This window comes from Vagococcus fluvialis (assembly GCF_048815235.1).
In the GTDB taxonomy this organism is placed as follows: Bacteria; Bacillota; Bacilli; order Lactobacillales; family Vagococcaceae; genus Vagococcus.
Map to the genome: position 1 here is coordinate 57672 of NZ_JBMEAO010000007.1, position 84842 is coordinate 142513.

Sequence of the window (84842 nt, forward strand, 5' to 3'; positions counted from 1 at the left end):
AAATTCCAAATATACCTAGGAATTAATCCTTTAACTGGGAAACCTCAAAAAACAACACGTTCAGGGTTTAGAACACAAAAAGAAGCAACTTTAATGTATTCGAAATTAAAGTTAAAAGCTGAACAAGGCTTATTAACAAAACCAAAAGAAGTACCTACATTCAAAACTCTTTATGAAAGTTGGTTCGAAACTCACAAATTGTCAATAAAACCTAATACACAAGATTCGATTGAGACTATTTTTAGAGTTCGTATTTTACCTCATTTTGGACACTTTAAAGTTGATAAAATAACGCCTATAATGTGTCAAAAAGTTCTTAATAGTTGGGCTATGAAATATCGCTCTTATAATGAAAACAAAATACGTTTTGATATGGTTATGAACTATGGTATTAAGATGGGATATTTAGACATTAACCCCATGAGTAGGGTCGATGTACCTAAGTCACAAGTTCCTGCTCTTGAAAAAACTGGAAACTTCCTCACAAAAGAAGAGCTAGAGCAGTATTTAATACATTTTAAAGAAGAATGTGATACAAAAATGTTTACCTTTTTTAGAGTTATTAGTTTTACTGGGATAAGAAAAGGTGAAGCATTAGCTTTGACTTGGGAAGATATTGATTTTAACAATGGAACTATGAGGATTGAAAAAACAGCATATTATAATGCGGGAAAAAGAAGATATAATGTTGATACACCTAAAACTTCAAGTTCAGTACGAACAATTAAGCTTGATGAACCTACTATAAGCATCTTAAAAGCTTGGAAGATAGAGCAAAGAGAAATATTATTGGCTTCAGGTATAAGAGTGGATAGTCCAAAAAAATTTCTAGTATTCCCTAAAATGACTCCTCAAAGAGAACTAGAATATTTGAACAACAGCACCCCTAATAGAATATTGGATAGAATTATAAAAAAATATAATCTTACTCCTATTACGGTGCATGGATTCAGACATACTCATGCAACTTTATTAGCTGAAGCAGGTGTTTCACCTAATGCTACTAAGCAAAGATTAGGACATGAAAAAATAGAAACAACATTAGGTATATACACTCATGTTACACCTGATATGCAAACTGGAGCAGTTCAACAATTACAAAATCATGTTAATTTCTAGTATTTGGCATTAATAATGGCATTTTTATTAGTGACTACACCTAATCAATATCTGTAAATCGCTTTATTACCAAGGGTTACAAGTACTAATTAAAAATATAGCAACATTTGAGTGGGAATAAAATTAAAATTCTTAAAAAACTTCTTTAAGCATTACTACATGCTTAAAGAAGTTTTTTCTTATGCTATTATTTCTCAATCAAAAAAGACCACAACTCATCGAAACAAGTTGTGGCAATTCTATTTAAGTATTAAACAACATCTTCTGCTAATTTACTATTCAAGATCGATTTTGCAATAAAGTAACTTATTACTGTAGGTACTAAGGCAACAGCTATATCTTTAAATATAACAGTTAGTATCAATTGAACCATAGCGGCTATAAACAACGACCAAACAAACACTTTATCAGATTTGAACACTTTCATCTCTGTACCTCCTGTTATGCTTCTCTTTATAGTATAGCATAATCAAAAACACAAGCTTGAACTAAATTAATTTAATTCTCTTTTGAATCTCTTCTCTTGTCTCTCTAAACATAGTCATGATTTCTTCTTCTGTACCAGTTGCTTTTGCAGGATCTTCTAATCCCCAATGTTGATGCTCTACTGTTTTTGGAATGACTGGGCAATTATCTAACGCATCACCACATAACGTGATGACTAGATCAGATGAATTTAAGTAATCAATATCAATGATTTCAGACTTATTTTGACTAATATCAATATGTATTTCATTCATTATTTTTACAGCTCTTGGATTAATCCCATGAGCTTCAATCCCTGCACTTCTAACTTCCCACTCATCAGAGTTTAAAATTGATTTGGCTAATCCAGCTGCAATTTGACTACGACATGAATTGCCTGTACACAAGAAATAGATTTTTTTCATCATAGCGATAACTCCTTTTGATTAAAATATTTGTTTTTCCATCTTAAAGCTAGATTAACTAATGCAATTAATACAGGCACCTCTACTAACGGTCCAATAACAGCCGCAAAAGCTTCCCCCGAATTAATACCAAATACACCAACGGCTACAGCAATAGCTAACTCAAAGTTATTACTAGCTGCTGTAAATGAAAGTGACGTTGCAACAGGGTAACTTGTTCCCATCTTCTTAGATAGTAAGAATGAGACAAAGAACATTAAAACGAAATAGATTAATAAAGGAATAGCAATTCTAACAGCATCCATTGGTAATTCTATAATCTTATCTCCTTTTACAGAGAACATTGTAACGATAGTAAATAGTAAAGCAATTAGTGTAATTGGACTAATTTTAGGGATAAAGACATTTTCATACCAATCTTCACCTTTTATTTTAGTTAAAATGACATGAGTTAAAAATCCAGCTATGAAAGGAATCCCTAAATAAAAGAAAACACTCTTAGCAATCTCACCCATTGTGATGTTTAACGTATGAGCTTCTAAGCCAATTGCTTTAGGCAATACTGTTAAAAAGATATAAGCAAAGATTGGATAGAAAAAGATTTGGAAAATCGAGTTGAAAGCAACTAAACCAGCTGTATACTCATTATCTCCTTGAGCTAGTTCACTCCAAACAATCACCATTGCAATACAACGAGCTAAACCAATCATAATTAGACCAGCCATATATTCAGGGTAATCTTTTAAGAAAACAACGGCTAAAACAAACATTAAAATAGGACCAATCACCCAGTTTTGAAATAAAGATAATAATAGCACTTTCCAGTCTTTAAAAACGCGACCGATTTCTTTGTATTTTACTTTAGCTAGTGGTGGGTACATCATTAAGATTAATCCGATTGCTAAAGGAATATTAGTTGTTCCGTAAGACATATTGTCCATTGCTTTTGGTACTCCAGGGAATAAATAACCAATCCCAACTCCAACAGCCATTGCTAAGAAAATCCATAGGGTTAAATACCTATCTAAAATTGACATTTTTTTTGATACACTACTCATTTTGTCATTCCTCCAAATTATATTGGCCAACACATAGATGTACATCTATGTGTTGGCCAAAAAAATTATTTTTCAGCTTCCCATTGTTTTACAACAAACTTCCCATTTGATAACTCAGATACTTTATCAATCCACTCAACTTCATTCATAGCTCTTTCTTTCAAGAGTTCGTTAGTTGTGTGTGTAGCAAACATACTTTGATTGACAATCCACCAGTTATGAGCGATTTTTGCACGATCTAAATCTTTATCTAGTCGCATGGATTCATAGACTGGAGTTGTTTCAGGTAAAGTGACCATAATAACTTCAGTTTCATTATGGTTCTGAAGTCTAGGAAGTAGCTTAGTAATTGATTCTGGGACTTCTCCAGATGTTTTCTCAACTTCTTTTGCATAGTTTTGTGATGATTCTAAAAGTAAAAGTGTATGACCTGTTGGTGCTGTGTCAATAACAACTACATCATCTTGTTCTGCATAATCAACAATTTCAGCGAAACGTCTAAAGACTGCGATTTCTTGTGTACATGGAGATTTTAAATCTTCTTCTACATATGCCACTTCATCTTCACTTAAATTTTGACGAGCTTTTTCTAAGACTTCATTGGTGTAATCTTCTAGTTCTTTATCTTCATCAATATGACTAATCGAAATATTATCATTATGAGCAAATAAATGTAGATGGTCAGCAGGGTCTGTTGTCGCTAAGCGAACTTTCTTACCTCGTTGAGATAATTCATTAGCAATCTCAATAGCAATACTTGTTTTACCAACGCCACCTTTTCCCATAGTAAAAACGATTTTTGTATTTTTCTTATCTAATTCATTAATTAAAGTTGCCATTTCAGGGTAATCTTCTTTAATGACAACATTAGAAGTTCCTTTAGGTTGTTCATTATCAAGTAAAATACTTAATTTATCTAAACCAGTTACATTATACGTTCTTAATGGAATTTGATAAGTTTTAAATTGTTTTAGATGCTCTGGACGTTCTTCAATATCTTGATGTTGTTGGTTATAAATAATAGTTGAGACTTCATCATCATGTCCAAGTAAGATACCATTAATGACAAGAATTTGATTATTAATATCAAGTTCTTGTAACTCTTGTGACGCTCGACTTGCTTCAATAAAAGAAGCTTTTTGTGGTCTTGAAACTAAAATTAAGGTTGTTTTAGAACCATCACTTAATGTGTCAACGGCTTGTTTATACGTTTCTTGTTGGTCACCTAAACCTGATAATTGACCTAAACAAGAGGTTCCTGTTGTGTTTTCATCTAAGTAATTATCCCATGCAGCAGGTAATTGTAACATTCTTAGCGTATGTCCTGTTGGGGCAGTATCGAATAATACATAATCGAACTCCGTATTAACTGTTTTGTCCGTTAAAAGATTAGCAAACTCATTAAACGCTGCAATCTCAACTGTACAAGAACCAGATAATTGTTCTTCCATATTAGCCACAGCTGAATCAGGTAAAACGCCACGATAAGGACCTACAACTGACTCCATGTATTCATCAGCAGCTGTTACTGGATCAAAATTTGCTACAGAAAGATTATCTATTCCTTCTATTGGTTTATATTTATTGGATAATTCCGTATTAAAAACATCTTGTAAATTTGAAGCAGGATCAGTGCTGACTAAAAGAACTTTCTTTCCTTCTTTAGCAAATTTTACAGCAGTAGCACAAGCTGTTGTTGTTTTACCAACGCCACCTTTACCGGTAAAGAACATGTATTTAGTCAAATCAATCTCTAAAGGATTAAATAATTCAACGTCTTTTAGCATGTTCCATTACCTCCACAACAAGAATTATTGTTTGATTCTTGTGTGACAAAGATAACTCCTGTTAATTCTTCGATTTCTTTATTAGTAGGGTAACTACCTGTTTTTACAATTTTGTCATTAACTAATGTAATAGGCAGAATGTCCTTTCCTTTTTCTTGTAGTTCTTTTAAGACCTCTGCATTTTTAGTAAAATCAGCTGGGTTTGATGATAAGTTGTAGCGATTCGCTTCAAAGTTTTCTAATTTTTTTAGTGACTCAAAGACACCAGTAATTCTAAGTAAGTTTTCATCTACTGATGGCCCACAAACGCCTGTTGAGCAACATAAAGCTTCTTCAAATAATTCTAATTTCATGATATTAAACGCTCCTCTTTAGTTTCTTTATTATGTTCTTCCTGGCAAATACAATTATCTGAGTTAAAGAATAGTTGATTAAATTCTCTCATAAAATTAGTGAGAGTTTCTTGATTTAAACTATAGTAATTCCATTTACCTCTTTTACTAACGTTAACAAAACCAGCATTTTCTAATGTTTTCATGTGATGAGATAAGGTAGGTTGTGTAAAATCAAAATGCTCTAAAATATCACAGGCACACATTTCACCACAAGACAGTAGATCAATAATCTTCATTCTTTTTGGATCAGTTATTATTTTTAATTTGGCTGAATAAGCTTCATAATTCATTTCTTCACTTCTTTCTTTTTTTCTACTAGGTATAGGACAAATATAACGATAAGAATATTTATTATCAAGCCTATAGGTAAGTCAATTTTAAAGAGATAAGCAACAACAACTGACAAAAGAACTCCAAGTACTCGAGCTGTTAATCTTTGTAAGGGTGGCACAAGGTCACCTCCTTATTACAAAGTCACATATAGACGGCCATCTATTTATAAAACTAATATAGATGAACATCTATGTGTTGTCAATTGATATTATCTTTTTTTGTTTTTAGGTATGAAAAAAAGACTAACTCTTTTAGTTAGTCTTAACTACTGTATTAATAAATAGATTACTACTTATTTAGCTTTTCAACTGGGGCACAAACACCATAAACATCATACTAAGTCGTGTATTGAGATATGGTACTAAAAATTTACCCTTCATTACATTTTTTCCAAAAATTAAGAATCTCACTACTGCTTTCTTTTTCATTAATAATGTAAATGGTTTTCGCTCTTCATTTCTATATTCCAAACCATTTCTTCCCTCTAAACTAAATTTTATTCTTAATGGGAGATAACCTTTAATCACCGATATAGACATACGATAAATTTTAAAATTTACGCCATATTTTTTTAGATAAAAATAGCTTGGTTAGCAATTCCTTATCACTAACCAAGCTGTTTATTATTTTCACATTCAATTAATCATAACATTATAACTAATCACTCTATAAAAAAATTATCAACAATATTCTTAATGTCTTGCATCTTATCAAGATAAAAGTATTGAGCAGGCACTTTTATAATGGAGATACTACTCTTATTTTCTATTGGAGGAAATGGTTCTGGAACTATTAGCGCATCAACTGACTGTCCCTTTATAGATTCTTCCCAGCTAAAATTCACTTCATAGTCACTTTCAAAAGTATCCTTCAGTTTGTCCTCTAATTGTTTTTGCTTTGGTCCCATTAAACCTCCTATGTAAGTGATACTAAGTAACTGATTTGCATATAAAACAAAGGAAATTGATTTCATTAGACTCATCCTTTCTAATTATTTAAAATAACACACTTTTCATTATATCGCTCATTAGATTTTATTAACGAATAATTTAAAATACATTTATATTCATTTTGACAACTAACAGGTTCCTATATTTTCAATAAAACTCACTTTACTGGTTGTAGTTCAGATAAAAAAACTAAAGATTATGTATCAGAAATAATTTTTAGTATCTATCATCAAAGAACGAAATCTTGTATACTCAAATTCGTAATAGATTTCAATTAAAAATAAGATAGGAAAAAATTTATGGAAATAACATATACTCAAGAAGATTATAGAGAAATCAATTTTGTTAACACTCCTGAAAGATATAAATTTTATTTCAGAAGATCTGGTGAATATCAGGAAGAATACTTAATTTATTTACTGAATCAAATATTTCATTATTCAAAAATCGAAAAAGGAATCGTTATCGAAAACAATATAAATATAACTATTCGTGATATTTCTGCGCCAATTAACCAAGATGATTATTTTGACTATTTTAGTGATGAAATTGTATTTTTCTTTAATGATGATGACATCATCTTAAAATACAATGTAGAGGATGATTTTTTTATTTTAGGCGTTAAAGACACAGTCGAAAGTGATTTTTCACTCTCTATGGAACAAATTGGTTTTTTAACTATTTCAGACTTTATTAAATTAGAAAACTATTTTTTAAAAGAAACTGACAAAGAAAAAGTAACTTATCTATACGGTGTTGTGCCTCATAAATATTATGAGAAAAAAATAACAACATTGAACGAGATGACAAAAGGTATAATAGCTATTATTAGCATCTTCTTATCATTAGCAATAATGATATCATTACCTTTTTTCGATGATAATTCTGACGTTTCTATCCTAGAGACATTTGTCTTGATGTGTATATTTTTAATGATATTTGGGCTATTATTTTTTATTGTCAAAACAATAAAAGGCAAATATTTCAAAAAAAAGGATTAAGACTTTAAAGAGAGGAGCCTTCAGAATAATTCTGAAGGCTTTTTAATCTATATAGTATTCATACAACTTATTTAGATTAGATGATACAATATTAAATAAAAGTAAGAAAAGAGGTTTATCATGGATAACCTAACAGTTAAACAATTACAACATTATTTAGAACAAAAATACAAAGAGACAGGTGTAACAGAAAGTCTCTTTATGAAGTTAGTTGAAGAAATAGGTGAAGTTGCAGAAGTTCTTAATCAAATTCAAGGTCGAAAAAAGAAAACATCTGATAACTCTCTGGCCGATGAATTAGCTGATGTCATTCATTATACATTTGCTATCGCTGCTCTTAATCATATCGATTTAGAAACAGCTATCTTTGAAAAAGATAAAAAAGGTTCCCTCAAATATAAACAATCTCCGAATCTATCAGAATATTTGAGTAAGAACTCGGTAAAACAAGCCTAGTCACTACTAGAAATACAAGTATTTATATGTCATATTAGTACTATAAAAGGAGGAGTTTTTTATGATTCCATTAACGATACTTATTATTGTTGTTTTAGGTTTTCTTTTTTTCAAAAGACGTAAAAATGAAAAAAGAATGATCGACAAACTCGATGAAATAAAAGTCATCGATAAACAAATTATAGACAATTCTAATAAACTAAAATTAGTTCCTACCTCAATGTCTAGTGACCTTTCAAATGCTGGTACAAAAATTTCCGAGAACTTTTTTATAGCAAATGATTCTGAAAAAAAGAAAAAAGTGTCGTATCAACTAACAATAGAAGCAACATTAGAAAATAATCGTATCGTTCAAGAAGACATATATGTTTCAAAAAAACTTTATTCTGATGTTATTGTCGGAAATTATTATCCTCTTACACTATTTAAATAATAGCTATACTCCAATCACAAAAAGCTCTCAGAATAATTCTGAGAGCTTTTATTAGGTTTCCTATTAATTTTGTAACAATAAACTGTTTAATTTTTAGATTTTTTTCTCTGTTCACGTAAAACAAAAAAACTCATGGTTGCTGTTCCAACGATTGCTCCTATTAGCGTACTCTTTTCAAAAAACGATTCATTTAACAGCAAGTTCAATAGTCCCATACCAACTATTGAAAATATAAATGCACCTAACAAACTAACATAAATCTTCATATTATTCATAAATCAAACTCCCTTAATTTATATTAATTAATACTAAAGTTAAACTAACTCTTCTCTTAAAATACCATATTTAACTGAATCATAGTATTGGCCATTTAGAAAGCGAACTTTCCTTATCACACCTTCTTTTTGCATACCACATTTCTCACCAATTTTTTGCATCCCTTTATTTCCTGACCATGTCGTAAAACCGATATGTGGCAAGTAATCAAATTGATTAAACAATTCTTTTAACCATAGAGAAAGTGCTACGTTGCCAATTCCTTTTCCCCAGATACTTACATCATATATTAATATCCCAACTTCTAACCATTGTTTCAAATTGCCATCTATCCAGTAAGCTGTTACAATTCCAACAATTTTATCATCAGCAACAATAGCTTTACTCATAGAATCGTTAATAAGTGATTTTCCGTATCCAGTTGAAAAAGTTTCCCATGTTTCTACTGGATCTTTGAAGTATGGACCGTTGTATTTCATCCATTCTAAATCTGCTTTTGGACCATAACTAATCTCCCAAATTAGTTGCAAATCTTCTTCTTTAATAGTCCTTAAAGATGTATTATTTTTCATACTATTACTATTCTCCTAAAATTAAATTTAGTCGATTAATTGATTAAAGACCTCAAATAGTCCACGACCATAGTATTCTTTTGGTCTTTATTTAATTTTTTCATAACAAAAACCTCCTTTTTATTATTATATCATTTGATTATCCTTTAAGTTAACAACAAAGTGAATAAAAAAGAACTCAAATATTCTCTGAGTTCCTTTTCACTATTCCATTTCTTCTAACATATCATGTAATTTTTGAATCACATTGATTTTTCTCATTGTAGCGGTTATCCCTAGTTTCTTCTCAATGAAATTAGTGTTTAATTTTTTCTTTTGTGCTTCACGAGGCAAGTAAAGATAAAAACAGGCTTCATTTGAATGGAAAAGCTCACCTTCCAAAGGGACTTTACTCAGTTCTGATAGCTTCACTTCATCTATTCTATCATTAGTAAAAATCATATGAATCCGCGAGTAATCATATTCCTCGTTAAAAGGATTTCCTTTAATTGCTTGAGATAATTCTTCTTTTGTTTTGATAATTACTGATAAATCAGCACCTATCTTTTCTTTAATAACTTCATGAATCTTGATGGCTGTTTCTTCTTTAGATAACTCTGTTTCTAACAGAATATTACCGCTTTGAATATAGGTTTTTACGTTTTCAAAACCTGCTTCTTCCATAATTTCAGCTAAGTAAGACATCTTAGGGATTCTGTTCTGTCCATTTGGTGTAACCCCTCTTAATAACGCAATTATTTGCATACTGGTACCTCTTTCAATGATTAATGATTCTTTATTATAACATGCTCTATCTCTTAGTTTTAATCACAAAAAAACAGACGAATTTCTCCGCCTGCTCCCTTCCCTTTTAAATCACTTAAAACTGGTAATGAATTGACTCTTTATATTGTTCATATAATTCTTGATTTAATTTATCGCCACCATCAAGGTTTGCCGAGTAAAAAATAGGCGGATATTCTACGCCACTATCAACTAATTTTTGACATGTTTCAACAATGATAGTATTTAAAATACTTGCTCCAACAACTGTTGAAGATGCTCCTACTTTTTGCTCAATTCCTTTGATATCACAACAAGCATCCCCAATGTCACCATGATTATCAATGACAATATCCACAACTTCAAACAATCTTTTCCCCGAAGAATGACGACTTGTTACAGATTTTGAATAACTTACATTGGTTAAGCCAATTAACTTAACACCTTTTTCACGTGCTGCTATAGCTAAATCTATTATAATTGGATTTCGGCCTGATACTGAATGTAAAATTAGTACATCATTTTCTTTGAAGTCTACTGTACTAGCTAATGAAGTACCATACCCTTCTAAACGCTCCATTTGACTAGTGAATGTAATAGGTGAACGATCTAGCATGACTTCGCGACCAAAAATTGGATTAATAGTCATCATACCACCAGCACGATAATACATTTCTTCCATTAAGATGCCTGCATGGCTTGCGCCAAAAATAAAAACAGATTGTTTATTCAAATTAGCTTCTGTAATCAAATTAATTGCTTCTTGGATGACACCACTTTCTTCTTTTTTTACGACTTCTAAAATTTTTGTTACTTTATCCATATATTGAAACATATTAGAAACCTCCAAATAAACTTCCTAATCCTCTAGCAAGGATTCCCCAAAGTGATAAGTCATTACCACCAAAAATCATAATCCAGTTTTGAACAGTTGAACCTAGTAACATAGCTGATACACCTACTAAAACAACCATTACAAGAGCTGCAACTGTTGTCCCAATAATTGAACCACGTAAACCACCCTGACCTTCTCCAATTACCGCTGCTCCACCAAGTTCAAAGAAACTAGTAATAACTAAAGGTACTAATAAAACACCAAAAACGTTAAATGAATTGGCGATAATAACAAAAATAGTTGAAGTAATCATCCCAACAATGAAACCGATGATAACAGCATTTGGTCGGTAGTTAAAAAGAATTGGAACATCAAATGCTGGAATTGCACCTGGAACAACTTTTTCAGCAATCCCTTGGAATGCTGGTACAATTTGATTAATTAATAAACGAACCCCGTATAACATAATTAGTAAACCTGCACCAAAGTTCAGTCCAGCATTAACAGCAAACATAAACATATTACCGCCTTCTGGCACTAAAACTGGAGCAATAAAAGCTACAATAATGTTCATAATAAACATGACTAATGCACCAGTAATTGAAATTTCTCTAAAGAATGAAAAACCTTCTGGAACTTTTAAATCTTCAGTAGATTTTTCTTTATTTCCTACTCGTTTGGCTACAAATCCTGAAACAATAGATAAAATTCCTGTTGGATGACCAATTAAGAATGACTCGTCACCCGTTGCATCCCACACATATCTTCTCATAATCCAAGGCATAAATGACCAGTATAAAGCTGAAAGAATAGCACCAAAAATAATTAATGATGTGCCACGCATTCCTGCTTCAACTCCACCTGCAACAACGATAAACGGGAACCACCAAAGCATGTGACCAGTTAAGAAAATTGTTTTAACTGGTGTAAAACGAGCAATAAGTAAATGAATAATAAGACCTAAGAACATTGCTAGTCCAACTGTTCCACCGTATTCAGCTGTAAAAGTTACATCTGATAAACCTTCTGTTACTGCAACACCCATTTGTGTTTGTACCGCTGTATTAATTGGGGCAATAGCTCCAACTAACATATTTACACCAGCAGATAAGATTACCATCCCAAAAGCTGCTGTTAAAGTTCCTTTAATCACTTCAGCAATAGGTTTTCTTTGTAAAAGGAGACCTATCATTGCAATTAAACCTAAGAGAACAGGTGGATTTTTTAGTATTTGATTAGTTATAAAATCCATTTTAATTACCTCTTTCTTCTAAAAATTTTTCCAATTGCATTCTAACTTCTTCTTTATCCATATATTTTTTTACAGGATAAACAGGATTTTTTACTGATGAAGCTAATTCATTTAGTAATTCTTGACTTGTAAAATACACGTCTGCTTGAGTTGCTTTAGCTGATGACAAGTCTGTGTTTTCAACACTAGCCTGAATCCCCATCTCTTTTGCTACTTTATCTATGGTCATTTTTAAAACCATTGAACTACCTACACCAAATCCACAAACTGCTAAAATTTTCATAATAATTACTCTCCTTTATTAAATAGTTTTTTTATTTTATCTAATTGACCGCTCATAATCGTTTGGTAATTTTCATCATCCATAAACACTGTCATAATCTGTTGTAAACTTTCTAAGTGGTTCTGACTATCTTCTGCTGCTAATACTAAGAATATTTTGACTGGCTTGCCTTCCATTGATACTTCCTCTTTTGTTACGAGTAAGCTCATTGATTTTTGATTAACCCCCTCTCCTGCTTTAGCGTGCATCAAAGCAAAGTAATCTGTTAAAACCATATAAGGTCCATTATCGAGAACACTTTGTTTCATATTCTCTACATACACGTCTGTGATTAACTGTTTCTCAAGTAATGGTTGACTAGCTAAATCCACCGCTTCTTTCCAATCTTTTACATGATCTACTACTAAAATATGATCTTCTGGCAACATATTTATCATTTTCTCACTCCTTTATCTCTAACATTTTGGTGATGAACCATTCCTTATCAGTGATTCCCCTCATTACAAGTTCCATCATTGCTTCAACTTCTTTCATATCTTCTTCTCTTATCATTAACAATACAATGACATCTACTTTTTGATTGTCCCAAATAACCGGTTTATCTAGTACCAAAACACTAATCGTCGTTTTTTCCACATACTTTGGATTTCCATGAGGAATAGCAAAGCCATTTCCTAAATAGGTTGATTGAATTTTTTCCCTATCATAAACAGATTGATGAAATTTTTCTTTTATTTCTTTATTCTCAAAAATTTGTTTCTCGATTAGGTAATCTAGAGCTTCATTTTTTTCTTTAAAATTGCCAAACAGAATATTTTGAGCAATTGTCTCAACGACTTTTGCTGATATAGTAGAGTCTACTTCTTGGTCCATTTCCACAACTAAATCAATGTAGTGATTCATAATATTTTTCATGTCATCACTAGTTACCATTGGTGATATTTTTACAACTTTTTTATCTGGTACTGTGATATCAATAGTTGAAATAATAAAATCTACGTCAGATAACTCAATGTGCTTTAGAGCATTAGTCGAAACTGTTTCAATTGAATCAATATTAGGTAAAATTTTTCTAATCTTAGCTGAAACAAATGAGCTTGTTCCAATACCATTCGGACAAACAAATAAAATTTTTCTCACCTTTTGAACTCTTTCTAGAGCCGCTTGAATATGAATGACAACGAAACCGACTTCATCTTCTGATAAGGTCACCTTGTAAGACTTAAAAAAATCATTTAACGCAAACCACACAACACCATAAACCGTTGCGTATTTCTTTTTAATATCTTTAATTAAAGGATTAACGATTGTGCTTTGAGCTTCTATCCGCAACACTAACTGATAGAGATGAACTAACAAATCTTCTTCTAGGCGTTTGTCTTGAGTCAAATCAGTTTGTAAGCCCTCGCTTACTTTTTGAATAAAGTGACGTGTTTTCCCTCTAAATGAAAAAGGAATACTGTCATCTTTCACAAAAAATTTAAGACCGCTTCCAATTATTAAAGACGTTAAATACTGAATTTCTTCAGGAGAAAATTGATAAATGTTTTGTTCTTCAAATTCTTTAAGTAACTCATAAACAAGAGGATATAAATCAAACTCTAAGAAAAATTTATTAACTTCTGTTTTATTACTTAGAAAGTTCATCATTTTATCTGACCTTTCAATAATTAATAAAATTGAAACGACAATACTTTGAATATAACTTTCTGGAATATCAATTTTTTTCTTTTGGATAGCTGATACAAAAACTTCTCTTACTTGATTCATTAAAGTTAAATCTACTAAGTGATCCACAACTGTTAGTTCATTCATATTATTCAAAATAGCTCTTTTTAGAACTCTTTGAATTTCTGCCTCACTACCCTCAAAATAAGTTCCTGAGTTATCAAAATTTAATGACAACCCTTCTTTAGCAAATAACTTTTTTATATAAATAATGTCATTAGCAATACTACTTCTTGAGACAAAATACTCATCTGACAGTGTTTGGTAACTAATATGCTCACCTTCAACCAATCGCCTTAAAATTTCAATTCTTCGCTTATCACTTGATAAATTATAATTATTTTCCATAATCATCACCTTCACCTTGAATTTTAAATCACCTATGACTTTCTAAGAAGTCCAAATAAATTTCTCTTTTTTTTAACTTAAGCTGTACACCTAAATAAATCATTACTTTTAGATTCTATTTAAAAAAACCTCTATTCTATTATCTAATTGATAATAAATAGAGGTCTCCATATATATAGTAATACATTTGTTTAATTCACTAAATAGATTAATTAATATTTTTCTCTTCCAATACGCCATCTTTCATTTCAAATATTCGATCACATTTTTCAAGCATCCTAACATCATGAGTCACCATAATAATAGTTGTTTGACTATCTTTGGATATTCTTTTAAATATATCTATAACTTCGAAAGATCTATTAGTATCCAAGCTGGCAGTTGGTTCATCAGCTAAAATGACTTTAGGTTCATTCACTAAAGCTAAAGCTATAGCGACTCGTTGTTTTTCTCCCCCAGATATATCTTCTGGATATTTGTTTTTTAAATGAGATATGGATAATTCATCAAGTAATCGATCTATTCGTTGTTGGTTAATTTTTTTCCCAACAACATTATATTTCAGTTCAAATTGCTCTTGGACAGTCAAATAAGGTACTAGGTTAGAAGTTTGAAGAATAAAACCTATTTCTGAAAATCTTAACTTTGATAATTCTTTTTGGTTAAATTCTGTTAACCTTTGATTATTAATATAAATATCGCCTGAACTAGGCTTTTGTAGAGCCCCTATAATAGTCAGTAAAGTGGATTTTCCTGAACCACTAGGACCAACTATGGCATTAAATTCACTTTTATTTATTACTAAATTTGTTGGTTTCAATATCTCTTGAACTTGATTACCCATTTTAAAGTATTTACTGACTTTTTTTAACTCAATCATTGACTTGTTCTCCCTCCTATAAAGCATCTAATGGATCAATCTTCAATATACTTCTAGCTGAAAAAAGACTTCCTAATAAAGGACAAATTAAAAATAATATACTAACTATTCCTGTGATTGGCCAGTTCATTTGTACAGGTACTTGGTTTGGTAAAAAATTAAATGTCACTAAAGTTAAAATTACCCCTATAAATACCCCTAATAGGCTAACTATTATAGTTTGATAAATGACTGACTTACTTATGTAACTGTCACTTATTCCTTGAATTTTCAAAATAGCAAAAATTGATTTTTTCTGCATTGTTATAATATACATAAATATAGATATTATAAATGCTGAAATTATAATCAATGATAGAATCATTAATCCAAAAGTTAAAATTTGTGCTTGATAACCTGGAATTGTATTAATAAATTCCACTTTACTCAAATAGGTCAACTTATTTTCCTTTAATATTTTATTATCTATCTTTTCATTTGTTATTATTGCTGAAATTCTATTTGGCATATTAATAGTCGGAGTTGCTACAGCATCTGTTTTTTCATCACCTGTCTTGTACATCATCATTTCTTGAGAAGCCATCTCTAGTGATACATATCCTACTGTTTGTGTATTGTACTCAGATTTTTCAGTAAAACCTACAACATCAAACTCTCTTCCAGTACTAATAATTTTAAGTGTGTCGCCAATTTTTATATCAAAATCTTTTTTAAAGCTACTAGATAATATTATTTCTTGATTTCCTTTTATTTTTCTACCTTCAATTATTTTGGGTAAAATTAATTTACTTTTTTCCTCTACTCCCATTAAAACTAAATCAAACTGGTCACTATTTTTATTAACAGATACAACTGTAGATGCTACATTTAAGGATTCACTTGATTTTAAATTCAAGCTCTTAACTACATTTTCTTCTATTGAAGATGCATAAATATTTTGATTCGAAGCTTTTGATAAAATAATTCCTTCTGATCTCCAATGCTCAACAGATGTGGTATTAGCACTTGCTAAACCATAAGCTAATCCTGTTAAAAAATAGACTAAAAAAGCAATTAACGATGTTACTAAAACTATCATTACGAATCTTAATTTTTCTTTTTTTATTTCTTTCAATGCTAAAAACATGTGTATTCCTTAATAATAGGCTCCTATTATTAAGTTCCTCCTCTCAATTTACTTATCACTTGATAAGTAAAAGATATCATCAGTTCCAAAACTTATCAAGTGATAAGTTTTATGATAAACTGTTAGTATAGAAAATAAGTTAGAGAAAACTTTCTCTTAGAAATAAGGTGTACTCACACAATGAATAAAAAAGAAGATATCATCGATTATGCAACTACTCTTTTTATGGAGCAAGGATACTTAGCAACATCTACAAGGCAAATTGCTAAGGGGTTAGGAATAAGTCAGCCAGCTATCTATCATCATTTTCAGAATAAGGAAGATATTTATGTTCAAGTACTGCAAAAATTTACACAAAGAATTGGTAATAATTTATACAGTTTCTTAAAAAGTTCTGATTCCCCTGAAACTATCCTAGTAAATATGTCTGAATTTTTAATTCAAAATCATTCCATGAATTTTTCTTTAATGATGAAAGATGTAAATGAAGAATTACCACAAGAAGTTAGTCAAAAGATTTTTATTTTATGGCAAGAAAACTATTTCTTACCCTTTTATCAGTTTTTTGATAATTTAAAAAGTAACATAACTGAAGACATTAATACAGATAATGTCCCACTACATTTTTTACGAGTTTTAGCTGCTTATACAGACAACAATATAAATCAGAAAAATCAATTACCTATAAAAGAAATGATTCATATATTCTTTTTTGGCATAATGAAAAATAATCAAAGTTAACTAGCACATCTAATAAATAGTAAAATAAACACCTAAGAAACTTTAATTGTAAGTTTCTTAGGTGTTTATTTTTTCAATTCTCTAAGTAGTCATTTATACATTAATATTCCCTGTAAAAATCATTATTAGTGAGTACACAGCGATTAAAGTAATAATCAATATGACGCCTTTTTCTTTCCTGTTAATCCTGCTGTTTTTTTCTTTTTTTGCAATATAATAAAATAGAAAACCTGGCACATAAGCAATACTACATATTAATAAATATTGATACCCTGCTAAAATAATGCCACAAGCCTCAAATATAACGGCTACTAAGCCAATTAATAATTGCTTATTATCTTTATGTTGATAAGAATATTTCACTTGATACATACTAACTAATAAATAACATACTAAAATAGACGCAGTACACATAGAATAAGCAAACTCATAAGCATAATCTGTAAAAAGAAAAGTTAATAAAAATAAGTTAGTCAAAGCTCCCGCACAAATAAGAGAATATGTCGGGGCATTTTTTTTGTTCACTCTTCCCCATTTTTTCGGTAATAATTTTTCTTTAGCCATTAACATAGTTGTTTCTGCTGGCAGCATCGTCCAAGACAACCAACAACCTAAGATGGAAGTAATTAATCCTAAATTGATTAATATCGCTCCCCATTCACCTACAACACTTTTTAAAATATTAGCCATTGCAGGTTGTTCCATTGTTGCCAGTTCTGCTTGAGATAACACACCATAAGGCAAAACCGATGCAAAAATATAAATGACCAATAAACTTAATAAGCCTATAATAGATGCAATCTGAGCATCTGATCTTTTTTTAGCTCGTCTAGATAAAACTGTCGCTCCTTCAATCCCAACAAAAACCCACATCATAACCATCAAACAACTTTTCATTTGTAACCAAATACCTGTATTCCCTTGTGATTGTTTCATATTACCAACTATGTTAGTTAAAAAATCAGCTTTAAACACATCTACTTCAAATGAGACAATCATTATGATAATAAAAACAAATAAAGGAACTAATTTTGCAAGTGTTACTATGGTATTGATAATACTAGCACTTTCAACCCCTTTATTAACTAAATAAGTTAAAGCCCATATAACGATACTAGCAAAAATAATAGATGGTACGTTTTGGCCACCTTTAAAGATTGGGAAAAATTCACCAATCGCACTCATCAACATCGTAGCAAATGCTACTTGACCTAGCCAACCTGATAACCAATATCCCCAACCACTAATAAAGCCTCCTATTGGGCCAAACAACTCTGTTCCATATCCAAAGATACCACCATTAATATCTGCTCTTTTTTCACCTAAATTATTCAATGATAAAATTAGGGATAAAATACCTATTCCAACAATAATCCAGGATAACATCACCGGCCCAACTGCTGAAGACCTAGCTAAATCACTGGTAATCCCGAAGACACCACTTCCTAAAGAAGAACTAATCACTAATGCAACTAAAGACCATTTACCTATGCCTGACTTATTTTCCACTTGCCTTCACCTAAACCTGTCTATCATATTTTCTCAATTGAGAAGAAAGTAACTCTAATCCGTTTATTAGTGTTTCTTTTTGACAACAATATCCCACTCGAGCATGTTGCGAGACATTAAAAGCAGAACCTGGTATCAGTAAAACACCTGTTTCATTCAACAAGTCCAAGCAAAAAGTTTCATCATCTTGAGGTATATCTAATTTGATAAAAGAAGTTGAGACATGATTTGGAGTAACTAAACTAACTCTTGGTTCCGAATCTACCCAGTTTTTTAGAATTTCTAAATTTTCTGCTACTATTTGTCGATTTCGTTTCAATATCTTTTCTTTATTTTCAAGTGCAAAAACAGCTAATTCATCTGCAATCACACCACTACAAATCATTGTATAATCACGATACTTTCTAAAAACATCAGCTAGTTCTTTATTAGTTGCTGTCCAACCAATCCTTATTCCTGGAATCGAATAGGTTTTAGATAAAGAATTAGTTGAGATTCCTTTTTCATATAAATCTACTACTGATATATGGTCTGTTTTTTCTGATAAAGGCGCATATACTTCATCTACTAAAATATAAGCTCCCACTTCTTCTGCTAAAGCAACTATCTGTTCTAGTTGTTGAGGATTTATCAGTGTACCGGTAGGATTATTAGCACTGTTCAAGCAAATCATTTTAGTGGTAGGTTTTATTAAATCTCGTAACTCTTCAACATCCAGTTCCCAATTGTTTTTCTCACTTAAATGAACAAAGGAAACATTTGCTCCAAAAGAACGAGGAATATCATATAATTGTTGATACGATGGCAGCATCGAAATAATATGATCACCTGGTTCTATTAGTGCATACATTGCTAAAAAATTAGCACCTGTAGTCCCATTAGTTTGTAAAATATTGTCTGGCTCAACTGTTTTATATAATTTAGCAACTTCTTCTTTAAATCTATCTGATCCTTCTATCCAACCATAATCTTGTGGTAGTTGTGCTAACGGCTGAAAAAAAGATTCTATTGTTTCTCCACCCAATCCTAATAACTCTTCTAAAGTTAGCGCTTCCACAGAGCTTTGTGAAATATCATACGTTGCGTTTTTTTCCCACTTATTCAACCACTCTTCTACTCCAAAATTAGCAATGTCCATCTTGTTATCCTCCCGAATTTTTGTAATAATGTTATATTTTCTCTTGTTAATTAATTCACCAAATCAAGGTTAACATAATTAATGATTAGGAAACGTGAGGAAATCGACATTTTCATTAAGTAAAAAAACAATTCATATACTAACTTTAGTGCACCTATCAAAAAAATAAGGTATATTATAGAAGAGGTGAATAATGTGGGAAAATATCAGTTAGACTCTAAAGGAAAAGCTTCTGTGACTAAATATCATGAGAAAAATGTTCCTGAGAAATTAGATAAGAAACAACAATTAAAAGAAATACGTGAAAAATATTTAAAAAACAAAAAGAAAACTGATAACTAAAATCAGTTTTCTTTTTGTTTTATTGTTGGCTATTCAGCCTATTTCTTAATAATTCATATGAATCATTGCCTTCTTCAATAGAACGCTTAACGCGAGAGATGATAGCTGTACTTGCTTGCGTTTTTTTCTCAATTTCTTGATAAGTTTTACCTTCTAATAACATTTCTGCTACCGTAAGTCTTGTGACAAAGACTTTCATTTCTTTAAGTGTCATCAAATCATCAAAAAATGCGTAACACTCATCCACATCTTCTAATAATAAAATAGTTTCAAAAAAGTGTCTTGTTTCTTCTTTTGATAGTTTATCAATTCTCATATTTTTCTCCCCTTTGTTTCCTCATCTGTTTTAATGAAAAAACTAAAAATAATTGATAATAGTGGCAATACATAACAAAATATCGCAAATGGTAAATATTCAAGTGTTGCTACCCCTAGCGCACTTGAGATGAACACCGCACTAACACCCCATGGTATTAAAGGATTGAGCGTGCTTCCTGCGTCACATAATGTTCTTGATAAATACGTTAATGGAATATTTTGTTTGTTGAAGCTTCCCTTATAAGCTTCTCCAGGTAGGATAATAGATAAATACTGCTCGCCAATCAACACGTTAACTCCCACAGCTGTCAGTGCTGTTGCAATAATCAATCTTACTGGTGTATTTAAACTACTCTCCATTTGCTTGAGTATTATATCAATTACATGTGTTTTTATCAACAAACCACCTAATGATAAGGCTAATAAAATCAGTGATACTGACCACATCATACTTTGAATACCACCACGAGATAACAATGTATCTACAACTTGGTTACCAGTCGTTGACACAAAACCATCTTGAATCCAAGAACCTATTTGATCAACTGTTGTCGCTGGTTGATAGATTTTTAGTAGAACTAAAGAAAACACAATATTAAAAAGTAAAGAAGGTATTGCAGGTACTTTTTTCCACGCACAAGCAAATAATAAAGCAACTGGTAATAGCATAACTGGTGTAATAGCAAATCCATCTTTCAATACATTGTTTAAAACATCTATTTCAGACAGATGCACGCTTCCGTTTCCGCTTCTACTCATGAAAGTAAAAAATAAAAGAGAGACAACGGCCGCAGGTATTGTTGTTTTTAACTCGTGTTTTAAATGAGTAAAAATATCAACATTCGCAGTAGCCGCTGCTAGATTGGCTGTATCTGAAAGAGGTGAAACCACATTCCCTAAAAATGCGCCTGAAACAATTGCTCCTGCAATGATTGGTAGGTCAAAACCCATCATTTGCCCCATGCCGACAAAAGCAATTCCAATTGTTGAAACTGTTGTAAAAGAGCTACCAACTGCTGCTCCAACAATACCGCAGATTAAGAAAACGGCACCTAAAAAGAAACTTGGATGTAAAAAGGAAAATCCATAAACCATAATAGTCGGAATAGTTCCTGAAGCAATCCAAATACTAATCAATGATCCTATTAAGATAAATAGGATAATCGGTATCAATCCAGGTTTAATTCCTGAAATTATTCCCTCATGTAAATCATCCCAGGACATTTTTTTATACATCATAAATAAAACTAAAATAAAGATAGCACTTAAAATCCCCACATGAGCTGGTAAGTTAAAGCCAATAATACTCCCACCAATAGCTAGTAACACCATGATTAATAATAAACAAGCTTCTTTAAATGTCACTTCTTTTTCCATAATCGGCCTCTTCCCTCTATGTTATCTATAACCGGTAAAAACCAATGCAAGTCGATTATCTACATTGGTTCTTACCTGGTATTTAATTATTCTGCGTAAATAGCTTCTAATTTACTTTGGATAGCTGATTTAATTTTTTCTGAGTATTCAGCAAACACTTTTTCATCATGTGCGTATGGAGACATTGCTGATGCTCTTAAAATAGTTACTTTTTGTTCTTTTTCCCACTCTGCTTCTGAGAATCCTAATCCTTTAACAAATTCTAATGGACTATTACCATAATCAGGTACAGCAAAGTCAGTATGTGAAGTGATAAATTCATTATGATAAGTACCACCTTTAGCATATGACGCATAGCTATAGAATTCTTCATTAAGTTCGTTCATTTTTTCTAAGTCTTTATTTCCTTTTTCATTAAAGACATAATCAACCATGTTAAAATCTGGACGAGTTAATGCGTGCATTTCAATTGTTTTACCATTAACATCAAATTCTAAACCATCAATAAAGTTATAGAATCTAAATGCACCTTCAATACTTGCTCCGATTAATTTACCGAATCCAGTCACATTAAGTGGTAATGTTCTATGAGCTGCCCAAACTGCTGCTGCTGTTGCTCCAGCTTTAGATCCTTCTAAGATGTATGCTCCTAATAATGCAGGAATGTCTGCTCCTTTTTTAAAGACATAAGTAGCAAAGTAAGAAATCATATCACGCATACGAACGTCACGGATAACAACTCCACCAGCTGAGTAAGGCACATAACCCATTTTATGAGGGTCAATTGTTACTGTTTCACAGCTTTCAATTGCTTTAAATGATTCGTATACTTCACGAGTTAACCAATGATTTTCTCCTTGGAAAATATTATGTTTCGCATAAACATCATTAATTTCTTCAAATGGAATGAACTCATCGTTTTCATCTAAGAAGATTGAACGGCCATAGCCACCATAAGCTGCATCAACATGAATATAGAAGTAAATACCTTCTTTAGCTAATTTTTTTCTTAAAGCAACAATTTGATCAACGCGGTCAATTTGTCCTTCTTCTGTTGAACCAACTACAGCTACCACTCCTAGAGTTGGAATGCCTTCTGCTGCAAGGTTACGAATTGTTTCTTCTAATTTTTCAACATCCATACGGTATTCATTGTCAACATCAGCTGCAATCACTTGATCTAAACCAACACCGATAATATCAGCTGATTTTAACCATGAATAATGTTTTGTTTGAGGAACAATCCATTTACCAAGTTTTTCTAAGTTTTTACCACTTCTGGCTGTTCTTTCTTTGATTTCATCGTATTTATCTTGATGAGCATCTAAAATATCTAAAATGTCATCTACTGACATATTTAATAATTCCCAGTCAGATTTTCCAGCAACTGCTTCTGGAATAATTTCTTTGATTGCAAATGGTGCTGATTTAAAGTTACGTGCATACCAGATACCTTCTAAGTTAGCGATTGAACCATCACAAGCGATATGCCCCCAACCGTTTCTATAACCCATTAAAGTAGCAAAGTCTAAACCAACTTCTTCTTCCATTTTTGATGTTGCTGGTGAAGATTCATAAGCCACGTTATTACCATTCCAAAGCATTGCTGCGTTATAAGCAATAATTGATGGTAATAACGTTTCAGAGTTCATATGTCCCCAGAAACGACCTGCTGAATGCCAAGGTAGAGAATCTGTACGTAAACGAGAACTTAATACGTTGAAAACTTCTTCCATGTTGTCTACAGTATTTTGGAATGACTCTTCACGTCGGTCGTGAGGTGTAATAACTGGTAAATCTTGAGGCATGTAGTTTTGTCTCCAACCAACATGCTCATCTATCATACGGTTTAAAATGCGTTTATAAATATCAACATTTTCCCCTTTATCCCCTAGGAATAATGCTTTTAAATTAGTATTTGTTGGATCAATTATATTTTTTTCAGTCATGTTCATCTTCCCCTTATCTAATGAATATTATTATTTTTTCTTCCAAGATTCTTTTTTATTTCGGTAAATAACTAAAGCAATACCTACCATAACTAGTGTTGCGACAACTTGGTAAATAACATAAGCTGTATGATTGTTAGCAGCAATTGATGCTGGTGGAATCATGCTGACACAAATTGTTAAAATAACACTAGCAATTGAGATACCTGCTACAAACCACATCAAACCATTGCCTTTTGAACCTAATCTAAAAGGTCTAACAATTTCAGGCATTTTGTAACGTAGTTTAATCGCTGAAATGGCAATCAATAAGTAAACAATGCAATAAAGAATCGTTGTTGTAATCGTAATAATTAAGAATGCTGCACTCACATCAGGTATAACCGCATAAAGTAGTGACACAATTGAAATAACTGTTGCTTGCACTAACACAATGTTAATTGGAATACCTTGTTTGTTACGTTTTTGGAAGAATGGAGGTAAGTTACCTTCATCTGCTACTTTAATCATTGATTTACTTGGTCCAAGAACCCAAGCACTTAATTGAACCAACACCCCAATTAATATCATTAATGAAATTAAGTTATTAAATATTGCTGGAACTCCTAAATCTTCAGTCATAATGACAAAAGGTTGTGTAATATTTGCTAAATTCATTTCACCAGCTGGTACAGCATTGGCAACTGTTAGTCCTGCAACTAAGTTAAAGAATACTAATACTAAAACTGAAACAATAACAGCAATTGGATAATTTTTCTTAGGATTATCTATGTTGTTGGCATGAACTGATGAAATCTCAACTCCTGCAAAGATAAAGATAATACCAGTTAATGTTGGTAAACTACCTAAATCACTTAAATCTGGTAATAATTTACTAACAGAGAAATCAGCTAGATAACCTGCCGGATTAATACCATTTTTAATGGTGTAACATACACCTAGGATAACTAAAGCAAGAAAAGGAATGTAAACACCAATTACTGCTCCCCAGTCACCTGCAATTTTAACCATATCAAATTTTAAATTTAGTAATGTAATAGTCCAATATGCAATTAAAATCATTGCTAAGATAAAATAGTTATTTTCTCCTAATTCAGGTTTGTTAATGACATAACCTAAAAGAACACCCACTGTAGAAGCTACCATAACCATTCCGAAAAACATTTGAACCCATAATAACCATGAGGTAACAAATCCCCACTTCTCACCTAAAGCATTTTTTACCCAAACTTGTGGTCCACCTTCTTCTGGCCATGCAGTAGATAATTCAGCAGACATTAAAGCTATAGGTAAAGCAAACGCACAGGCTGCGATTAACATATAAAAAATTTGTGTCCAGCCAGTTGAGGCTAATGTTGGAACACTACGAACTGTTCCAAAGAATGCCATGGTAATCCCAATTAATCCAACTAAGGATAATTTCTTATTCCCTTGACTCATTGTTTATTTCCCCCTATTACAAATAATCTTCCCTTCAAATGAATCAGAAAACATCTTTAGGCCTAAATTTGTTACCTTGTAAGGATTTGAAGTTCTTTCAACAGGACCAAGTATAAAACCTCACAAGCGTTATTTCATTAAGGAAATAAAATTTTTATGAGAAAAAAATGAGCAAAAACAATAGATTCAAGAAAGCTTTAACGCGTTAAAGCTATAAATCGTCAACTGAACAAACAAGCCACTAACCTTGATTTTATAGACTTTTAATATAATTGAAAATAAACTACATTTTCAATTATTAAAAAAAATGAGTTTTCACTCATTTTAATTTCATTTGTTTTTTAAAAAGTTTTTTTTGCCTTGTTTGACAAATAACGTGTTTTATTTTAGGATTCTAATTATTAATTCACTTTAAATTGCTCATTTATGAGCATAAAAAACTTATCTGATAAACTAACTAAAATCGGGATGTCTTATAAAAAGGCACATGGGTGGTACCACAACATTAGTTAGTTAAAAGAAAGGTGGAGTGACATGAGTACAAATATTATTGATGAGTTATCATGGCGTGATGCTATTAATCAACAAACAGATGCTGAAGGGTTAAGAGATTATGTTGAACATAACAAAATTTCTCTTTACTGTGGTGTTGACCCTACTGGAGACAGTATGCATATTGGGCATTTAATCCCTTTTATGATGCTTAAAAGATTCCAAATGTTAGGACATCATCCTTACATCTTAATTGGTGGGGCAACTGGTACTATTGGAGATCCTAGTGGTAGAACGAGTGAACGACAATTACAATCTATGGAGCAAGTCCAACACAATGTAGATTGTTTAACCAATCAAATGAAGCATCTTTTCTTTGATGAAAACAATGAACAAGAGCTAACAATGGTCAATAACTATGATTGGACACATAACCTAACACTTTTAGATTTTCTAAGAGATTATGGTAAAAACTTCAACATCAACACTATGCTAGCTAAAGATATTGTTTCTAGTCGATTAGATACAGGTATTTCATTTACTGAATTTACTTACCAAATTCTACAATCTATGGACTACCTACATTTATTCCGTCATCATGACGTTCGTCTTCAAATTGGTGGCGCTGATCAATGGGGAAATATTACAGCTGGTTTAGACTTGATTCGTAAAAAAGAAGGTGCCGATGCTCAGGCATTTGGCTTAACTATTCCATTGATGCTTAAAGCTGATGGAACTAAGTTTGGTAAAACTGCTGGTGGTGCTATCTGGTTAGACCCTGAGAAAACATCACCTTACGAGTTCTACCAATTTTGGTTAAATCAAGATGACCGTGATGTTGTCAGATATTTAAAATTCTTCACGTTCTTAACACAAGAAGAGATTGAAGAGTTGGCTAATAAAGTTGTGAGTGAACCTCATAAACGCGAAGCTCAAAAAACATTGGCTCGCGAAATGACTCTTTTTGTCCATGGTGAAGAAGCTTTAGCAGATGCTTTAAGTATTACAGAAGCTTTATTTTCAGGAGATGTTAAAGAACTAACAGCCCATCAAATTGAAGATGGATTCAAAAATATGCCTAATGCAGAGATAACAAAAGAAGCTTTAAATATTGTTGATTGGTTAGTTGAGACTGCTATTGAACCTTCTAAACGACAAGCTCGTGAAGATATTGAAAATGGTGCTATCTCAATTAACGGTGACAAAATAACAAGTACCGAAACTAATATCACACCATCTCTAGCTATTGATGAGCGATTCATCATTGTTAGAAAAGGTAAAAAGAATTACACTTTAGTGACTTTAAAATAACAAAAGGAGGCTGACTATCTATGGTTAGCCTCTTTTTCTTTATATGACACTACATAAATTTGATATCCCCCTGTTTTTTTAACCTCTATAAAAACAATTATAAATCACTTGTTTTTTAATTAATTTTTCATTTCAAACGATATTCTTTGAGTATTTAGACAAAAATCCGTTATAATAAGGGAACTCTTAAAAAAGGAGGCTCCACTTATGGATATTAAAAAAATTCTAGCTATTTCAGTTATCGGTATTCTCTTTTTGACAACTGTCTATAGTTATAGCCAGTTAAGAGATACAAAAAAAGAACTTAATCAAGTAACTATTTTAAATAAATCTTTAGAACAAGATAACAAAAAATTACTTGATGCTAATACAAAAGTAGATAAAGAACTTGATGAGTTATCTAAAAAGTTTGATTCCCTAAATAAAGAATTAACTGAACTAAAAGCAAATGAAACACCTGCTTACTAATAACAAAAACAGCCTTCTTTCGAAGACTGTTTTTTTATTTAAAGAATTCTGTTAATTTTTCTTTATAACTAATCATCAATGTTTTCATACCACGAGATATGGCTGTGTATAGAAGTCTTCTATCCTGAACTGTATGATAATTCTCTTGAGATACATCATATAAAATAACATGGTCAAACTCTAAACCTTTGGCTAGCATAATGGATAAAACCACAATTTTCTTTTGTTTAATTAACTCTTTATCAAATAAGTTAATTAATTTTTGTTGCTCAAGACTTGTTTTAGTAATAATCGTCAACGATGAATCACCGATTTCTGCTAGTCGTTCTTCTACTAATTTAGCAAAAGATGACAAATCATTAAATTCTTCTGTTGAAACTGGTTCTCCAAGTGGTTGAACTGGAATCACTTGACGATTAGACTCAATTAATTGATTAAATGTTGCCGTAATAGCTCCACTTGAACGGTAACTTTTTTGTAGATGATAAGTCTCAGTAGTTTTATGGTAACCTTTTAAAATCAATTCAATTTCTGTAAAAGAAAGATTAGTATTAAAAATTGCTTGGTTCTCATCTCCCACTACTGTTACTTTAGCTTTTGGAAACAGCTCGCTTAGTAAGATTAACTGGGCTGATGTATAGTCTTGAATTTCATCTACTAATAAAAATTCAACTTTAAACACAGGTAATTTTTCAACAAATAAATGCTTCATCAAAAGCATAGCTACCGCAAAATCCAATGATTGGAACTCTTTATCTAGCTTTTTATGTGTATAAGACTGATAAATAGTTTCTAATAGTCTGACTTGATTTAACCAATTTAGTTTACGAATATTTTTGGCCACATGACTAAATCTTTTTTCTAAAATCTTTTTAACGTAAAAAGCCAATTTATTCGGATCATCTGGGATGAGTTTACCTAAATAATTTAGCTGCTCATCTTCTGATAAATGCTGCATTTCTTCCTGAACAGTTGGCTTTTGTGACTCTGCTCTTAATACATCATCCCAATAACTCTCTAATTTAGCTTTTGTTCCTTGAATTCTTTCAACTAATGAGGCATTGGTTGGTGTTTCATTAAATAATTGTTGAATTACTTTCTGAGAAATCATTTCTTGTTCATGATGCTTAATAGCTCTAAAAGGCAGTCCTCTTGAAAGTAATAGTTGAGCACCTTCTTTTTTAAGATACTCTGAAAAGTCTCTACTTCTTAAAATAGAATCTTGTGTAGCAACTTCTTTTTGACTAATTCTCTCAAATAACTCACTTTCTGATTCTACTTTGTAATGATACAGCCTTTTAACCAACTTTCTAAAAGTCATATTAAGAGGATTTTTTTCACCTAAACTAGGTAACACATCTGATAAATACTGAATAAATTCCTCATTAGGAGATAGTATCAAGACATTGTCAGAATTGATTTCTCGGCGATTTCGATACAATAAATAAGCAATTCGCTGCATAACAACTGATGTTTTTCCGCTACCAGCTACTCCATTTACTAATATAGCCGAATGTTTTTGGTCACGAATAATATCATTTTGTTCTTTTTGAATAGACGACGTAATATCTTGCATTGTTTCTGTGGCTTCTTTTTCAAGAACCGATAATAAAACTTGATCATCAATAGCCACTGCCGTATCAAAAACAAATTTTAATTGGTCTTTTTCTGTTACTAATTGACGTCTATTATTAATAGTTACCTCGATTGTTTGTTCATTGGCTACATAAGAAGATTCGCCTAGCTCATTGTTATAAAATAATTCAGCAATTGGAGAACGCCAATCGTAAATTAAATTGTTGTAATTACCATCTGAAAAGCCGTTGATACCTAAATAAAAAGACTCTTGTTCTTCTTCATCTGAAAAAGTAACATCTATTTTTCCAAAATAAGGAGATTCTAACAAACGATTAACTTTTTCTTGTGTTTTTCGCATCACATCAATAGAAAATTTTCGTTGATCTAACTCACGATTTTTCATCTCAATAGCTGCTAATGTTTCCAGTCGGTCACCCCAGTTATCATAGTTTAACCGGATATCATCACCACTGTGTCTCATCTCGTTTCGAGCGGCTTCATTTTCTTCATTAAGTGAGAGTCTAATCTCTTTTTGCGTTTGTTTTAGTTTGTCATAAACAAAGGTCAAATGTTCTTGTTCTTGTTGCTTAATCGTCATAAAAACACACTCCTTCTCATTGAACGTTTATATTACTCTGTTTCTTCTTAAAATACCAGTCTATTAATTTCCAGTAAATTGCGTTATAATTAAAGTATCAATAAGACAGTAAAGCCACCTTGTAAATTTTCACTTACAAGGTGGCTTCTTTTATTTTTTTAGTTTTCAGAGTGAATATCAATTAAGATTTTTGCTTGTGTTTTATCTGAAACTAGTGTTTCAAATCCTTCTGTTACAACATCTTCTAAAGCAATTGTTTTCGTAATAATCGGTTTAACCACTAATTGACCATTTGCGATTGCTTGAATAGTTTGTTGATAGGTTGTTCTTGAGTAAGCAATGGTTGAAGTTACTTTAACTCCTGAGTTAATTAATTGCATAGGGTGCCAAGAGATTGGTTTTGCAAAAATAGAGACAATCACCATTGTTCCTCTAGCTTTTGTGGCATCTATTGCTTGTTTGACAGTCACTTCAACACCTGCTACTTCAAATGAAACATCTGCTCCACCTTGAGTTAATTCTCTAATGACTGCTACAGCATCTTCTTTACCTGAATTAATCACATGAGTGGCACCCATTTCTAGAGCTTTTTCTAAGCGTTCCTCAGATAAATCACACACAATAATTTGAATAGCACCAGCTGCTTTTGCTGCTGCAGCTACTAAACAACCAATAGGACCAGCTCCAAAAATAGCAACTTTGTCACCAAATTTAACACTACCTTCTTTGATGGCTTGAACTGCAACTGCCGTTGGCTCTACTAAAGCCCCTTCTTTAAGAGTCATACTCTCAGGTAGTTTATAGACTGCTGTTTCTGGAAGGACACAAAATTCTGCCATGCCTCCATCTTGAGCTAAACCGATAAAATTATAGCCATCATAAATATCAATCTCCTCAGCCTTTTTCTCATTCGCTAAAGTTGGGTAAATTGACACTCGATCACCAACAGAAATAGTCGTTACATCGTTACCAACTTCTGTCACAACTCCAGAGAATTCATGCCCCATAGTTAAAGGCGCTTGTTTTCCTGAAAAAGGATTAGGTTCATCTGCAGGAATAAAAACAGGTCCTTCAATATATTCATGCAAATCACTTCCACAGATTCCTGTATAAGCCACTTGAACTTTTACCTGTTTATCTAAAATATTTGGTACTTCCACTTCTTCTACGCGTACATCTTTTGCTCCATACCATACGGCTGCTTTCACAACACATTCCTCCAATGATTGAACTATATTAGTGTTCATTATTGTATGTTTTCATACTTGATACTAATAGCAAATTCTATGCCAATTATTAAAGTAGTGTTGTTCTATGGTTCCATTTTTTATTTTGTTTCAAAAAAAACTAGATGAAACAAAATGTTCCATCTAGCTATTAATATTATATTTTTTCATTTTACGGTATAAAGTCGTTCTAGATATTCCTAATAAACTAGCGGTGTTAATCAAATGATAGTTTGAAACTTTTAAAGCTTCTTCAATTTGTTGTTTTTCGTCAACAATTGTTGTTTCTAAATCACCTTGAATACTTCCAACTAGTAACAACTTCCAAAGGTCTGCTGTTGTAGGAGTTTCTTCCTCATAAGTTAAATAGAGGCGTTCTAAAAAATTTCGAAACTCGCGAATATTACCAGGCCATTGATGCTGTTCAATGACGTTTGTTAATTTATCTAACCAGTTAATGGACCAGTTTTTTTGTTGACAAAAGTCTACTAGTAAAACGTTCAAGTCTTGAGGACGTTCTCTTAAAGGTGGAATCTCGACATGACAAACGACTAGACGATAAAATAAATCTTCCCTAAATAACTGTTGTTGAACTTGTTGATTTAAAGCTTTATTGCTGGCTGTGACAATTCTGAAATCCACTTGTTTTTCTTTGCCACCAATAGGCGTAACCACTTTGTCCTCTAACACCCTTAGTAACACTTGTTGCATTCTAGGAGACATACTATCAATTTCATCTAAAAACAAAGTTCCCCCATTTGCTTGCTCAATTTTACCTTGATATCCATCAGAAAGAGCTCCTGTAAATGCTCCTGGAGCATAGCCAAATAACTCGCTTTCTAGTAATTGTTCACTGAATGCTCCACAATTTAATGAAATCATAGCTCCATTTCTATACTCACTATGTTGATGAATCGTTTTAGCGATGATTTCTTTTCCACTTCCAGATTCTCCATAAATATGAATAGGTAAAGGACTATTAGCATATTTGATAGTTTGTTTTAACCATTTTTGATAAGTTGAATCTTGGCTTTCAATGCCAAAATTTTGACTAAATTCTTGCTCACGTGTGGGTAAATACAGATAACCAATCACTTCATCATCAAGATTTATTTTCTGAGATTCATAAACTTTATTCTTATCAATAAATTCGCGCATGTCATCATTTAATTGAAAACTACGTTGATAATCAACAGATACATGAACAACTTTAAAATCTGTGTCACAGATAATTCCTTTTTTGGGAATTTGATTTATTAATTGAAGTAACTTCATTTTTTGAGTTAATTTCATTTGCAGTAATTGATTAGAAATACGCTCTGTTACTACTTTTATACTTTTCAAACTGTCTTTAGCTGTTTCATTTTGATACGTTGACACATTCAGTATTCCTATTACTTCATCTTGCTCATTAAAAATCGGTGACGCAGCACAACTCCAATTTTTTGAGGCGTATGCATAATGCTCTTTCATGCCAACAAAAACTTGTTTTTTGATTGTTAAGGCTAAACCAATCGCATTGGTACCAACATCTTGCTCTGTCCAACAGCTACCTTCTTTAAAATAAATTTGATTAGCGTAATCTTTTAATTGGTAGTTACCATTCCGCCAAAGAATCGTTCCTTCGCAATCAGTTAATATATATAAAGGCTGTAATACGGTTTCCATATCTGTCCAGCAACTAACTTCCTTCTCGACTAAATCAATCAATAAGTGATGTTGCTCTTGTTTTTCTTGTAATTCTGATAAAGAAAGAATTTTACGAGGTTGATTCATTAACGGATCCACATTTTCTTGATAACATTTCTTCCAAGAATCTGCAATTTCACGAGGTAATGATGCAAGCATTTCAACTTCATTTTCAATTAATTCTTGCCAGTCATTCTGATACATCTTATCAACGCCTCCTTCTCAAATATCATTTTATTATTATATGATAAGGAGTTATTTTTCACTACTAATTAACATTTTTCATTAAAAATAAAAAAATTTTATGAAATATGATAAGCTAATAGCATCACATAGCAAAGGAGAATACACATGACCCCACAAACTATTCTAGATTTTTGGTTTAAAGAATTAACACCTACAGACCACTTTACTAAAAATGATGATTTAGACAAAACAATTACTGAGCGTTTTTTAGCCATCCACCAACAAATTGCCCTTGGTGAAACAGATGCTTGGCGAGAAACAATTCACGGTCGATTAGCTGAAATCATTGTTTTAGATCAGTTTTCACGTAACATGTTTCGTGAGACAAAAGAAGCTTTTTCTTATGATAATCTTGCTCTTATTTTAGCTCAAGAAGCTATCAAACAGCCAGACTTTGATGAGTTGAGTGTAACAGAAAAAGCCTTTGTCTTTATGCCGTTTATGCACTCTGAATCAGTGGTTATTCACGAAAAAGCAGTAGAACTTTTTTCTATACCAGGACTTGAAAATAACTTAGATTTTGAACATCGCCACTTTGATATTATTAAACAATTTGGTCGTTACCCTCATCGTAATGCTATTTTAGACCGTCCTTCAACAACAGAAGAAATCGCCTTTTTAAAAGAGCCTGGTTCTTCTTTCTGACCCTTGACTTTAACCTTACGTCAACAACTAGACTAAGGTTAAAGGAGGGCTATTACATGAATGATATTCAATTAAACATAGTCGATACACTGACATTTTATCAAAAAGGAAAAAGCACTTTATTAACAGAAGATGAATTTCGTTATGAATTAATGACACCTGTTAAAACCATGTGGGACTATCTCAATGCGCCCATTAAACCTAAAACGGTTGGTGGATATGATGTGGTTATGGCATCTGAAATGCTAGGTATTTGGACACCTAAAAAAGACTTTGCTCTTATTGAAAATAAAATAGACCCACTAAAGGAAACTTTTATTTTTGAAGAAGCATCAAAAGTCATAGAGCGCTGTATTTCGATGTTTAATGATATTAACTATTCTATTCCTCTTGATTCAATCACTTTAAATATCTTATTAGGGGATAAAGAAAACTCAATTCTTACAGCTAGTCACGGTTACAGTGGTTTTGGTGGTATTCCAGGTTTTATTTTATTGATTGTTATTCCTAATTCATTTAACAAAACCAGGTTAAAATCTGCTTTAGCTCATGAATTCAATCATAATGTCAGATTTACTTATGAACCCTTTAATCATGGCAATGTGAGTGTTGAAGAATATTTAGTCATAGAAGGTCTTGCTGAAGTCTTTGCTGAGGAGATTTACGGTAGCGACTATCGTGGTCCATGGGTACAAGGTTATGATGATGAAGAGATGACTTATACCATTGAAGTTATAAAAGACGGCCGACATCTTAAAGGATTTGAGCAAGTGGCTGCTTATATGTATGGAGATGAGGTCGCTAAATTACAAGGTTTCTCACCTGTTGGTCTATCTAGAAATGCTGGTTACACTATTGGCTATCACTTAGTAAAAAGCTACCTAAAGCAGACTGGCGCTTCTATTGCAGAGGCTACTCTTACTCCTAGTCATATTATAATCAAAGAATCCAAATTCTTTGATTAAAAAAGCATCAAACATTAAGCTACTTACAGCTCTTATGTTTGATGCTTTTATTTTATATAGGAAACAAGTCAGAAATTCTATTACCTTGGTCAATTATACGAATTCTTTCTTTAGAAATATTGTGAATTTTAGCTAAGTGACTAACAATTGCCTCTTTCTTAATACCATCTCTAATAAAAACTTCTAGCTTCGTTTGCGATTCATTAAAGTAAACAATAATTAACTCCTTTTCTAGAAGCGGATCTTGCTTTACTAAATCAAATGAAATCGGTTTAGTAAATTCCATAATGAATCGTTTTTGCTTTGACTTCTTATCAATAAGTGCAAGGTGTTCCTCTCTGGTCATTCTTTAGCCTCCCAAATATTTTGTTTCTTCCTTTTATTTAGTATAGCACTAGATGTATTCGTTTTCAAAACGAGACAAAAAATAAAAACAGACTGATAAAGTCTGCTCTCGGTGATTAGTTTAATAATCTAAATTTTTTTAACTGTGGTCTTTTACCTAACCAAACAACAAACATAGAAGAAACAATTTTATCAAAAAAGCTATCAGTAAAAGCTCCCCAGTAAGCCGCGTAAAGTAATTTTCGACCAGAAGCTTGTAAACCAATGACTAATAAATCACTTGGCTTTCTTTGTAAACCTTCATATCCACCAAATAATACCACGCGAATCGGAGCACTAACTAAAGCTCCGACGGCAGCCATTAAAATTCCCGCAATAATCGCTCTTTTATAAGTCATTTCCTTTTTGGCACAAAGGCTAGCTACCATTCCGATTGTCATACTAACTAAACTAAAAGGAATCGCCAGTGGTCCAAACAAAACAGCTAATAATAAATTAGTACATAAACCAGTAAATACTGCATACTTCATACCAAAATTAAACCCAATAAAAATGGTGCCAATCGCATCTAAATAAAAAAATGGCATTCTTAAGTTTGTCATCAGCGACCCCACTGCCACGTTTAAACAAACTGAAAGAGCACACAACATTAATATCCTAACTTTATCTTTTTCTTCTATCATTCTTATTAATTTCCCCATTCTTCTCAATAAAAAAATAATGTCTCCACCCCTAAGAGGAAACATTATTTTTTAATAATAAGTACATTCTATAGTCTAGTAAACAAAAAAACAAGCCTTTATATCACAAGCAAAGTTGAGAACCTGGGCTTTGTTTTTTTATGGACTACCAAGTATTCAAATAATTCCAATATAACCTTATAGGCTGTGGGATAACACTTGACCAATGGGGAAAGAGTTCAAGCGTCTATTTATATTGACTATTATTGACTTTGTAGTGCCAGACTATAATGGGTTTATAGTTAATATATATTATATATCATCCAACAGTCATATTATGACTGTCTAGTTTTTATTCTACATCAATATCATAAAGTTTTAATGTATCCTTCATATCTTGAATGATGTAATCTCTCATGTGTTTAGGGGAAATAATCTTGACCATATGGCTTTGACTTGCTAACCACATTTTCATGCCGTAGCCATCATTAACTTGCATTTCAATTCTAACACTACCATCTTCATTCTCATTTACAATTTTGGAATCCGGAAATCGATTTAGAACATAAACAGGATCATAATAAAAATCAATCACCATTGTTATAGGATTACCTAAAAAAGGCAGATAGGTTTGTCTTCTAAGTAAACCACCCTCAAATTTATCATTATAACTTCTCTTATCCGTAGAAGGTACCACTCTAATATTTTTCATATTATTAACTCTGAATTTATTCAAAGCATCTAGCTCTTTATCATCTTGCCCTCTCTGAGAAGAAGAAATCATAAAAAAATAAAGGTCTGAAAAATAAATATTTTTAGGCAATCTTTCAAAAGTCTGTGTTTCTCCGTTTTTAGTGTACTCAAAAACAACATTGTTATGCTGCACAATGGCTTGAGAAATGACTTCTAAATCGTCTAATAGATTAACTTCAGCAATTCCCTCATAATAAAAACGTTCATTACTAACGAGTTGCTTTAATTTTGCTGTGTCCTGACTTAAATCTAATAATTTATCTACGATATTAATTAATTCTTGTTTAGTTAAGATGCGAGTAGAAAAAATTATTTTTAATATGGCTAAAATTTCAATATCTGTTAAATCACTTTTATTTTCGATAATGCCATCGTTATTTAGTTGATAATTTCCTTTTCCATCTCGTTCAATTTCCATATTAAAAGGCAAAGTCATACCAATGACTTTATCTGATAAGATATCTTCAATTTTTACAATGTCACGTTGAATGGTTGATTCTTGTTTATCAAAAAAAGCCATCATGGCAAATTTATTTACTTTTTTCCCACTTAATAACTGTAGAAAAATAAGGAGCAAGCGTTGCTGTCCGTTCACTATATCTTTCTCCTTTCTCTTTATCACCTTCATATTATAATATATTTGAATTTTTAAGACAAAGAAAGCCTATCGTGTTTACGACAGGCTTTCTTTCATCAAACTGTAAACAGATAGGCAATAGATATTAATGTAATAAAATGCATCACTGTTGGTATTTCTTTCGTACGTCCTGCAAATATCATACAAATCTCATACGATAAAAATCCAAGTACTAAACCTAAAGCGATTGAGCCAGTTAATGGCATCATCACAATCGTTAAAAAGGCAGGAATAACATCCTCAAATCCTTCATTCCATTTGATTTTAGTAATATTTTGCATCATAAAAATTCCGATAACAACCATTGCTGGTGTTGTGACTGCTGCTGTTACTAATGACAACATTGGATAGAAAAAGGCTGATAGTAAGAATAAAATAGCCACTACCACACTCATCAAGCCTGTTCTTGCTCCGGCGATAATGCCTGATACAGATTCAATATATGTTGATAAACTTGATGTTCCAAAAATAGAACCAAAAAATGTTCCTAAAGCATCTGCACTGTAGATACGTTTGTTATCTTCAAAATTTTCTCTTTTAATATCTGAAACTTGAGTAGCTGCCGCTGAAAGAGTCGTTGCTGTTCCAAAAAAATCTAAGAATAAGAAAGTTAAAATAACAATAATTGAATCCATTGATAACATTTTATCTAAATTTTTAAAAGCAACCATAAATGTTTCATTCATCATGGCATTCATTGGCTCTGTTGGAATAACTACTGGTGACCCTTGTGGTAATTGAGGTAGAGTTGCCACAACTTCTGGTGCTAAATTAAACCATTCCATTGATGCGCCAAAACGAATAAATAAACCACAAAGGGCTGCTCCTATCATTCCTAAGAAGACAGCATATTGATTTTTACGAACTAAGAAAAAAGCAGCTGTTAAAATACCAAAGAAAGCAATTAAGACATTTGGATTATGGAAACCACCAAAAGTAATAAACATTCCCTCATCAGGTACAATGATACCTGAGTTTTTAAAACTAACAAACGCTATAAAGATACCTAATCCAACAGTTCCTGCATTTTTTACAGTCATTGGAATCGCCTTAATAATTTTAGATCTTGCTCCTGATAAAGCTAAAATAAGGAATAATACTGATGCAACTAATACACTGGCTAATGCTTCTTGCCATGTTTTCCCCATTTGCAGAACAACCGAATAAGCAAAAAAAGCATTCATTGACATACAAGGAGCTAATCCTAGTGGAAATCTCGCCCATAATCCCATAATTAACATGGCAACGGCTGACGAAATAATTGTCGACATAAAGACAGCATCTTGTGGCATACCTGCTTGTCCTAAAATAATTGGGTTAACAAAAATCACATAAGACATTGCTAGAAAGGCCGTAAATCCACCTGTTATTTCTGTTTTAATTGTTGAACCTGACTTAGTAATTCCAAAAAAATCATCCATTTTTTGTTTCATTATTTATCTCTCTTCCCCTTTTGTTGTTAAAAAAAGCCATTTTAATGACAGAAGGAAGAGATTCCTTTGCCATAGTAAGTTACTTTACGGGTAACTTGTAGAAACTTCTAGACCCTATTTCTAGAATTATATGGTTTTTCTTACGTAGTTATCATAACAATTTTCATGATTATTTTCAATCTTAAAAACGAACAAAAAACATTTTATAATTAAAATAGTTCTTTAATTACAAAAAAAGAATAAGCTTTTAACTTATTCTTTCTAATTGATTTATGATTGACGAATCAACCAGTTTTTAGGTAATTCTTCTAATTGAGAGGGCTCTTCATACTTTTTACCAAATTCTTTAAAACGACTAATTAAATTGGAATCCACTTTTCCAAATTTATTGGGAGAGATATTCATTAAAAAACTAATATTTTGAGTGTTATTACTTTTAACTTTTTCAACTGCCCAAGATACTGGCTTCAATTCACTTTCAGGATGACTTTTTCTCCAAAACCATGTATCTGTGTAGATATTACAGCTCGCTCCTGGACCTACAAAACTTTCCTCTGCATCTTGCCCTGCTGCATTTTCGTAAAAAATAATATCTGTTGTATTGATATCTTCACCACTACCAATATTCATGACTAAGCACTCTGGTTGTAGTGATTTAATAAAAGTATCAATCTCTTCAAATCCTAAGTTTTCATAGCTCGGTCCACCCCAAGGTGCTTGCCAACCATCAAAAATAATAAAAGGAATCGCTCCGTAATTTGTTAATAATTCTTTTAACTGCTTTTTGATAAACTCTTTATCTTCTAAGGTACATTTTTTCTCTGTAATACCGTGATGTAAATCCAGCATAGAAAAATACAATCCTGGTAAAATATCAGCTTTTCGAAATTGTTCTAAATACTCTTTAACGACATCTTCTTTGAAAGAAGCATTAGAAACACAGTGATTAGTTGTTTCAGTTGGCCATAAACAAAAACCTTCATGATGCTTGGCTGTCAAAGCTGCGAAATTAGCCTTTCCTGACTTAGCAACAGCTGCCCATTCCTTACAGTCTAATTGGTTAGGATTCCAACTAATAGGTTCAAATACATGACGTTTAGGATCATTTGCGTCTGTGATTCCGTAATCCCAATCTTTCACATCAGAATCATTGAATTGTTCTGTTGCACTATTAAAATGAATAAAGACACCATTTCTCAAATTTACAAATTCCTTTTGTAATGCCAATAAATCTCTTGTCATCGTCAATCCTACTTTCAATTTTTATAGTATAAAATTGTCATCATTATTTTGATAAATCTTTTATTAATCAAATTTTAGCAAATAAAAACAGCTTGTTATAGCAATTAAATGTGCTATTATAGTAGAAAATTGCTATGTCAGGAGAATCCTAGTGGACTATCAAATTGAACACTTTGCTAAAGAATCTCATATCGAATTATTTAGATTTAATAATTTTAGTTATCCCCTACATTACCATCGGGCAATTGAATTTATTCACCTAATTGAAGGAGAATTATTAATTAATCAACCAGACAAAACAGAGGTATTAACAGCCGGCCAGTGTGCCTTGTTGCTATCTAACGAGATCCATGGCTATCAGACAACTAAACAATCAACTTTTGATTGCTTGGTATTTTCACCAAACTGGATTTCACCCTTTTTAAAACAAACAAAAGACCTATTACCTAAAACTCATGTATTTACTTTAAGTGATTTAGAAAAAGATTATTTTAAAGACATGAAGTATTTTTTACCTAATGAATTAAAAGTACAGGGCTTCTTATTAATGATATGTAGCTCTTTTCAAGAACAGGTTATTTTCCATGATCAAAAAATAACAACTAATGATTTAACCACTCATTTAATAGATTATATTGGACGCAGGTATCTGGAACCTTTAACTTTGAAGCAAGTGGCTTTTGATTTAGGATATGACCATTTCTATTTATCCCATTATTTCTCAAAACATATGGGAATTTCATTTCACCAATACTTGACTAGATTACGTTTAGCACATGCCCTTGATTTATTGCGAACAACTGAAGGTAAAATTTCAGACATAGCCTTACAATCAGGATTTCCTAGCGTTAGAACATTTAATACGCACTTTAAAAGAGAATATCAAAAAACACCGCGAGACTATTTATCTTAAAAATAGAATTACTCTTAACTCTTACTTCACCTTAATCGATTTGTAAGCTAGAATAGATAGAGAACAAAAAAGGCGGTACATATATGAAAATAATTATTTCACCCACTAAACAAATGGTGACGGAACAGGATTTTTTCTTTCCTGAAACCACGCCATTATTTTTAACTGAAGCAAAAGAAATATTGATAGAACTAAAAAAACTTTCTTATGAAGAAGCCAAAGCATTGTGGAAGTGTAATGATAAATTGGCACAAGAAAACTTCGAACGAATCAATCATGCTAATTTAGACAACGGAACTTCTCCTGCTGTTATGAGTTACAAAGGCCTTCAATACCAATACATGGCTCCTGACTTATTAACAGAACCTGCATTAAATTATATTCAACAACATTTACGGATTTTGTCAGGGTTTTACGGCGTCTTAAAGCCTTTTGACGGCATTATTCCCTATCGTTTAGAAATGCAGGCCCCTCTAGCAGTTGGAGAAAGTAATAATCTGTATCAGTTCTGGTCAAAAAAATTATATGATGCTTTAGAATTTGATAAGGGACCTATCATTAACTTAGCTTCAAAAGAATATTCAAAAGCCATTCAACCTTATTTGAAAGAGAACGACCAACTAATTGAAGTTTCGTTCGCTCAATTAATTGACGGTAAACCTAAAGTAAAAGCTACTTTAGCTAAAATGGCTCGTGGTGAGATGGTTCGTTTTTTAGCAGAAAAAAACGTTACTCAATTAGATGATATTAAACAATTTGACCATCCTAACTATCATTTTTCAGAATCACTTTCTACCCCATCAAAATTTATATTCTTATATGAGGAATAAAAAAGGAGATTACTATGTTAAATCCAAAACAAATCATTCAAGACCTGCGCCAATTAGGTATAAAAAAAGATGATATTATTGTCGTTCACTCCTCTTATAATGGCTTAAGAGGCGATGACCAAATCGAAGGCGGACCAGAAGCTGTTATTGAAGCACTAAAAGAAACAGTCACTGAGGGTACCTTAATTATCCCAACCTTTAGTTACAAAAATGTTGATATTGATAATCGTCTTTTTGATGTTGTTAATACTCCTGTCTGCATTGGTGTTATCCCTGAAAGTATGCGCTTGTCTAGTGATGTTTTCAGAAGTTTACATCCCACTCATAGTTTAGCTGTTTGGGGAAAAGATGCTGAAGAGTTTGCTAAGCATCATTACAAAGACCATTCTCCAGTGGGGGTTAATTCACCACTTAGTGAAGCTTATCGTCGTGGTGGGAAAATTGTGATGTTAGGAGCTCCCTTCCAACGTAATACAACCATGCATGCTGTGGAAGAAATGGTACTCCCTGAGTATCTATTTACTGAAAATTATGATTATGAAATCATTCAAGAAGATGGCACTTCTATTGAAATGAACGTGTTACGTCATGATTTTAATGGGTTTGAACAACGCTATGATAGAATTCTAAATCTTTTAGATGAAGGAACTGAGTACCAAGTTGGTAAAGTCCTAAATGGGGATACATGTGTCATGGAAACACAACCTATGTGGCATAAAGCTTTGAAAAAATACCGAGAAGATATGCTTTACTTTACCGATCCTAGACCAAGAACATAAAAAAATGAGGAAGACTTTTTAGTCTCCCTCATTTTTTAAATACTCCAGTCTAATTCAGGTCCAGCTGGTACAATACCTGTTGGATTCACTGACGGATGGCTTTCATAATAATGATGTTTGATATGGTAAAAATTCACTGTCTCTTTAATTCCTGGGTAATTATATAGTTCTCTTGTGTATCGCCATAAATTAGGGTATTCTCTTAACTCACGGATATTACATTTAAAATGACCATAATAAGCAGTATCAAATCTAACTAAAGTAACAAATAAACGCCAGTCTGCTTCCGTTAATGTATCTCCAACTAAATACTTTCGATTTTCTAAGTGTTGTTCCAACTCATCAAGAGCATTAAATAATTTAGTAACTTCTTCATCATACACCTTTTGTTCTGTTGCAAATCCAGCTTTATAAACCCCATTGTTAATAGTTTGATACACTTTTTCATTCATCTCATCAATCTCAGAACGTAACTCTTTAGGGTAAAAATCACCTGGTTGTGCTCCAACTTCATCAAAAGCTGTATTTAGCATACGCATAATTTCTGAAGATTCATTGTTCACAATTTTGTTGGTTTTTTTATCATATAAAACAGGAACAGTCACACGACCTGTATAAGTTGGCTCCACATGCGTATAAATTTGATGCATAAATTCAGCTTGAATAATCGGATCAGGTATCATGTCCTTACCTTCAGCAAAACTCCAACCATTTTCTCCCATATAGTGATTCACAACTGAAAGAGATATCATTTCTTCAAGCCCTTTTAGTTTTCGCATTATCAATGCACGACTTGCCCATGGACAAGCGTATGACACATATAAATGATAGCGATTAGGTTCTGCTTTAAATCCAGCCTCACCTGTTGGTCCAGCACTTCCATCAGGGGTGATCCAATTTCTAAATTGAGATTCTTTTCTGACAAAACGACCTCCTGTGCTTTTGGTATCATACCATTCATTATGCCAAACGCCATCAACTAATAATCCCATTATATAATCTCCTTCCAAAAAGTAAGTTTATATAAAGTATACCCGATTATAACTTCTATTCCCAATGAATTGCTTACTTAAAATTAGTGCTGTTACCATATTAAAGTAATAACTTTTTATTTATTTGATGCTTTAAATTCATCAAATTCTTTTTTCACTTCTTTTAATAATTTTGGATTTTCTAATAACTCTAAAATGGTTAAGGATAAACCCTGAGCTGCTTTGATCAATCCCATACGCCCTTCTTCTGAAATAGTTGCTTGAGCCATCTCTACAGTATGTCCACTAACTTCTTCTCCGCATATCTTAATATTCCCTTGAATCGTTGGACATCGATAACTCACTGCCCCAACATCTGTTGAACCACCTGCTATTTCTTCAACTGGCTGAATATCCGTTAGGCCAAGTTCTGTATATTTTTCGGTTAAAATATCAGCTAGTTTGTAATTAATCACGGTGTCTTCATAAGGACATTCGTAAACAGATGTCTTATAGGTAACATTATTTGCCTGACAAATAGCATCTACTGCTTTAATTGCTTTTTCAGTCACTTCTTTAGCATAACCCATAGTTGGTGCTCTAAAATAATATTCTAAAGAGGCATAAGCTGGGATAACATTAGCTGCCTCACCACCGTCTTTAATAACTCCGTGAATAAATGTGTTCTGATTAACAAATTGACGTAGTAAGTTAATTTGTAAATAACTCATTACAGCTGCGTCCAGAGCTGAAGCACCATTTTGTGGTTTACATGCATGAGCATTGGTTCCAAAAAATTCAAATTTAATTGGATTCAGAGCCGTTGAACGACCTCCCACACCATTTTTACTACCAGGGTGAACCATTAAGGCAACATCTACATCATCAAATACGCCAGCTTCTGACATGCTAACCTTTCCACCAAAGTTCTCCTCAGCTGGTGTTCCAACAACTAATAATTTACCACCAAACTCATTCATAATTTCTTTAACAGCTTCACCTGTTGCCACACCAATACCAGCAATCAAATTATGCCCGCAACCATGACCAACTTCTGGTAACGCATCGTATTCACACATAACCGCAATAGTTGGCCCTTTTTTACCTGTATCATACTCTCCTAAAAAGCCCGTAGGTACCACGTAACCAGATGTTGTTTCAAAACCAACTTTTTCTAAGTAATTAACTAACAGTGCCATAGTTTCAAACTCTTCATTTCCAATTTCCGGATTATCATACATAATCTGAACTAGTTCCATATATCCGTCAATATTCGCTTCTATTTTATTAAGTAAGGTTTCTTTATAAGTCATTCTTTTTCCTTCTTTCTTCTATTCAACTGCGTCGACTGACATTTTTTTATATTCTTCACGCCACTTATCAAATGTGCCATTATCTAGATTTTCTTTAATAACTTTATTAGCTATTTCAATTAATTCCTGATTGTCATTTTTTTTTGGAAAACCAATAACATTTTTTGAGTATTTATCAGCTGTATCTAAATCAAAACTTTCTTGAGGTAATATCTCTAAATCCGGAAAACTTTCAAGCATTGGTACTGCACTTGATGTTGAAACCGTTAAGGCTTCAACATCCCCTGAATTTAAAGCTAAAATTGCAGCATCCATTGTCCCATATTGCTTAATTTTTTTCTCATCTGTTAAAATTGTGGCTAACTCATACTGAATAGAAGCTGCTTGTGCACCAACAGTAACTTTTGCTAATTTTAACTCCTCTAAATCTTTATATTTTTTAGCATTGTCTTTTTTCATTAAAACGCCTTGAAAACCATCAGATACTTCTTGTTGATAACCTTCTGAAAAATCCATTACTTTACTTCTTTCATCTGTTCCTACAAAAGAAGCAATCCCTAGGTCAACACTGCCTGTCTGAATATTGGCTAATACCCCATTAAAATCAGTTGGCTTGATTTCTAATTTAACTCCTATTTCATCTGCAATTGCTTGGGCTAAGGCAACATCACTACCAACTATTTCTTTTTTTCCATCCTTTAAAACATAAAACTCTGCTGGTGGAAAATCAGGTGATGTTCCTAACACAAGTTTCCCTGCTTTTTTTATTTTTCCTAGTTGTCCTTCTTCTTGAGTGTTACTAGATGCTTTCCCACTCTTCCCACAAGCACTAAAAAGTATCAAACTTAGGGCACCAACTATCCCTATTGTCATTATTTTTTTCATCTGAACATCTCCTCTTTCAAAATGTAATTTGTTCTAAAAAGTCTTTCGTTCTTTTTTGTTGTGGCGTTTCAAAAAGGGCTACTGGTGTTCCTTCTTCAACAATGACTCCCTTATCAATAAATAAAATACGACTAGCAACTCGTTTGGCAAAATTCATTTCATGAGTAACAATGACAGTCGTTAAACCACTTTCTGCTAATTCTTGGATGACTAATAAAACTTCCTTTACCATCTCAGGATCAAGGGCCGACGTTGGTTCATCAAAAAGCATCACTTCAGGTTCCATGGCTAAACTTCTCGCGATGGCAACACGTTGTTTTTGTCCACCTGATAATTTGTTTGGGTACACATCTCTTTTATCTAAAAGTCCTACTTTTTTAAGTAACGCCTCAGCTTGCACTATTGCTTCTTCTTTGGATTTATTTTTAAGTTTCAAAGGAGCCAGTATAATATTTTCTAACACCGTCATATTCGGAAATAAATTAAAATGCTGAAACACCATACCGATTTCCTGTCTGATTTGATCCACATCAGCTTCTTTAGTACTTTTTTCAAGTAGTGACATCCCCTTAAATAAAACATCACCCTCGGTTGGCATCTCCATTAAATTCAGACATCTTAAGAAAGTAGACTTACCAGATCCTGATGGCCCTATAATCGCTACTGTTTCCCCTTTTTTGATTTCTGTTGATATTCCTTTTAATACAGCAAGTTCACCGTAACTTTTCTTTAAATCAATTGTCTCAATCATAAACACTTAACCTCTTTTCCAGTTGTTTCATCATTTTTGTTAAGCTGTACGTTAATAAAAAATAAATAATAGCAACAATAATTAATGGCTCAAAAATCGAATAGGTTGCCGCTTTTACAATGTTACTGGTATACATCACATCAAAAATCCCCACAACTGAAACAATAGATGATTCTTTAATCATGGCAATAAACTCATTTCCTAATCCTGGTAATACCACTCGAATAGCCTGTGGAATAATAATGGCTTTCATGGTTTCTTTACGACTTAATCCCAAAGAACGGCCTGCCTCCATTTGACCTTTATCAATCGACTCAAGACCACCACGAAGTAACTCACAAATATAAGCCCCTGAATTAATCGACAAAGCAACAACAGCAGTTAAAAACTCTCTCGTTCCATAAACGTCTCCTAAAAAAGGTAATTCAGGTAAAGTCAAACCAATCAACGGAAAACCATACAACCAAATATAAAGTTGAACTAATAAAGGTGTCCCACGAATAACTTGTGTATAAATATTCGCTATGGCTCTTAATCCTTTCTTTGGTGATTGTTGTAAAAATGTTGCTAAGAGGCCTATAAACGACCCTAAAAACACAGTTAGTAAAGACAAGACAATCGTTACAATTGCGCCATCTATAAAGGTTGGTATCCATTTAACCATCTTGCTAAAATCCATTACCATCCCTAAAAACATCAGATTATCCATGTAACTCCCCCTTTAAATAAATATTCAAATATTCACGTTAGAATGAATAATAATGCATATATACAAAAATAGCAATAGTTTTTTTATAAATATTCATAAAAAAGAATAACTCAACCAAAAAAAGGTTGTAACGTTAGCTTATAGCCTTACGTTACAACCTTTTATTTTTCTACCTAAGCTGATACCTTAGCTTGGAGTTTATACATCTCTGCATAGTAATTATCCATTGATAATAAACTTTCATGTGTTCCTTGTTCTTTAATCTCACCATTATCAAGAACTAAAATTTGATTCGCGTTTTGAATTGTCGATAAACGGTGAGCAATGATAAACGTTGTCCGACCTTCTTTTACCACTTCCATGGCATGTTGAATAATTTCTTCTGTTTCTGTATCAATATGAGAGGTTGCTTCATCCAAAATTAAGATTTTCGGATCACTTGCTAAAGTTCTAGCAAAAGCAATCAACTGTCTCTCACCTGACGAGAATGACTGACCTTTTTCAACTACTGGCTCATGAATACCTTTAGGTAGTTTAGCAATTAATTCTCTACCACCCACTTTTTCTAAAGCTTCTTCCACCATTTTATCCGTGATACGAGGATCATTCATACTGACGTTACTAGCCACCGTTCCACTAAATAAATAAGGTTCTTGAAGAACGATTCCCATATGATCACGAATACTTTCGCGACTATACTCAACAAGTGGCTGTCCATCAATCAATACTTGTCCTTTTTGAGGGTCATAGAATCTAAATAACAAGTTAATAATCGAGCTTTTACCAGAACCAGTATGTCCTACTAAACCAATCGTTTCGCCTTTTTTTGCTGAAAAATTAATTTGCTTCAACACAGGGATTTCTGGATTATAGCCAAATGAAACGTTATTAAATATAACATCTCCTTGTTTAAATTCGATTTTCTTATCAGAGTCAGCTTCTGGTGTTTCATCTAATAATTCAAAAACACGTTTACCACCTGATAATGCTTGCTGAATAGTCGACATCATACGAACTAAATTTAAAATTGGATCAAATAAATGATTAATATAATTAATAATCACGTAAATCGTTCCAATTGAAAAGCCTAACAACCCATCTACAAATTGAGTTCCTAAATACATTAAAACAGCAAACATCACTAAGTTTTTAATGAACGTTGAGAAGTCCCAAGATAAACTACCATCTAAACGAATCGCTTTAATTCGTGTATCTAGCCATTCTTTATTAGTTTCTTCAAATTCAGCTAACATGTTATCTTCTTGATGATAAAGTTGCACAATTGACACACCTTGAACAATCTCAGCTGTGTGACTGTTCAACTCACTCACGCTTTCACGCCATCTTTTATTAATAGGAGCTGCTAATTTTATATAAATCCACTGCCAGGTGGCAAAGAAAGGTAATAAAAATAACAGACCTGTTCCAATTTGAGGACTTACTAAAAATAATGCTATATAAATAGCAATAACGGTTAAGACGTTGATAATCACCATATTACTAAAGTTTAAATAAAAGTTAGTTCTTAACAACTCAACATCATTAACAATTCTAGCTGATATTTTTCCTGCTGGTTTATCATCGAAATAAGAAATAGGTAATCGCTGCATATGAGCAAAGGCCTCATCTCTTAGTTTTTTACTGACACCATTTGAGGCATAAGATAACAATAAGAAACTACCATAGCCACAAAGACTACTAAATAACGTGACTAACATAAACCAACCAAACTTTTGAAATAAGAAACTCATTTCAACTGGACTTTGAGAAGCCATTTGGTTTGAGACATAATCAATCATTTCTTTTCCAACTAAGGGAGCATAGATAGCCGTCATAGCAGAAACAAATGATAAGACAATACCAATAGCATATTTCAATGGCTCATATTTAAAATAAGTTAATAAACGATTAAATGTTTTCATTTTCCTTCACCTCCATTTGTTGTGTCATGTATTGATTGTAATACCAACCCTTATTATTTAATAATTCTATTGGTGTTCCCATCTCTGTAATAACACCATCTTCTAACACAATTACTTTGTCTGCTTCAGCTACAGCTGATAGTCTATGTGTCACGATGACGTTTGTTTTATCCTGACGAATCTCTCGGATATTATCAATAATGGCACGTTCTGTTTTAGCGTCAACTGCTGATAAAGAATCATCTAACACTAACAAATCAGGTTGTCTAATCAATGCTCGCGCAATAGATACCCTTTGCTTTTGTCCTCCAGAAATAGACACACCTTTTTCACCAATTAACGTCTCTAATCCTTCTGACATTCTATCAACATCTTTTGAAAAATCAGCTGATTCAATCGCTTCACTCATATCCATTTCAGTTGCTGTAAAGTTACCAAATCGAATGTTGTGACCAACTGTTTTAGAAAATAGAATATGCTCTTGTGGCACATAACCAATTAAACCTTCTAACCCTTTCACATCATAGTCTTGAATATTTAGACCATTAATTCGGATAGCACCGGTTTCTCCAACAGGATATTGACGTAATAATTGTTTAACTAATGTGGTTTTTCCACTACCAGTTTTACCAACAATTCCTAACGTTTCTCCTCGTTTTAACTCAAAATCAATTTTTTTAAGGGTCACTTGATCTCCAGTTGGGTATTTAAAGACATAATCTTTAAACTCAATTTGATTAATTTTTTCAACTGGTGTGTGTCCATTTTTTTCAAGAGTATCATCTGCATTTAGTAACTCTTCAATTTTTCTAAAGGACACATTTCCTTGTTGGTAAACAAGGACAATATCAGACAATCCCCAAACAGCACCACTTAGCATTCCTAAATAAATCTGAAAGGCAATTAATTGCCCTAAAGTCATTGACCCTTGACTCACTAAATAACCACTAAAAGTCAAACCAATTCCCATACTTAATCCTGTTAATAACTTAGCAATTTGACCAATAGCTCCATTATAAATAACAAGATTATTCGCTTTTTCTAATACTTGAGAGGTTCTTTTTTGAAACCTTTCTTGTTCTAGTTCTTTTTTACCATAAGCACGCATCACACGTACCCCATCAACCATTTCAAGAACTTCGTTACTTAATTTAGCTACTGTGTCGCGGTTATCCTCGTAAAGGACATCGATTTTAGCCCATAATTTAAATACAATAAAACCAAATAATATCAGTGGTAATACGCTCACTAATGATGCTTGCCAAGAAGTTGTAGCAATCATGATAGTTAGGACACTTATTGTCCAAGTCACATTTGAGACAATTAGCATAAAGCCGTAACCAATCGTGTCTCCTAAATAATCAATGTCACTTGTCATCCTTGTCATTAAATCTCCTGAACGGAATCGTTCATAAAAGGGTGTTCGCAAGTGTAATAACTTTTTATAGACTTGAGAACGTAGTGATGATTGGTAATGATATGACTGACCAAATAAGGTAATCACCCAAATCACGTCCACAATATAAATGCACACAATACTAATAAAAAAGACTAATAAATAATTGCCAATATTATCTTTTACTAGCGTATTAGCAACAATCGCATCAATAAATCGTTGAATCATTAAATTCGGTACGATTGCTAATGCAGATGATAATAACGCAAAAAAAGTAGCTATCCCGTAAGCAACAGGATGTTTTTTTATATAATTCCAAAACATTTTTAACATAAATTTTATTCCTCACCTTCTAAAACAAGAGCTATTTCTCTTGTTTGGTCGTAAAAAAGCGCACAAAAAAACCCATAAATTGTCGAATCCTACTGCTCCACAATTTACCGGTTGGTACATTTATTATTCAAAAGCATCAAATTTAGATACTAAGGGTATTTTTATCCACACAAAAAGACCTCTAAATTTTGACAGTTACCGAATAAGGAGTATGCTGATTCATTAATTTTCTATTCACATTTTTTTGATTGTTAAAGTTAATAGTTAACATGAGTCATTCTCCTTTCCTTCGTTTTGTTTTGTTCGCTTTTCACTTAACTTCTACAATTTACTATATAAAAATTAAATTGTAAAGGGTTTTATTCATTTTATTTTAATCATTAGTTAATATTAGACTATAAAATAACATATTTATTTCTCTTCATGTCATTTAATTATTCTATAAGTAAGATAATACAAATGACTTAGATAAAAAAACACTCTCATAAGAGAATGTTTTTATTTATTTTTTTAAAGCACTCAACATTTTTTCAACTAGAATAACTAATTCTTCATCAAGTAACTGTTCTGTTTTTTCATCTCTAATTAACATTTTTGTTGGAGAACTCCCCATATCAATAAATTTTATTGGTAACCAGTTATCCCCCTGTTTTTCAATTGTAATTTGTGGTGTCACTGTTGTTGTCCCACATCCATCAGGCTTTAAAAAGGCTAATTCTTTTCGGTTCTCGTCTACTTCTCTAATTCGGTAATATCCATCTGATAAATACTTTTTTTCTGGTCCAATTACTCTCATTAATGTTTCAAGTTGCTCTTTTTTCAAGTCTATCCCACCTTATCTTTTTTCTAACTGGCACTTGCATTCTAATAAACATATTTCGTTTGGCTTGATGTAATTTTGGGACTTCATAAATTATCTCACAAATATAATTTCCTGTAATTTCTAGTCCTTGTTTCTTAATTTTATCTCTGAATTCATGAATCATTTCTGCCTCTTTAGCAAAATCATCGCAATAAGCCACGGCATAGTAGCCACCTTTTAAACAATCTATCGCTTTTATTTGAGTAGTTTTATCTCTTTTTTTAGATGGATTTGAGAAAAAAACAAATAGCTCATCGGAATAAATACTTTCAGTATAAAACAAACTTCGATCCATCAAAGAACCTATCCGACTACACGACGGGACATTAGGATATTTTTCTGATAAAAATAATTTAAAATCTCTCAAATAATATTCATATTCTTCTGGTGTCATTTGATAAATATTTTTAGGAATTCTATACTTAATAATTGGCCTGTCAGGTAATTTAATTACTTGTAAGTCTCTAGAAGTTGTTTGATTTTCATAGATACTAGTAGCTTCCCTAAATAGTTCCATTTGAGAAATTTTTATTTGAATAGCTGAAGATTTTTTCTCTAATTCTACTTGTTGTTCCAATAATTTTTCTTGTAAAAAGTCTACATTATCTTGTTTTTCTAAAATATCTTTAATTTCAATCAATGAAAAATCCAAATCTTTTAAGAATAAAATCATATCCAAAATAGCTGATTGCATTAAATTATAATAACGATAGTTTGTTAATTCATCTATCTTTATTGGTTCAATCAAACCTATTTTTTCATAATAACGTAAGGTTTGAATACTAATATGATTTAATTTTGCAAATTCTCCAATCTTTATTAAGTCATTCATTTTATTATAGCTCCTTTCTTTTCAAGTACCCCTCTTGACTCTATAGTTACTATAGACATTATACTATAATTGTGAAAAACATAACAATGAGAAATGGAGAGATTTTCATGACAAGTAAAACAAAGGTAATTCAATTTGGTTGCGGTAAAATGGCAGAAACTATGATTAAGTATCTCGTTGATCATGGAGCAGAAGTTGTTGGAGCAATTGATAAGAATCCTGCTGTTATAGGAAAAGATATCGGTGATTTTGCAGGTTTAGGTTATAAAACAGGTGTTAAAATTTCTGACAATGCTGCTGAAGTATTTGAAAACTGTGATGCGGATGTAGCCATTATTACTATCTTTAGTTACATGCCTGAAATGTATGAATTTTTCGAGCTGGCTCTTAAAAATGGTGTTAATGTTATCACGACTTGTGAAGAAGCTATCTATCCTTGGAATACATCTCCAATGGAAACAAATAAACTAGATAAATTAGCAAAAGAAAACAACGTTACTATTACAGGTAGTGGTATGCAAGATATCTACTGGATTAATATGCCTAGCCTAATGGTTGCTGGAATGAATAACATCAGAAAAATCAAAGGAGCTGTTAGCTACAATGTTGAAGATTACGGGTTAGCTTTAGCTGAGGCGCATGGAGCTGGATACGACTTAAATAAATTCGAAAATGAAATTGCTCAGGCTGAAAGTTTACCTTCTTACATGTGGAATGCTGCTGAAGGTATTTGTAATAAAATGAACTGGACTATTAAAGAAATTTCACAAAAAAGTGTCCCATTTATTCTAGAAGAAGATATTTTTTCTGAAACACTTGGCCGCGTTATTCCTGCAGGGGATGCCACTGGTATGTCAGCTGTAACAACCATCAAAACTTATCAAGGGATTGAACTTGAAGTAGAATGTATTGGTAAAGTCTACAGAGACTCAGATGGGGATATGTGTGATTGGGAAATCACTGGTGAACCTGACATGATTTTCTCTTTAAGCAAACCAGATACTGTAGCTCATACTTGTGCTACAGTTGTGAACCGCATTCCAACTTTATTGAGCGCTCCTAGTGGTTTTGTAACAGCAGATCAATTAGAAACACCTAATTATCTAACTTATCCAATGCACTTAAACTAAATACAATTTACTCAAAATAAGAGGACGTTAGATAAGCTAAAACTTATTTAACGTCCTCTCATCATTTTAATCAAAGGCTTGATTATATTTTAAAGTTCCCTCACTATTCAGTAACTCATCTACACTTAGTTCTTTTATCATAAAGTACTTTTCTGGCACATCAAAAGGAGCTTTCACACTGTACTCACTTGCACTTTTATAACCGAAACGACCATAATACAATGGGTTACCTAAAATACTAATAAAGGCAATTTTGCCTGTTGTTAGCTGTTCTAACGCTTCAATCAACTTGCCACCGATTCCTTGTCCTTGTTTACCTGGGATAACTGATATGGGTGCTAAAACTAAACCTTCTTTGATTACATTTTTTTCCTTGTCTAAAATCCAAGTTGAACTTAGTAAAGCATGACCTACTATTTCTCCGTCTTCTAAATAAACTAATTCTAATTCCTCTGAATAGTCAGGCAGCTCTCTTACTTTTTTTACAATATCGACTTCACCATTATAGCCATGTTCACTTTGAGAAAATGCTTCAACAATTAACTCTTCTACTTTTTTATAATCTTCTTTTTTAACACTTCTAATCATTTTTACCGACCACCTTTTTTCTTCAAATCCCTAAAATAATGGTTTCATTATATCATAATACCTACTAAACTTAATTTATCTCAATTAAAGTGTAATCTTTTAATCACTCAAACGTATCTTTAGTGAAAGGAGGGAAAAGATGGAATCAACTGAATTAGAAAAACTTTATCAGCTCTATGCTAAAGAGCTCTTATTTTACGCTCTTTCTTTCACTAAAAATAAGTCTGATGCCGAAGAACTGGTAAGTGATGCTTTTTATCAGTTATCCATGCAGGAAACATTCCCTTCTCACATTAAATTTTGGCTATTTCATGTGGTAAAAAATAAGTTTATTGATCAAGAACGGAAGAAAAAAAGATGGTCCTTCTCTCCTCTTGATAACTTTACTTTAGTGAGCAATACCCAAACCGATACTCCCTTATTAATAAAAGAAAAACATCAAGCTCTTTATAATGGCATTGATCAACTAAAGTATCCTTATAAAGAGATTACCTTACTTTTTTATTTTCTTGAATGGCCAACCAAAGATATCGGTCACTACTTAGGGATTTCAGTGAATCAAGTCCGAGTTTACTTACACCGTAGTCGAAATCAATTAAAGGAGATGCTAGAAAATGAACTCTAATTTAAAAGAATTACTTCATAAATACAACAATCAAACTGCAACAGAAGAAGAAATAGAATTAATAAAAGAAAAAGTAGAAGAATTTAATTTATTACAAGAACAGGCTTTAAAAGACGAATCACCACTTAATCAATTAGAATTAGACTTTGAATCAGTAGATACAGATAAAATAAAAAAACAAGTTAATCGAAAAATAGGGAAATTAGTCCTATTAATTTTCACTTGCTTGATTGGTTTATTGTTAACTATTTTTCTTGTCATTACACCGTTAATGAATCATTTTTATTTTAATCCAAATGACAAACAAAAAAATGCTACTATTCCAGAATTTAACTTAGTTAGCGCTGTTTATACTGAATTAACACAACCTTATTTACGGTTAGCTTATGTTACTAGTGAAAACACAGGCCCTGGATCTTATCAAGTTGAAAAAGGTTACTCATCAGCTCTTTCAACAGCTCAATCTAATTTTTCTAATCCTAATTTCAACTATTCGATTAAACGAGGGAAAACCATTGTCACTAATGAACCTCCTCATAATGACACAGCACCTCTTCTAATACATTTTGAATCTTCTTCTGACGATTCTATGTACGAAGCTTTTAAAACTAAGCGTCTAGAAAAAATTCAAGCTTTACCTGATAGCAGTCTTTTAAATGTAGCTTTAAGTTTTAAAAAACCTTTAAGTATTAAAGATACCTTAACGTTCTTAGAATCTGAAACCTACCCTTCTGAATCTAATTATCGTCTGAATTGGTTAAGTGTTTCAAATACTGAGGATATTAGTTTAGGAATTGACTGGTTTGGGACATTCCAAATACTAGAGGATAAAATTGGGAGAAACGACCCATATCTGTTGTCTTTAAATAAAACTTATCCTAATTTATTCCCAGGAGCTCCTACGCATCAAGAAATTAATAATCAAAGTCAAGCTTTAGAAGACCACTTTTTATCCTCTTTAGCTTATGTTACTGATAATCAAGATCTTTTAGAAAAACAAGAAAGCTTTTATTCTCCAGAGTTACTTAAAAAGATTTTAACTGAGACAAAGGAAAATGGCGTCAAAATTAATGGCGTCTATCTTTCAGGAACCCCTAAAGCCATTAATAAATTTGCTTCAAAACCCGAAGTGGCTAACATTGATGTTCATAGTACTGAACTTTATAATGATAACTTTTCAGATGAATAATTAAAAAAGGAGGTTGATTTTTTAATCAACCTCTCTTTCATTCTCTGTTTTCTATTATTTTTTCCACTCAGCAACTTTATCCGGATTAGCTTCAATCCATTTTTGAGAAGCTTCTTGTGGCGTCATTCCAGCATTAATATCAAGCATAACTGATTCAATATCTTCTACTGTCCAGTTAAAATTATCTAATACTTGATAAGCTTCTGGCATATCATCTTTTAATCCTAAGCGAGCCATTGTATGAATTGATTCTGACTCACCCATTGTTTTTTTAGGGTCTTCTAAGTATTTTAAATCATATTTTGAAAACTTCCAGTGAGGTGACCAACCTGTTACAACAATTGGTTCTTTATTTTTAATCGCTTGGTCTAATGCAACAACCATTGCTCCTGATGAAGACGATTGAACTTCCCAACCTGACAAATTAGGATAAGATTTTACTGTATCTTCTGCAAGAGTCATTGTCCCTGCACCAGGTTCAATACCTGTGATTACTTGACCTGCTTCATCAGTTAAATCCTCAATACTATTAGCATCCATGTAACTTGGAACTACAAGACCTATCTTAGCACCTTTTAAATTAGGTCCTAAATCTTCAACAGATGATTCATATTGTTGAAGTTGGGGAGCATGAGTTTTAGGTAACCAAGCTGATACCATCGCATCAGATTCACCACTAACAATCGACTCCCACATAATGGCATTATCTAAAGGCGTTGTATTTACTTTATAACCCATTTGTCGTAAAACTTCTGCAACAACGTTTGTTGAAGCAACTTCTGAGTCCCACTCAACATAAGCTAAATTAACAGTTCCTTTACTATCGTCTTTACTAAATAAAGAGGCAATACCTAATCCACCAAAAATTAACAAACCAATTGATACAATACCAATCACTTTTCGTTTTTGATTAACACTATTTGTTTTTTTAGTTTTTAGTTGGTTAGGTTTGTTAATATTTTGAGTAAAACGGTCAACAATAATTGCTAAAATAACTAACGCTACACCGTTAACAAAACCATTACCAACTTGCGCTCTTTGTAGAGCCGATAAGACACCTCGACCTAAACCAGGTGCACCAATCATTGAAGCTGTAACAACCATTGATAGTGATAACATAGTTGTTTGGTTAACACCAGCTAAGATAGTACTTTTAGCTAGAGGTAATTCTAATTTAAATAATTTTTGCCAACCTGTTCCACCAAATGAGTCAGATGCCTCAACTAATTCTGTAGGCACTTGTCTAATTCCTAGATTTGTAAATCTAACTGTTGGAGGTAAAGCAAATATCACTGACGCAAAAACTCCTGGAACCATTCCAATTCCAAAGAAAGCAACAGCAGGAATTAAATAAACAAATCCTGGCATCGTCTGCATAAAGTCTAAAATAGGCGTAATAATTTTTTGAGCTGTTTCACTTTTTGCCATTAAAATTCCTAAAGGAACCCCAATTACTATAGAAACAACACTCGAAATTAATACTAAAGTTAAAGTACTCATTAAATCTGACCATAAACCTTGATTTAAAATAAAGAGTAACCCCACTAAAGAAAACGCAGGTAATCCCCATTTTCGATTCGAAATAAAATATGCGGCAATAGTTATTAAACCAATAAATAAAAGTGGTGGAATGACTAGTAAACCATTTGTGATTCCATCCATAATTGTCTGACCAATTACTTGAAAGAATGAGAATAAACCTGAGAATGTATTTGTCATCCAATCAGTTAGAGCTTCTACCCAATCTGCAATTGGTAATTGAGCCATTAATAGATAACTAGGCATTTACATTTTCCCCCTCATCTTCACTGATATCAGTAGATCCTGCTAAAGCTTCAATCACGCGTCCTCTAATAACAACTCCTAATAGACGGTCATTTTCAACAACGGCAAGAGGCATTGGTGAGTCGTAAATCACATTAAAAATGTCACTTACTAACATGTCTTTAGAAATTGGGTTAATTTCTTCAATCATTACCTCTTCTAACGTTAATCCACGCTTTCTTGCTCTATGGGCTTCATCAGCTGTAATATAACCTCTAAGCTGACGCTTTTTATCAACGGCAAGAAGCATACTAACTTCTTCTGTTTTCATTCTTTGTAATGCAACGTTTGGTCCATCTAATTCAATATTAGTTGTTAAAGCTGGAACCATAATATTGCTTGCTGTTAACACTTTAGAACGGTCAACATCTTCAACAAATTCTCTAACATAATCGTTAGCTGGATTTGTTAAAATTTCTTCCCCTGTACCAATCTGCATGATTTGCCCATCTTTCATTAAGGCAATTCGATCCCCAATACGCAAAGCTTCATTTAAATCATGAGTAATAAAGATAATTGTTTTTTGGACGTTGGCCTGTAAATCAATCAACTCATCTTGCATCTCTCTTCTGATTAATGGATCTAATGCTGAAAATGCCTCATCCATTAATAAGATTTCAGGGTCATTAGCTAAAGCTCTTGCTAGACCTACCCTTTGCTGCATCCCACCAGATAATTGACTAGGAAATTGATCTTTAAAAGCAATCAAACCTGAATTTTCTAATGCTTTTTCAGCTAATTTTGTTCTTTCTTCTTTTGGAACACCACGAACTTCTAAACCAAATTCAGTATTTTCTAAAATAGTACGATGTGGAAAGAGACCAAAGTTTTGAAACACCATACTCATTTTCAAACGTCTCACTTCTCTTAACTCATCTTTATCCATTTTAGATACATCTTTTCCATCAATATATATATCACCTGAAGTTGGCTCAATTAAACGATTAATTAATCGAATTAATGTTGACTTACCACTTCCAGATAATCCCATAATAACGAAAATTTCACCTTCGTTAACATCAAAATTGGCATCATAAACACCAACTGTTGCACCTGTTTTTTCAACTATTTCTGTTTTAGGACGGCCTTCTTGTACCATTTTTAAAGCGGCCTGACTTCTTTTCCCAAAAACTTTGGTTAGGTGTTTGACTTGTACTTTTACCATGTCATTCGCTCCTTTTTTTGTAAACTCTTTTTATTTTCTGAAAAAAATAAGTGACCATACTACCGTAACACGGTGTGGTCACTTTGTCAAAGCTTTGATTTCACAAAAAAAGAATGCATCTCTGCATTCTAGTCATGTTTATTTGGGTAAAAGAAGTTAATCATTCTTTGTGTGGCAAATTCATTTCCTACAAAATACACCGTATCCCCTGCTGTTAAAAATGCATACGGGCCAGGTGATAAAACTAATTCTTCTTTATGTAAAATTCCTATTACCGTTGCACTTGTTTCTTGCCACAAGTTTAAATCTGAGATAGATGTATTTAAGTGTTCAGCTTCTTCTGTCAACACCAGTTCTGAAGGAAGCATTGGGTTTACTTTATTAAGTTTCACTGTTTGAGACACTAACTGGTTAACAATTGTTGTAAACTCATTTAGTTCTGCTTTTTGTCTCTCTAAACTAGTAAATAAATCGGTTTTGATTTCTTCAATAGATTGAACATCGCGGTATTGCTCTAAATAATTAACTGCTTTACTCTTAGAGGCTACTATGACTCCACTGCCATGCTTTACTTCCATAATTTGTAAATCTACTAAGATATTTACTGCTTTTCGAGCCGTCTCTGGAGATACACCAAAAGTTGTCGCAAGAGTTGATCTAGCATGTATTTTTTCGCCAACTTGATAGCGATTATCAACAATTCTTTCTGCAATCTCTATTGCGACTTGTTGATATCTCGGTAATCTCGTTATTTTTTTCTCGCTCATTTTGAGTCCCCCTCCGTCAATAATATATATCCTACTAAAAAACAAATAAAAAAGCAAAATACATTAGTTATCTTCTTTTTAAATGCATCGGCCGAGACATCCCCACCTGATTCGAGTCAGTCACAGCACGAGTATGAAGCAACTGTTTTTTCTCATCTAAGCCAAATGAATACCGTAAACTTTTATCTTGATTTAAGTAACTAATACTTTTCCCACTTTCTTTTTCCATAGTTAAAACAACTTCTTCACTGTTCAAAAACTCTCTATTCTCAGCAGTCTCTAATTTAATTTCTCCAGGTTGATAACTCGGACTGATTCTAAGAGATATCTTATAATCCTCTTCTACTGAATCCCATTCACCAAACAAATAGTTTTCTGATAAAGTTATTTCTTTCTTCAACTCTATCGGAGCTAAGTCACCTCCCACTAATCTTTCACCTGGTTTATCACTTATTTGTTCCACATCGTATTGTGGATAAATTACGATACCTTCTTCCACTATTTCAAATGTGTAGTGGAAAGTTTCATCGTCTTTTACTGTTGTTCTAACAGTTTCTTCATCTGCATATTCAATAATAAGTTCTTCTTGGTTTAAGGTAAGGTTTTTTCCATCATTTGTTATCTCATAAGTACCGAAATCATAACTATGAGCTTCCCATCTACCCACAATTTTATCCACAGTCTCTTTATTAATGCCTTCCTTAACTTTCGGCTCTTTTTTTAATTGGCAGCCTACCAGTAAGCTAAAACTCAATACTAAAAAAACTAGTTTCTTCATTTTTATCCTCCTTTTTCAAACATATAAATAAATGACTAAAATACATCATTTTAATTCAAATTTTTCAATAATGATCTCACTAACACTTTCTGGGCTAAGAGAAGTATTATCAATTTTTAAACAGTGAATGCCTAATGGTTCAAATAAAGCCGATAATTCATTTCCTTTACTTTCTAATTGATGTTTCTCATAGCTTGTTAGCACCTCGTTCTCAGAAAAAACCAAATCTCGTTTAGAAGGTTTAGCTAATAGTCGACTCTCTTGCTTGTTACGTTCTAATCGAACGGAAAGATTTGATACTAATTCTATAAAATACACGTCCTCATCTTCTTCTAAAAAGGTGTTAGCTATCTCTTTTAGAAAATCTATATCACTAGCCTGATTAAAAGCTACAAGAACTGTAAAAATAATTGACTCAGTTGTATTATTGCCTTTATTGGCCACAAAAGCTTTAAAAAGTTCTTTTCTAGTAGAATCAGATAATGAAAAGGTATGATGATTATAGCCTAAATAATTCGCAAATAAATCTATGGTTTGATGATTAAATAACAATTTACCATCGATTCTTTTTTCTAATTCTTTCCCCACAGTCATTTTACCGACAGCCTGCGCACCAATTAATACAATTAATGACATAACTAACTTCCTCCTCATTCGCTATTCCAAAATGGAATACCCCTTTAGATATATTTAGCTACTAATTTAGCCTATCAGGCTACCAGTTGTCAATTAAGTATTTAACTTACTTAAGAATCCTACTTTGAGTCACATTTATGCTATATTAAAGGTAAGTATTTTAATAAAAAAGGAGGGCTTCACATGACTCGAACTTATGATAATTATTTAGTGACAACAATCAAAGAAAAACAATATGTTAGTACGATTCGCGATGTTGAAACAACTGTTAAACCTATTCCCGACTGTGATATTGAAGGAGCTATGGATCCTAGGCTTTACAAATCACAACGAAAAATAAGTTTCCTAATGCAGTTACTACCAAACAATTTGTTTAAATTCGATTATTCTCCAAAATCAATTAGCCGTTTACGTAGTATGTTTAATGGCATTAATTCAACACCTATTACAACAACTAAAATTAATGAATATCCTTTTACGGCTAAAGCAGAGGATGACTACGACATTCCTATGATTCGTTTTCAAAGTGATGCCCCTATAGAAAATTCACCTATTCTTTATTATATTCACGGTGGCGCTTTTTTAGCAGGCAGTATTGATGTCATTCGAGAAGCTTTGCGTACCTTTGTAGAAAAAACAAATATGATTGCTGTAGCCATTGATTACAGATTAGCTCCAGAATTTCCTTTTCCTATTGGTCATAAAGATTGTTACTCAGGATTTCAAGAGGTTGTTAAGAAAGCTTCCAGTTGGGGTGGTGACATCAACAGTATTTTAGTTGCAGGTGATAGCGCTGGAGGAAATTTAGCACTTTACTGTAGTAATCGAAATCTTGAAGAAAACAAACAAGAAATTTGTGGTCAAATTCTACTTTATCCAACTGTTAATATGGCTGGTATTAAAGATCAATACACTGAATTTGATATCGAAAAAGATATCGCCATTTATCCTAAACAACGAAAAACCATTTTACCTGCCATTACCGTATTTAATAATTTGTCAGAAGGTCTTTCTCAAGTTTTACAGACTAATGAGCTAAATAATATTTACTTATCACCATACTCTTCTGTTAGTCCTAACTTGCCACCAACTTTTATTTCAGTTGGTGAACATGATTATTTATCTATTGAGAGTCTTGCTTATGCCAAAAAATTAATTGAAGTCAACGTTGAAACAAAAGTGACCTTTTATAAAGGAATGGGACATGCTTACATTGACCAAATTGGACATTTTCCTCAAGCCGAAGACTGTATTGATGATATCGCTACTTTTGTAAAAAGACATCGTTCCTAAGTAAAACTTCTTTTTCTTTATTTAATAAGTCAAATAATTGATAAGCTGAGTTTTTACTTTTAAGACTATCAAGAAATTGACTCAGCTAAACAATTATTACTATGATCCCTCTCTAACAAAAAGACTAAACAGATAATTAAAGTCTTATTATTGTTAAAAAATAACTAGATATGTTACAATTCAACTATATTTAAAAATGAGAGATAAGGAATGATTTTGATGAAAACTAGTACAAAAATTGGTATCGGATTTAGTGTAGCAACAATAGCCGGTGTTTATGCTGCGGTTACTTTTTCAGAAAAAATTATGGAGAAAATAGAACACGAAACTACTAGGTACAAAACCAAAAAAATTGTAAACGATAAATTTGGTGGCAATGAAAAGTTGTTAAACATTGTAGAAGATTTATCTGATAAAGAGCTTGACTCTATCAGCATGGTAGCTAAAGAAATTAAAGAAAATAGAAACAAAATAAACTCTCTTGGAGAAAAAGTAAAGAATAACACAGAAAAACTATTAGATAGATAATTTTCAAATAATGAGACAAACTCTAAATTATTAAAAAATTAAAAAGAGTCAAAAATGAAATATTCATTTTTGACTCTTTTTTATCTGTTCTTCCGATTGAAATAAAAAATAATTTATTTAATAATCACAGGTTCTACCCAATGACCATTTAATAACAATGTTCTTTTTTGAGGTAAGCGAGCAATTAATTCAGCTGTTGACGTACTCTCTGTAAAAATAATATTTGCTTTTTCGCCAACTTTTAACCAAGGCGATTGGTCTTTTTGATAGACTTTTCTTCCTCTTGTTACTAAATCAATCGTATCACTTATCCCCATCTCTGTGATTTTTCCTGTTAATTGACAGTAATTATTCACTTTTTCAATCAAATCACTTGAAACATAAGAACTCCAAGAATCAAAGAAACCATCACAGCCAAGATACACTTCACCACCAGCTGCTCTAATTTTATCAATTGGTGGAAAAGCTTTCTTCTGACCATAAGGAATAGTCGACATGATACTCATTTTGTTTTCCACAATTCGTGTGATTAACTCGTCTTGTTCTGTCTCAGTCACGTCACCTAGAGAAAAGCCATGGCTAATCGCACTTCTACCTTGATAGTTATTCTCCTCGACTAAATCTAACCAAGTAGAATAAGTATATGTTCCTAAGTGGCCTCGATCGTGTAAATGGATATCCACATCTTTATCAAATGCTGTGGCTAAATTCATCACTTCATATAATGATTTTTCCACAGCATTATCAATACCACCTGGATCTAGTCCACCTACCATCGTTGCTCCGTTTCTTAAAGCTTCTCTCATTAGTTGATCCATGCCATCTCTTAATAAGCCGTGTTGTGGAAAAGCAATAATGTCAAAAGTCATTTTATCTTGGTACTTATCAACAGCCTCTAATACGCCTTCTAAGTTTTTTAGGCCAATATAAGGGTCGATATTCACATGAGTTCTAATATGATTAACACCACGACGCATCATAGAATCAATCATCTTACTAGCTCTATCCTTTGTTGAAGCAGCAAGTAAAGGTAGTTCATTAGCTTCTGCTGCTAATCTTTCTTTTAAACTTCCCACAGGTAATGTTCCTCGCCACCCAAGAGTCATATAGGTTTTATCTAAGTGGTTGTGCATATCTTTTAAAGTTGGTGTGGCTAATAAACCTTTCATGTCTCGAATATCACCTACAAACTCTTGCTTATCCACAAGAGACATAGGGGTAATAGATTCAATTTCAGCTTTTTCATCCACAACTACTGAGAACAAATCCGTAATAGGTTGCATTAAACCAAACTCATCTTGTTTGTGGGTAAGTTCGAAAGCCACATTATCCAATCGTTGTTTTTTCATTACTCACCCACCTCAATTCTTTCTACCGCTTCATAAGCTAATTGTCCATTTAAGATTGTTTTAGTAATGTCTCTTTTTCTTGCAATGGCATGAGCTGAGCTTTCAGCATCTACTAAAATGCAATCTGCTCTATCTCCAACAAGTGGCCAAACCTGTTCACCACTATCATTAAGTGGCGTCACATTATTAGTACTATAACGCCAAATGCGACTTAATCTAAATTCATCACTCACACTAAAACGCTCCGCAAGAGTATTCATCTTTTCAATCGTACTGCCACTACCAAAAGGTGACCAGTGATCAATTAAACTATCATGACCTAAAGAAACTTGAACGCCATGTTTGCTTAACTCTAAAACAGGCATTGTTTTTCGTTGTAAGCCAATTGGAATGGTTGTTGTAACGTCTATTCCAGTTGAAACTAAATTAGCCATCATTTGACTCAATGGATCACCCTCTAAATCACCTAAAGCCATGGCGTGACTAATCGTTACAAGTCCTTGCTTACCTGTTTGACGCGTGTAATCTGCCATTTTATTAAATTCATATTCACCTAATGTATCTCGATTATGTAGATGGACATCTACGCCTTTATCATATTTAACAGCTAAATCAAAAATCTGCGATAACGACTTATCCACATGTTTATCCACAGTTGAAGGGTCTACTCCACCCACATGAGTTGCTCCCATTTGCATAGCTTGATCCATTAAAGAATAGACTTTTGATCTTAATAAACCATGTTGAGGAAAGGCCACAATTTCATAAGTTAGTTGATCATCATAACTAGAAAGGACTTCTTTAGTTAACTCAATGTGTTTCGTTCCAATATAAGGATCAACATTACAGTGACTTCTAATATGTCGATGACCATGTTTAATATAATGTTGAACGACTGCGTGTGCTCTTTGACTAGCTGTTTCTAATTGTCTTGGTAGTAACTCACTTTCTTCTTCAAATCGTGTAAATATTCCATTAGTAATGGATCTTGGCGCTTGCCATTTACCACCAAAATAAGTTTTATCAATATGAATATGCATCTCCCTCATTGCAGGAAGTAGTAGCTGATCGTGTCCTTCTACCACTTCCATTTCAGGAGTTACTAAAATTTCTTTTTGAATGTCTTTGATTTGACCATTCTCAATTAACACATCAAATTTTTCAGTATTTGTGCTAACGACATGTTGATTGACCCAGTTAAATCCTGTTTCTAATCGAATATTTTTTATGACTAACAACTGTTAAAACACTCCTTCCTTATTCTACATAAGCCCACTTAAGTGAATAAGTGGAACCAAATGGATGCCAATACATATCCTTAATAGATTGATTCGCTAAAATAGCTAAAGAACGATTATAGATGGGAGCAATCACTGTATCCTTATTAATCAATTCATTTTCAGCTTGAATGAAATTATCAAAACGTTTATCCACATTGCCAGCATCTTTTTCTCTTGAATCATTAATTAATTGATCATAAGTAGGACTACTATATGTAATACCACCACTTGAGTTGTTACTTACAAAAATTCTCATAACTGTTAGCGGGTCACGGTAATCTGTCCCCCAACCTGAAAGCTCAATATCGTAATCTTTCTTTTGGTCTCTTTCTACACGAACTGTAAATGGTACTTGAACAATATTAATTTTCACTCCTGACAGATTTGTTTCGATTTGATTAGAGAAAAATTCAGCTGATGTTTTAGCAACTTCCGTATCATCTGTTAAGAACTCTAACTCAATTTTATCACCTAATTCTTTTTTCGCTAACTCTAATGATTTTTTAGCTGCCTCTGGGTTATACGTTAAGTACGTATTCGTTTTCTTAGCAACGTCTGTAAAGTCGTCTCCACTTTTTGGTTCTTTAGTTTGACCTTTAGGGATTAAATTATCCGTTGCCGTTGAGCCATCTCCTAAAATATTCGTTACAAAAGCTTCCTTATCAAAACTTTGTGCTATTGCTTGACGTAAATCTTTATTAGCTAAAGGTGTCTCTTTACCGCTTCTTTCAGCGTTTAACTTTAAGAAGAATGTTACGTATTGCTCAACCGGTAAAAACGATTCATTTTCTTTATAGTTTTTAGCGTATTCAGATGTTAATTTATTAACAACGTCTACTTCTTCGCTTTCAAATAAGTTCACTGCTGTTGAAGGGGTTTTAATCACTTGAACAGTTGCCGATTCTAACTTAACAGTTTCTTTATCCCAGTACTCTGCGTTTGGTTTATAAGTCCACTCATCAGCAAAAGCTTCCCAACCTTCCATGACAAATGGTCCGTTGTATAGCAGATTTTCAGATGAAGTCGCAAACTCTTTACCTTGTTCTTCAATGAAAGCTTCTTTCTTAGGATAAAAAATCGCAAACGTTAGTAAGCTTTTTAAGTAAGGAACAGGTCGCTCCAATTGAACCTCTAAAGTTGTTTCATCAATCGCTTTAACTCCTAGCGTTTTAGGATCTGCTCCATCTTCGTAAATTTCTTTAGCATTTTTTATCACCCCTACTATCACATCAGCATTAGGTGAACCAACTGCTGGAGTCACAATTTGTTGCCAACCGTAGACAAAATCAGCTGCTGTTACTTGAGAGCCGTCTGACCACTTACTATCTTCTCTTAATTTAAACGTATACGTTGTTAAATCATCTGAAACAGTTGGTTCTTCTTTAGCAACTCCTAAAACAAATTCATCGTCTTTTCCTAAGACATACAACCCTTCATAAACTTGATTCATCGCTAGAGTTGAGGTAGTATCCGCTGCAAGAGCTGGATCCATTGTTGAAATTTGAGCTTCTGATGTTATATTTATCACTTGAGAAACATCTTCTGTTTTCCTTGAATTACTTGCTTTCTCTTTATTATTACCACAAGCTGCCAATACAGCTAAGGACATCAACGACACTAAAGCTAGCCACCCTACTTTTTGTTTCATATAAATCTCCTCCTTCGAGATTCTTTTAGTGCCTTTTAATCAATAAATTGTTATAATCATTAGCAATATATTAGAAATCTCATTTTTTTTTAATTTAAACTAACTTATCATATTTTAAGAAGTGAGACTAATACTAAAAAATGATGATAATCATTGATATTCTTTATGATTGGAGGAAAATTTATGGATATTAAACAACTAACCTATTTTATTACCATAGCTGAATCTAAAACTATTACAGAAGCAGCACAAAAACTACACATGGCTCAACCAGCATTAAGTCAGTCTTTAAAAGCATTAGAGGAATCAGTTGGCGTCCCTTTAATCAATCGTGATAAAAGGCAGCTCTCTCTTACCCATTCAGGAGATATTCTCTATCAAGAGGCAAAAAAAATTATCAAACAAATTGAAATGACCAAATCTAAAGTAAGTTCATCTAATAAAGAACAAGTTGAAATAGTGAGTATTGGCATTAATACCATTTCTTCTCAGTTGTTATTACCTGTCATTAGACAAATGAAAAAAGACTATCCACAAGTAAAGCTTAATATTCATCAAAATGAATCCAATCATTTAAGTCAGATGATTCGAAAAAATGAACTTGATTTTGCGATTGTCCGTTTTCCGATTAACACCACACACCTTGAAACCATTCTATTAGAAGAGGAACCTTATTATTTTATTTGTTCTAAATCTACTAACAAAAGAACTTATATCGAAACACTCCCAAGAAGACTAATGACTCCACTTATCTTACCTAGTAATCAAGCATTAGGTACTTACCAAGCAATTTTGAATCAGTTAACCGACTATACTAAGTCCCATCAACAGATTTCTGGTTGCTCTGATATGGAGCTACTCTTAACAATGGTAGAAGCTGATATGGGGTGTAGCATTGTACCTCAATCAGCTCTTAAGGATAAAAGTTATGACATTGATGTCTTATCAATTAAAGACTCAACGGTTTCTTCATCTTACGGTTTGATTTACTCAAAAGATAAGGAATTAACACCTACCACAACCCATTTTATTAATCTGTTAACTCAAATCATTAAAAAGAAAAAAATCGCCTAAACAAAATAAGGAGGCTAACCTTTTCAGGTCAGCCTCCTTCTTTATTTATTTTCTATAGACTACTAATTCAATTTCAACCGCTGAACCAAGAGGTAGCTCATGAACTGCTACACATGTTCTAGCAGGAAATGGCTCTTTAAACATCGTTTGATAGACTTGATTCATTCCTTCAAAATGTTTCATAGTTGTCAGATACACATTAACTTTAACCACATCATCAAAGCTAACATCAGCAGCTGTTAAAACTGCCTCTAAATTTTTAAAGCATTGCTTCGTCTGCTCCTCAATACTTCCTGTTTCTTCCACATAAGTAGTACTATTCTTAGCAACTTGCCCTGAGAAAAATAAATAATTTCCCGCATCAACTACGTGTGAATAAGGTCCAGAAACAGATACGTCTTCTCCTGTAAAACTTTTTCGAATCATTTTATCTCTCCTTACAAATCAAGTAATTTAATTTTCCGAACATTTTCATGCGCCGATAATTCTTCAATTAACTCATAGATATTATAATTTTTAGGTATTTCAATCGTATAAATATTCGTATAAACCCTTCGACTATTTAATATTTCAACTGACACGTTTGTATCTTTCACTTCCACTTTATGTTCTAAAAAGTACTCAATAATAAACTCTTTGGTTTCTGAGCGATGAACATACTTCACTTCTAAATTTTTAATAGAAGGCACAACAATTATTTTTTTTAGTAATGATAAGGTTGACTGAATCACAATAAAACCAATAAAAGCTAATTCATAATATCCCATTCCAATTACTAATCCTAAACAAGCAACTGTCCATAAAGAAGCAGCCGTTGTTAACCCCGCAACTGAGCGCTTGGTCACTATAATTGTTCCAGCACCTAAGAAACCAATTCCACTAACAACTTGAGCAATTAATCTCGTCTGATCTATCTTAATAGCATTTGCTAATACAGGGTCTTTCGCTATTTGTTCAATCGCATTTAGATAAAGTTCAGCTTGTAAAATAGCAATCATCGTTGCTCCCACACAAACTAAAATATGTGTCCTCATACCAGCTGGTCGACTTTTAAATTCCCTATCAAAACCTATCAAACCAGACATAATAACAGCGATTAATAACCTTTGACCAATCTCAATAAAACTCATAGAGTCACTTCCCTTCAACCATTTGAAGCATCTACTACTAACCACACTTAAGTATAGCTAGTTTACTAAAGGAAAGCAATCTGAGTGTTATTTAGTTCTTAATCATCAGGTTTCATTTTTTTCCAAATTCTCATAGCATCTTCTTTTGAAATCTCAAAGTGACCATATCTAAATTTGGCACCATAATATCTTTGATCTTCAATAAATTCAAGGCTATCTTTAATACCGTGAATGGAAACAGGTTTAATATTTTCAATAAAATCCACATTCCGTCTAAAGGGATGAAAATCGGAAGCCATCTCAACTTGTGTAATTTTGTTGTCTACAAGTCTACCAATAGCTGAAAAACATTGATATTTATCTTTTGAGTATAGATCTATTTTAGGACTATAAATGATGATGACATCATCTTCAGACATTCTTTTTAAAGGACTTTCTTTCCCATGACACAATTGAATAAAACTACTTTCAATTCCTTTGTTAATATGATTTAAGGAAACAACACCTATCCAATATCTACGCATCTGTTTGTCCATTCAATTCATGTAACATGCCTAAAAATGATGAAACCTCTATCCCAGATTCATAAAAAAAGGCTTGATCAATTGCTTCAATAGCTACCAAACTTTTCTTTAGCGCTTCTTCGCCTAAATCAGAAAGGTATAATTTATATGCCCTTGTATCATGTTGGCTTTTTTCTCGGTGTAAATAGCCATTTTTAAGTAGCGTTTTTATGCTTGTTGAAATAGTCATAGTATCTATTTGAGACATTTCTGAGACATCTACTTGAGCTACTTCTGTCTTTTCATCTCCTAAATAGCTGATAACACTCAATATAACAAATTGAGTATGACTTAGTTTAAAAGGTGTTAAAACTTTTTTCACCTGCCTGCTCCACAACATATGAGTTTGCCAAAAAGTAAAACCGATACTATCCTGACTTTTTTCAAATTTTGAATGCTTTCTCATATGGATAACGCTCCTAATTTATCTAATGCAGATGTAAAAGAGTGAGCTATCCCACTACCAATTTGCGTTACTTTTTCTGAATCAGGACCTTTAACGGTAACACCATGCTCTATCACTGAGCTTACTTCAGATAACTTAGTTAATTTATGAGAAACCTCAATTTCAAAAGGTCCTACCACGCTTTTCGTTGTAAATGAGTTACCTTTTGTTACTTCTATTAGAGTAAATGGCATTTCAGGCATACCTATAGTTGTCATAACGCCACTAGAGCCTACAATAAATTTACCTTCTAAACTAGCTTTCTCTAATGAACCATCCCATTCTGCCCATCTTTCAACATTCTCATACAATTTCCACACTTTTTCTAAATTAAAATTCCCTTTTACTTCTTTTTTTGATTCAAACATATTGATCGTCCTCCTAATTTAATAAGTATACTTACTATATAAAAAAGATAAACTTTTGTCAAACAAAAAAGAAGCTAATTTTTCAATTAACTTCTTCTAAAGATTCTTATTTGATTTTTAGCGTCATGGCATTGATTGCAACTATGACTGTACTAAAAGACATTAGAACTGCTCCCACTGCTGGACTTAGAATAATCCCAGCACTTGCTAGAACACCTGCAGCTAGTGGAATGGCAACAATATTATATCCTGCTCCCCACCATAAATTTTGCACCATTTTGCGCTGTGTGTTTTTTGATAAAGAAAGAAAATGTAAGATATCAAAAGGATTACTTTTTACTAATATGACATCAGCTGAGTCAATAGCCACATCAGTTCCTGCACCAATAGCAACACCAATATCTGCTCTAGCTAATCCTGGCGCGTCATTTACACCATCTCCCACCATCATCACAACTAACCCTTTATCTCTATATTGTTTAACAAGTCGCTCTTTATCCTCAGGCATTAACTCCGCATGAACTGTCTCAATACCTAATTCTTTAGCAACTACTGCTGCTACTTGTTTATTATCACCTGTTAACATCGCTGGTTTTATTCCTTGTTCAATTAAATCGCCAATCATTTTTTTAGCATCAGGTTTTATTTGATCACCTTGCGCAATCAATCCAACACTTTCTCCTTCAAGTAATAAGAAACTAACAGAATTTCCTTGGCTTGACAGTTGGTTAAATTGCTCTTCATCAAAAGCAATATTATTTTGTCTCATGTAAGAAACACTTACTATTTTTACATTTTGATCATTAACAAAACCTTCCATACCAATACCAGGTAAATTAACTACATCTCGTACTTGAGGTATCTCTAAGCCTAATTCAGTCATTTTATTTAAAACCCCTACTGCTAATGGATGGCTTGATGTTTGTTCTAAAGCAGCCATTAAAGTTAAGACATCTTTGTTTGTGTAAGATGAATTGAACGAGATATACTCATTCACAGCAAAATTTCCTTCAGTTAAAGTTCCAGTTTTATCCATCATAATCACATCTACTTGTTTGGCTGTTTCTAAAGCTTGACGATTCTTAACTAATAAACCATTTTGTGCTCCTAGAGACGTTGAACGCGCCGTTACTAATGGAATTGCTAAACCTAGCGCATGAGGACACGCAATTATTAAAACAGTCACCATTCTTTCAAGAGCAATATTAATATCTTTTGTTAACATAAACCAAACAACAAAAGCCATAATTCCAACTGTTAAGGCAATGTAGAATAACCATTTTGCTACTCTATCTGAGAGAGATTCCACACGAGATTTTTCGCTTTGTGCGTTTCCTACTAATTCCATTACTTGAGAAAGATAACCAGATTCTCCTGTTCCTGTCACTTCAACAATAAGCGCACCTGAACCATTGACTGAACCACCAATCACTTTATCATGAATTGATTTTACAATATCCTTAGATTCACCTGTAATCATGGACTCATTAATAGTCGTTTTTCCTTCAATGATAATACCATCTGTAGGAACTTTTTCTCCTGCTTTAACCATTAAATGTTGTCCGATTTGAACGTCTTGAAGACTCACTTCTCGTGTCGAGCCATCTTCTTCAAAAACAGTCGCTTCATTTGGCAATAACTCAGCCATTTTTTGAAGCGCATTTCCAGCATTACTAACGGCATTCATTTCTATCCAATGCCCTAACAACATAATTAATATTAATGTGGCTAATTCCCAAAAGAAATCCATAATATGAATGGAGCTCTTCAAAAAGTTATTAGCGATAAAGGCGTATACGCTATAAAAATAAGCAACTGAAATACCAAGTGAAATTAAAGTCATCATCGCTGGATTTTTCATCTTTATCTCCATTTTAGCTCCTGATAAAAAAGGCATTCCTCCATAAAAGTAAAGAATCGTTCCAAGAACTAATACTACCCACTCTGAACCATTAAACGAAAACTGAAAAGGTAGTTCAATCCCCATCATTGGTGCCATAAAAATAATAGGTACCGCTAAAAATAAAGAGACAAAAAACTTTTTCTTAAAATCTCCTCCATGAGCCGAGTGATCCATTCCATGGTCATGATGTGAATGATCATGATTAGTCGAATGATGCTCGTGATGACCATTATGTTCATTATCATTATCTCGTTTAATATTATCAGACATTCTCTTTTTCCCCCTTAATCTCTTTTTCGAAATTTACGATTGTAAACTATATATAAATTTATCATAACAAATATTTAAGCAATGTCAAGATTATTGGGTGATTTTTGAACAAAAAAATAAAAAAAGATATCCTTTATCGTAAAAGGATATCTTATATACTCTTAAAATAATAACTAGCTACTTGCTCAATGCACGGAGCCCACCAATAATAGACCAATATTATTAGAGAGATTCTCTGTGTTGACTCCGTACATTCAACAAGCAGAAATCACGTTTGTTATTGTTTTTTTATTTACAAATAATAACTCTTTAAAAGCGTAAAATCAAGCTATATCCATTGATTTTGATTACGTTTATGTAACAAAAAAATGACAAGTATATCAGTTATTTATTTATATAAACATTCGTTTATTAACTATCTGAATGTAGCTATTTATATGACATTTTTAACCTTATTAATGATTTTTTTCAAAAAACATACTTCATAATAAAACAGAAAAAAAAGACATTTACACTTCCTAAACAATAATCTCTACTACTACAAAATTGATATATGTTGTTAGGTAATAATAAACATATTCGTTTATTTAATTATTCGTTTTATAAACATCGAATTAAATAGACTTTCACCTTACGTTTCACTAGATAATAATATTTGAACAAAAAAAATAGACTTAACTAAACGTTTAGTCTATTTCACAATGTTCATTTAACTATTCCTGTACTTAACCTATTTCCTAACTGACTTAACGTTTCATTCGTTAAGGTTTTATCCATTAAAGCAACTTCTTCAAAATCGGATAGTGCTATTACCTCTGCATCAATTGGTATGTTCCTAGTATTTGATAAGTCAACTAACATCATATCCATGCAAATATTACCAATTTGTGGTAATAACTGATCTTGGTAAAATACACCATAATCTGAGTTAGATAAAGACCTAGGTAACCCATCAGCGTAACCAATACTTACAATTCCTATTAACTTATTGCTATCTAATTTTATTTGAGTTCCGTAACCAAGGTATTCTCCTGATTTAACTTCTCTTTTGGATATCAGTTTAGCTTTAATTTGAATAACTGGTTTTAGCGATAACTTAGTTCTAACTGGTTCATTGGAGCTTAAAAAACCATATAAAATAATCCCAACCCTCACATAGTCAAACTCATATTCTGGATAATTTAAAATTCCATAGCTACTTTGAATGTGAGTCACTCCATACTCTACTCCCTGTTTCTTTAAATCATTTAACAAGGTACAATAACAAATTAATTGTTGTTCCGTTCGCTTAATAGCTTTATCATCTAATGAATCTGATGATCCTAAATGAGAGTATATCCCTTCAATTTTTATATAATTTAATTCATATAAAGATTGAATTAACTGACTATTTGGTTCAACTCCTAATCGGTGCATTCCTGTATCTACTTGAAGATGGCATCTTATCCTCTTTTTCGTTGCATTTAATCTTCTAGCATATTCATCGCTAACAATAGACTGGATTAAATCATATTTTTTAAGATCATCGACACGACTAATGTCTGTATAACCTAACACTAAAATATTCCCTTTAATAAAGGCTTTCCTTAACTGAATGCCTTCATCAATTGTTGCCACTGCAAAAAATGTTACACCTTTTTTTTCAAGTAATTGGCTGTATTTAACTAGATCTGCTCCGTACGCATTAGCTTTTACAACTGCCATGACCTGTGTTTTTTGGGGAATACATTTTTTTATCTCATTTAAGTTATGAGAAATAGCTTGGGATGATATTTCTCTTTCTGCTCTAAAAGAGGTTTTCTTCTCTTTAGAAACAAATAGTTTACTCATGACAAAAAGAACTAACTGCGCTAACAGATAACTAACAATAAAAACTAACACAAAATAAATGAGACTAAAGCGGATAAACCCTACTCTCTTAGCAATAAAATGAACCCCCATTATAACTATAGGATGAATAATGTATATCATAAGAGATAGATTATTACCTTCTTTTATCTTATAGGCAGGTTGCCATTCCAACAGTACAGAATATAAAAAATACATCACAAAAGGTAAAAAGAGATACATACTATCATGTCGTAAATTATTACTTAAGTGAAGAATTATACTTTCTAGCATTAATAACCCAAAACTTAAAACTAGTAGAAAAATATTTTCTTTTTGACGTAAAGATTTTTTTTCTTTTCTAAGATAAATCAGTGCACCTAAACATAAAAAAAGTGGTGTAAAAAAGAGACCATTTCGAGTCATATCACTTACTTGAAAGATCATTTTATAGAAAGCCTCTAAACTTGGAACTTTAGCGACAAGAATATACCAACTATCACCTAAAAGACCAATCATATAAAGAAACAAACTAATTTCAAATGTTGTTTTAAAAGAAGCGTACTTTAACATAAAACTAACTAATAGAACGCCTAATAAGATAGCTGGAAAATACCATAGATGATAAAAAGTCCCATCAAATAGGAATAATTTAATCGATTCAAAGGCTGATTGTTTAATGCTTAAAGTACCATTCATAAATGATAAAGGAAGGTACAATACCACCACTACTCCATATATTTTTGCTAATTTTATTAAAAAAATATCTATTTTTTTTCTGTAAGATAAGATCTTTTTTTAGCTAATGGCCCAATTAGAAAATAACCTGTTGTCATAAAGAAAAAAGGCACAGCAACTCTAAATAAAGTTAAGGTAATCAATTCATCCAACTTAGGAGAAATCGATGAAAAAGGAAATGTATGAATAGCAACAACCATTCCTGCTGCTACTATTCTAAAAAAATCAATTCCTAATTGTCTATTATCCTTCATTTAGCTTACCTCTTGTATCCATTAAAAATGCTATATATTCTTCTAATACCCAACCTTGCTGAGTTATTATTTGACTATGAGGGGTTCCAACATATCTGAAATGCCACGGCTCATAACTAATACCTGTCACAGCCTCTTTGCCTTCTGGATATCTTAAAATAAAGCCATATTCCGGCATCTCTTTTAGAAATCTTTCAACAACAGGACCTTCTGAAAAGGACGGACAAATATAGTCGTTAGCCACCTCAGCTAATCCCATATCTACAGCCAAACCTAATTCATGTTCACTACATCCAGGCTTTGCCACATATTTCCTTGTAAACAGCTCTCCTTTTTCTTGAATCGTTTCATCCCATATTTGTTGTTGCATTTCCTTAGTTCTAAATCCATCAGTCACAATTACCTTGTCTTGTAACCCTACTGCTTCTACTAATGCTTTTAATTTTTTTGCTACTACCGAATCTAGCAATAAATTTTTATCAGTAAAAGGAGCTTGTTCTAAGAGACATGGTCGCTCCTTATCCCTCACTGGAAAATGTTGATTAACTAATTGCAAGTAATTATTTGTCATCACTTTCACCTGCCAGTTCAATGAGTCGTTCAATGATATCTTCATAGGACAAACCAATTTCTCTCATCATCATAGGAAATCTAGAATGATCAGTAAAACCTGGCATCGTATTAATTTCATTTAATAAAATATCTCCTTCTGTCGTTAAAAAGAAATCGATTCGAGCTAATCCTTTACAATCTAAACTTCGGTATAGATTTATTGCTTGTTCTTTGATAGTTTCTGCCAAACTTATTCCTAGTTGAGCTGGCACTTGGATTTTAGCTGTTAATAATTGATATTTTTCTTCGTAATCGAAAAATCCATCTACTAAATTGATTTGATCTAAGGCACCCAACACTAAATCATCATTTCCTAGTACGCTACAACCAATTTCAATTCCCACTACTTCTTTTTGTAGAATAACTTTAGTATCGAATTGACTGGCTTCATCTATAGCTCTTAGAAGTTCAGACTCGCTATTAACTTTACTAATTCCTTTTGATGAGCCTGCTTCATTTGGTTTAACAAATAAAGGAAATTTATTTTTTTCAACAAACTCATGAACTTGGTGACTATTTTTTGAGCTAGATGAGACAACCATTGAAGGCGTGCTTTTAACACCTACTGTTTCCGCAAATTCATGAAGCATCATTTTATTCATTGAGATAGCTGATGGGACAACACCACAACCAATGTATGGTAATTTCATTAATTCAAACAACCCTTGAATCACACCATTTTCACCGTCTCCACCATGTAAAACCGGAAAGACAATGTCTACCGGAATAGTTTTACTACTAGTTTTATCTATAAAACCTTTCCCTGTAAAATCAAAACTTAAAGCGCGGCAACTCGCTTCCAAGAACCACAAGTCATTTTCAATTAACTCGATATCTTCTTGATATAAAAGCCACTCACCTTGTTGAGTAATACCTATCATGACTACTTCATAAGGCATGTTTCCCATTGTTTTCAATACAGCGCTAGCTGATTTTAAAGACACTTCGTACTCTGCTGACGTTCCACCAAAAATAACACCAATTTTTTTCATTTTCATAACCTCCGCTGATTAATATTTCTTCTTAAATTAACTATAAAGTATTATCAGCACTGAGTTTTAAAGTAATTCTTAGCTATATCTTAAATATTTATGATGCTTTTTATAAAAAGAAAAAGCGATGTAATAATTTAGGTCTTTCAACTTAAATTACTACATCACTTGCATTATTTTATTTATCTTGAGGTATAGCATGTCCACCAAACTGATTTCTAAGAGACGCAATTACCTTTTCACCGTATTTTTCTGTATCCATTGACGCGTAACGCGTTAATAACGATTGAGTAATGACTGGTGCTGATTGCCCTAATTCAAGCATCTCTTCAACAGTCCACTTACCTTCTCCAGATGATGGTACTTGACCGCTAATGCCTTCCATCGTTGGATTTTCTCTCAAGGCATTTTCAGTTAATTCCATTAACCAACTACGAACCACTGAACCATTGTTAAACACTCGAGCTACTTGTTCTAAATCATAATCATATCTTGAATGATGCAATAAGTTAAAACCTTCTCCTATTGCTTGCATCATACCGTATTCAATACCGTTATGAACCATTTTTAGGTAATGACCACTGCCTGCTTCACCACAATATAGGTAGCCGTTCTCAACACATAAATCAGCAAATAACGTTTCGATTAAGTCAAAAATTACTTTGTCTCCACCAACCATCATACAAGCACCATTACGTGCTCCACTCATACCACCTGAAGTACCAACGTCTAAGAAATGAATGTCTTTTTCTTTTAAGAAATGGTAGTGATGAATACTATCTGCAAATTTTGAATTACCGCCATCGATTAAAATATCATTTGCTTTTAAGTTATCACGACATGTTTTAATCATTTCTTCTGTGATAGGCCCTGATGGTAACATCAACCAATAAATAGAAGTTTCATCCTGATTCATGGTAAATAATTCTTCTAAAGTAGTTGCTGCAACAGCGCCTACTTCTTTAGCTTCTTCTCTAGCTGTTTCATTAATATCAAAACATGCTACTTCATGTTGATGACTTACTAAGTTATTAACTAAATTTAAACCCATTTTACCTAAACCAATAATTTTAATCTTCATTTCTTCCTCCAATAAATTTAGAATCATATGATTCGTTTTTACTACAAGAACAGTTTAGCCATTGCTTTCCCCTGGTTCTTTCCGAAATGAATTTTAACACTAATAGATAAATAACTCAATTATATCTGATAATTAAGTTTAAATTACTTTTATTAGCCTTTTTTAAGTTAAAACAACCTTTATTTTTATGAAGTATAAATAACTCTTCTTGATATCTAATAGCGCTTTCTCATTTTTTTGACTCTTAAGCTTTTATTTAAATTATAAAAATCTCACTCTCTCCTTAACTTTTAATAAACTAATATCAGCAATTTTATTAGTTGAATATTTTATTTTTTAAGTATATGCTAATGACATTTATATAAGGAGATTTGTGCCTATGACATTACAAAAAATAGCCGTTCAATCTGAATCAGAGGTGCAACAACTTTTTGATGTTGTACAAGACATTTGGCAAGAAGTTTTCACCCCCATTATTGGTGAAAAACAAGTTGCTTACATGCTTAAAAACTACCAGTCCATAGAAAATATTCAATCAGAAATTGCTAATCAAGCAAACTATTTTCTATTAAGTTATAATGATCAATTTGTAGGCTACACCGCTTATGAGGAAACTGAGGAACAGATTTATATTAGTAAATTATACCTATCTTCCAATTTAAGAGGTAAAGGCCTTTCAAGTGGTATCTTTAATTGGTATGAAGAAATTGGTGAAGGAAAAACGTTACATCTCAATGTCAACCAAGGAAATAAACTAGCCATTGCCGTTTATGAGCATCGTGGATTCACTCAAGTTGGCGAGCGTTACGTTGATATTGGCGAAGGTTATGTAATGAATGACTACATTTATGAAAAAGAAATCAAAAAAACTGAAGCGTAAGTTAATTAACTTATGCTTCAGTTTTTTGTAGTCTCAATTTTTGATTAAGTTTTGAATAGACATTATCTCGGAACCATTTTTCATTAGATGCTTGAACCCCATCATCTAATAAAAACCAGCCAATTTGACTATTTTCATCTGCTTTTATTTGAATTTGTTGCGACTCATCTGCCTCAATCAAATACGTTATATTTAAGTGAAGATGTGATGATACATACTCTCCCTTTTTAATATGACCATCCACAGTTAAAACTTCTACTGAAAATATATCCGTAGAAACAGGTCTTATTTCAGTTAAACTACTTTCTTCTTGAACTTCTTTTAAGGCAACTGTTAATAGATCCTTCTCACCATCTGCATGTCCACCTAACCAAGCCCAAGTATCATAAATATTATGATAGGCCATTAAAACTTTATCCCTCTTTTTATTCACAACCCAAGCTGATGATGTCATATGAGCTGTTAGATTACTTCTAAGAAAAATATTTTCTTCTGATTGTAGTAAAGACAGGATTAATTCTTTATCCTTTGTTTCTTGCTCATTAAAAGGCTCAAATTTTTCCAAACTAGTGATTAAATTCTGAGTCATATACTTCACCTATCCTTAATCTATTTCTGCTACAATCATACGCTATTCTTTTATTAATTCATAGGTTAAACAAATTGGTTTCTGATGAATAGGCTCTTTCACTATTGTGGCATCAATTTGAAAAACATTTATGAGATTTTCTCTCGTAATAACCTTATCAGGTGTGCCACTTGCTTTTATTTCACCTTTATTGACTGCTAATATATAATCAGAAAAACGTGAAGCTAAATTCAAATCATGTAATACCATAACAATCGTGCATTTTTGTGTTTTGTTTAACTCTGAAAGAAGCTCTAATACTTCTAGTTGATGTGTCATATCTAAATAGGTTGTTGGTTCATCTAAAAAAATCAAATCTGTTTGTTGAGCCAAAGCCATCGCTATCCAAACACGTTGCCTTTGTCCACCAGATAAATTGTCAATCTCACGAGTACTATACTCTGTTAATTTGGTCACTTCAATTGCCCAACTAATAATTTCTTTATCTTTACTCGTTAATTTACCAAATCCTTTTTGATGCGGAAACCTTCCATATGAAACCAATTCATTTACTGTTAATCCACTTGGTGCAATTGGCGTTTGAGGTAATATTGCCATCTTCTGGGCAATTTCTTTTGTTGATATCTTCGCTATATCAGCACCATCTAGATAAACCATACCTGATTTTTTTTTCATAATACGCCCTATCGTTTTAAGAATAGTCGATTTCCCACACCCATTAGGACCAATTATTGACGTGATTTGTCCCGTAGGAATGACTAAATTAAGATTTTCAACAATCATTTGTTCTTCATACGCTATTGATAACGATTCTGTTGTGATTCGATTCATAATAATCTCCTAATCTGCTTTTGACAATAAATATAAAAAATAAGGGGTACTTAACACAGTAATAATAATCCCTGTTGGCACATCACTACCTAAGCTAATAGAACGCGTTATCGTATCAGCTAAAATAATGACTAAAGCGCCTAGTAAACCTGATACTGGTATGACATAAAAATGATTGGCTCCTACAAGTTTTCTAGCCATGTGAGGAGCAATCATACCAACGAAAAAAAAGTTACCTCCTAAAGCAACACTTCCAGATGACAGAGCTACAGCTACAAGTATCAAAATAATAAATTCTTTCTTAACCGCTACTCCTAACCCCTTAGCTGTCTCATTTCCAAGATGAATGGTATTTAGTACATTTGATTTATACAGGGCATATAATGACAGAATCAGTATCCAAGGAATTAAAATTTTTAAATAGCGCCAGTCATCTCCCCACAGATTTCCAGCTTGCCATTTTTGAATAAATTCCATCTGACGTTCATCTAACTTTAGACCTAACACTGTTGTGATTGCACTATAACCACTTCCCACAGCTACACCTGTCAGTATCAAACTAGTAGGTGACATTTCACGATTAGGTGAATATGAGAGAAAGAAAATAATCATTGCTGAAATAATTCCCCCAACAAATGACACTAAAGGAATCGCATAGGCCGAAATAGTCGATTCAGCTTGGAATAAAACAACATAAGTTAGCACAAACAATCCCGAGCCTGAACTGATACCTAAAGTTCCTGGACTAGCCATGTCATTCTTTAAAAGACTTTGCATAATGACTCCTGATATTCCCATACCTAAACCAACAAAAATACCTAAAATAATTCTAGGTAATCTAAAATCAAACACAATCATTTCTTGTTGTGCTGTTCCTTTTCCCATAAAAACATCTAAAACAATTCCAGGTGGCAAACTCATTTTTCCTGAATTAATACTCACTACACTTAAAATGATTAATAGTAAAACCAATATGAATAAAGTGATTTTTTTCTTGGTTACCTGTCCTTTCATCAAAATTCACGCCTTTCTTTTTTGACTAAATAAAGGAAAAACGGAACCCCAATTAAGGAGAAAATAATTCCGATTGGTGTTTCAAAAGGACGATTTATCACTCGACCAACTAAATCAGCTAACACTGTAAATAAGGCACCATATAAAATACTCGCTGGAATAATGTAACGATAATCTACCCCAACAAAAAATCGAACGATATGTGGAATAATAAGACCGACAAAACTAACAGGTCCAATAACGACCACTGAAAGTCCTGTTAAAACAAGAACAATTATTGTAGAAACCCCTCTTATTTTTTGGATATTAATCCCTAAGCCAACTGCTGTTTCTTCGCCTAAACTAAGCATGGTAATTGACGGTGACAAAAGAATGGATAAAAGGATACCGATAAAAAAGAAAGGAAAAATAATTAATAATTCATTCCATTTAGCTCCTGCTGTTCCTCCTGCTGTAAAGTACATTAAAGCATGTCCTAAATGATACTTAATCGATAAGTAACTACTCATTGCTCCAAATAACATTGAAATAGAGATTCCCGCAAGAACAAGGCGCTGAGGAGTCATCCCTCTTTTTCCTGATGAAGCCACAAAATAAGTTAATCCTGTTGTTAAACTAGCTCCTAAAAAAGAAACAAGTAGCATTTGAAAATAACTAAACTGAGGAAATAACGCTAAGACAACTGCCATTGAGAAAGTTGCACCAGAACTAATTCCCATCAAACCAGAGTCTGCCAATGGGTTTTTAGTGGTTCCTTGCATAATTGCACCACAAACAGCTAAACTGGACCCAACTAACATATCGGCTATCGTTCTTGGTAATCGTAGTGTCATAATCGTTTGATGTTCTGTTTTAGTAGCATCAAAATAAAAAATAGCCTCCCAAGCATCTCTCACAGTCATTTCCGAAGCTCCAAATGAAATTGATAAAAAACATGCAAAAAATAATAAAATGATGCCAATTATCATATAAAAACTAAAATGAATAGAACCTTTCTTTTTATCTATTTTTTCCATATTTTTTAACTCCTTCTTCCCCTCTGTTTCACATAAGAAAAATGAGCAATCCACGAATAGATTGCTCATCTATTTTTTATTTCCTAATTAATGAATCAAAATTTTCAGTAAAGTATTCCAGTTGACCTGTTAAACTTGAAACATCAGAATAATAAAATAAACCATTCAAATCTCCAGGCACAATTAACACTCGATCTTCCTTAACAGCAGGAATAGTTGGCCAGATTTTTGTTTTTTGGAACTCAGACTCTTTAACATCTGGTTGTAAGAACCAAATAATATAGTCGCCAAAATAATCGGCTGCCACTTCATAAGATAACCCTTTTCTTGATTCACCTGATGATTCAATCAAATCTTTTAATTTATCTGGATAAGTTAATCCGATTTTTTCATACAGTAATGTACCTCCACGAGAAGCTGTTTCATATCCTACACCAAAAGAGCCACTTCCCCAATCCTCAAATATACTAAAAGTCTTACCTTTAAACTCTTCTTTTTCAAATGTTGCTTTAGCTACTTCTAATTTATCTTCGAAGGTTTGAATTAACTCTTTTGCTTTATCTTCTTTTCCTAAAACTTCTCCTAAAAATGTTAATCTTTCTTCAGGTGTTTTACTTTCTGAAACAACTACAACAGGCGCAATTTTTGAAAACTTATCAAAATCTTCCTTATCATAGGTAATAATTAAATCTGGTTCATAAGAAAGTAACTCTTCTTTTTCCCATTTTTCTACAACAGGTATATCTTTCATTTCTTTAAACATCGGCATTGATTCATGAGCCCATCCTGCATAACCAACTGGATTAACACCTAATGAAACAACATCATGAACATACCAATTAACTAATACATTTTTAGGATTAGTAGGTACTTCTACTTTTCCCATCTCTGTTTCAATCACCTTAACATCTTTTTCTTTACTACTATCTTCTGTTTGAGCTTTACACCCAACTACTAAAAGAGCTATTATACCTAGCCCGAATAACGATAAATATTTTTTCCACATTTACTTACTCCCCCTAAAACTATTGTTCATTCATTAACAAGTAACATTAAAAAAATAAAGCCCTAACTAATTGATAATGAATCTCATTTTCAATTATAAGCATCTTTTTTTATAAATCAACAAGTATTTAAAAAAATTCAATATTTTTTAATCTGATAAAATATGTGTGGTACAATAGTCAGTAAAATATCTGAGGAGTTGTTATGATTATGGAGAAAACAATAGTCCCAAAAGGCTACCAATCAACATTAAACATTTATGATACACAAACAGCGATTGGTTTTATCAAACGTTGTTTTGAAGAAGCATTAACTGGAAGTTTAAAATTAAAAAGAGTCTCAGCACCTCTTTTCGTAGATGAGCGTTCTGGACTAAATGATAATTTAAGTGGTAGTGAACGCCCTGTAAAATTTGATGTTCCTGCTTTAAATGATAACGGAGAAGTTGTTCATTCATTAGCAAAATGGAAACGCGTTGCTTTAAAGCAATACGATTTTCATTCAGGTAACGGTCTTTATGCAGATATGAATGCCATCAGACGTGATGAAGAATTAGACAACTTACACTCTATTTATGTGGATCAATGGGACTGGGAAAGAGTCATTTCAAAAGAGCAACGAACAATTGATTACTTGAAAGAAACAGTTCAAGGTTTAGTAAATGCCATGGCTGAAACATCAAGTCGATTACATACTAAATACCCTAAAGTAACAACAACAATTGATACCAATGTTGCTTTTATTACAAGCCAAGAATTAGCTGATTTATACCCTGATTTAAGTTCTAAAGAAAGAGAGCACGCTTTTGTTAAAGAACATCCAACTACTTTTATTTTACAAATTGGAGACCTTTTAAAACATGGTGAACCTCATGATAATCGTGCACCTGATTATGATGATTGGTCTTTAAACGGCGACTTATTATTTTGGCACGAACCCTTACAATGTGCAATGGAGTTATCAAGTATGGGGATTCGAGTAGACGATCATGCTTTATTAGAGCAATTGGAAAAAGCTAATGCCAATGACCGATTAGCTTTCCCTTATCACCAACAAGTCATTAACAACGACTTACCATTAACTATTGGTGGTGGTATCGGTCAAAGTAGAATGTGTATGTTACTTCTAGGCAAAGCCCATATTGGCGAGGTACAAGTCTCTCTTTGGGATGAGGAAACGATTGAAGCATGTAAAGATAAAATTTTCCTTCTATAAAAATAAGAGGCTGTGACATAAGTCTCTGAATAAAACAAAAAAGCAATCAAATTTATGAGTAAAATTCATTTATTTGATTGCTTTTTTTAGTTAAAATAAAAACGTACAGGTGGCCCCCTGTACGTTAAGTCAT

87 protein-coding genes and 1 riboswitch (1 of these 88 only partly in view) are annotated in these 84842 nt (G+C 32.5%); of the genes, 21 read left to right on the top strand and 66 right to left on the bottom strand.

Annotated features, from left to right (window positions below):
* Positions 1-1119 carry the 3' portion of a tyrosine-type recombinase/integrase gene (locus tag ACODH8_RS06005; RefSeq protein WP_420517634.1) on the top strand. Its footprint begins 48 nt before the window's first position, so the window shows 1119 of its 1167 coding nt (coding positions 49-1167); the start codon falls outside the window, past its left edge; the stop codon is at positions 1117-1119.
* 250 nt (positions 1120-1369) lie between these two features.
* Here the strand turns inward: ACODH8_RS06005 and ACODH8_RS06010 are convergent, their stop codons facing one another.
* The 8 genes from ACODH8_RS06010 to ACODH8_RS06045 all read right to left on the bottom strand — a co-directional run bounded on the left by ACODH8_RS06010 (position 1370) and on the right by ACODH8_RS06045 (position 6555).
* The gene (locus ACODH8_RS06010; RefSeq protein WP_332466373.1) at positions 1370-1546 is read right to left on the bottom strand and encodes a hypothetical protein; all 177 of its coding nucleotides are present in this window, start codon (positions 1544-1546) and stop codon (positions 1370-1372) included.
* A 61-nt stretch (positions 1547-1607) separates the two neighbouring features.
* The gene (gene arsC, locus ACODH8_RS06015; RefSeq protein ID WP_332466457.1) at positions 1608-2009 is read right to left on the bottom strand and encodes an arsenate reductase (thioredoxin); all 402 of its coding nucleotides are present in this window, start codon (positions 2007-2009) and stop codon (positions 1608-1610) included.
* Positions 2009-3067 (bottom strand): ACR3 family arsenite efflux transporter, encoded by a 1059-nt coding sequence (arsB, locus tag ACODH8_RS06020; RefSeq protein ID WP_332466374.1) that lies wholly within the window; start codon positions 3065-3067, stop codon positions 2009-2011. The genes arsC and arsB overlap by 1 nt, the downstream gene beginning before the upstream one ends.
* A gap of 65 nt (positions 3068-3132) precedes the next feature.
* On the bottom strand, positions 3133-4854 hold the full coding sequence (gene arsA / locus ACODH8_RS06025) for an arsenical pump-driving ATPase (protein WP_332466375.1): 1722 nt from the start codon (positions 4852-4854) through the stop codon (positions 3133-3135).
* Positions 4848-5207: an arsenite efflux transporter metallochaperone ArsD gene (arsD, locus tag ACODH8_RS06030; RefSeq protein ID WP_420503848.1), complete on the bottom strand. Its 360-nt coding sequence runs from the start codon at positions 5205-5207 to the stop codon at positions 4848-4850. The genes arsA and arsD overlap by 7 nt, the downstream gene beginning before the upstream one ends.
* Positions 5204-5539 (bottom strand): metalloregulator ArsR/SmtB family transcription factor, encoded by a 336-nt coding sequence (locus ACODH8_RS06035; protein ID WP_332466376.1) that lies wholly within the window; start codon positions 5537-5539, stop codon positions 5204-5206. Before ACODH8_RS06035 ends, arsD begins: the two co-directional genes overlap by 4 nt.
* A complete protein-coding gene (locus ACODH8_RS06040; protein ID WP_332466377.1) occupies positions 5536-5700 on the bottom strand; it encodes a hypothetical protein in 165 nt (54 codons plus the stop codon). Before ACODH8_RS06040 ends, ACODH8_RS06035 begins: the two co-directional genes overlap by 4 nt.
* 543 nt (positions 5701-6243) lie before the next feature.
* Complete coding sequence (locus ACODH8_RS06045) at positions 6244-6555, bottom strand: hypothetical protein (protein ID WP_332466378.1); 312 nt, start codon at positions 6553-6555, stop codon at positions 6244-6246.
* A gap of 276 nt (positions 6556-6831) precedes the next feature.
* On the opposite strand from ACODH8_RS06045, the gene ACODH8_RS06050 reads away from it, so the two are divergent.
* From ACODH8_RS06050 to ACODH8_RS06060, 3 genes are all read left to right on the top strand, one after another.
* Positions 6832-7533 carry a hypothetical protein gene (locus tag ACODH8_RS06050; protein ID WP_332466379.1) on the top strand — a complete coding sequence of 234 codons (702 nt, stop codon included), beginning with the start codon at positions 6832-6834 and terminating at the stop codon, positions 7531-7533.
* Between the two features lie 120 nt (positions 7534-7653).
* A complete protein-coding gene (locus tag ACODH8_RS06055; protein WP_332466380.1) occupies positions 7654-7989 on the top strand; it encodes a MazG nucleotide pyrophosphohydrolase domain-containing protein in 336 nt (111 codons plus the stop codon).
* A 61-nt stretch (positions 7990-8050) separates the two neighbouring features.
* A complete protein-coding gene (locus ACODH8_RS06060) occupies positions 8051-8422 on the top strand; it encodes a hypothetical protein (protein WP_332466381.1) in 372 nt (123 codons plus the stop codon).
* An 86-nt stretch (positions 8423-8508) separates the two neighbouring features.
* Here the strand turns inward: ACODH8_RS06060 and ACODH8_RS06065 are convergent, their stop codons facing one another.
* From ACODH8_RS06065 to ACODH8_RS06110, 10 genes are all read right to left on the bottom strand, one after another.
* Positions 8509-8697 (bottom strand): hypothetical protein, encoded by a 189-nt coding sequence (locus tag ACODH8_RS06065; RefSeq protein ID WP_332466382.1) that lies wholly within the window; start codon positions 8695-8697, stop codon positions 8509-8511.
* 39 nt (positions 8698-8736) lie between these two features.
* Complete coding sequence (locus ACODH8_RS06070; protein WP_332466383.1) at positions 8737-9270, bottom strand: GNAT family protein; 534 nt, start codon at positions 9268-9270, stop codon at positions 8737-8739.
* A gap of 204 nt (positions 9271-9474) precedes the next feature.
* Positions 9475-10014, bottom strand: a complete 540-nt coding sequence (locus ACODH8_RS06075; protein WP_332466384.1) for a DUF1697 domain-containing protein — start codon at positions 10012-10014, stop codon at positions 9475-9477.
* A 115-nt stretch (positions 10015-10129) separates the two neighbouring features.
* Positions 10130-10867, bottom strand: coding sequence for a sugar isomerase domain-containing protein (locus ACODH8_RS06080; protein ID WP_420503855.1), 738 nt, complete (start codon positions 10865-10867; stop codon positions 10130-10132).
* Between the two features lies 1 nt (position 10868).
* Positions 10869-12119, bottom strand: a complete 1251-nt coding sequence (locus ACODH8_RS06085; RefSeq protein WP_332466386.1) for a PTS ascorbate transporter subunit IIC — start codon at positions 12117-12119, stop codon at positions 10869-10871.
* A gap of 1 nt (position 12120) precedes the next feature.
* Positions 12121-12402 (bottom strand): PTS sugar transporter subunit IIB, encoded by a 282-nt coding sequence (locus tag ACODH8_RS06090; protein WP_332466387.1) that lies wholly within the window; start codon positions 12400-12402, stop codon positions 12121-12123.
* A 5-nt stretch (positions 12403-12407) separates the two neighbouring features.
* Complete coding sequence (locus ACODH8_RS06095) at positions 12408-12839, bottom strand: PTS sugar transporter subunit IIA (RefSeq protein ID WP_332466388.1); 432 nt, start codon at positions 12837-12839, stop codon at positions 12408-12410.
* A gap of 4 nt (positions 12840-12843) precedes the next feature.
* Positions 12844-14478 carry a BglG family transcription antiterminator gene (locus ACODH8_RS06100; protein WP_332466389.1) on the bottom strand — a complete coding sequence of 545 codons (1635 nt, stop codon included), beginning with the start codon at positions 14476-14478 and terminating at the stop codon, positions 12844-12846.
* A gap of 208 nt (positions 14479-14686) precedes the next feature.
* Entirely contained in the window at positions 14687-15358 is a 672-nt protein-coding gene (locus ACODH8_RS06105; RefSeq protein WP_332466390.1) for an ABC transporter ATP-binding protein, read from the bottom strand.
* Between the two features lie 16 nt (positions 15359-15374).
* On the bottom strand, positions 15375-16484 hold the full coding sequence (locus ACODH8_RS06110) for an ABC transporter permease (RefSeq protein ID WP_332466391.1): 1110 nt from the start codon (positions 16482-16484) through the stop codon (positions 15375-15377).
* A 180-nt stretch (positions 16485-16664) separates the two neighbouring features.
* On the opposite strand from ACODH8_RS06110, the gene ACODH8_RS06115 reads away from it, so the two are divergent.
* Positions 16665-17225: a TetR/AcrR family transcriptional regulator gene (locus tag ACODH8_RS06115; protein WP_332466392.1), complete on the top strand. Its 561-nt coding sequence runs from the start codon at positions 16665-16667 to the stop codon at positions 17223-17225.
* Between the two features lie 93 nt (positions 17226-17318).
* Here the strand turns inward: ACODH8_RS06115 and arcD are convergent, their stop codons facing one another.
* Together arcD and ACODH8_RS06125 are read right to left on the bottom strand one after the other, a co-directional pair.
* Positions 17319-18734 carry an arginine-ornithine antiporter gene (arcD, locus tag ACODH8_RS06120; protein ID WP_332466393.1) on the bottom strand — a complete coding sequence of 472 codons (1416 nt, stop codon included), beginning with the start codon at positions 18732-18734 and terminating at the stop codon, positions 17319-17321.
* Between the two features lie 10 nt (positions 18735-18744).
* A complete protein-coding gene (locus tag ACODH8_RS06125) occupies positions 18745-19872 on the bottom strand; it encodes an aminotransferase (RefSeq protein WP_332466394.1) in 1128 nt (375 codons plus the stop codon).
* 195 nt (positions 19873-20067) lie between these two features.
* Here ACODH8_RS06125 and ACODH8_RS06130 point away from each other — a divergent pair, with 195 nt between their 5' ends.
* Entirely contained in the window at positions 20068-20214 is a 147-nt protein-coding gene (locus ACODH8_RS06130; RefSeq protein ID WP_332466395.1) for a hypothetical protein, read from the top strand.
* A gap of 19 nt (positions 20215-20233) precedes the next feature.
* On the opposite strand, the gene ACODH8_RS06135 is transcribed toward ACODH8_RS06130, so the two are convergent.
* The 4 genes from ACODH8_RS06135 to tyrP form a co-directional block, all read right to left on the bottom strand.
* Positions 20234-20530 (bottom strand): YerC/YecD family TrpR-related protein, encoded by a 297-nt coding sequence (locus tag ACODH8_RS06135; RefSeq protein WP_332466396.1) that lies wholly within the window; start codon positions 20528-20530, stop codon positions 20234-20236.
* On the bottom strand, positions 20527-21909 hold the full coding sequence (nhaC, locus tag ACODH8_RS06140) for a Na+/H+ antiporter NhaC (protein WP_332466397.1): 1383 nt from the start codon (positions 21907-21909) through the stop codon (positions 20527-20529). Before nhaC ends, ACODH8_RS06135 begins: the two co-directional genes overlap by 4 nt.
* Positions 21910-21995: 86 nt before the next feature.
* The gene (gene tdc, locus ACODH8_RS06145; protein ID WP_332466398.1) at positions 21996-23858 is read right to left on the bottom strand and encodes a tyrosine decarboxylase; all 1863 of its coding nucleotides are present in this window, start codon (positions 23856-23858) and stop codon (positions 21996-21998) included.
* 30 nt (positions 23859-23888) lie between these two features.
* Complete coding sequence (gene tyrP, locus ACODH8_RS06150; RefSeq protein WP_332466399.1) at positions 23889-25298, bottom strand: tyrosine-tyramine antiporter; 1410 nt, start codon at positions 25296-25298, stop codon at positions 23889-23891.
* 534 nt (positions 25299-25832) lie between these two features.
* Here tyrP and tyrS point away from each other — a divergent pair.
* Positions 25833-27101 (top strand): tyrosine--tRNA ligase, encoded by a 1269-nt coding sequence (gene tyrS / locus ACODH8_RS06155; RefSeq protein ID WP_332466400.1) that lies wholly within the window; start codon positions 25833-25835, stop codon positions 27099-27101.
* A 207-nt stretch (positions 27102-27308) separates the two neighbouring features.
* On the top strand, positions 27309-27569 hold the full coding sequence (locus ACODH8_RS06160) for a hypothetical protein (RefSeq protein ID WP_332466401.1): 261 nt from the start codon (positions 27309-27311) through the stop codon (positions 27567-27569).
* Between the two features lie 34 nt (positions 27570-27603).
* Here the strand turns inward: ACODH8_RS06160 and ACODH8_RS06165 are convergent, their stop codons facing one another.
* From ACODH8_RS06165 to ACODH8_RS06175, 3 genes are all read right to left on the bottom strand, one after another.
* Entirely contained in the window at positions 27604-29745 is a 2142-nt protein-coding gene (locus ACODH8_RS06165; protein WP_332466402.1) for a HelD family protein, read from the bottom strand.
* Positions 29746-29903: 158 nt separating this feature from the next.
* The gene (locus tag ACODH8_RS06170; protein WP_332466403.1) at positions 29904-30953 is read right to left on the bottom strand and encodes a 2,3-butanediol dehydrogenase; all 1050 of its coding nucleotides are present in this window, start codon (positions 30951-30953) and stop codon (positions 29904-29906) included.
* A 162-nt stretch (positions 30954-31115) separates the two neighbouring features.
* A complete protein-coding gene (locus tag ACODH8_RS06175; RefSeq protein ID WP_332466404.1) occupies positions 31116-32864 on the bottom strand; it encodes a sigma-54-dependent Fis family transcriptional regulator in 1749 nt (582 codons plus the stop codon).
* Positions 32865-33011: 147 nt separating this feature from the next.
* Here ACODH8_RS06175 and ACODH8_RS06180 point away from each other — a divergent pair, with 147 nt between their 5' ends.
* Together ACODH8_RS06180 and ACODH8_RS06185 are read left to right on the top strand one after the other, a co-directional pair.
* Entirely contained in the window at positions 33012-33551 is a 540-nt protein-coding gene (locus tag ACODH8_RS06180; protein ID WP_332466405.1) for a DUF924 family protein, read from the top strand.
* 56 nt (positions 33552-33607) lie between these two features.
* Complete coding sequence (locus tag ACODH8_RS06185; RefSeq protein WP_332466406.1) at positions 33608-34516, top strand: DUF2268 domain-containing protein; 909 nt, start codon at positions 33608-33610, stop codon at positions 34514-34516.
* A 52-nt stretch (positions 34517-34568) separates the two neighbouring features.
* Here ACODH8_RS06185 and ACODH8_RS06190 read toward each other — a convergent pair whose 3' ends face one another.
* The 5 genes from ACODH8_RS06190 to ACODH8_RS06210 form a co-directional block, all read right to left on the bottom strand.
* Complete coding sequence (locus tag ACODH8_RS06190; RefSeq protein WP_332466407.1) at positions 34569-34862, bottom strand: hypothetical protein; 294 nt, start codon at positions 34860-34862, stop codon at positions 34569-34571.
* Between the two features lie 115 nt (positions 34863-34977).
* Positions 34978-35544 (bottom strand): ECF transporter S component, encoded by a 567-nt coding sequence (locus tag ACODH8_RS06195; protein ID WP_332466408.1) that lies wholly within the window; start codon positions 35542-35544, stop codon positions 34978-34980.
* A 349-nt stretch (positions 35545-35893) separates the two neighbouring features.
* Complete coding sequence (locus tag ACODH8_RS06200) at positions 35894-36889, bottom strand: WYL domain-containing protein (protein WP_332466409.1); 996 nt, start codon at positions 36887-36889, stop codon at positions 35894-35896.
* A 98-nt stretch (positions 36890-36987) separates the two neighbouring features.
* The gene (locus ACODH8_RS06205; protein WP_332466410.1) at positions 36988-38364 is read right to left on the bottom strand and encodes an NCS2 family permease; all 1377 of its coding nucleotides are present in this window, start codon (positions 38362-38364) and stop codon (positions 36988-36990) included.
* Positions 38365-38416: 52 nt separating this feature from the next.
* Positions 38417-38518, bottom strand: a riboswitch (purine riboswitch).
* Between the two features lie 116 nt (positions 38519-38634).
* Positions 38635-39606 (bottom strand): alpha-L-fucosidase, encoded by a 972-nt coding sequence (locus ACODH8_RS06210; protein WP_332466411.1) that lies wholly within the window; start codon positions 39604-39606, stop codon positions 38635-38637.
* 151 nt (positions 39607-39757) lie between these two features.
* Between ACODH8_RS06210 and ACODH8_RS06215 the strand changes: the two genes are divergently transcribed.
* The 3 genes from ACODH8_RS06215 (at position 39758) to ACODH8_RS06225 (ending at position 42128) form a co-directional block, all read left to right on the top strand.
* On the top strand, positions 39758-40519 hold the full coding sequence (locus ACODH8_RS06215; protein WP_332466412.1) for an AraC family transcriptional regulator: 762 nt from the start codon (positions 39758-39760) through the stop codon (positions 40517-40519).
* 83 nt (positions 40520-40602) lie between these two features.
* Positions 40603-41349, top strand: a complete 747-nt coding sequence (gene yaaA / locus ACODH8_RS06220; protein WP_332466413.1) for a peroxide stress protein YaaA — start codon at positions 40603-40605, stop codon at positions 41347-41349.
* Positions 41350-41363: 14 nt separating this feature from the next.
* Positions 41364-42128: an AAC(3) family N-acetyltransferase gene (locus tag ACODH8_RS06225; protein WP_332466414.1), complete on the top strand. Its 765-nt coding sequence runs from the start codon at positions 41364-41366 to the stop codon at positions 42126-42128.
* Positions 42129-42163: 35 nt separating this feature from the next.
* Here the strand turns inward: ACODH8_RS06225 and ACODH8_RS06230 are convergent, their stop codons facing one another.
* From ACODH8_RS06230 to ACODH8_RS06270, 9 genes are all read right to left on the bottom strand, one after another.
* Complete coding sequence (locus tag ACODH8_RS06230) at positions 42164-43120, bottom strand: glutathione S-transferase family protein (protein WP_332466415.1); 957 nt, start codon at positions 43118-43120, stop codon at positions 42164-42166.
* A 116-nt stretch (positions 43121-43236) separates the two neighbouring features.
* Positions 43237-44412 carry a M20 family metallopeptidase gene (locus ACODH8_RS06235; RefSeq protein ID WP_332466416.1) on the bottom strand — a complete coding sequence of 392 codons (1176 nt, stop codon included), beginning with the start codon at positions 44410-44412 and terminating at the stop codon, positions 43237-43239.
* Positions 44413-44430: 18 nt separating this feature from the next.
* Complete coding sequence (locus ACODH8_RS06240; protein WP_332466417.1) at positions 44431-45297, bottom strand: transporter substrate-binding domain-containing protein; 867 nt, start codon at positions 45295-45297, stop codon at positions 44431-44433.
* A 16-nt stretch (positions 45298-45313) separates the two neighbouring features.
* A complete protein-coding gene (locus ACODH8_RS06245) occupies positions 45314-46048 on the bottom strand; it encodes an amino acid ABC transporter ATP-binding protein (RefSeq protein WP_332466418.1) in 735 nt (244 codons plus the stop codon).
* Positions 46041-46757, bottom strand: a complete 717-nt coding sequence (locus ACODH8_RS06250; protein WP_332466419.1) for an amino acid ABC transporter permease — start codon at positions 46755-46757, stop codon at positions 46041-46043. Before ACODH8_RS06250 ends, ACODH8_RS06245 begins: the two co-directional genes overlap by 8 nt.
* A gap of 173 nt (positions 46758-46930) precedes the next feature.
* Positions 46931-48679 (bottom strand): ABC transporter ATP-binding protein, encoded by a 1749-nt coding sequence (locus ACODH8_RS06255; protein WP_332466420.1) that lies wholly within the window; start codon positions 48677-48679, stop codon positions 46931-46933.
* A complete protein-coding gene (locus ACODH8_RS06260; protein WP_332466422.1) occupies positions 48666-50408 on the bottom strand; it encodes an ABC transporter ATP-binding protein in 1743 nt (580 codons plus the stop codon). The genes ACODH8_RS06255 and ACODH8_RS06260 overlap by 14 nt, the downstream gene beginning before the upstream one ends.
* A gap of 502 nt (positions 50409-50910) precedes the next feature.
* A complete protein-coding gene (locus ACODH8_RS06265; protein WP_332466423.1) occupies positions 50911-51231 on the bottom strand; it encodes a hypothetical protein in 321 nt (106 codons plus the stop codon).
* Positions 51212-52102 (bottom strand): MerR family transcriptional regulator, encoded by an 891-nt coding sequence (locus ACODH8_RS06270; protein ID WP_332466424.1) that lies wholly within the window; start codon positions 52100-52102, stop codon positions 51212-51214. Before ACODH8_RS06270 ends, ACODH8_RS06265 begins: the two co-directional genes overlap by 20 nt.
* A gap of 107 nt (positions 52103-52209) precedes the next feature.
* On the opposite strand from ACODH8_RS06270, the gene ACODH8_RS06275 reads away from it, so the two are divergent.
* Positions 52210-53232 carry a dihydrodipicolinate reductase gene (locus ACODH8_RS06275; RefSeq protein WP_420517639.1) on the top strand — a complete coding sequence of 341 codons (1023 nt, stop codon included), beginning with the start codon at positions 52210-52212 and terminating at the stop codon, positions 53230-53232.
* Between the two features lie 66 nt (positions 53233-53298).
* Here ACODH8_RS06275 and ACODH8_RS06280 read toward each other — a convergent pair whose 3' ends face one another.
* Positions 53299-53820 (bottom strand): N-acetyltransferase, encoded by a 522-nt coding sequence (locus tag ACODH8_RS06280; protein ID WP_332466426.1) that lies wholly within the window; start codon positions 53818-53820, stop codon positions 53299-53301.
* A 139-nt stretch (positions 53821-53959) separates the two neighbouring features.
* Between ACODH8_RS06280 and ACODH8_RS06285 the strand changes: the two genes are divergently transcribed.
* A complete protein-coding gene (locus ACODH8_RS06285) occupies positions 53960-54445 on the top strand; it encodes a sigma-70 family RNA polymerase sigma factor (RefSeq protein WP_332466427.1) in 486 nt (161 codons plus the stop codon).
* Positions 54435-55634 (top strand): anti sigma factor C-terminal domain-containing protein, encoded by a 1200-nt coding sequence (locus tag ACODH8_RS06290; RefSeq protein ID WP_332466428.1) that lies wholly within the window; start codon positions 54435-54437, stop codon positions 55632-55634. Before ACODH8_RS06285 ends, ACODH8_RS06290 begins: the two co-directional genes overlap by 11 nt.
* A gap of 54 nt (positions 55635-55688) precedes the next feature.
* Here the strand turns inward: ACODH8_RS06290 and ACODH8_RS06295 are convergent, their stop codons facing one another.
* From ACODH8_RS06295 to ACODH8_RS06315, 5 genes are all read right to left on the bottom strand, one after another.
* A complete protein-coding gene (locus ACODH8_RS06295; protein WP_332466429.1) occupies positions 55689-57419 on the bottom strand; it encodes an ABC transporter permease/substrate binding protein in 1731 nt (576 codons plus the stop codon).
* Positions 57412-58623: a glycine betaine/L-proline ABC transporter ATP-binding protein gene (locus ACODH8_RS06300; RefSeq protein ID WP_332466430.1), complete on the bottom strand. Its 1212-nt coding sequence runs from the start codon at positions 58621-58623 to the stop codon at positions 57412-57414. The genes ACODH8_RS06295 and ACODH8_RS06300 overlap by 8 nt, the downstream gene beginning before the upstream one ends.
* Positions 58624-58751: 128 nt before the next feature.
* Positions 58752-59390, bottom strand: coding sequence for a GntR family transcriptional regulator (locus tag ACODH8_RS06305; RefSeq protein WP_332466431.1), 639 nt, complete (start codon positions 59388-59390; stop codon positions 58752-58754).
* Between the two features lie 67 nt (positions 59391-59457).
* A complete protein-coding gene (locus ACODH8_RS06310; protein ID WP_332466432.1) occupies positions 59458-60168 on the bottom strand; it encodes a hypothetical protein in 711 nt (236 codons plus the stop codon).
* Positions 60169-60213: 45 nt separating this feature from the next.
* Complete coding sequence (locus ACODH8_RS06315) at positions 60214-60804, bottom strand: hypothetical protein (protein WP_420517641.1); 591 nt, start codon at positions 60802-60804, stop codon at positions 60214-60216.
* Positions 60805-60987: 183 nt separating this feature from the next.
* Between ACODH8_RS06315 and ACODH8_RS06320 the strand changes: the two genes are divergently transcribed.
* Both ACODH8_RS06320 and ACODH8_RS06325 read left to right on the top strand, forming a co-directional pair.
* A complete protein-coding gene (locus tag ACODH8_RS06320) occupies positions 60988-62097 on the top strand; it encodes an alpha/beta hydrolase (protein ID WP_332466434.1) in 1110 nt (369 codons plus the stop codon).
* Between the two features lie 219 nt (positions 62098-62316).
* Positions 62317-62625, top strand: coding sequence for a hypothetical protein (locus ACODH8_RS06325; protein ID WP_332466435.1), 309 nt, complete (start codon positions 62317-62319; stop codon positions 62623-62625).
* A gap of 113 nt (positions 62626-62738) precedes the next feature.
* Here the strand turns inward: ACODH8_RS06325 and ACODH8_RS06330 are convergent, their stop codons facing one another.
* Genes ACODH8_RS06330 through ACODH8_RS06340 form a run of 3 tightly spaced genes read right to left on the bottom strand, consistent with a single transcriptional unit; the run spans position 62739 to position 66902 of the window.
* Complete coding sequence (locus tag ACODH8_RS06330; RefSeq protein WP_332466436.1) at positions 62739-63974, bottom strand: amidohydrolase family protein; 1236 nt, start codon at positions 63972-63974, stop codon at positions 62739-62741.
* Positions 63974-65212 carry an amidohydrolase gene (locus ACODH8_RS06335; protein WP_332466437.1) on the bottom strand — a complete coding sequence of 413 codons (1239 nt, stop codon included), beginning with the start codon at positions 65210-65212 and terminating at the stop codon, positions 63974-63976. The genes ACODH8_RS06330 and ACODH8_RS06335 overlap by 1 nt, the downstream gene beginning before the upstream one ends.
* Before the next feature lie 19 nt (positions 65213-65231).
* Positions 65232-66902 (bottom strand): peptide ABC transporter substrate-binding protein, encoded by a 1671-nt coding sequence (locus tag ACODH8_RS06340; RefSeq protein WP_420517642.1) that lies wholly within the window; start codon positions 66900-66902, stop codon positions 65232-65234.
* Between the two features lie 183 nt (positions 66903-67085).
* Between ACODH8_RS06340 and ACODH8_RS06345 the strand changes: the two genes are divergently transcribed.
* On the top strand, positions 67086-67976 hold the full coding sequence (locus tag ACODH8_RS06345) for a LysR family transcriptional regulator (protein WP_332466439.1): 891 nt from the start codon (positions 67086-67088) through the stop codon (positions 67974-67976).
* Between the two features lie 45 nt (positions 67977-68021).
* On the opposite strand, the gene ACODH8_RS06350 is transcribed toward ACODH8_RS06345, so the two are convergent.
* The 11 genes from ACODH8_RS06350 to gnd form a co-directional block, all read right to left on the bottom strand.
* The gene (locus ACODH8_RS06350; RefSeq protein ID WP_332466440.1) at positions 68022-68402 is read right to left on the bottom strand and encodes a RidA family protein; all 381 of its coding nucleotides are present in this window, start codon (positions 68400-68402) and stop codon (positions 68022-68024) included.
* A gap of 11 nt (positions 68403-68413) precedes the next feature.
* On the bottom strand, positions 68414-69106 hold the full coding sequence (locus tag ACODH8_RS06355; RefSeq protein WP_332466441.1) for an MgtC/SapB family protein: 693 nt from the start codon (positions 69104-69106) through the stop codon (positions 68414-68416).
* A 98-nt stretch (positions 69107-69204) separates the two neighbouring features.
* Positions 69205-69630 (bottom strand): EVE domain-containing protein, encoded by a 426-nt coding sequence (locus ACODH8_RS06360; protein ID WP_332466442.1) that lies wholly within the window; start codon positions 69628-69630, stop codon positions 69205-69207.
* Positions 69623-70075 (bottom strand): MarR family winged helix-turn-helix transcriptional regulator, encoded by a 453-nt coding sequence (locus tag ACODH8_RS06365; protein WP_332525847.1) that lies wholly within the window; start codon positions 70073-70075, stop codon positions 69623-69625. Before ACODH8_RS06365 ends, ACODH8_RS06360 begins: the two co-directional genes overlap by 8 nt.
* Positions 70072-70482 (bottom strand): hypothetical protein, encoded by a 411-nt coding sequence (locus ACODH8_RS06370; protein WP_332466444.1) that lies wholly within the window; start codon positions 70480-70482, stop codon positions 70072-70074. Before ACODH8_RS06370 ends, ACODH8_RS06365 begins: the two co-directional genes overlap by 4 nt.
* 106 nt (positions 70483-70588) lie before the next feature.
* Positions 70589-72655, bottom strand: a complete 2067-nt coding sequence (locus tag ACODH8_RS06375; RefSeq protein WP_332466445.1) for a heavy metal translocating P-type ATPase — start codon at positions 72653-72655, stop codon at positions 70589-70591.
* Positions 72656-73360: 705 nt separating this feature from the next.
* Positions 73361-75202, bottom strand: a complete 1842-nt coding sequence (gene alr / locus ACODH8_RS06380) for an alanine racemase (RefSeq protein WP_420517643.1) — start codon at positions 75200-75202, stop codon at positions 73361-73363.
* A 47-nt stretch (positions 75203-75249) separates the two neighbouring features.
* A complete protein-coding gene (locus tag ACODH8_RS06385) occupies positions 75250-75474 on the bottom strand; it encodes an acyltransferase family protein (protein ID WP_420517644.1) in 225 nt (74 codons plus the stop codon).
* Positions 75464-76045: a D,D-carboxypeptidase/D,D-dipeptidase VanXY gene (gene vanXY / locus ACODH8_RS06390; protein ID WP_332466447.1), complete on the bottom strand. Its 582-nt coding sequence runs from the start codon at positions 76043-76045 to the stop codon at positions 75464-75466. The genes ACODH8_RS06385 and vanXY overlap by 11 nt, the downstream gene beginning before the upstream one ends.
* Positions 76035-77078: a D-alanine--D-serine ligase gene (gene vanC / locus ACODH8_RS06395; RefSeq protein ID WP_332466448.1), complete on the bottom strand. Its 1044-nt coding sequence runs from the start codon at positions 77076-77078 to the stop codon at positions 76035-76037. Before vanC ends, vanXY begins: the two co-directional genes overlap by 11 nt.
* 178 nt (positions 77079-77256) lie before the next feature.
* Positions 77257-78159 (bottom strand): phosphogluconate dehydrogenase (NAD(+)-dependent, decarboxylating), encoded by a 903-nt coding sequence (gnd, locus tag ACODH8_RS06400; protein WP_332466449.1) that lies wholly within the window; start codon positions 78157-78159, stop codon positions 77257-77259.
* Between the two features lie 379 nt (positions 78160-78538).
* Between gnd and ACODH8_RS06405 the strand changes: the two genes are divergently transcribed.
* A complete protein-coding gene (locus ACODH8_RS06405) occupies positions 78539-79039 on the top strand; it encodes a GNAT family N-acetyltransferase (RefSeq protein ID WP_332466450.1) in 501 nt (166 codons plus the stop codon).
* Between the two features lie 10 nt (positions 79040-79049).
* Here the strand turns inward: ACODH8_RS06405 and ACODH8_RS06410 are convergent, their stop codons facing one another.
* The 5 genes from ACODH8_RS06410 to ACODH8_RS06430 all read right to left on the bottom strand — a co-directional run bounded on the left by ACODH8_RS06410 (position 79050) and on the right by ACODH8_RS06430 (position 83495).
* Positions 79050-79628: an NUDIX hydrolase gene (locus ACODH8_RS06410; RefSeq protein WP_332466451.1), complete on the bottom strand. Its 579-nt coding sequence runs from the start codon at positions 79626-79628 to the stop codon at positions 79050-79052.
* A 42-nt stretch (positions 79629-79670) separates the two neighbouring features.
* A complete protein-coding gene (locus tag ACODH8_RS06415; RefSeq protein ID WP_332466452.1) occupies positions 79671-80459 on the bottom strand; it encodes an ABC transporter ATP-binding protein in 789 nt (262 codons plus the stop codon).
* 9 nt (positions 80460-80468) lie between these two features.
* Positions 80469-81473, bottom strand: coding sequence for an iron ABC transporter permease (locus ACODH8_RS06420; RefSeq protein ID WP_332466453.1), 1005 nt, complete (start codon positions 81471-81473; stop codon positions 80469-80471).
* Positions 81473-82489, bottom strand: a complete 1017-nt coding sequence (locus tag ACODH8_RS06425) for an iron ABC transporter permease (RefSeq protein WP_332466454.1) — start codon at positions 82487-82489, stop codon at positions 81473-81475. Before ACODH8_RS06425 ends, ACODH8_RS06420 begins: the two co-directional genes overlap by 1 nt.
* Positions 82490-82565: 76 nt before the next feature.
* Entirely contained in the window at positions 82566-83495 is a 930-nt protein-coding gene (locus ACODH8_RS06430; protein WP_332466455.1) for an ABC transporter substrate-binding protein, read from the bottom strand.
* A 209-nt stretch (positions 83496-83704) separates the two neighbouring features.
* Between ACODH8_RS06430 and asnA the strand changes: the two genes are divergently transcribed.
* Positions 83705-84709 carry an aspartate--ammonia ligase gene (asnA, locus tag ACODH8_RS06435; RefSeq protein ID WP_332466456.1) on the top strand — a complete coding sequence of 335 codons (1005 nt, stop codon included), beginning with the start codon at positions 83705-83707 and terminating at the stop codon, positions 84707-84709.
* Positions 84710-84842 lie beyond the last annotated feature (133 nt).

Coding starts and splice junctions, on each gene's coding strand:
- ACODH8_RS06070 (WP_332466383.1), bottom strand. CDS start 9,270: ATGAAAAATAATACATCTTTAAGGACTATTAAAGAAGAAGATTTGCAA.
- ACODH8_RS06110 (WP_332466391.1), bottom strand. CDS start 16,484: ATGTTTTTAGCATTGAAAGAAATAAAAAAAGAAAAATTAAGATTCGTA.
- ACODH8_RS06270 (WP_332466424.1), bottom strand. CDS start 52,102: ATGAATGACTTAATAAAGATTGGAGAATTTGCAAAATTAAATCATATT.
- arsC (WP_332466457.1), bottom strand. CDS start 2,009: ATGAAAAAAATCTATTTCTTGTGTACAGGCAATTCATGTCGTAGTCAA.
- arsD (WP_420503848.1), bottom strand. CDS start 5,207: ATGAAATTAGAATTATTTGAAGAAGCTTTATGTTGCTCAACAGGCGTT.
- ACODH8_RS06075 (WP_332466384.1), bottom strand. CDS start 10,014: ATGCAAATAATTGCGTTATTAAGAGGGGTTACACCAAATGGACAGAAC.
- ACODH8_RS06065 (WP_332466382.1), bottom strand. CDS start 8,697: ATGAATAATATGAAGATTTATGTTAGTTTGTTAGGTGCATTTATATTT.
- ACODH8_RS06290 (WP_332466428.1), top strand. CDS start 54,435: ATGAACTCTAATTTAAAAGAATTACTTCATAAATACAACAATCAAACT.
- ACODH8_RS06080 (WP_420503855.1), bottom strand. CDS start 10,867: ATGTTTCAATATATGGATAAAGTAACAAAAATTTTAGAAGTCGTAAAA.
- ACODH8_RS06235 (WP_332466416.1), bottom strand. CDS start 44,412: ATGACTTATAAAGAAACCTTACTTAATAAAATAGAAGCGAATATTGAC.
- yaaA (WP_332466413.1), top strand. CDS start 40,603: ATGAAAATAATTATTTCACCCACTAAACAAATGGTGACGGAACAGGAT.
- ACODH8_RS06310 (WP_332466432.1), bottom strand. CDS start 60,168: ATGAAGAAACTAGTTTTTTTAGTATTGAGTTTTAGCTTACTGGTAGGC.
- ACODH8_RS06115 (WP_332466392.1), top strand. CDS start 16,665: ATGAATAAAAAAGAAGATATCATCGATTATGCAACTACTCTTTTTATG.
- vanXY (WP_332466447.1), bottom strand. CDS start 76,045: ATGACAAATAATTACTTGCAATTAGTTAATCAACATTTTCCAGTGAGG.
- ACODH8_RS06255 (WP_332466420.1), bottom strand. CDS start 48,679: ATGAAAACATTTAATCGTTTATTAACTTATTTTAAATATGAGCCATTG.
- ACODH8_RS06035 (WP_332466376.1), bottom strand. CDS start 5,539: ATGAATTATGAAGCTTATTCAGCCAAATTAAAAATAATAACTGATCCA.
- ACODH8_RS06010 (WP_332466373.1), bottom strand. CDS start 1,546: ATGAAAGTGTTCAAATCTGATAAAGTGTTTGTTTGGTCGTTGTTTATA.
- ACODH8_RS06060 (WP_332466381.1), top strand. CDS start 8,051: ATGATTCCATTAACGATACTTATTATTGTTGTTTTAGGTTTTCTTTTT.
- ACODH8_RS06315 (WP_420517641.1), bottom strand. CDS start 60,804: ATGTCATTAATTGTATTAATTGGTGCGCAGGCTGTCGGTAAAATGACT.
- ACODH8_RS06410 (WP_332466451.1), bottom strand. CDS start 79,628: ATGACTCAGAATTTAATCACTAGTTTGGAAAAATTTGAGCCTTTTAAT.
- ACODH8_RS06230 (WP_332466415.1), bottom strand. CDS start 43,120: ATGGGATTATTAGTTGATGGCGTTTGGCATAATGAATGGTATGATACC.
- arsB (WP_332466374.1), bottom strand. CDS start 3,067: ATGAGTAGTGTATCAAAAAAAATGTCAATTTTAGATAGGTATTTAACC.
- ACODH8_RS06300 (WP_332466430.1), bottom strand. CDS start 58,623: ATGGTAAAAGTACAAGTCAAACACCTAACCAAAGTTTTTGGGAAAAGA.
- gnd (WP_332466449.1), bottom strand. CDS start 78,159: ATGAAGATTAAAATTATTGGTTTAGGTAAAATGGGTTTAAATTTAGTT.
- arsA (WP_332466375.1), bottom strand. CDS start 4,854: ATGCTAAAAGACGTTGAATTATTTAATCCTTTAGAGATTGATTTGACT.
- ACODH8_RS06050 (WP_332466379.1), top strand. CDS start 6,832: ATGGAAATAACATATACTCAAGAAGATTATAGAGAAATCAATTTTGTT.
- ACODH8_RS06100 (WP_332466389.1), bottom strand. CDS start 14,478: ATGGAAAATAATTATAATTTATCAAGTGATAAGCGAAGAATTGAAATT.
- ACODH8_RS06385 (WP_420517644.1), bottom strand. CDS start 75,474: ATGAAGGATAATAGACAATTAGGAATTGATTTTTTTAGAATAGTAGCA.
- ACODH8_RS06325 (WP_332466435.1), top strand. CDS start 62,317: ATGAAAACTAGTACAAAAATTGGTATCGGATTTAGTGTAGCAACAATA.
- ACODH8_RS06095 (WP_332466388.1), bottom strand. CDS start 12,839: ATGATAAATATGTTGCCAGAAGATCATATTTTAGTAGTAGATCATGTA.
- ACODH8_RS06275 (WP_420517639.1), top strand. CDS start 52,210: ATGACAAGTAAAACAAAGGTAATTCAATTTGGTTGCGGTAAAATGGCA.
- ACODH8_RS06210 (WP_332466411.1), bottom strand. CDS start 39,606: ATGACAAGAGATTTATTGGCATTACAAAAGGAATTTGTAAATTTGAGA.
- ACODH8_RS06225 (WP_332466414.1), top strand. CDS start 41,364: ATGTTAAATCCAAAACAAATCATTCAAGACCTGCGCCAATTAGGTATA.
- ACODH8_RS06240 (WP_332466417.1), bottom strand. CDS start 45,297: ATGAAAAAAATAATGACAATAGGGATAGTTGGTGCCCTAAGTTTGATA.
- ACODH8_RS06320 (WP_332466434.1), top strand. CDS start 60,988: ATGACTCGAACTTATGATAATTATTTAGTGACAACAATCAAAGAAAAA.
- ACODH8_RS06195 (WP_332466408.1), bottom strand. CDS start 35,544: ATGATAGAAGAAAAAGATAAAGTTAGGATATTAATGTTGTGTGCTCTT.
- ACODH8_RS06420 (WP_332466453.1), bottom strand. CDS start 81,473: ATGAAAGGACAGGTAACCAAGAAAAAAATCACTTTATTCATATTGGTT.
- ACODH8_RS06425 (WP_332466454.1), bottom strand. CDS start 82,489: ATGGAAAAAATAGATAAAAAGAAAGGTTCTATTCATTTTAGTTTTTAT.
- ACODH8_RS06330 (WP_332466436.1), bottom strand. CDS start 63,974: ATGAAAAAACAACGATTGGATAATGTGGCTTTCGAACTTACCCACAAA.
- ACODH8_RS06430 (WP_332466455.1), bottom strand. CDS start 83,495: ATGTGGAAAAAATATTTATCGTTATTCGGGCTAGGTATAATAGCTCTT.
- ACODH8_RS06415 (WP_332466452.1), bottom strand. CDS start 80,459: ATGAATCGAATCACAACAGAATCGTTATCAATAGCGTATGAAGAACAA.
- ACODH8_RS06250 (WP_332466419.1), bottom strand. CDS start 46,757: ATGGATAATCTGATGTTTTTAGGGATGGTAATGGATTTTAGCAAGATG.
- ACODH8_RS06160 (WP_332466401.1), top strand. CDS start 27,309: ATGGATATTAAAAAAATTCTAGCTATTTCAGTTATCGGTATTCTCTTT.
- ACODH8_RS06125 (WP_332466394.1), bottom strand. CDS start 19,872: ATGGACATTGCTAATTTTGGAGTAGAAGAGTGGTTGAATAAGTGGGAA.
- ACODH8_RS06135 (WP_332466396.1), bottom strand. CDS start 20,530: ATGAGAATTGATAAACTATCAAAAGAAGAAACAAGACACTTTTTTGAA.
- ACODH8_RS06280 (WP_332466426.1), bottom strand. CDS start 53,820: ATGATTAGAAGTGTTAAAAAAGAAGATTATAAAAAAGTAGAAGAGTTA.
- ACODH8_RS06375 (WP_332466445.1), bottom strand. CDS start 72,655: ATGTCTGATAATATTAAACGAGATAATGATAATGAACATAATGGTCAT.
- ACODH8_RS06355 (WP_332466441.1), bottom strand. CDS start 69,106: ATGAGTTTTATTGAGATTGGTCAAAGGTTATTAATCGCTGTTATTATG.
- ACODH8_RS06180 (WP_332466405.1), top strand. CDS start 33,012: ATGACCCCACAAACTATTCTAGATTTTTGGTTTAAAGAATTAACACCT.
- ACODH8_RS06090 (WP_332466387.1), bottom strand. CDS start 12,402: ATGAAAATTTTAGCAGTTTGTGGATTTGGTGTAGGTAGTTCAATGGTT.
- nhaC (WP_332466397.1), bottom strand. CDS start 21,909: ATGGAAAAAGAAGTGACATTTAAAGAAGCTTGTTTATTATTAATCATG.
- ACODH8_RS06105 (WP_332466390.1), bottom strand. CDS start 15,358: ATGATTGAGTTAAAAAAAGTCAGTAAATACTTTAAAATGGGTAATCAA.
- ACODH8_RS06340 (WP_420517642.1), bottom strand. CDS start 66,902: ATGAAACAAAAAGTAGGGTGGCTAGCTTTAGTGTCGTTGATGTCCTTA.
- ACODH8_RS06365 (WP_332525847.1), bottom strand. CDS start 70,075: ATGAGAAAGCATTCAAAATTTGAAAAAAGTCAGGATAGTATCGGTTTT.
- vanC (WP_332466448.1), bottom strand. CDS start 77,078: ATGAAAAAAATTGGTGTTATTTTTGGTGGAACGTCAGCAGAGTACGAA.
- ACODH8_RS06405 (WP_332466450.1), top strand. CDS start 78,539: ATGACATTACAAAAAATAGCCGTTCAATCTGAATCAGAGGTGCAACAA.
- asnA (WP_332466456.1), top strand. CDS start 83,705: ATGGAGAAAACAATAGTCCCAAAAGGCTACCAATCAACATTAAACATT.
- ACODH8_RS06260 (WP_332466422.1), bottom strand. CDS start 50,408: ATGTTAAAAATGTTTTGGAATTATATAAAAAAACATCCTGTTGCTTAC.
- ACODH8_RS06085 (WP_332466386.1), bottom strand. CDS start 12,119: ATGGATTTTATAACTAATCAAATACTAAAAAATCCACCTGTTCTCTTA.
- ACODH8_RS06245 (WP_332466418.1), bottom strand. CDS start 46,048: ATGATTGAGACAATTGATTTAAAGAAAAGTTACGGTGAACTTGCTGTA.
- tyrS (WP_332466400.1), top strand. CDS start 25,833: ATGAGTACAAATATTATTGATGAGTTATCATGGCGTGATGCTATTAAT.
- ACODH8_RS06370 (WP_332466444.1), bottom strand. CDS start 70,482: ATGTTTGAATCAAAAAAAGAAGTAAAAGGGAATTTTAATTTAGAAAAA.
- tdc (WP_332466398.1), bottom strand. CDS start 23,858: ATGACTGAAAAAAATATAATTGATCCAACAAATACTAATTTAAAAGCA.
- ACODH8_RS06295 (WP_332466429.1), bottom strand. CDS start 57,419: ATGCCTAGTTATCTATTAATGGCTCAATTACCAATTGCAGATTGGGTA.
- ACODH8_RS06205 (WP_332466410.1), bottom strand. CDS start 38,364: ATGAAACAAAAAATGGATGATTTTTTTGGAATTACTAAGTCAGGTTCA.
- ACODH8_RS06185 (WP_332466406.1), top strand. CDS start 33,608: ATGAATGATATTCAATTAAACATAGTCGATACACTGACATTTTATCAA.
- ACODH8_RS06305 (WP_332466431.1), bottom strand. CDS start 59,390: ATGAGCGAGAAAAAAATAACGAGATTACCGAGATATCAACAAGTCGCA.
- ACODH8_RS06285 (WP_332466427.1), top strand. CDS start 53,960: ATGGAATCAACTGAATTAGAAAAACTTTATCAGCTCTATGCTAAAGAG.
- ACODH8_RS06190 (WP_332466407.1), bottom strand. CDS start 34,862: ATGACCAGAGAGGAACACCTTGCACTTATTGATAAGAAGTCAAAGCAA.
- ACODH8_RS06055 (WP_332466380.1), top strand. CDS start 7,654: ATGGATAACCTAACAGTTAAACAATTACAACATTATTTAGAACAAAAA.
- ACODH8_RS06175 (WP_332466404.1), bottom strand. CDS start 32,864: ATGTATCAGAATGACTGGCAAGAATTAATTGAAAATGAAGTTGAAATG.
- ACODH8_RS06165 (WP_332466402.1), bottom strand. CDS start 29,745: ATGACGATTAAGCAACAAGAACAAGAACATTTGACCTTTGTTTATGAC.
- ACODH8_RS06345 (WP_332466439.1), top strand. CDS start 67,086: ATGGATATTAAACAACTAACCTATTTTATTACCATAGCTGAATCTAAA.
- tyrP (WP_332466399.1), bottom strand. CDS start 25,298: ATGAGTCAAGGGAATAAGAAATTATCCTTAGTTGGATTAATTGGGATT.
- ACODH8_RS06360 (WP_332466442.1), bottom strand. CDS start 69,630: ATGCGTAGATATTGGATAGGTGTTGTTTCCTTAAATCATATTAACAAA.
- ACODH8_RS06350 (WP_332466440.1), bottom strand. CDS start 68,402: ATGATTCGAAAAAGTTTTACAGGAGAAGACGTATCTGTTTCTGGACCT.
- ACODH8_RS06045 (WP_332466378.1), bottom strand. CDS start 6,555: ATGAAATCAATTTCCTTTGTTTTATATGCAAATCAGTTACTTAGTATC.